The 92,019-nt window shown below is 73.8% G+C and carries 79 protein-coding genes and 3 riboswitches; of the genes, 52 read left to right on the top strand and 27 right to left on the bottom strand.

Going from position 1 to position 92,019, the window contains the following annotated elements; translation table 11 throughout:
- The 7 genes from AB0G59_RS24500 to AB0G59_RS24470 form a co-directional block, all read left to right on the top strand.
- On the top strand, window positions 1-280 hold a 280-nt coding region (locus AB0G59_RS24500; protein WP_360915372.1), incomplete at its 5' end, for a hypothetical protein.
- Between the two features lie 25 nt (window positions 281-305).
- Window positions 306-1,547 (top strand): MFS transporter, encoded by a 1,242-nt coding sequence (locus tag AB0G59_RS24495; RefSeq protein WP_360915369.1) that lies wholly within the window; start codon window positions 306-308, stop codon window positions 1,545-1,547.
- Window positions 1,548-1,607: 60 nt separating this feature from the next.
- Window positions 1,608-2,039 carry a hypothetical protein gene (locus AB0G59_RS24490; RefSeq protein ID WP_360915366.1) on the top strand — a complete coding sequence of 144 codons (432 nt, stop codon included), beginning with the start codon at window positions 1,608-1,610 and terminating at the stop codon, window positions 2,037-2,039.
- Between the two features lie 124 nt (window positions 2,040-2,163).
- Window positions 2,164-3,333: a PLP-dependent cysteine synthase family protein gene (locus AB0G59_RS24485; protein WP_360915363.1), complete on the top strand. Its 1,170-nt coding sequence runs from the start codon at window positions 2,164-2,166 to the stop codon at window positions 3,331-3,333.
- A gap of 92 nt (window positions 3,334-3,425) precedes the next feature.
- Window positions 3,426-4,664, top strand: coding sequence for an MFS transporter (locus AB0G59_RS24480; RefSeq protein ID WP_360915385.1), 1,239 nt, complete (start codon window positions 3,426-3,428; stop codon window positions 4,662-4,664).
- Window positions 4,665-4,883 (top strand): DUF5302 domain-containing protein, encoded by a 219-nt coding sequence (locus tag AB0G59_RS24475; protein WP_360915360.1) that lies wholly within the window; start codon window positions 4,665-4,667, stop codon window positions 4,881-4,883.
- Between the two features lie 165 nt (window positions 4,884-5,048).
- Window positions 5,049-5,507 carry a hypothetical protein gene (locus tag AB0G59_RS24470; RefSeq protein ID WP_360915357.1) on the top strand — a complete coding sequence of 153 codons (459 nt, stop codon included), beginning with the start codon at window positions 5,049-5,051 and terminating at the stop codon, window positions 5,505-5,507.
- A 66-nt stretch (window positions 5,508-5,573) separates the two neighbouring features.
- Here the strand turns inward: AB0G59_RS24470 and AB0G59_RS24465 are convergent, their stop codons facing one another.
- The 5 genes from AB0G59_RS24465 to AB0G59_RS24445 all read right to left on the bottom strand — a co-directional run bounded on the left by AB0G59_RS24465 (window position 5,574) and on the right by AB0G59_RS24445 (window position 7,926).
- The gene (locus tag AB0G59_RS24465; RefSeq protein WP_360915354.1) at window positions 5,574-6,479 is read right to left on the bottom strand and encodes a hypothetical protein; all 906 of its coding nucleotides are present in this window, start codon (window positions 6,477-6,479) and stop codon (window positions 5,574-5,576) included.
- Between the two features lie 130 nt (window positions 6,480-6,609).
- Entirely contained in the window at window positions 6,610-6,990 is a 381-nt protein-coding gene (locus AB0G59_RS24460) for a DUF6233 domain-containing protein (protein ID WP_360915351.1), read from the bottom strand.
- Window positions 6,991-7,241: 251 nt separating this feature from the next.
- On the bottom strand, window positions 7,242-7,370 hold the full coding sequence (locus AB0G59_RS24455; protein WP_360915348.1) for a DUF6126 family protein: 129 nt from the start codon (window positions 7,368-7,370) through the stop codon (window positions 7,242-7,244).
- Window positions 7,367-7,717, bottom strand: coding sequence for a metalloregulator ArsR/SmtB family transcription factor (locus AB0G59_RS24450; RefSeq protein ID WP_071966988.1), 351 nt, complete (start codon window positions 7,715-7,717; stop codon window positions 7,367-7,369). Before AB0G59_RS24450 ends, AB0G59_RS24455 begins: the two co-directional genes overlap by 4 nt.
- A 5-nt stretch (window positions 7,718-7,722) precedes the next feature.
- Window positions 7,723-7,926 (bottom strand): hypothetical protein, encoded by a 204-nt coding sequence (locus AB0G59_RS24445; RefSeq protein WP_360915345.1) that lies wholly within the window; start codon window positions 7,924-7,926, stop codon window positions 7,723-7,725.
- A gap of 416 nt (window positions 7,927-8,342) precedes the next feature.
- Here AB0G59_RS24445 and AB0G59_RS24440 point away from each other — a divergent pair, with 416 nt between their 5' ends.
- Both AB0G59_RS24440 and AB0G59_RS24435 read left to right on the top strand, forming a co-directional pair.
- The gene (locus AB0G59_RS24440) at window positions 8,343-10,139 is read left to right on the top strand and encodes a glycosyltransferase family 2 protein (protein ID WP_360915381.1); all 1,797 of its coding nucleotides are present in this window, start codon (window positions 8,343-8,345) and stop codon (window positions 10,137-10,139) included.
- An 85-nt stretch (window positions 10,140-10,224) separates the two neighbouring features.
- Window positions 10,225-12,183, top strand: a complete 1,959-nt coding sequence (locus AB0G59_RS24435) for a kelch motif-containing protein (protein ID WP_360915341.1) — start codon at window positions 10,225-10,227, stop codon at window positions 12,181-12,183.
- Window positions 12,184-12,230: 47 nt separating this feature from the next.
- Here AB0G59_RS24435 and AB0G59_RS24430 read toward each other — a convergent pair whose 3' ends face one another.
- Entirely contained in the window at window positions 12,231-13,322 is a 1,092-nt protein-coding gene (locus AB0G59_RS24430; protein ID WP_360915338.1) for a glycoside hydrolase family 6 protein, read from the bottom strand.
- Between the two features lie 130 nt (window positions 13,323-13,452).
- Complete coding sequence (locus AB0G59_RS24425; protein ID WP_360915335.1) at window positions 13,453-14,517, bottom strand: ATP-dependent DNA ligase; 1,065 nt, start codon at window positions 14,515-14,517, stop codon at window positions 13,453-13,455.
- 80 nt (window positions 14,518-14,597) lie between these two features.
- Between AB0G59_RS24425 and ligD the strand changes: the two genes are divergently transcribed.
- The 3 genes from ligD (at window position 14,598) to AB0G59_RS24410 (ending at window position 17,543) form a co-directional block, all read left to right on the top strand.
- A complete protein-coding gene (gene ligD, locus AB0G59_RS24420; protein WP_360915332.1) occupies window positions 14,598-15,611 on the top strand; it encodes a non-homologous end-joining DNA ligase in 1,014 nt (337 codons plus the stop codon).
- A 110-nt stretch (window positions 15,612-15,721) separates the two neighbouring features.
- The gene (locus AB0G59_RS24415; protein ID WP_360915329.1) at window positions 15,722-16,117 is read left to right on the top strand and encodes an SH3 domain-containing protein; all 396 of its coding nucleotides are present in this window, start codon (window positions 15,722-15,724) and stop codon (window positions 16,115-16,117) included.
- Window positions 16,118-16,340: 223 nt separating this feature from the next.
- Window positions 16,341-17,543 carry a hypothetical protein gene (locus AB0G59_RS24410; protein ID WP_360915326.1) on the top strand — a complete coding sequence of 401 codons (1,203 nt, stop codon included), beginning with the start codon at window positions 16,341-16,343 and terminating at the stop codon, window positions 17,541-17,543.
- Window positions 17,544-17,549: 6 nt separating this feature from the next.
- Here AB0G59_RS24410 and AB0G59_RS24405 read toward each other — a convergent pair whose 3' ends face one another.
- Window positions 17,550-18,581 carry a DUF6528 family protein gene (locus AB0G59_RS24405; protein WP_360915324.1) on the bottom strand — a complete coding sequence of 344 codons (1,032 nt, stop codon included), beginning with the start codon at window positions 18,579-18,581 and terminating at the stop codon, window positions 17,550-17,552.
- Between the two features lie 192 nt (window positions 18,582-18,773).
- On the opposite strand from AB0G59_RS24405, the gene AB0G59_RS24400 reads away from it, so the two are divergent.
- Both AB0G59_RS24400 and AB0G59_RS24395 read left to right on the top strand, forming a co-directional pair.
- Window positions 18,774-19,991, top strand: coding sequence for a cytochrome P450 (locus AB0G59_RS24400; RefSeq protein WP_360915321.1), 1,218 nt, complete (start codon window positions 18,774-18,776; stop codon window positions 19,989-19,991).
- Window positions 19,992-20,025: 34 nt separating this feature from the next.
- On the top strand, window positions 20,026-20,589 hold the full coding sequence (locus AB0G59_RS24395; RefSeq protein ID WP_360915318.1) for a cupin domain-containing protein: 564 nt from the start codon (window positions 20,026-20,028) through the stop codon (window positions 20,587-20,589).
- Here the strand turns inward: AB0G59_RS24395 and AB0G59_RS24390 are convergent.
- Window positions 20,534-20,977, bottom strand: coding sequence for a nuclear transport factor 2 family protein (locus AB0G59_RS24390; protein ID WP_360915315.1), 444 nt, complete (start codon window positions 20,975-20,977; stop codon window positions 20,534-20,536). The two genes, AB0G59_RS24395 and AB0G59_RS24390, sit on opposite strands and share 56 nt — an antisense overlap.
- Window positions 20,978-21,082: 105 nt before the next feature.
- Here AB0G59_RS24390 and AB0G59_RS24385 point away from each other — a divergent pair, with 105 nt between their 5' ends.
- The 5 genes from AB0G59_RS24385 (at window position 21,083) to AB0G59_RS24365 (ending at window position 26,431) form a co-directional block, all read left to right on the top strand.
- Window positions 21,083-21,646 (top strand): TetR/AcrR family transcriptional regulator, encoded by a 564-nt coding sequence (locus AB0G59_RS24385; RefSeq protein ID WP_360915312.1) that lies wholly within the window; start codon window positions 21,083-21,085, stop codon window positions 21,644-21,646.
- A gap of 214 nt (window positions 21,647-21,860) precedes the next feature.
- Window positions 21,861-22,802: a serine/threonine dehydratase gene (locus AB0G59_RS24380; RefSeq protein WP_360915309.1), complete on the top strand. Its 942-nt coding sequence runs from the start codon at window positions 21,861-21,863 to the stop codon at window positions 22,800-22,802.
- A 115-nt stretch (window positions 22,803-22,917) separates the two neighbouring features.
- A complete protein-coding gene (locus AB0G59_RS24375; RefSeq protein WP_360915306.1) occupies window positions 22,918-23,412 on the top strand; it encodes a hypothetical protein in 495 nt (164 codons plus the stop codon).
- Window positions 23,409-25,322 carry a GMC family oxidoreductase gene (locus tag AB0G59_RS24370; RefSeq protein ID WP_360915303.1) on the top strand — a complete coding sequence of 638 codons (1,914 nt, stop codon included), beginning with the start codon at window positions 23,409-23,411 and terminating at the stop codon, window positions 25,320-25,322. Before AB0G59_RS24375 ends, AB0G59_RS24370 begins: the two co-directional genes overlap by 4 nt.
- Window positions 25,319-26,431, top strand: a complete 1,113-nt coding sequence (locus tag AB0G59_RS24365) for a ferritin-like protein (protein ID WP_360915300.1) — start codon at window positions 25,319-25,321, stop codon at window positions 26,429-26,431. Before AB0G59_RS24370 ends, AB0G59_RS24365 begins: the two co-directional genes overlap by 4 nt.
- Here AB0G59_RS24365 and AB0G59_RS24360 read toward each other — a convergent pair.
- The 3 genes from AB0G59_RS24360 to AB0G59_RS24350 all read right to left on the bottom strand — a co-directional run bounded on the left by AB0G59_RS24360 (window position 26,385) and on the right by AB0G59_RS24350 (window position 30,530).
- Window positions 26,385-27,749 (bottom strand): DUF6777 domain-containing protein, encoded by a 1,365-nt coding sequence (locus AB0G59_RS24360; RefSeq protein WP_360915297.1) that lies wholly within the window; start codon window positions 27,747-27,749, stop codon window positions 26,385-26,387. The genes AB0G59_RS24365 and AB0G59_RS24360 overlap by 47 nt on opposite strands.
- Window positions 27,750-27,820: 71 nt before the next feature.
- The gene (locus tag AB0G59_RS24355) at window positions 27,821-29,296 is read right to left on the bottom strand and encodes a serine/threonine-protein kinase (protein WP_360915294.1); all 1,476 of its coding nucleotides are present in this window, start codon (window positions 29,294-29,296) and stop codon (window positions 27,821-27,823) included.
- 118 nt (window positions 29,297-29,414) lie between these two features.
- Window positions 29,415-30,530, bottom strand: coding sequence for an alpha/beta hydrolase-fold protein (locus AB0G59_RS24350; protein WP_360915292.1), 1,116 nt, complete (start codon window positions 30,528-30,530; stop codon window positions 29,415-29,417).
- A gap of 265 nt (window positions 30,531-30,795) precedes the next feature.
- A riboswitch (cobalamin riboswitch) is annotated at window positions 30,796-30,950 on the top strand.
- A gap of 160 nt (window positions 30,951-31,110) precedes the next feature.
- Between AB0G59_RS24350 and metE the strand changes: the two genes are divergently transcribed.
- Entirely contained in the window at window positions 31,111-33,441 is a 2,331-nt protein-coding gene (gene metE, locus AB0G59_RS24345; RefSeq protein WP_360915289.1) for a 5-methyltetrahydropteroyltriglutamate--homocysteine S-methyltransferase, read from the top strand.
- 235 nt (window positions 33,442-33,676) lie between these two features.
- Here the strand turns inward: metE and AB0G59_RS24340 are convergent, their stop codons facing one another.
- Complete coding sequence (locus AB0G59_RS24340) at window positions 33,677-34,255, bottom strand: histidine phosphatase family protein (protein WP_360915286.1); 579 nt, start codon at window positions 34,253-34,255, stop codon at window positions 33,677-33,679.
- A gap of 161 nt (window positions 34,256-34,416) precedes the next feature.
- A riboswitch (cobalamin riboswitch) is annotated at window positions 34,417-34,505 on the top strand.
- 57 nt (window positions 34,506-34,562) lie between these two features.
- Between AB0G59_RS24340 and AB0G59_RS24335 the strand changes: the two genes are divergently transcribed.
- Both AB0G59_RS24335 and AB0G59_RS24330 read left to right on the top strand, forming a co-directional pair.
- On the top strand, window positions 34,563-34,787 hold the full coding sequence (locus AB0G59_RS24335) for a CbtB domain-containing protein (protein ID WP_071966828.1): 225 nt from the start codon (window positions 34,563-34,565) through the stop codon (window positions 34,785-34,787).
- A 19-nt stretch (window positions 34,788-34,806) separates the two neighbouring features.
- Complete coding sequence (locus tag AB0G59_RS24330; RefSeq protein ID WP_360915282.1) at window positions 34,807-35,571, top strand: CbtA family protein; 765 nt, start codon at window positions 34,807-34,809, stop codon at window positions 35,569-35,571.
- A 114-nt stretch (window positions 35,572-35,685) separates the two neighbouring features.
- On the opposite strand, the gene AB0G59_RS24325 is transcribed toward AB0G59_RS24330, so the two are convergent.
- Window positions 35,686-36,795 (bottom strand): glycosyltransferase, encoded by a 1,110-nt coding sequence (locus tag AB0G59_RS24325; protein ID WP_360915278.1) that lies wholly within the window; start codon window positions 36,793-36,795, stop codon window positions 35,686-35,688.
- The gene (locus AB0G59_RS24320; protein WP_360915275.1) at window positions 36,792-37,538 is read right to left on the bottom strand and encodes a polysaccharide deacetylase family protein; all 747 of its coding nucleotides are present in this window, start codon (window positions 37,536-37,538) and stop codon (window positions 36,792-36,794) included. The genes AB0G59_RS24325 and AB0G59_RS24320 overlap by 4 nt, the downstream gene beginning before the upstream one ends.
- 310 nt (window positions 37,539-37,848) lie before the next feature.
- Here AB0G59_RS24320 and AB0G59_RS24315 point away from each other — a divergent pair, with 310 nt between their 5' ends.
- The 3 genes from AB0G59_RS24315 to AB0G59_RS24305 all read left to right on the top strand — a co-directional run bounded on the left by AB0G59_RS24315 (window position 37,849) and on the right by AB0G59_RS24305 (window position 40,213).
- Window positions 37,849-38,598 carry a 2OG-Fe dioxygenase family protein gene (locus AB0G59_RS24315; RefSeq protein ID WP_360915272.1) on the top strand — a complete coding sequence of 250 codons (750 nt, stop codon included), beginning with the start codon at window positions 37,849-37,851 and terminating at the stop codon, window positions 38,596-38,598.
- Window positions 38,599-38,692: 94 nt separating this feature from the next.
- A complete protein-coding gene (locus AB0G59_RS24310; RefSeq protein ID WP_360915269.1) occupies window positions 38,693-39,223 on the top strand; it encodes an SRPBCC family protein in 531 nt (176 codons plus the stop codon).
- A 66-nt stretch (window positions 39,224-39,289) separates the two neighbouring features.
- Window positions 39,290-40,213 (top strand): NADP-dependent oxidoreductase, encoded by a 924-nt coding sequence (locus AB0G59_RS24305; RefSeq protein ID WP_360915378.1) that lies wholly within the window; start codon window positions 39,290-39,292, stop codon window positions 40,211-40,213.
- 37 nt (window positions 40,214-40,250) lie between these two features.
- Here AB0G59_RS24305 and AB0G59_RS24300 read toward each other — a convergent pair whose 3' ends face one another.
- On the bottom strand, window positions 40,251-41,411 hold the full coding sequence (locus AB0G59_RS24300; protein WP_360915266.1) for an ABC transporter substrate-binding protein: 1,161 nt from the start codon (window positions 41,409-41,411) through the stop codon (window positions 40,251-40,253).
- Window positions 41,412-42,217: 806 nt separating this feature from the next.
- Here AB0G59_RS24300 and AB0G59_RS24295 point away from each other — a divergent pair.
- The 10 genes from AB0G59_RS24295 (at window position 42,218) to AB0G59_RS24250 (ending at window position 54,191) form a co-directional block, all read left to right on the top strand.
- Window positions 42,218-44,377: a hypothetical protein gene (locus AB0G59_RS24295; RefSeq protein ID WP_360915263.1), complete on the top strand. Its 2,160-nt coding sequence runs from the start codon at window positions 42,218-42,220 to the stop codon at window positions 44,375-44,377.
- 67 nt (window positions 44,378-44,444) lie between these two features.
- Window positions 44,445-45,962 (top strand): GT4 family glycosyltransferase PelF, encoded by a 1,518-nt coding sequence (gene pelF, locus AB0G59_RS24290; RefSeq protein ID WP_360915260.1) that lies wholly within the window; start codon window positions 44,445-44,447, stop codon window positions 45,960-45,962.
- Entirely contained in the window at window positions 45,959-47,410 is a 1,452-nt protein-coding gene (locus tag AB0G59_RS24285; RefSeq protein ID WP_360915257.1) for a hypothetical protein, read from the top strand. The genes pelF and AB0G59_RS24285 overlap by 4 nt, the downstream gene beginning before the upstream one ends.
- A gap of 83 nt (window positions 47,411-47,493) precedes the next feature.
- Complete coding sequence (locus tag AB0G59_RS24280; RefSeq protein WP_360915254.1) at window positions 47,494-48,495, top strand: SDR family NAD(P)-dependent oxidoreductase; 1,002 nt, start codon at window positions 47,494-47,496, stop codon at window positions 48,493-48,495.
- Window positions 48,496-48,554: 59 nt separating this feature from the next.
- Window positions 48,555-49,268 (top strand): sugar phosphate nucleotidyltransferase, encoded by a 714-nt coding sequence (locus tag AB0G59_RS24275; protein WP_071966818.1) that lies wholly within the window; start codon window positions 48,555-48,557, stop codon window positions 49,266-49,268.
- A gap of 9 nt (window positions 49,269-49,277) precedes the next feature.
- Window positions 49,278-50,195, top strand: a complete 918-nt coding sequence (locus tag AB0G59_RS24270) for an NAD-dependent epimerase/dehydratase family protein (RefSeq protein WP_360915251.1) — start codon at window positions 49,278-49,280, stop codon at window positions 50,193-50,195.
- Window positions 50,192-50,872, top strand: coding sequence for a spherulation-specific family 4 protein (locus AB0G59_RS24265; RefSeq protein ID WP_071966978.1), 681 nt, complete (start codon window positions 50,192-50,194; stop codon window positions 50,870-50,872). The genes AB0G59_RS24270 and AB0G59_RS24265 overlap by 4 nt, the downstream gene beginning before the upstream one ends.
- Window positions 50,839-51,726 carry an endo alpha-1,4 polygalactosaminidase gene (locus AB0G59_RS24260; RefSeq protein WP_360915247.1) on the top strand — a complete coding sequence of 296 codons (888 nt, stop codon included), beginning with the start codon at window positions 50,839-50,841 and terminating at the stop codon, window positions 51,724-51,726. Before AB0G59_RS24265 ends, AB0G59_RS24260 begins: the two co-directional genes overlap by 34 nt.
- 245 nt (window positions 51,727-51,971) lie before the next feature.
- Window positions 51,972-52,125: riboswitch (cyclic di-AMP (ydaO/yuaA leader) on the top strand.
- 3 nt (window positions 52,126-52,128) lie between these two features.
- Window positions 52,129-52,602, top strand: coding sequence for a C40 family peptidase (locus AB0G59_RS24255; protein ID WP_071966816.1), 474 nt, complete (start codon window positions 52,129-52,131; stop codon window positions 52,600-52,602).
- Window positions 52,603-52,685: 83 nt separating this feature from the next.
- Window positions 52,686-54,191 (top strand): carboxylesterase family protein, encoded by a 1,506-nt coding sequence (locus AB0G59_RS24250; RefSeq protein WP_360915244.1) that lies wholly within the window; start codon window positions 52,686-52,688, stop codon window positions 54,189-54,191.
- An 18-nt stretch (window positions 54,192-54,209) separates the two neighbouring features.
- Here the strand turns inward: AB0G59_RS24250 and AB0G59_RS24245 are convergent, their stop codons facing one another.
- Complete coding sequence (locus tag AB0G59_RS24245) at window positions 54,210-54,629, bottom strand: YchJ family protein (RefSeq protein ID WP_360915241.1); 420 nt, start codon at window positions 54,627-54,629, stop codon at window positions 54,210-54,212.
- A gap of 232 nt (window positions 54,630-54,861) precedes the next feature.
- On the opposite strand from AB0G59_RS24245, the gene AB0G59_RS24240 reads away from it, so the two are divergent.
- From AB0G59_RS24240 to AB0G59_RS24205, 8 genes are all read left to right on the top strand, one after another.
- The gene (locus AB0G59_RS24240) at window positions 54,862-55,395 is read left to right on the top strand and encodes a hypothetical protein (RefSeq protein ID WP_360915238.1); all 534 of its coding nucleotides are present in this window, start codon (window positions 54,862-54,864) and stop codon (window positions 55,393-55,395) included.
- A gap of 15 nt (window positions 55,396-55,410) precedes the next feature.
- Window positions 55,411-56,784, top strand: coding sequence for an alpha/beta hydrolase-fold protein (locus AB0G59_RS24235; RefSeq protein ID WP_360915235.1), 1,374 nt, complete (start codon window positions 55,411-55,413; stop codon window positions 56,782-56,784).
- Window positions 56,781-59,318, top strand: a complete 2,538-nt coding sequence (locus AB0G59_RS24230; protein ID WP_360915232.1) for a DUF2156 domain-containing protein — start codon at window positions 56,781-56,783, stop codon at window positions 59,316-59,318. Before AB0G59_RS24235 ends, AB0G59_RS24230 begins: the two co-directional genes overlap by 4 nt.
- 371 nt (window positions 59,319-59,689) lie before the next feature.
- On the top strand, window positions 59,690-61,159 hold the full coding sequence (locus tag AB0G59_RS24225) for a UDP-N-acetylmuramoyl-L-alanyl-D-glutamate--2,6-diaminopimelate ligase (protein WP_360915229.1): 1,470 nt from the start codon (window positions 59,690-59,692) through the stop codon (window positions 61,157-61,159).
- 93 nt (window positions 61,160-61,252) lie between these two features.
- Window positions 61,253-62,146 carry an alpha/beta hydrolase gene (locus AB0G59_RS24220; protein WP_360915226.1) on the top strand — a complete coding sequence of 298 codons (894 nt, stop codon included), beginning with the start codon at window positions 61,253-61,255 and terminating at the stop codon, window positions 62,144-62,146.
- Window positions 62,147-62,278: 132 nt separating this feature from the next.
- A complete protein-coding gene (locus AB0G59_RS24215) occupies window positions 62,279-63,118 on the top strand; it encodes a hypothetical protein (protein ID WP_360915223.1) in 840 nt (279 codons plus the stop codon).
- A gap of 61 nt (window positions 63,119-63,179) precedes the next feature.
- Window positions 63,180-63,695, top strand: a complete 516-nt coding sequence (locus AB0G59_RS24210) for an Appr-1-p processing protein (RefSeq protein WP_360915375.1) — start codon at window positions 63,180-63,182, stop codon at window positions 63,693-63,695.
- Window positions 63,696-63,924: 229 nt separating this feature from the next.
- A complete protein-coding gene (locus tag AB0G59_RS24205) occupies window positions 63,925-65,385 on the top strand; it encodes an MFS transporter (protein ID WP_360915220.1) in 1,461 nt (486 codons plus the stop codon).
- On the opposite strand, the gene AB0G59_RS24200 is transcribed toward AB0G59_RS24205, so the two are convergent.
- Complete coding sequence (locus tag AB0G59_RS24200; protein ID WP_360915217.1) at window positions 65,372-65,731, bottom strand: zinc ribbon domain-containing protein YjdM; 360 nt, start codon at window positions 65,729-65,731, stop codon at window positions 65,372-65,374. The two genes, AB0G59_RS24205 and AB0G59_RS24200, sit on opposite strands and share 14 nt — an antisense overlap.
- Before the next feature lie 121 nt (window positions 65,732-65,852).
- Between AB0G59_RS24200 and AB0G59_RS24195 the strand changes: the two genes are divergently transcribed.
- The 4 genes from AB0G59_RS24195 to AB0G59_RS24180 all read left to right on the top strand — a co-directional run bounded on the left by AB0G59_RS24195 (window position 65,853) and on the right by AB0G59_RS24180 (window position 71,120).
- Window positions 65,853-66,347, top strand: coding sequence for a MarR family transcriptional regulator (locus AB0G59_RS24195; protein ID WP_360915214.1), 495 nt, complete (start codon window positions 65,853-65,855; stop codon window positions 66,345-66,347).
- 141 nt (window positions 66,348-66,488) lie between these two features.
- The gene (locus AB0G59_RS24190; protein ID WP_360915211.1) at window positions 66,489-67,109 is read left to right on the top strand and encodes a DsbA family protein; all 621 of its coding nucleotides are present in this window, start codon (window positions 66,489-66,491) and stop codon (window positions 67,107-67,109) included.
- 176 nt (window positions 67,110-67,285) lie between these two features.
- A complete protein-coding gene (locus AB0G59_RS24185) occupies window positions 67,286-69,460 on the top strand; it encodes an FUSC family protein (RefSeq protein ID WP_360915208.1) in 2,175 nt (724 codons plus the stop codon).
- A gap of 118 nt (window positions 69,461-69,578) precedes the next feature.
- Window positions 69,579-71,120 carry an MFS transporter gene (locus tag AB0G59_RS24180; RefSeq protein ID WP_360915205.1) on the top strand — a complete coding sequence of 514 codons (1,542 nt, stop codon included), beginning with the start codon at window positions 69,579-69,581 and terminating at the stop codon, window positions 71,118-71,120.
- A 27-nt stretch (window positions 71,121-71,147) separates the two neighbouring features.
- On the opposite strand, the gene AB0G59_RS24175 is transcribed toward AB0G59_RS24180, so the two are convergent.
- The 4 genes from AB0G59_RS24175 to AB0G59_RS24160 all read right to left on the bottom strand — a co-directional run bounded on the left by AB0G59_RS24175 (window position 71,148) and on the right by AB0G59_RS24160 (window position 78,266).
- Window positions 71,148-71,675 carry a hypothetical protein gene (locus AB0G59_RS24175; protein ID WP_360915202.1) on the bottom strand — a complete coding sequence of 176 codons (528 nt, stop codon included), beginning with the start codon at window positions 71,673-71,675 and terminating at the stop codon, window positions 71,148-71,150.
- 160 nt (window positions 71,676-71,835) lie between these two features.
- Window positions 71,836-74,394, bottom strand: a complete 2,559-nt coding sequence (lanKC, locus tag AB0G59_RS24170; RefSeq protein WP_360915199.1) for a class III lanthionine synthetase LanKC — start codon at window positions 74,392-74,394, stop codon at window positions 71,836-71,838.
- Window positions 74,395-74,598: 204 nt separating this feature from the next.
- Complete coding sequence (lanKC, locus tag AB0G59_RS24165; protein WP_360915196.1) at window positions 74,599-77,133, bottom strand: class III lanthionine synthetase LanKC; 2,535 nt, start codon at window positions 77,131-77,133, stop codon at window positions 74,599-74,601.
- Window positions 77,134-77,174: 41 nt separating this feature from the next.
- Entirely contained in the window at window positions 77,175-78,266 is a 1,092-nt protein-coding gene (locus AB0G59_RS24160) for a radical SAM protein (protein ID WP_360915193.1), read from the bottom strand.
- A 213-nt stretch (window positions 78,267-78,479) separates the two neighbouring features.
- Here AB0G59_RS24160 and AB0G59_RS24155 point away from each other — a divergent pair, with 213 nt between their 5' ends.
- Window positions 78,480-80,549, top strand: a complete 2,070-nt coding sequence (locus AB0G59_RS24155) for a GAF domain-containing sensor histidine kinase (protein WP_360915190.1) — start codon at window positions 78,480-78,482, stop codon at window positions 80,547-80,549.
- On the top strand, window positions 80,542-81,228 hold the full coding sequence (locus AB0G59_RS24150) for a response regulator transcription factor (RefSeq protein ID WP_360915187.1): 687 nt from the start codon (window positions 80,542-80,544) through the stop codon (window positions 81,226-81,228). The genes AB0G59_RS24155 and AB0G59_RS24150 overlap by 8 nt, the downstream gene beginning before the upstream one ends.
- A gap of 29 nt (window positions 81,229-81,257) precedes the next feature.
- On the opposite strand, the gene AB0G59_RS24145 is transcribed toward AB0G59_RS24150, so the two are convergent.
- Window positions 81,258-82,166, bottom strand: coding sequence for a hypothetical protein (locus tag AB0G59_RS24145; protein ID WP_360915184.1), 909 nt, complete (start codon window positions 82,164-82,166; stop codon window positions 81,258-81,260).
- A gap of 238 nt (window positions 82,167-82,404) precedes the next feature.
- Here AB0G59_RS24145 and AB0G59_RS24140 point away from each other — a divergent pair, with 238 nt between their 5' ends.
- Genes AB0G59_RS24140 through AB0G59_RS24130 form a run of 3 tightly spaced genes read left to right on the top strand, consistent with a single transcriptional unit; the run spans window position 82,405 to window position 84,959 of the window.
- On the top strand, window positions 82,405-83,283 hold the full coding sequence (locus tag AB0G59_RS24140) for a MetQ/NlpA family ABC transporter substrate-binding protein (protein ID WP_360915181.1): 879 nt from the start codon (window positions 82,405-82,407) through the stop codon (window positions 83,281-83,283).
- Between the two features lie 3 nt (window positions 83,284-83,286).
- Window positions 83,287-84,300, top strand: coding sequence for an ATP-binding cassette domain-containing protein (locus tag AB0G59_RS24135; RefSeq protein WP_360915178.1), 1,014 nt, complete (start codon window positions 83,287-83,289; stop codon window positions 84,298-84,300).
- Window positions 84,297-84,959, top strand: a complete 663-nt coding sequence (locus AB0G59_RS24130) for a methionine ABC transporter permease (protein ID WP_360915175.1) — start codon at window positions 84,297-84,299, stop codon at window positions 84,957-84,959. Before AB0G59_RS24135 ends, AB0G59_RS24130 begins: the two co-directional genes overlap by 4 nt.
- 19 nt (window positions 84,960-84,978) lie before the next feature.
- Here the strand turns inward: AB0G59_RS24130 and AB0G59_RS24125 are convergent, their stop codons facing one another.
- From AB0G59_RS24125 to AB0G59_RS24110, 4 genes are all read right to left on the bottom strand, one after another.
- Window positions 84,979-85,914, bottom strand: coding sequence for an oxidoreductase (locus AB0G59_RS24125; RefSeq protein ID WP_360915172.1), 936 nt, complete (start codon window positions 85,912-85,914; stop codon window positions 84,979-84,981).
- 115 nt (window positions 85,915-86,029) lie between these two features.
- On the bottom strand, window positions 86,030-87,613 hold the full coding sequence (locus AB0G59_RS24120) for an FAD/NAD(P)-binding protein (RefSeq protein ID WP_360915169.1): 1,584 nt from the start codon (window positions 87,611-87,613) through the stop codon (window positions 86,030-86,032).
- A 116-nt stretch (window positions 87,614-87,729) separates the two neighbouring features.
- Window positions 87,730-91,269 carry a hypothetical protein gene (locus tag AB0G59_RS24115; protein ID WP_360915166.1) on the bottom strand — a complete coding sequence of 1,180 codons (3,540 nt, stop codon included), beginning with the start codon at window positions 91,267-91,269 and terminating at the stop codon, window positions 87,730-87,732.
- Between the two features lie 221 nt (window positions 91,270-91,490).
- Window positions 91,491-91,997 (bottom strand): GNAT family N-acetyltransferase, encoded by a 507-nt coding sequence (locus AB0G59_RS24110; RefSeq protein ID WP_360915163.1) that lies wholly within the window; start codon window positions 91,995-91,997, stop codon window positions 91,491-91,493.
- Between the last annotated feature and the right edge of the window lie 22 nt (window positions 91,998-92,019).

The following is a 92,019-nucleotide window of genomic DNA, read 5'->3' as shown; positions in this document are numbered from 1 at the left end:
CACCCATGGTGAAGTCGAGCTCATTCACCCGATGTTCCAGGAATGGCTCCCGGCCCACCTGGAATTCCCCGCAGGCGAGGCCCGAAAGGTCCTGGCATGGATCACCGTGCACACCGGAGGCACCGAGACCAATCACTTCCGGCACGCCACGGACGCCGTGGAGCGGTACTGCGCGGTATCGGGGACGGCGCCGGACGCGGAGGCCGCGACGGAATTGTTCCGGGCCTATCTGCGCGCCAAGGCGGCCGTGATGGAGGACCTCGTACCGGTGCTGCGGTGAGGCGGCCGGAGCGCGAACGGCGGCCATGAGAAGGAGAGCTGCGGCAGCCGGGCCGGCGAGGGCGGCGGCGCGCGGGCAGGCGCCCCGGCCGACCGGCCCGGCGCACGGCTACCGCTGGGCGGTGCTGGCGGCGGCCACCCTCGCCCAGGCCACGTCCTCGTTCGCCATGCAGGGCCTCGGCGCCCTCGCCGGCTTCCTCCAGGAGGCGTTCGGCCTGACGGGCACGGCGGTCGGCCTGCTGGTCACGGTCGCCGGAGCGGCGCCCGTCGTCGCCCTGCTGATAGTCGGTCACCTGCTGGACCGCCACGACGAACGGGCCATCGTGGGGACGGGAGCCGTCGTGGTCGCCTGCGGGCTGGCCCTGGCCGCGCTCGCCGACTGCTACGCCCTCGTCCTCGCCGGCCTGTTCGTCCTCGGTATCGGCTACAGCACCGCACAGCCCGGCGGCAGCAAGTCCGTGGCCCTGTGGTTCCCCGGCGGCAACCGGGGGCTGGCCATGGGCATCCGCCAGGCCGGCCTGCCGCTGGGCGGCGCGGCCGCCGCCCTCGCGATGCCCGCCGTGGCCTACGCCCACAGCTGGCACGCGGCGTTCGCCCTCGCCGCCGCCGTGTCCCTGGCCGGGGGAGCGGTCTTCGTCACGGTCCACCGCCGGGCCCCGGGCCGGGGCGGCCCGGCACCGGCCCGGCCGCTGTGGCCCCGCCTCGTCGAGCAGCTGCGCCGCCCCGCCATGCCGGGCATCGTCGTCAGCGGCACCGTGCTGGTCACCGCGCAGTACGGCATCACCACCTACCTCATGCTCTACCTCCGTGACCACCACGGAATCCCGCTCACACGCGGCGCGTTCGTGCTCTTCGGCGTCCAGGGCATCGGCGCGGCGGGCCGCATCGCCCTGGCCGCCGCCAGCGACAGGACCGGCAGGGGAAGGCTGCCGTGGATCCGCGCGAGCATGCTGGCCACGGCGGCCGCCCTGCTGGCCCTGCCCCTGCTGCCCGCCGGGCCCGGCCCCGTCATCGCCCTCACCGCCTGCCTCGGCTTCTTCGGCTTCGGCTGGTACGGGCCCTGGGTGGCGCACGTGAGCGAGTCCTGCCCGCCGGACCGGGTCGGTCTCGCGCTGGGCACCGCCATGGCGGCCAACCAGCTCGCGATCGTCGCCACCCCGCCCCTGCTCGGCCTCGTGCACGACCTGCTGGGCTACCCCGCCATGTGGTGGACCCTCGCGGCGGTCGTCGCCGCCTCAACCCCGTTGGTGCGCACGGGCGTCCGGTAAGAGGACGTGGTAACTCCCTTTACCCGGGCCTTATCCGGCGCCGTGCTTACTGTAACCACTGTGACGGCATGGGTGACGGCTCGGACGCTCCCCCGGGGACCACGCTCCAGGTCCCGGGTCGCTTCGGCGTTCCTCGTCGTCCTCGTCGCCCTGGCGCACGTGATGGGCTGTGCGCACGGCCAGCCGCCACCGAACCAGGAACGCTCCTACTCCCTGCCGCTGGCCGCACCGGCGCCCCCCGACCGGGGGCCGGGGCCGGTCGCCCTGCGGGGCTCCGGCGAGGACGTGCCGAGGGAGTGCGCGGAGGCCAACGAAGCCGGGGTCGCCGCCCCGCGCCAGGACCTTCCCACCGCGACCGGAGCCGACCTCCTCCCGCAGACCGAGGCGGACGGCTGCCGCCCGGCCCTGCCCGCCGATACGCACGGGTCGGCGCCCGCCCCCGCGGGCGACCCCGGACGGCTGAGGGCGGCCCTGGGCGTCTGGCGGACGTAGGACGGGCCGCGCCGCGCCGGCGAAGCCGCGCGTGCGCCCGATTCGGATCCCCCGCCCGTTCCCCGTCAACGCGGCCCGTACCGCTCCTCCTCCATCGGTGTACCGGCCGCGGGAGAGCCATGCCATGACCTCTGTCTGCCCCACCCCCTCGACGACGACCGCGCCGGCCGCCCCCACCTCCCCGGCCAGTCTCACGGCGGCCGCCGCCCTGCCCGCCCGCACCCCGGCCGGCCTCGTGGGGGACACCCCCCTGCTGTGGGTCGGCGAGCCGTTCGCGGCACCCGGCCGCGGCTTCTGGGCCAAGCTCGAAGGCCGCAACCCCGGCGGCATCAAGGACCGCACCGCCCTGCACATGGTGGCCCGCGCCCGCGAACGCGGGGACCTGCTGCCGGGCGCGCCCATCGTGGAGTCCACCTCCGGCACCCTCGGCCTCGGCCTCGCCCTGGCCGGCGTCACCCACGGCCACCCCGTCACCGTCGTCACCGACCCCGGCATGGAACCGATGATGATCGGCCTGCTGCGGGCCTACGGCGCCGAAGTCCACCTCGTGGCCACCCCCCACCCCGTAGGAGGCTGGCAGCAGGCCCGCCGCGAGCGCGTGGAGGAACTCCTCGCCGCCCGCCCCGGAGCCTGGTGCCCCGACCAGTACCACAACCCCGACAACGTGACGGCCTACCGCACCCTCGCCCACGAACTGATCGCCCAGCTCGGTCGGATCGACGCCCTCGTCGTCAGCGTGGGCACCGGCGGCCACTCCGCCGGCATCGCCTCCGTGCTGCGCGGCTACTTCCCCGCCCTGCGCGTGGTGGGCGTGGACACCACCGGCTCCACGATCTTCGGGCAGCCCGCCGCACCCCGGCTGATGCGCGGACTGGGCAGCAGCATCTACCCCCGCAACGTCGCCTACGGCCTCTTCGACGAGGTGCACTGGGTCGCCGCGCCCGAAGCGGTCTGGGCGGCCCGCTCCCTGGCCCGCTCCCGGTACGCCACCGGCGGCTGGAGCGTGGGGGCCGTCGCCCTGGCCGCCCGGCACCTGGCCGCCACCCTGCCCCCGGAGACCAGGATCGCCGCGGTCTTCCCCGACGGACCGCAGCGCTACGCCGGCACGGTCTTCGACGACGACTACTGCCGCCGCCACCACCTCCTGGACGGCGCCCCCGCGCCCGTACCCGACCGCATCGCCCACCCCGCCGAACGGGTCGTCACCCGCTGGACGGTGTGCGACACCGTCGTCGACCCGCTCACGCAGACCCCGGCCGGCGCCGGGGACGCCCCGGCGGGAGCGGCCCGGTGACGGCGGCACCGGCCGCGCGGGAGCGGTCGGCCGTCGGGCTCACCTCGCTCTGGCGGCAGACGTGCACCTTCCCGCCCGCCGCCCGCCTGCTGATGGTCAATCAGTTCGCCATCAACCTCGCCTTCTACATGCTCATGCCCTACCTCGCCGCCCACCTCAGCGGCGACCTCGCCCTCGCCGCCTGGGCGGTCGGCCTGGTGCTGGGCGTACGCAACCTCTCCCAGCAGGGGATGTTCCTCATCGGCGGCACCCTCGCCGACCGCTACGGCTACAAGGCCCCGATCCTGGCCGGGTGCGTGCTGCGCACGGCCGGGTTCGCCCTGCTGGGCTGGGTGGACGCCCTGCCCGCCCTGATCGTCGCCTCGGCGGCCACCGGCTTCGCCGGGGCGCTGTTCAACCCAGCCGTCCGCGCCTGTATCGCCACGGCCTCCGGCGACCGGCGCGTGGCCGCCTTCGCGACGTTCAACGTCTACTACCAGGCGGGGATGCTGCTGGGCCCGCTGGCCGGACTGGCCCTGCTGGCGGCCGACTTCCGGCTGGTCTGCACGGTCGCCGCCGCGATCTTCGCCGGCCTGACCGTGCTGCAGTGGCGGGCCCTGCCCGCCGCGACGGGCCGCGGCGGCGGGGACGGCCGGCAGCGGGAGGGGGTGCTGACGCAGTGGCGCACGGTCGTCGCCAACCGGCCGTTCCTGCTGTTCTCCGTCGCCATGATCGGCTCGTACGTGCTGACCTTCCAGGTCTACCTGGCCCTCCCGCTCGCCGCCGGCGCCGCCCTCGGGGACGCGGGCACGGAGGCAACCAGTGCGCTCTTCGTCGTCTCGGCGGCGGTGGCCGTCCTGGGCCAGCTGCGGCTGACGGGCTGGGCCAGAAGCCGCTGGACCGCCTCCCAGGCGCTGGTGCGCGGGCTGGCCGCCATGGGCCTGGGCTTCCTGCCGCTGGCCGCCGTCCCCATGGGCGGCGGCACCGTCACGACGGTCGGCGGGCTCGCCGCGCTGGCCGTGGCGGTGGTGCTGCTGGCCGCCGGCGGCGCGGTGGTCTATCCGTTCGAGATGGACACGGTGGTCTCCCTGTCCGGCGAGCGCCTGGTCGCCACCCACTACGGGCTCTACAACACCGTCTCCGGGCTGGGCATCACCCTCGGCAATCTCGGCGTCGGGGCGTTGTGGGACTTCGCACTGCGGCAGGACGCGCTCTGGCTGGTGTGGCTCGCGCTCACCGCCACCGGGGCGGCCTGCGCGGGGGCGGTCCTGGCGCTGTCCCGTTCCGGACGACTGACCGCGCCGGATCTGTGCGAAGCTGTGGCGAACACCGCGATGACCAGGAGGTTTTAAATGACGGAGGACACAGCGGCACAGGGTGCGGGCCAGGCCGCGGAGGGCGCCGACGTCCCCGAGGACGAGGTGAAGCGCAAGTTCCGTGAGGCGCTGGCCCGTAAGCAGGGCAAGGCGGCCGACGGCGCGGCGAGCGGGGCGAACCGCGACGGATCCAAGATCCACGGCACCCACGGCAAGGCCGGCGGGCAGCGCTCGTTCCGTCGCAAGAGCGGCTGAGCACCGGGACCGGGCGTACGGAACCGGACATCGTGCCCGGTTGTGCCCGGTCTCGCGTACCGCGGGTATGCGCCCTGCTGGGCGCGGTGCGCGTGTGCGGATAATGGGTGCGCCCCGCGACCTGCGGAGCATCGAACCGTCAGAGCACCGACACAGGGGGCGCGGATGAACAACGAGCAGAAGCACGACCGACAGCGGTACCGAGGACGCCTGGCCCGCCGGGTGTCCGCCGTCATCGCGCTGGCTCTGGGCGCCGCCCTGCTGGCCACGCCGGCCTCGGCCGCGAGCGCGTACCCGGTGGCCGGCACCGCACAGCACGCCACCGTCGCCGTCGCGGAAGCGGCCGGCACGGGCGCGGCGGCCACCGGCGGCGCCGACGGCTTGGCGTCGGTCGCGGCGGCGTCGCACCACCGGGACACCGCCGGGCACCGGACGCTCGCCAAGGGCAAGGACGGGCACCGGACGCTGGCCAAGGACAAGAAGAAGAAAAAGAAGAAGGGTTTCTTCAAGAGGCTCGGCAAGGCCCTGCTCATCGTCATGATCCTCGGCACCCTGTTCGTGGTGGCGCTGATCGTGCTGGCGATCTTCCTGATCCGCCGGGCCTTCAAGCGCCGTCGCGCCTGACGCCCGCCCACGGCGTGCGACACCCCGCCCGGTCCCCTCGGGGCCGGGCGGTCGTGTGCCCGGGCGTCAGCTCGCCTTCGCCACCCAGGCCAGGGCGAGCCACGGCGTGGCGGCGGCCCCGGCCGCCAGGCACCAGCCCGTGCCCGTGGCGGGGAAGCCGACGAGCAGTGGTGTGACCAGCCCGGCCCCGCACGCGAGGAGCGCCGCGGCGGGCAGATGCACCCACGGATCGAATCGACGCGCGTAGCGCACGCTCGCCTCACGGCGGTACAGGGCCACGCCCGTCACCACCCCGGCCGCCAGGCCCAGGATCCAGATGGTCGGCAGGGCGATGATGCGGCCGGCGAACGAGCCGATGTCGTTGTCCGGGGCCTGACGCGCTCCCAGGTCGGGGCGGTCCGGTGCGTACAGCAGCTCGACCGTGCGGCCCGCTTCCGGCTTTCCGCTGGTGTGCACCGCGTCCACGGTGACCTGCCGAGGGCCGGAGAGGAAGGGGACGGTGACGACGATCGTGGAGGCGTATTCGTCGGCGCCGTTGATCTCCGCGTCCGTGGGGCGCGGTTCGCCGAGGATCTTGCCGATCCGCAGCTCGTACCTGCCGGCGCCGGCCCGGTGGGCCTTGGCGAGCCATTCGCCCTCGGCGCCGTCGGGGCCCACGCCCTGGCACAGCGCGGCCATGCTCGTCAGGGCGGTGCCGAAGCCCAGCACCCAGCACAGCAGGCGCGACGACCGCGGCTCGGGCCACGGTTCGTACCGCCTGCGCCACGCCTTGCGGCGCAACGCGGCGCGCCGGCTGACCCGTGCCACCGAAGAGGCGAGCAGCCAGCACAGGCCGCAGGCGGCGGTCGCGGCCAGCAGCTGCAGTTCGTACCGCTTGGGCGGCAGTTCCCGGAAGGGGACCACGCCGAGCAGTACGGTCGCGTAGCCCACGAGCAGGGTCGCCCATCCCGTGAGTCGCGTCGCTGTCCTCATTGCCGTACTTCCCCCACCCACCTAAACGATCTTGCGGTGGACAGCGTAGTGGGGGGTGCGGCCGGGGCCCGCCCTGGGCCCGTGTGCCGGGCTCCGAGGGGGTCCCGTCGACCGCCCGGCACGGCGGCCGTCAGTCGAAGGGGACCAGGAACCTCTCGGGTTCGCAGGCGTCACAGAACCGGACGTCGTATTCGGCCGCCTTGCGCCGGGCCTCGGCGGTGCTCACCGTGTCCTCCCCGCCGCGCGGCACCCAGCAGCCCGCGTGGTGCAGCTCCTGGAGGGTGCCGCCGGGGCGGCGGTGCACCGTGATCGGCCAGACGGCGTCCTCGAGATCGTGCCGCCACTCGCCGTTGAGGCGCTGGAGCACGATTTCCCGTACCCAGTCGCGTGAGGAAATGCCGTTCTCCTGCGCGGTGGCTTCAATGCGCGCGAGTTCATCAGGGGTGAAGAGCTCCTCCATGCCGCCGGACAGTAGCAGCGCGGTGCGGCCCGCGACCCCGGTTCCGGGCAATGGCCCACGGTGCTGACCTGCGGGTTGACCGGAGCGGAAGGAGTGCCTCCGAGTGCGGTGGGGGTGGGCCGGTCATACGATGCGCAGCTCCGGCGCCCTGTGCCCCGACTGGCATAGGCCGTGGGCCTATACCGGGTGGGCGTCCCCTCATACATTGCTTACGCCACTCTTGGCCATTCCGTTATCACCTGTCCTCGTGAATACCGCTTCACGGGTTGCGGCGGCGGGTCACGGTCCGGGCGTCGGCGGTGCTACTTGGCGTGGGCGCCGAGGTAGAAGAGCAGCCAGATGAAGCCGGCCAGGACGTGGCCGAAGACGATGTAGATCAGCACACGCCAGCCGACCGCCTTCTCGGCGTACTTCTCGGAGTCCTGGGTCATGGTCGTTCGGCTCCTGTCGGCGTGGCCCCGCGGAGCTCGGTGAGCAGCTCCTCCTGGCCGGTGAGCAGCTGGGTCAGGATGCGCCGGGCGGCCCCGAGCAGCTCCGCCACGTCCCCGCCGGCCAGGGCGTAGACGACGGTGGAGCCCTCGCGGGTGGAGGTCACGATGCCGGAGCGGCGCAACACCGCGAGCTGCTGGGAGAGGTTGGAGGGCTCGACGCCGATTTCGGTGAGGAGGTCGCGCACCGGCATCGGCCCGTCCTGGAGCAGCTCCAGGACCCGGATGCGCACGGGGTGCCCGAGCATCCGGAAGAACTCCGCCTTCGCCTGGTACAGCGGCACCCGCACGCCGATCAACTCCCGTCCTGCCCGTCTGCCGTGTTCGTGGCGTCCCCGGTGTCCGTCGTGACGCCGTGCGCGAGGGCCAGCCGGAGGGCGTCGTCCAGCTCGTCCTCGGCGATGGCCGCCCCGTAGGCGTCCTCGGCCGCACGGGCCGCGGCCAGGGCCGCGCGCGCCGCGCGCACCCGCTCCCGCATCGCTTCGGCGAACGCACTCACGGCGGGCCCCCTACGTGGATCGTGGATCGACCGACTGCCTGCGTATCTGGTGAATTGAAGAATTCTGCAATTCTAAGGCACCTTTCGCCCGTCGCCGCCCCATGGACCGTGTGAGTGATGTGGTGTCGCCTTCGGTGCGGTTGTCACATGATCGTAGGTCCGTTTTGTTACGTTTTCCCCGCTGTGAACGGTCCTCATGTGGCTGGGGGTGTTGGGTGGCGATTTCGGCGAGTGACGCCCGGCCGGCGGCGGCCCGCGAATGCCCCGACGGCCCCGGCCCGGGCGACGGACCAAGCCCTGGCGACGGCCCCGGCCCGGGCGACGGCCACGGCGGCGACGGCCCCGGGGGCCCCGAAGCGGCGGAGCCGACCGATGCGAGCGGCCCGGGGGGCTATGACTACGCCGGGTTCAGCCGGCTGGCGGGAGAGCTGACCGAGCCACCGGACGGCGTCTACCGGGTCCGCTACCGGCGGCTGCTCAGCCGCGGCCCCGGCGGTGGGGTGGGGGTCATGCTGCTGGTGGCCGCCGCGCCCCTGGTCTCCGTGGCCCTCCTGCTCTGGCTGATCTCGCCCGACCACTGGCTGTACCGGCCCTACGTCAGCGACTGGGAACGGTTCGCCGACACCGTCATGCTCGTCTCGATCGGCCTGATCGAACTGTTCCGCGTGGTCAACGTCGCCTCCAACGCCCACGCGACCTGGGTGGCCCGCGACCCCGTGCCCGTCCGCGCCCAGCCGGGCACCCGCGTGGCGTTCCTGACCAGCTTCGTGCCGGGCAAGGAGCCGCTGTCCATGGTGCGGGCCACGCTCGAGGGCGCCGTACGGATCCAGCACGACGGGCCCATGGACGTATGGCTGCTGGACGAGGGGGACGACCCCGACGTCAAGGGGCTGTGCGCACAGCTGGGCGTACGGCACTTCTCCCGCAAGGGAATCGCACGCTGGAACCAGCCCTCCGGCTGCTTCCGCGCCCGCACCAAGCACGGCAACTACAACGCCTGGCTGGACGCCCACGGCGATGCCTACGACTTCATGGCCTGCGTGGACACCGACCACGTGCCGCTGCCCAACTTCCTCGAACGCATGCTGGGCTACTTCCGCGACGCCGACGTGGCCTTCGTCGTCGGCCCCCAGGTCTACGGCAACTACACCACGGCCGTCACCAAGGCCGCCGAGAGCCAGCAGTTCCTCTTCCACGCCCTGATCCAGCGGGCCGGCAACGCCTACGGCTCACCCATGTTCGTGGGGACGAGCAACTGCGTCCGCATCAGCGTCCTGCGCCAGATCGGCGGCCTCTTCGACTCGATCACCGAGGACATGGCCACGGGTCTGGAGATCCACCGCCGCCGCAACCCCGCCACCGGGCGGCGCTGGAAGTCCGTCTACACCCCCGACGTCCTCGCCGTCGGCGAGGGCCCCTCGTCCTGGACGGACTTCTTCTCCCAGCAGCTGCGCTGGTCGCGCGGGACGTACGAGACGCTGCTGCGCCAGTTCTGGCGGGCGGTGTGGACCCTGCCGCCCGGACGGCTGATGAACTACCTGTTCATGGTCGCCTACTACCCGATGGCCGCCCTCAACTGGGCCCTGGGCGCCCTGACCTGCGCGCTGTTCCTCGGGCTCGGGGCCTCGGGGATCACCGTGGAGTCCTCGCTGTGGCTGATGCTCTACTGCGACGCGGCCGCCCTGCAGGTCGGGCTGTACGTGTGGAACCGGCGCCACAACGTCAGCCCGCACGAGCCGGCCGGCTCCTCCGGGGCGGCCGGCATGGTGATGTCGGCCCTCTCGGCGCCGCTGTACGCCCGGTCCCTGGGCGAGGCGCTGCTGCGCCGGCGCTCGCGGTTCGTGGTGACGCCCAAGGGCGACTCCGCCAGCCCCGACTGCATGGCGACCTTCCGCACCCACCTGATGTGGGCGGGGGTGTTCGCGCTGTCGCTGACCGCCTCCTGGACGCTCGGCCACGCCCACACCGCGATGCGGACCTGGGCGTTCCTGGCCCTGCTGACCGCGCTCGGCCCGCTCGGCGTCTGGCAGGGCGGCCTGTGGCGGGAGCGGTGGCTGACGCGCCGCGGGCTCGTCCCGGTCGCCGTGACGGCCGGTGACGCGGGGGCCTGTGGGTCCGGTGGGTCCAGTGGGTCCGGTGGGTCTGGTGGGTCCAGTGGGGATGCCGAGACGGGTGCCTCGCGGCCGGTGGGGCAGCGCCGACGGGGGTTGTGACGTAAATCCGGGACAGGGGACCGGGCGGGCCGATCGATGGGATGTGGGTGCGGTGAGGTTGCTGCCGAACGCGAAGGAACGCAGGATGGCGCTGGGCGTCGGCGCCGTACTGGCCCTGGTCGCCGCCAACGGCCCGGCCGCCACCGGGTTCGCGGAACGGGCCTGGCACGCCTACACCATCAACCAGCAGGCCTACAAGGCCCGGTACGGGCACTGGGACGTGGTGGACGTGCCCGAGAGGTTCCGCGTCAACGCCATCCACGCCGCGCTGCTGCGCACCGGAAAGGTGCTGCTGATCGCCGGGTCGGGCAACGACGAGAAGAACTTCCGGGCCGGTACGTTCCAGAGCGTCCTGTGGGACCCGGTGCGCAACACCTTCAAGCAGGTCCCCACGCCCAAGGACATGTTCTGCGCCGGCCACGCCCAGCTGCCCGACGGCAGGCTCCTGGTGGCCGGCGGCACCGCGCGCTACGAGAAGCTCACCGGCGACGTGCGGCGCGCCGGCGGCGCGATGCTGGTGAAGAACGAGAACCCCGACGCCCCCCGGACCTTCCCCGCCGGCACCGTCTTCGTGGGCTCCTCCGGCAAGCGCTACCGCTCCCAGCTGGCCGTTCTCGTGCCGCGCGCGACGAAGACCATCACCGAGCAGAACAAGGACGAGGGGAAGAAGCACAAGGGCAAGGGGAAGCACAAGGGGAAGCACAAGGCCGTCAAGAAGAAGGTCACGGTCACCGCCGCCCAGGCCCGGGTGTACGTGGAGGCGCTCACCGAGGGGGAGGACGGCATCACCCACACCGCCGACCAGTACCGCATCCAGGGCCTGACGGGCCAGGACGCCCACGACCTCTACGGGCTCGCCGCCAAGCTGGGCCTGGACAAGAAGGACTTCCAAGGGCTCAAGGACGCCTACGAGTTCGACCCCATCGCCGAGCGCTACGTACCGGTCGACCCGATGTCGGAGGCCCGCTGGTACCCCACCCTGGTGACCCTGAAGGACGGTCGGGTGCTGACCGTCTCCGGCCTGGACGACATGGGCGAGATCATTCCCGGCAAGAACGAGATCTACGACCCCGGGACCCACAGCTGGTCCGCCGGCCCCGACCGGTACTTCCCCACCTATCCCGCCCTCTTCCTCACCGGCGGCGGCCGGCTGTTCTACTCCGGCTCCAACGCCGGCTACGGCCCCGCCGACCGGGGCCGTACACCGGGCCTGTGGGACGTGGGCACCAACGCCTTCGAGCCCGTACCCGGGCTGGAGGAGCGGGACTTGACGGAGACCTCGGCCTCCGTGCTGCTGCCCCCCGCCCAGGACCGGAAGGTGATGATCCTCGGCGGTGGCGGGGTGGGGGAGTCCCACCGCTCCAGCAAGCGCACCGCGATCGCCGACCTGAGCGCCCCGGCCCCCCGCTACACCCGCGGCCCCGACCTGCCCCGGCCCACCCGCTACCTCAACGCCGTACTGACCCCCGACGACCGGGTCTTCACCACCGGCGGGTCCGGCGACTACCGCGGCAAGCGCGGCTCCGACATCCTGCACGCCCAGTTCTACGACCCCCGCAAGCGCGCCTTCCGCAACGCCGCCGATCCCACCGTGGGCCGCGACTACCACTCCGAGGCGCTGCTGCTGCCCGACGGGCGGATCGCGGTCTTCGGCTCCAACCCCCTCTTCGCGGACAAGGCGGGCACCCGCATGGGCGCCTTCGAGAAGCGCATCGAGGTCTACACCCCGCCCTACCTCTACCGCCACCACCGTCCCGCCCTGCGCACGGGGCCGCTCGTGGCCGCGCGGGGCGGGACGCTCACCCTGCCGGGCACGGACCGGCGGGGGGTGGCCGCGGTGCGGCTGATGCGGCCCAGTGCGGTGACGCACGCGACGGACGTGGAGCAGCGGTCGGTCGCGCTGACGCTGCGGGCTTCGGCGGGCGGGGCGGTGGCCGTGGAGATTCCCGAGGACCCCTCGTTGGTGCCGGCGGGGTGGTACATGGTCTTCCTCGTCGACCGGGCGGGGACGCCCTCGCGGGCGGCGTGGGTGCACATCCGCTGACGGCGGGGGAAATGGCCCCTGCCCCGCCCTTTCACCGTTTCTTGTCCTCAATCGCCGGACGGGCTCGATTCTGCACCGCGGGACGGGCTCGATTCTGCATCGCGGGACGGGCTCGATTCTGCGGGTCTCGTCGTCGCCAGACCCAGCGCGTACTCCGACCACCAGCGGCCGGCCTGCGGTGCGCCCCGGCAGGTGCCGTCCGATTCGCCGGGGCGCTTGATCCAGACGAAGGCGTCGACGCGCGGGTCGCCCGTCGCCGTCGTGGGGGGCGTACCCAGCGCCCGGCCCGGCGGGTTGCACCACGACTCGTCCCCCGGGCCGGGCGGCGCGGGCGGCAGCGGGCCGTTGCCGTTGCGGCTGGTGTCGATGATGAAGTGGGCGCCGTTCAGCCGGTCCGAGAGCCGGCCGCCGTAGTCGCGGGTGACGGGCGTGGTGTGGAAGTTGGAGACGTTGAGCGCGAAGCCGTCCGCCTCGCCGATCCCCGCCTTGCGCAACGCGTCGGCCAGCAGCTGCTGGTCGGAGATCCAGCCCGGGTTGCCGGCGTCGATGTACACCGAGGTGCCCCGCCGCTCCTTGAACGCCCGTACCGCGTCGGCCAGTAGCCCGAGCCGCTCCTCCTTGGCCTCCGCCGGCAGACAGCCCGCGGCCCACTGCGCCACCGCGTCGGGCTCCAGGACCACCCAGGCCCGGTGCTCGCCGATGCCGGCCGCGGCGCGGGCCACCCACGCCCGGTAGGCGGCGGCGTCGCGCGCGCCGCCCGAGGAGTACTGGCCGCAGTCGCGGTGCGGGACGTTGTACGCCACCAGGACGGGGATGCGGCCGGCGCGTTCGGCTTCCTCGACGACCGCGGAGACCTGCCGCACCGGGTCCTCGCTCGTCATCCAGACGGCAGTGGGCTGTTCCGCGATGCGCCGCACGGCCTGCGCGTCCTCGTCGCGCCCCCGCTCCTGCCAGATCCTCGCCTGCTTGGCGGGCCGGTTGGCCGGCTCGGCCCAGAAGGGGGACACCGGACCGTCGGTGACATTGGAGGCCGTCGCGGCCCCCGCGCCGAGCGGCAGCCACACGGCGCACGCGCCTGCCAGCAGGGCGGCACCGCGCCGCGCGCCGCCCGCGAACCGGGTCGTACGAGACCTTGCCATGAGCACCACCTCTCCCACCGGGTGTCGGAATGTCTCCCCACACCGGGATGTGGCGTCCCGTCAGTTCCTGATTCGCTGCCCCGTACGGGGGGCGGGGTTGCTCCGAGGGGAGGGCTGTGCTGACGCAGCGTCAGGCAGTGCCGAGGACCTGCGCCAGGTCGTAGCCGACCGGCTCCTCCAGCTGCGCGTACGTGCACTGCCGCGGCTCCCGGTCGGGGCGCCAGCGGCGGAACTGGGCCGTGTGCCGGAAGCGGTCGCCCTGCATGTGGTCGTAGGCGACCTCCACCACGCGCTCGGGGCGGAGCGCGATCCAGGACAGGTCCTTCTTGCCGGTCCAGCGGCTGGGGCCGCCCGGCAGCCGGCCGGCGGCCTGCGCCTCGGCGCTGGCCCACTGCTCCCAGGGGTGCCCGGCCACGGACGGCATCCGCAGCGGCTCCAGCTCCTCCATCAGCTCCCGGCGCCGGCGCATCGGGAACGAGGCGCAGACTCCCACGTGCTGCAGGTGCCCGGCGTCGTCGTACAGGCCCAGCAGCAGCGAGCCGACGACCGGGCCGCTCTTGTGCGGCCGCAGCCCCGCGACGACGCAGTCGGCGGTCCGCTCGTGCTTGACCTTGACCATGGCGCGCTCGCCCGGCAGGTACGGCAGGTCCGGCGGCTTGGCGATCACCCCGTCCAGGCCCGCCCCCTCGAACTGCTCGAACCAGCCCCGGGCCACCTCCAGGTCGTAGGTGACGGGGGCGGTGAAGAGCGGGTCGTGGGCGCCGCCGAGGGCGTCCGTCAGGGCCTCCCGGCGCTCGCGCTGCGGCGTCGCCAGCAAGGACTCGTCGCCCAGCGCCAGCAGGTCGAAGGCGATCAGGCTCGCCGGGGTCGTCTCCGCCAGATGGCGGACCCGGGAGTCGGCGGGGTGGATGCGCTCCAGCAGGGCGTCGAAGTCCAGCCGGCCGCCGCGGGCGATGACGATCTCCCCGTCCAGGACGCAGCGCGGCGGCAGCTGGCGCAGCAGGGTCTCCACCAGCTCGGGGAAATAGCGGGTGAGCGGCTTTCCGGTGCGGCTGCCGATCTCGATCTCGTCGCCGTCGCGGAAGACGATCGCCCGGAAGCCGTCCCACTTGGCCTCGTACTGCATGCCGGGCGGGATCGCCGCCGCCGGCTTGGCCAGCATCGGCTGCACGGGAGGCATCACCGGAAGGTCCATGACCCTTCGATTGTGCGGGCGGCGACCGGGCGCCGCCCGCCGACGGGCGGCGCCCTCCCGTTCGGCCTAACGTGACACGCATGGCAGACACCCTGGAGCTCACCGTCGGCGAGCGGACGGTACGGCTGTCCCACCCGGACAAGGTCTACTTCCCCGAGCGCGGGTTCACCAAGTACGACGTCGCCCGGTACTACCTCGGCGTCGGCGACGGCATCCTGCGCGCCCTCAAGGACCGCCCCACCACCCTGGAGCGCTACCCCGACGGCGTGGAGGGGGAGTCCTTCTTCCAGAAACGGGCGCCCAAGAACCTCCCCGAGTGGATCCCCACCGGCCGCATCGCCTTCCCCAGCGGCCGCTACGCCGACGAGATCTGCCCCACCGAGACCGCGGCCGTCCTGTGGGCGGCCAACCTGGGCTGCCTCACCTTCCACCCCTGGCCGGTGCGGCGCGCCGACACCGACCACCCCGACGAGCTGCGCATCGACCTCGACCCGCAGCCCGGCACCGGCTACGCCGACGCGGTCCGCGCCGCGCTCGAACTGCGGGACGTGCTGTCCGGACTCGGCCTGACCGGCTGGCCCAAGACCTCCGGCGGCCGCGGCCTGCACGTCTTCGTGCCCATCACCGCGGACTGGACGTTCGTACAGGTGCGCCGGGCGGCCATCGCCGTCGCCCGCGAACTGGAGCGGCGGGCGCCGGAGCGGATCACCACCGCGTGGTGGAAGGAGGAACGCGGAACAAAGATCTTTGTCGACTACAACCAGACCGCCCGCGACCGCACCATCGCCAGCGCCTACTCCGTGCGCCCGCGCCCGCACGCCCCCGTCTCCGCGCCGCTGCGCTGGGACGAGGTCCCCAGCGCCGTTCCCGAGGACTTCGACCTGGTCACGATGGCGGCCCGGTTCGCCGAAGTCGGCGATGTGCACGCCGACATGGACGCCCGCCCCTGCGGGCTGGAGGCGGCGCTCGAGCTGGCCGCGCGCGACGAGCGCGAGCACGGCCTGGGGGACCTGCCCTACCCGCCCGAGCACCCCAAGATGAAGGGCGAGCCCAAGCGCGTACAGCCCAGCAGGGCCCGTAAGACGGACGGCTGACGGCGGCCGAATGGTCGGCCATCCGGGCCGTCATCTTGATTTGTGTTTAGGTCGACATTTCATGTGGAACTTGGGCAATGCGTGATCCACTTCGCATCGAGGGAGTTCCCATGTTCCGTACATTCGCGATCCGCAGCAGGAAGGTCTCGGCCGGTGTGATCGCGGCCGCCGCCCTCGGCGGCTCCCTGCTCGCCGTCCCCGCCCAGGCCGCCCCGCCGACCCGGCCCTACGGCACGGTCGTCGCCGGCTCGGGGATCGTCGAACGCGCCTTCCCGAGCACCGACTCCTCGGTGAGAGGCATCCTCAAGTTCCACGGCCAGGCCGCGCTGCGCTGCAAGGTCCGCGCGCAGGACGTGGGCGGCAACCCGGTCTGGTACCTGCTGCGGGACCGTGCCACCTGGGTGGCGGCGAAGTACATCGAGAACACCGGGGAAGTGCCGGTCTGCAAGGCCGTCAACCACAAGGCCCTCGACGACGCCCCGGAGACCCGCGCGGCCGTGGGGTGACGGGCCGCCACGGGACCGTGGCACCGGGGGGTCCGGACGGGGCCGGACCCCCCGGTGCCACAGGAACGCCGTCCGCGCATCCACCGCCAGTACGGCTATGTGGGCCGATGCCGGATTTAACGGGGTCGGGAGGCGAAAGTGGTGGGGAAAGGCGGCCGCACCGCCCGGACCGGCGCCTAGAGTTGCGTCACGGGCTCTCGTTTCGGCCGGAAGGAAGAACGCGTTGGACCACGCGACCCATGGTTGTGTCCTGCTGCTCGACGGCACCCCCGACGGGCGGCGGGGCGCCCTGCCGAACCCCACCGCGCACGCCATCGCGGGCGCGGGACCGCGCCAGTTCCTCGCCGCCGCCTCCGCCGACGTGGTGCAGCTCCCCGCGATGGCCGGACCCCAGAGCGTCCTCGCCTACCTCCAGGACGCGGCCCGGGTACCCGGGCCGCTGCTGGTGTGGGTCACCGGCCACCTGATGGTCCCGGCCCGGCGGAGCACGGAACTGCACCTGGCGCTGCGCGAGAGCACCGCCGCCACCGTCCGCTACACCGGCCTGCCCTGGGAGTGGCTGACCCGGGCGCTGCGCGAGCACGCGGGCCCGACCCTGCTCCTCGTCGACGCCGAGGCCGACGCCCACACCTGGCCGCACGTGGCGGCCGCCGCCCACGACGGGCGCCTGGCCGGGGGCCTGCCGGTCTGCGGAGTGCTCACCCCCACTCCCGGCAAGCCCTCGCAGGAGGCCGGGCCCTACACCCGCTCCTTCCTCACCGCCCTGTCCGTCGGCCACCCCGCGGCCGGGCCCACGCTCGACCCCGCCGTGATCCACCACCTGGCGCTCACTCAGGCCTCGCTCCCCGAGGGCTTCCTGGCCCTCCAGTCCGGCACCGGCGGACCCGTCCTCGCCAACCGGGCGGCACCGGCGCCCGCCGCCGCACCCGTCGCCCCCGCGGCCCCCGCGCCGCCGGTGGCGGCCGGCCCGCCCCCGGCGGCCGCGGTACCCCCGCCGCCCCGCGAGGAGGAGGACCCGCTGCCGCGCATCCTCGCCGCCGCCCAGGCCGGCCGGCACAACGAGGCGGGGGCCATGGCCGCCGCCTGGGAGCAGCAGGCGCTGCGCCGCCACGGCCCGCACAGCCCCGAGGCCGGGCTGTGGATCGAGGTGCGCGCCGACCTCGCCCGCCTCGCCGGCGACCACCCGCGCGCCGCCGAGCTGTGGATGTCGGCCGCCTCCACCCGGCTGGCCCGGGGCGGCCCCGCCGACGCCGAGGCGCTCGCGGCGCTCAAGCGGGCCCACTACTGCTGGCAGCACAGCGGCGAGCGGGCGCCCCGGCTGGCGCCAGCCCTGCTCGCCCTGTGGGAGCAGGTGCCCGACAGCGTCGGGGCCGCCGCCGACGTCCGCGCGCGCCTGCAGGAGGCACCGCCCACGGTCTCCCGCTGAGCGCTCTCACCGCCCGCGGTCGGCCGTCCACCAGCGGGCCTTGTACATCCCGCCGCGCAGGAGCGTGCGCGTGCCGTCCGGGCGGTACAGGAACAGCCGGTCGGTGCACCAGGTGCAGGGGTTGCCCGGATCGGGCCGGGCGACCAGCACCTGCCCACTGGCCGGGTCGTCGCCGACGCTCTTGACGCCCGGGCCGCTGATCCGGGACTGGAGCGGGTACGACACGAACTCCTGGTCGGACGTCGCGTACTGGTACACCGCCGAGGCGGTGGTCACCCACAGCCGCCCCCGGCTCCCCAGCACGGGGGCCAGGTCGTGCCCGCCCCGGCTGGGCAGCGTCACCCGCCGCACCACGCTCAGCTCCGGCTCCTCGGGCGTACCGCCGACCTGCAGGGCGACCAGCTCCCGGCTGCCCAGGGCCCACAGCAGCCGGGTCCGCGGATCCCAGTGCACCCCGTGGGCCCCGGCCAGCGACACCTGCGCGTGCTCCGTGGCCCGCGGGCCGGTGGAGGCGGCGTACAGCCGCACGTACCCGCCCGTGCTGACCGCCACGGCGACGTTCCCGTCGGGCAACAGGTCGATGCTGTGCGTGTTGCCCGTGCCGGTGTCGGCCGCCCAGTACACGGCGCGGCCGGGATAGCCCACCACGGCGGCCAGCCCCCCGGAGGCCGTCACCAGCAGATACCGCCGGCCGTCCAGGTCCCGGACCTTCGCCTCGCTCGGGTTGGTCCACGTCACGTCCGGGCGCAGGTCCTCCAGGCCCGACCGGCCGTCGGCGCTGAAGGACCACAGCACCCCGGGGTCGTCGCTCCCGGCGTCCCAGCTCGCCTGCCGCGCGTCGAGCACGTACACGGCCCGCGTCGCCTGGTCGGCCGCCACGATCGGCGAGGCCGGCGCCGCACCCGCCCACGTCGTCCCGCTCCGCTCCCCGGCGGTCGCCACACCGCTCGTCGCGGTCATCAGCACCGCGAGGACGGCGGCCAGCGACCGCCCCACCACCGAGCCCACGCGGGCTCTGCCACCCCTAGGTCCACGCACGCCGCACAGCGTCGGCCGCGCACCGCGCCGGGCCGCGACGCCACGCCCGCGTGTCAGGCGAACGGGTGGCGCCCCGGCCCGGACGCTGGGCCGGACGGGTGAATTCGGCGGCGTGGCGCGCTGCTCACGCGCGTTTGGGGGGAGTTTGAGTTCGGGACAAAAGCGCTCAAAGGCAGGGTGGGTGTGCAGCCGATGACGACGACGGAATCCGTATCAGAGCAGTTCCCCGTGCGTTTCTGGGACGTGCCGGACCTACGGGGCCTGGACTTCGACCCCTTCATGGCCGAACGGCTGCACGAGGAGCCGATCTCCCGGATCAAGCTGCCCAACGGCGAGGGTCACGCCTGGTTCGTGACCCGGTACGAGGACGTCAAGTTCGTCACGTCCGACCCCCGCTTCAGCCGGCAGGCGGTGCTCGGCCGCCCGATCACCCGGCTCGCCCCGCACTTCATCCCGCTCGACGAGGCGGTGGGCTTCGCCGACCCGCCCGAGCACACCCGTCTGCGCAAGGCCGTCGCACGGGCCTTCACCGCGCGCAGCCTGGAGCGGCTGCGCCCCGCGGCCCAGCGGGCCGCCGACGAACTCCTGGACGAGATGGAGCAGGAGGGGCCGCCCGCGGACCTGATGGAGCATCTGCACGGCCCCCTGCCCCTGGCCGTGATCAGCGACGTGATGGGCGTCCCCGCGCACGACCGGCCACAGATGGCGGAGTGGACGAACATCCTGCTGTCGGCCGGCTACGGCCGGGAGGAGAGCGAGCGCGCCAAGACGGGGATGGCGGCCTACTTCACCGAGCTGCTGGAGCGCCGCCGCGCCGAGGTCAGCGACGACCTGATCGGCTATCTCGCCGAGGCCACGCTGGAGGGCGAGCTCAGCATCGAGGAGGCCGTGGCCATCGCGCTGCTCATCCAGGCCAGCGCCGCCCACGCCGTGCGCAACAACAGCGGCAACATGGTCTACGCCCTGCTCACCCACCCCCGGGAGCTGGCCCGGCTGCGCGCGGAGCCCGAGCTGCTGCCGCAGGCAATCGAGGAGCTGCTGCGCTACATTCCGCACCGCAGCGCCGTGGGGCTCGCGCGCGTCGCCACCGAGGACGTCGAGGTCGGCGGCGTGCTGATCCGGGCCGGTGAGGTCGTGCACTCCTCCTACCTCACGGCCAACCGCGACCCCGAGGTCTTCGAGCGCCCGGACGAGCTCGACTTCGACCGCAAGCACAATCCGCACCTGTCCTTCGGGCACGGGCCGCACTTCTGCCTGGGGTCGATGCTGGCCCGGCTGGAGTCCGAGGTCATCCTCTCCAACCTCCTCGACCGCTTCCCCGACCTGCGCCTGGCGGAGCCCCTGGACAAGATCCGGTGGCAGCGCAGCGCGCTCATCCGGGGACCGGAGACCCTGCCCGTCACCTGGTGAACGCCGCCTCGGCCGTCCCGAAAGGCCCCGCACCATGACGCTTCCGAGCGCCCCCGACGGCCTGGTCGTACCCCCCGGCGGGGGCCGGATCCTCCACACGCCCGCCCAGCACGTGACCTTCAAGGTGACCGGCGAGCACTCCCAAGCCGCCTCCAGCTTCGAAGTGGTCGTACCGCCCGGCTTCGACGTGGGCGCCCATCTGCACACCCGCAGCGAGGAGCTGTTCTACGTCCTCGAGGGCGAGCTCGACGTCCTGGCCTTCGAACCGCGCATCCGCACCCGTCAGAACTGGCGCGAGTGGGAGTCCCCGTCGGGCAAGCGGTGCGTGCGGGCCACCGCCGGCACCGTGATCGTCGTGCCGCCCGGCTGTCCGCACGCCTTCGCCAACCCCACCGGGGAACCCGCCCGGATGTTCTTCCAGGCGTCGCCGCCGCCCGACCACGAGCGCTACTTCGAGGAGCTCTTCGACATCCTCAACTCCGGTCCGCACGTGGACGAGGAGGCCGTGGCCAAGCTGCGCGAGCGCTACGACATCGAGCAGCTCACACCGCTGCGGATGACCCCTCCGGCAGGTGGAGGCGCCGCTCCCCGGGCGTGATGCGCAGGTCGTTGATGCTGGCGTAGCGGCGGCGCATCAGGCCGCGGGCGTCGAACTCCCAGTTCTCGTTGCCGTGGCTGCGGTACCACTGGCCGTCGGCGTCGTGCCATTCGTAGGCGAAGCGCACGGCGATGCGGTCCCCGGAGAAGGCCCACAGCTCCTTGCGCAGCCGGTAGTCGAGCTCGCGCTCCCACTTGTCGCGCAGGAACCGGACGATCTCGGCGCGGCCGGTCAGGAAGACGTCGCGGTTGCGCCACTGGGAGTCCTCGGTGTAGCCGAGGGCCACGCGCTCGGGGTCGCGGCTGTTCCAGGCGTCCTCGGCCGCCCGGACCTTCGCCAGGGCGGTGTCGGCGGTGAACGGCGGGAACGGCGGCTTGCTCTCGGACATGACTCTCCCCTGGTCCGTGCGGAGCGGAGAACGATCGTTCTCCGGCGATGTGCTGTAGCGTAGGAGAACGATCGTTCTCGCGCAAGGAGCAAGGGAGAAGGTGCGATGGATACAGTCGTGCGGGCGGAAGCCGGGGCCCGGGTGCTCGACGCGGCCGAGGAGCTCTTCTACGCCCGGGGCCTGCAGGCCGTGGGCATGGACGCCGTCCGCGGCGCCTCCGGGGTCTCCCTCAAGCGCCTCTACCAGCTCTATCCGTCCAAGGACGCGCTCGTGGAGGCGTACCTGCGCCGCCGTGACGAGCGCTGGCGCGCGGCCCTGGCCCACCACGCCGGCGCCCGGCCGGCCGGCCGCGAGCGTCTCCTGGCGGTCTACGACTGGCTCGGACTGTGGTTCGCCGAACCCGGCTTCCGCGGCTGCGCGTTCGTCAACTCCTTCGGAGAACTGGGCGCCACGGTGCCGGCCGTGGCCGAGGCGGCGCGGGCGCACAAGGAGGCGTTCCGCGCGTACGTGGGCGAACTCGTCGCGGAAGCGGGGGTGCCGCCGCGGTTGACGGCTCCTCTCGTGCTGCTCGCCGAGGGGGCGATCACGACGGCGGCCGTCACGGGGGCCGCTGGCGCGGCCGTCGAGGCACGGGAGGCGGCCCGGACCTTGCTGGATGCCGCTGCCTAGGCTCATGCCGGGGGCTCCGCCCCCGGACCCCCGGTCCTCAATCGCCGGACGGGCTGATTTTGTTGCCCGGAACCGGGTCGTATGCGCGCCTCGGCCGGCGCCGAAATCCAGCCCGTCCGGCGATTGAGGACAAGAAACGGTGAAAGGGCGGGGCCGGGGCAAGATCAACACCGGAAACCCAGTCGTGTCATCCGACCGCCCCAAGGAGCAGCCCGTGTACCGCCTCACCTACGACGACGTCCGGCGCGCCGCCACCCGCCTGGACGGCCACACCCGCCCCGTCGTCGTCACCCCCGCCGGCCCTGGCCGCTGGCTCGCCCTGGAGCAGATGCAGCACACCGGTTCGTTCAAGGCCCGCGGCGCCCACAACTTCCTGGCCGCGCACCGCGAGGCGGGCACCCTGCCGCCGGCCGGCGTGACCATCGCCTCGGGCGGCAACGCCGGGCTGGCCTGCGCGTGGGCCGCCCGGCTCCAGGGCGTGCGGGCGACGGTGTTCCTCCCCGAGAACGCCCCGCACGTCAAGGTCGCCAAGCTCCGCGGCTACGGCGCCGACGTGCGCCTGGTCGGCACCGAGTACGCCCAGGCCCTGGCCGCCTGCGAGGAGTTCGCCGCGAAGACCGGCGCCCTGGCCAGCCACGCCTACGACCACCCGCTGATCGCGGCCGGCGCGGGCACCCTGCTCGACGAGATCCGGGAGCGGATCCCCGGCCTGGACACCGTCGTCGTCGCCGTCGGCGGGGGCGGGCTGTTCGCGGGCGTGGCCACCGCCGCCCGCCACCACGGCGTACGGACCGTCGCCGTCGAGCCCGAGAACTGCCGCGCCCTGAACGCCGCGCTGCGCGCCGGGAAGGTCGTGGACGTGGCCGTCGACTCCGTCGCCGCCGACGCGCTCGGGGCCCGGCGGGTGTCCGCGGCCGCGCTGGCCGCCGCGCAGGACGACAGCGTGACGTCCGCGCTCGTACCCGACAGCGAGATCGTCCGCGCCCGCCAGACGCTGTGGGACGACCGCCGGCTCGCCGTCGAACACGCGGGCGCCACCGCCCTCGCGGCCGTCGGGGCGGGGGAGCGCAGCGCCTATGTCCCCGCCGGGGACGAGACCGTGGCCGTGGTCGTCTGCGGCGCCAACACCGACCCCAGCGACCTCGTGCAGCGCTAGCGGACCACCCGTCCGGCCCCGGCAACACCCCCGGAGGTGAAGGGCGTTCAAGGCCCTTCACTCATTGCGGACTCTCCGGTAGAAATGCGGCAGTCACGCAGATGGGGGAGACAGGATGGATACCGAGCACACGGCGTCGCCGCCCGAGCCCGTCGAAGATCCCGGGGAGTGCGCGGGGTTCGTCGCCATCTCCGTACGGCTGACCGGGTTCGAGGAGTACGACCTGCGGGCCACCGGCCTGGTCCGGCTCTACCACGACACCACCCTCGCCCAGGTGGGGCGGGCGGCCGTGGGCCGCTTCATCGACGATCTGGCCGCCGCCGGGGGAGACCCCGACGGCCTCGCCGACGCGACCTCGCGCGACATCGCCCGGGCCGTCACGCACCTGTGGTACCTGGGCGTCTGGCCGCAGCTCTCCCGGCCCGTGCACGCCGCGCTCGGCCGGGAGCACGCCAACACCGCGTTCGTGGTCTCTCCCGAGGCGTACACCGAGGGCCTGGTCTGGCGGACCTTCCACGGCCACCCCCCGGGCGCGAAGGCGCCCGGTCACGGCACCTGGGCCGCCCCGCCGCCCGGTGCCCCGGCCCGGCCCGCGCAGGGCGCCGCGTGAGCGCCGCACCGCGACCCGGCGCGGACCGCTACGACGTGATCGTCGCCGGCGCCGGCCTCGCCGGCTCCCTCGTGGCCAAACAGCTGGGCGACCAGGGCTGGCGCGTCCTGGTCCTGGAGGCCGGCACCCGCACCCTGGACACCTGGCCGGGCCACCTCGACGCGATGAACACCTACTACGGGGCGCTCGCCAAGGTCCCCAACGCGCCCTACCGGCCCAACGCCGCCGCCCCCTCCCCGGACGTCCTCGACCTGGTCGGCCTGCCGGCCGGCGGCTACCGGGCGAACGGCTACTTCGTCCAGAACGGCGCCCTGCCCTACGCCAGCGACTACCTGCGCGCCACCGGCGGCACCGCCCTGCACTGGATGGGCCTGGTGCCGCGCATGCTCCCCGACGACTTCGCCACCCGGAGCCGTTACGGCTACGGCCGGGACTGGCCGCTCGGCTACGACGACCTGGAGAGCCACTACCGTGCCGCCGAGCGCCTCCTGGGCGCGGCCGGCGACGCCGCAGAGCAACGCGACGCCCTCGGGCTGCCCTTCCCGCCCGGCTACGTCTACCCGATGCACGAGATCCCCCGCACCTACCTCGACCGGGTGCTCGCCGCCCGGCTCGACGGCGCCACCGTCCACGAGAGCCCGGACGCGCCCGCCACCACCCTGCGCGTGGTCACCACCCCGCACGCCCGCAACAGCACCCCCGACCCGCGCTACGACGGCGGCGCCGGCCACCGCCCCGCGGGCGCGGCAGGCCTGCCCAACTACGGCGAACGCTGCGTCGGCAACGCCTCCTGCGTCCCCATCTGTCCCGTCCAGGCCAAGTACAACCCCCTCAAGACCCAGGCCACCTGGAGCCACCGGGTCACGCTCGTCCCCCACGCCGTCGTCAGCCGGGTCCTCGCCACCGGCGGCGGCCGTGTCTTCGGTGTCGAGTACCAGCGCTACGACGACCCGGCCGCCCCCGTGCACACCACCCGCACCGCCGAGGCGGACATCGTCGTCCTCGCCGCCCACTCCATCGAGAACGCCAAGCTGCTCCTCGTCTCCAAGCTCGCCAACAGCAGCGACCAGGTGGGACGCAACCTCATGGACCACCCCACCCTGCTCACCTGGGGGCTGCTCGACCATCCGGTGGGCCCCTTCCGCGGCCCCGGCTCCACCTCCGGCCTGGAGAACTTCCGCGCCGGGCCCGCCCGCAGGACCCGCGCCCCCTTCCGCATCGAGATCGCCAACTGGGGCTGGAGCTGGCCGGCCGGCTCACCGGGCAGCGACGTCGCCCGGCTGCTGGGCATGGGCGCCGACTCCGACCAGCCGCGCGGCAAGGGCCTCTTCGGGCGCCGGCTGCGCGAGGCGCTGGGCCACGACGTCGGCCGCCAGTTCTGCCTGCAGTTCGCCATGGAACAGGACGCCGAGAGCCGCAACCGCGTCACCGTCGACCCGGGCGTGCGCGACCGGCTCGGCAACCCCCGGCCTGTCATCACCTACGACCTCTCCGACCGCGTCAAGCGCGGCATGGCCGCCGCGAAGGCCGTGTCCGACCAGATCTTCCGGCTGCTCGGTGCCGAGGACCACACCGCCTACGCCCCCGGCCCCCTCGCCCCCGGCTGGTTCCGCCACGACGACCGCGACTTCGTCTACCAGGGCGCGGGCCACGGCGCCGGCACGCACATCATGGGCGGGGACCCCGCCACCTCCGTGGTCGACCACTGGCAGCGCTGCTGGGACCATCCCAACCTGTACGCCGTCGGCTGCGGCAGCATGCCCTCGATGGGCACCTCCAACCCCTCGCTCACCATGGCCGCCCTCGCGCTGCGCAGCTGCGAACAGATCCACCGCGACCTCAGGGAGCTGCACCGCCCCAGGGCCGTCCGCCCCGTCGCGGCCGCCCGGCAGCGGGAGGGACGGCCATGACCGCGCCCTCCGTGCTCCGGGAGCCACCGTTCCGGGTGCCGCGCGACCGTGCGGACCTGCAGCTGTTCCTGCAGGCCGCGCTGACGCTGGAACACCTGACCATCCCGCCCTATCTGACGGCCATGTACACGCTGCGGGCCGGCACCAACCGGCCCGCCTTCTACGCGATCCGGGCCGTCGTGCTCGAAGAGATGCTGCACATGACGCTCGTCGCCAACCTCCTCAACGCGGTCGACGGCACACCGCTGGTGGCGAACTCGCAGTTCGTCACCGGCTACCCCGCCCAGCTGCCCTACAGCAGGGACCGCATCACCGTCGCCCTGCGCCACTTCGGGACCAAGGCCCTGGAGACCTTCCTGCGCATCGAGCAGCCCGAGTACCTGACCGGGCCGCCGGGTCACCCCTCGGCGGCCGGGGACGAGGGCTGGACCTCCATCGGGCAGTTCTACGACACCATCCGCGAGGGGGTGCTGCGGCTGACGGCGGAGCTGGGGGAGCGGCGGCTCTTCAGCGGCGACCGCGCCCGGCAGGTGGGCCCCGAGCACTTCTACAACTCCGGCGGCGAGGTCTTCGCGGTCACCGGCCTGGCCTCCGCGCTCAAGGCGCTGAAGGTCATCACCGAACAGGGCGAGGGCGTGAGCATGACCGTCTTCGACTCCGACGACCAGATCTTCGGCGAAGCCAGGGAGCCCGCGCACTACTTCCGGTTCAACGAGCTCCTCCAACAGCGCGCCTACGGGCCGCACGACACCCCCGCCACGGGACCGACCGGCCCCGTCGTGGAGGTCGCCTGGCGCGACGTCCACCCCATCGACCCCGAGGCCAAGGTGGCCCACTACCCACGCGGCAGCGCCGTGCGGCGGGCCGCCGAGGAGTTCAACGAGGTGTACGCACAGCTGCTGTGCGTCCTCGAGGACGCCTTCACCGGCGACCCGGCCGCGGTCGGGGCCGCGGCGCCGGTGATGCTGCGGCTGCGGGACCTCGCCGAGCGGCTGTACCGCAATCCGCACCCGGACCCCGCGAAGAGCGCGCGGGGCCTGTACGCGAGCCCGACCTACGAGGTCACTGACCGGCACTTCGAGCGGGCGCGGGCAGCCCTGGCGCGGTAGCGGCCGGCGGAGCCGCGGTCCTGGGCGGCGGGGCGACGGTGCGTTCGACCGGCGGTGCCGCAGTCTTCGGCGGCGGCGCGAGGGTGCGTTCGACCGGGGGCGCCGCCGTCCTCGGGGGCGGTGCGGCCGTACGTTCGACGGGCGGAGCCGCGGTCCTCGGGGGTGGGGCGACGGTGTGTTCGACCGGCGGCGCGGCCGTCTTCGGCGGCGGGGCGACGGTGTGTTCGACCGGGGGAGGCGCCGTCTTCGGGGGCCGGGGTGCCGACGTCGTGTGGACGGGCGGGGCCGCGGAGGCCGTGCGCGGGGGCGGCTGGGAGACCGGCGGGGCCGATCGGGTGGGCGGCTTGCTCGTGACGGACGGCGGCACCATGGGCGAGCCCGTCCTCGGCGGCGCCGTGCGCGAGGGGCTGGGCGGTGCGGTGGTGGGCGGCCTGGACGTGGCGGTTCCGCCGCTGGACGGAGGACGGGAACCGGAGGATGAGCCTCCGGTCGGGGTGCCGGACGGAGTGTCGGACGGAGTCCCGGAGGGGCTCCCCGAACCGCTCCCGGAGCCCGACCGGGACGGCGTGGGGGCGGACGGCGGGGGCACCGGGAAGGTCTTGGAGTCGTCCGCGCCGTCGCTGCCCACCGGGCGGTCGAAGCCCTTGTCGGGCTGGTAGGCGTCGACGAGCGGGAGGGTCTTCATGGGCCCCTCGTCCAGGGGCCTCGCGGCGATGACGGTGACCTGCGAGTTCTGGAAGCTCTCCCAGTGCTGCCCGGTGTACGTGGACGCCATGCGGTCGATGTTGTTCTCGGGCTGCAGCAGCGGATTGCCGCAGTTGCACTTGACCGCGGGGTTCCGGTACTCGTCGAAGAGCAGCGCGGTACCGACCTGGACGACGGACAGATACGAGACCGTCTTGCCGTCCCCCTGGTAATTGTGGTTCCTGACCAGGGTGTCCACGAGCACATGGCCCTCGCTCAGGCCCTTGACGTGCTCCTCGATCTTGTCGACGGGGATCTTCCGGATCTTGGCCCAGGCCGCCGCCTTGGCGGGGTCGCGCAGGAGCTCGGTGACCAGCTTGCTCTTGTCGCAGCGGGTCTTGCCCGGGGTCCCGCCGATGACCCCCCGGGCCTCGGCCGCCTTCTCACCGCTGCGGGGCAGCGCCTTGACCCCCTGCAGATCGGTGCCCGGCGCCGGTATGAACGCACCCGGCGCGATCACCCCCGCGGCTTCCAGGGCTATCTCGGCGACCATCTTCTTCGAAGCCTTCGAACAGCCCGCCGCCCCCGCGCCGCCCAGCAGCGCGCAGACGGCCAGCAGGGAGACGATCCTCATCCGTTCGCGCCTCACAGCGCACACCCCCCGATAGCTGATCCACGAATTCCGACGGTTTTAGTCCGTACGTGCTAGCACGAGGTCACCCAGCCGCTGCCGCAACTGGCGTACCCCGTCGGGTCGGTGCTCGGACCCGCGGTGGGCTCGGTGGTGGGGTCCGTGGTGGGTTCGGAGGTCGCCGGCTCGGAGGTGTCCTCCGTCGGCCCGGGCGTGGCCACCCCCGTGGGGCCGCCGCCCGGGTTGTCGCCCGTTTGCGAGCCGCTGTTGTCGCGCAGGGCGAACAGGGCCGCGGCCCCACCGGCGAGCAGGACCAGCGCGACGACGGCCGCCACGATCCACACCGCCGTCCGCGGCCGTGGCTCCGGGCCGTGCTCCGGCCCCGTCCCGGGGTGCGGCAGCGGACGCACGGGATACCCGACGGAGGCGGCGGACCCTCCCGAGCCCGGAGCGAGAAGGGGAGTCGCCAGGCCGCCCTGCTGCAGCCCGACCGGCACGTTGACGGACGGCGTCCCCGCGGAGTGCCCCACGACGGGCCCGGGTTCCGGCGGGCCGGTCACCGGCGTCGGCGTGGGCCTCGGCGCAGGTGAGGGCGTCGGGGTCGGTACGGGCGTGGGTGTCGGCGTGTCGGGTACCGTCAGCGGCCGTCCGGGGCCCGGGTGGCGCACCCGCTCGTCGAGGGCGGTGCGGACGTACCCGGGCGGTTCCTCCGTGAGCAGGCCGGCGGCGACCCGGTCGAGGAGCTGCTCGGCCTCCGCCGAGCCCATGCGGGCCTCCGGGTCCTTGCGCAGCAGCCCCTCCAGCACCGGCGTCAGCGGCCCGGCCCGCCGGGGCGCCGCGGGCTCGTCGTCGACCACGGCCCGCAGCGTGCTGAGCGCGTCGCCCCGGCGGAACGGGGAGACCCCCTCCACCGCCACGTACAGCAGGGTGCCCAGCGACCACAGGTCGGAGGGGATGCCCGGGCGGCGGCCCGTGGCCCGCTCCGGGGCGAGGTACTCGGCGGAGCCGACCAGGTCGCCGGTGCGCGTCAGGGTGCCCGCGCCCTCGATGACGGCGATGCCGAAGTCGGTGAGCACCACCCGGCCCCCGGCCTCCAGCAGGACGTTCGCCGGCTTGACGTCGCGGTGCAGCACCCCCACGGCGTGGGCGGCGCGCAGCGCCTGCAGCACCTGCGCGCCGATCCTGGCGGCCTCCTTGGGCTGGAGCACGCCCTCCTGCCGGAGCACCTTGTCCAGCGACTGGCCGCGCACCAGCTCCATGACGATCCAGGGGCGGCCCTCCTGCTCGACCACGTCGTGCACGGTGATCACATGGGGGTGGGCGACCCGCGCGGCGGCCCGGGCCTCCTGCTTCAGGCGCGCGTACAGCACCCGGACGTCCTCGTCGTTCATGTGCTCGGGCGCCCGGACCTCCTTGGCCGCGACCTCCCGGTCGAGTACCTCGTCCATGGCGAGCCAGACGACGCCCATGCCGCCGTGCCCCAGCTGTTCCATGAGCCGGTACCGCCCGGCCAGCAGCGGTTTGCGCCGCGTGGTGTCCATCCCGTCCATGCCGTACGCCCCCTCCCCCTGCGTACGGCGTACCGAGCCGTGCGCATTCGGGCCACACTGGCTGGGACGTGGCCGTGGCCGAAACCGTTCCCGGCCGGACGGGAATCCCCGCGCGGCCTCAGCGGCGGGCGGTCAGCTCCTTGTCGAGCCAGCGCAGGACCTCGGGGTATTCCTCGCGCCAGGTCTGGAAGTTGTGGCCGCCCTCCTCACGGACCAGCTTGTCGACCTTGGTCGGCGCCTTGGCCTTCCCCGCGAACCTCAGCATGGGACCGTAGTACTTCTCCTCGCCCTTCGAGCTGGCGGCCAGGAGCAGGGACACCGGCGGCGCAGCCATGTGCTCCAGGCGCCAGGTCAGGTCGGACTCGTTCCTGATCTGCTTGTTGCCCGCGTAGAGGTCACCGGTGTCGCGGTCCTGGCGCGCGAAGAGGTCGGCGGACAGCCCGGCCGCGGCGCCGTAGCGGGCCGGGTTGGTCATGGCCGCCTTCAGCGCGCAGTACCCGCCGGTGGAGTTGCCCACCGCGCCCCAGCCGCCCCGCGAATTGTCCGCGCGGTAGACGTCGTTGACGGCGATGGGCAGGTCCTGGTTGAAGAACGTCATGGCCTGCGGGCCGCCCGGCACGTCCGTGCAGTTGGTGTCGCGGTCCGCCACGACCGACGGCCGGACCATCAGCACGATCGTCGGTCTGATCTGCTTGGCCACGATGGCGCGGGAAGCCGCCTGCGGGACCTTGATCTGGGTGATGAGGTTCTTGGAGACGCCGGGCTGCCCGGTGATCGCCACGATCACGGGGAACCGGTCGTTCTCGTGCTCCTTCTGGAAGTACTGCGGCGGCAGATAGGCGAAGCCGTCCATGCCCAGCCCGCTGACGGGACCGCGTATCTCGATCCGGTCGACCTGGCCGGCCTTCTCCTTCGGGCCCAGGCCGACGGACTCCTGCCCCTTGACGACGAGCGCGGGCGGCCGCTTGCCGTCCTTGCCGCCCTTGAGCTCCTGCTTGCTGGAGTTGCGGCCGAGGAGCTCGTTCCACGTGGAGTAGAAGCCGAACTCGTTGTTCGCCGCGACGAGCAGCACCGACAGGATGCCCACCTGCGCCACGGCGAGCAGGCCGAGCCGGGAGAGGAGCGCCGGGATCCCCTTCTTCGCGGCCCGTGGCCACAGCCACAGCACGAGGGCGGCCAGCGCGACGGCGATGACCACCAGGAACAGCAGGAAATTCTGGGACGTAAGGCCCACGGTTGTCGCTCCTCTTCGGAGTGGGTTCTCCGGGAGGGAAGAGGGGGTACGGCCCGGTGAGGTTTCCTGTTTTGGCCGCAATTTTCGCCTTATGGCGCTGCCGGGGGTCCTGACGGCCCGCAGGGGCGGCCACGGCCTACGACCCTACCCCGCGCGTCCGCACGCAAGATCGAAACTGTCCGGGCAACCCCTGTCGGCGGACGGGCCCCTGCGTCTAGGGTGAAGGCGCAGCCGGTTCGCCCCGCCCTCCAGGCGGGCGCGTCGCAAGAGGGAACCCGGTGGGAATCCGGGACTGCCCCGCAGCGGTGAGCGGGAACGACCGCCGTCATACGCACTGGACCGCCCCGGCGGTCCGGGAAGCGACGGCCACTAGGTGCCGTGTCCTCCACCGACACGGCGTGCCCGCGAGTCCGAATACCTGCCGCTGCCCGCGTGCGACCGCACGCGGCGATCTCGGTGGCCTCGAGGGCGGGCCGGCGGTACGGACGGCGCATGCCTGGGCGTGCTCCGCCGGCATCTGCCGATCCTTCGTACGCTCGGGTCCCGCCGGGATCCCCCGCGACTCGCGAAGGAGAGTTCCGTGGCAACACACCCCACCGCTTTCACCGCCGTCCGCGCCCGGGCCACCGTCCACGGCTACCCCCGGCAGGGGCCCGGCCGTGAACTGAAGAAGGCCGTCGAGGGCTACTGGGCCGGCCGCGTCGACGCCGCCGCCCTGCACGACACCGCGGCCGCCCTGCGCCGCGACGCCTGGCGGCGCCTGGCCGACGCCGGCGTCCACGAGGTCCCCACCGGGGACTTCTCCCTCTACGACCACGTCCTGGACACCACCGTCATGGTCGGCGCCGTCCCCGAGCGGCACCGCGCCGCCGTCGAAGCCGACGCCCTGGACGGCTACTTCGCCATGGCCCGCGGCACCCAGCAGCTCCCGCCGCTGGAGATGACGAAGTGGTTCGACACCAACTACCACTACCTCGTGCCCGAACTGGGCCCGGACACCGCCTTCACCGCCGACTCCACCAAGCAGACGGGCGAGTTGGGGGAAGCCCTCGCCCAGGGCCACGCGGCCCGGCCCGTGCTCGTCGGCCCCGTCACCTATCTGCTGCTGGCCAAACCCGCGCCCGGCGCCCCGCCCGGCTTCCAGCCCCTCACCCTCCTGGACCGGCTGCTGCCCGTGTACGCCGAGGTCCTCTCCGACCTGCGGGCGGCCGGCGCCGAGTGGGTCCAGCTCGACGAGCCCGCCCTGGTGCAGGACCAGCCCCCGGCCGTACTGAACGCCGCCGCCCGCGCCTACCGGGAGCTGGGCGGCCTCGCCGACCGGCCCAAGCTGCTGGCGGCCACCTACTTCGACCGCGTGGGCGACGCCCTGCCCGTCCTCGCCAAGTCCCCCGTCGAGGGCCTGGCCCTGGACTTCACCGGACCCGCCGCCGCCAACCTCGACGCCCTCGCCGCCGCCGGCGGCCTGCCCGGCAAGCGTCTGATCGCGGGCGTGATCGACGGGCGCAACGTGTGGATCAACGACCTCGAACGGTCCCTGTCCACCCTCGCCACCCTCCTCGGCCTCGCCGACCGGGTGGACGTCGCCCCCTCCTGCTCCCTGCTGCACGTCCCCCTCGACGCCACCGCCGAGCGCGACGTCGACCCGCAGGTCGCCCGCTGGCTGGCCTTCGCCCGGCAGAAGGCCGAGGAGAGCGTCACCCTCGCCCGCGGCCTCAACGAGGGCAGCGACACCATCGCCCCGCAGCTCGCCGCCAACCGCTCCGCCCGGGCCTCCCGCGCCGCCTCCGCCCTCACCCGCGACCCGGCCGTACGCGCCCGCGCGGCGGCTGTCACCGCCGCGGACGCCCGCCGCCCCCAGCCGTACGCCGAGCGCGCCGCCGCCCAGCGGGCCCGGCTCGGCCTGCCGCTGCTGCCCACCACCACCATCGGCTCGTTCCCCCAGACCCGCGAACTGCGCACCGCCCGCGCCGACCTGCGCGCCGGGCGCATCGACGCCACCGCCTACGACGAGCGCATCGCGACCGAGATCCGCGAGGTCCTGGCCTTCCAGGACAAGGCCGGCCTGGACGTCCTCGTGCACGGCGAGCCCGAACGCAACGACATGGTCCAGTACTTCGCCGAGCAGCTGACCGGCTACCTGGCCACCCAGCACGGCTGGGTGCAGTCCTACGGCACCCGCTACGTCCGCCCGCCGATCCTCGCCGGCGACATCTCCCGCCCCGAGCCGATGACCGTGGCCTGGACCGCCTACGCCCAGTCCCACACCGAGCGCCCCGTCAAGGGCATGCTCACCGGCCCCGTCACCATGCTCGCCTGGTCCTTCGTCCGCGACGACCAGCCGCTGGCCGACACCGCCCGCCAGGTCGCCCTGGCGCTGCGGGACGAGGTCGGCGACCTGGAGGCCGCCGGCACGGCCGTCATCCAGGTCGACGAGCCCGCGCTGCGCGAGACGCTGCCGCTGCGGACCGCCGACCGGGCGGAGTACCTGGCCTGGGCCACCGAGGCGTTCCGGCTCACCACGGCCGGGGTGCGGGCGGACACCCAGATCCATACCCACATGTGCTACGCGGAGTTCGGCGACATCATGGCCGCCATCGAGCAGCTGGACGCCGACGTCATCAGCCTGGAGGCCGCCCGCTCCCGCATGCAGGTCGCCGACGAACTGGCCGCGGCCGGCTACGCGCACGCCGTCGGCCCGGGCGTCTACGACATCCACTCGCCGCGCGTACCGGACGTCGAGGAGATCGCCGCCCTGCTGCGCAAGGGCCTGGCGGCCATCCCGGCGGAACGCCTGTGGGTCAACCCGGACTGCGGACTGAAGACCCGCGGCTGGGCGGAGGTACGGACCTCGCTCGAGCACCTGGTCGAGGCCGCCCAGCGGGTACGCGCGGAGCGCGCCGGCGGGCAGTAGCCCGGCGGGGCAGCGGCCGGGTGACGGCCCTGGCCCCGTCCCGGAGCCGCGCGACCCCGAGGCCGGCCCCTGACGGCGGGGCCGGTCGGGCCGTCGTCGCGGTGAGCCGGCCGGTGACGGTAATCGTCCGTACACAGCTGACGGTTACGGTCACCGGCCCCCGAACGGCCGCCGCGCCGGACCGCATCGCCGCTGAGGGGCGGCGGGGCGGGCACGGCGCGGCGGCTCCCGCGGATCAGCCGGCCGTGAGCGGGCGGCCGCAGCGCAGGTTCCACCGACCCGCGCGGCCGGTCAGTTCGGTCAGCGTCAGCGGGGCAACGTCCAGGCGCCAGAACACCGCCGGCGGCAGCGCGAGCGCGTGGACCGCCGCCGCGCGGACCACCGAGGGGTCCGCCACGGCCAGGACCCGGCCGCCGCCCCCGCCGTCGGCCAGGCCGTCCAGCCAGCCGCCCACCCGGGCGATCAGGGCGAGCACGCTCTCGCCGCCGTGCGGCGCGGCCCCGGGGTCCGCCAGCCAGGCCCCCACCGCCTCCGGTTCGCCGGCCGCCAGTTCCTCCAGCGACCGGCCCCGCCACCGGCCGACCTCGAGATCCCGCAAGCCCGGTGCGGGGTCCGCGTCCAGGCCCAGCGCGGAGGCCGTTTGACGGCAGCGTTCCGACGGCGCCGTGAAGGCGCGCGCTCCGCCCGGCAGCGACCCGGCGGCCGCCCGGGCCAGGCGCGTCCCCGCCTCGTCCAGCGGCGTGTCGTCGTCGAAGCGCGCGGCCCGCAGTGCGGGCCCGGGCGCTGGTGAGATCAGCATCACACGAACAGTCACGGTCCTTGTCCCCTCCCCGGCTGCGGACGGGCGCTCGCGCCCAAGGGCTCAGCAGACCACGGGCGTCGGGCACGGCGTGCGCGGGGGGTGCGCATCCGTACGCCCGTAGCGCGGTGATCCGCCAGGCGGTACGGTCGCGTGTACATGACGACGGTGCGCTCGGAAGCCGGTGCGAATCCGGCACGGTCGCGCCACTGTGTACCTGACGTGCACCTCCGCTGATCCGCGGGGCGACGGCAGGAAGTCAGACCCGGCACCGTCGTCCGCACCAACGATCGGGACGCGTTGTTCCCCAGGAGGTTCCGCCATGGCCCAGTCCGCTGTCCCCGCATCGAGCAGCCCCGTCATACCGGAGGTCGCCCCCATCGAGCTGAAGGCCATCGCCCCGTGGGTGGTCTTCGTGGGGCTCCTCATGCTGAGCCTGCTCTACTTCGTCGGAGCGGAGCAGGGTGCCACCGCGCTCATCTCCGGCGAAGGCGTGCACGAGTGGGTGCACGACGGCCGTCATCTGCTCGGCTTCCCCTGCCACTGAGACCCGGGGAAACGAGCTCGTGATGTCCGTATCCGTAAGAGCCCTGCTGGTGCGGGGCATGCTCGCCGGCCTCGCCGCCGGCGTACTGGCCCTGATCACCGCCTATCTCCTCGGCGAGCCCCATGTGGACTCCGCCATCGCCTTCGAGGAGGCCCACAGCCACGACCACGGCGGCGGCGGTGAGGAGCTGGTCAGCCGAACGATGCAGGCCACCGGCGGCCTCGCCACCGGCATCCTGGTCTACGGCGTCGCGCTGGGCGGCATCGCCGCGCTGGCGTTCTGCGTGGCCCTGGGCCGCGTCGGCCGGTTCGGCCCGCGGGCCACGGCGGCCCTGCTCGCGCTCGGCGCGTTCACGGCCGTCTTCCTGGTGCCGTTCGTGAAGTACCCGGCCAACCCGCCCGCGGTGGGCGACCCGGACACCCTCGACCAGCGCACCGCGCTGTTCTTCCTGATGATCGCGCTCAGCGTCCTGCTCGTGATCGGCGCGGTCATCCTGGGCAAGCGGCTGGCTCCCCGGCTCGGCAACTGGAACGCCACGGTGGCGGCCGGAGCCGCGCTGGCCGTGGCGATCGGGCTCGCGTACGCGTTCCTGCCGGCCGGTGACAATGTGCCGGAGGGCTTCCCGGCGACGCTGCTGTGGGAGTTCCGTCTGTCGGCTCTCGCCGTTCAGCTGGTGCTGTGGACCGGGTTCGGCCTGGTCTTCGGTGAGCTGGCGGAGCGGCTCGTCGTGCCGAAGGCTGCCCGTGAGCGGCAGCCGGACGCGGCGGTCACGCCGGCAGCCTGACCGCGCCTTTGGCTCAGCGCCTCTTGCCGGCCCGGCGGTCCCCGCACAGGGGGCTGCCGGGCCGGCTTTCTGGGGCTCCGCCCCAGACCCCGGACCGCGCTGCGCGCGGTGTCCTCAATCGCCGGACGGGCTGGAAATCCCGCCATGCACCGCCAGCATCCGTTCCACCGTCCCCGACCACGGGAACTCCTCCGCCCGCGCGCGGGCCGCGGCCCGCTGTAGTTCACGCGACCCGGCCACCAGGCGGGCCACCCCGTCCGCCATCGCCGGCGCGGTCGCCGGCACCGCCAGGCCCGCCCCCGGAGCCAGTAGTTCCGGTGCCGCGCCACGGTCCGCCGTGACCACCGGTGTGCCGCAGGCCAGGGCCTCCAGGGCCGACAGGCCGAACGCCTCCACCGGGCAGGGGGCCAGGGCCACGTCGGCCCGGGCCGTCAGTGCGGCCACCGCGTGACGGTCGGCGACGTGCCCGTAGAAGCGCACCGGCAGACCGGCCGCCCGGCGCTCCAGGCGCCCGCGTTCGGGGCCGTCGCCCAGGACGTCCAGGCGGGCGGCGATGCCGTGCCGCCGCAGCAGGCGCAGGGCCTCCACGGGCAGGTGGGGCGACTTCTCCCGCGAGAGCCGTCCCGCGTACACCAGCGCGATGCCCGGCTCGGGCAGCGTCGTTGCGGCCGCCGCGGGCGAGAAGACGTCCAGGTCGACGCCCAGCGGCACCCGGTACAGCGCCGGGGCCGCCACGCGGCTGAACTCCGCGCAGGAGAAGGCCGACGCCGCGACCACGGCGTCGAACGCACCGGCCAGCCGGCGGTTCCAGGCGTCGGCCGGCCGGCCCAGCGGCAGCCACGCGGGCAGGCGGGGCGCCAGGATCGCGTCGAGACGCTCGTGGGAGAGCAGCACGGCGCGCACGCCGTGCCCCCGGGCCCAGCCTGCCGCGTGGACCAGCGTCAGCTTGTCCGACACCTCGACGGAGTCCGGCGCCAGCCGCCGCAGCAGCCCGCGCAGCGTCCTCGGCGAGAGCAACAGCCGGTAACCACCGCCCACCGGGACGCCGGGCAGGGTCAGCCGCAGCCCGTCGCGGGCGTCGCACACCCGCGCGTACCGGCGGCCCGGCACGATCAGCACCCGCTCGTGGCCCGCGGCGACGTAGCCCCGGCCCAGGGCGTCCAGCGTGGTGCGCAGCCCGCCGGAGGCCGCGCCGTAGAAGTTGGCCAGCTGCACGATCCTCATGGCGCGGACCGTCGGGCGTCGCGCACCAGCTCGGCGTACGTGCACGGGCGCGCCCCCGCCGCCAGGGCGGCGTCCACGGCCCGCAGGGCGCGCTCCCGCAGCCGCGGCCGGTCCAGGTCGGCGGGGTGCAGCGCGATGCGGAAGGGCCGGCCGCGGGCCGACCACCGGCGGGCGGCGGCCGGCATCAGAGCCGCGCCCGCCCGTTCGCCGAGGCCGCCGGGCCGGTGGGACAGGGCCGGCATGCGGTGCCGGCGGCCGGTGCGCAGGTCGTGCACGGCCAGATGGCTCGTCGTGTACTGCAGGCCCAGGCCGCGCAGCGCCGCCAGGCTTCCGGCGGAGGCGAGCCACCCCGGCGGGGTGAAGCCCACCGGGACGATGCCCACCGCGGCCAGAGCGGCCAGCCCGCTCTCCAGCCTGCCGCGCGCCGCCCGCTCGTCCAGCGCGCAGAACTCCGCACAGCCGCGGGCCGCCACGGCGTTCAGCCACCGGCGCGCCAAAGGACCGCCGGGTACGCCCTGGTGGGCGTAGCCGTGCAGCGCGAGCTCATGGCCCCGCCCGTGCGCGTCGTGCAGCCACCGCACCAGGGCCGCATCGTCCGGCAGCGGCGCACCGCGCCAGGCGCCCGGCACCAGCAGCAGCGTGGCGGGCACGCCGCGGTCGTCCAGGTCGGCCAGCCAGCGGCGGCTGCGCGCGAAGCTCCAGGGGGCGACGTCGTGCACCGAGACCACGAAGACCGCTCTCACACCCCCAGAATCCCCCAGCCGCCGCGATCGCGCCTGTGGGGCCGGGCGATCGCCGCGGGCACAAGTGGTGTACGCCCGGTGAACTCCGGCCACGACCGGGCGCCTTGCGCGGCGGGTGGACGAACGGGGGCCGCCAGGTACCGTGGTGCGACGACGCACGCTTGATACGGGGGGACGTGTCATGCCGGAGCGGCTCGTCGTGCTCGCCGGCGGCGGGGCCGAAGGCGGTGGCCGGGGAACTCCGCGCCGCCGGCCGGACCTTCACGAGGATCGTCCTTCCCGCCAGGCCCGGCACGAAAGCAAGGACGACATGACCACGACGCCCCTGAGCGCCCCCGGAACGTCCGCCCCCGCCCCTTCCCTCCCGTCCCCCTTCACCCACCACCCTCCCGGCCTGCTCACGGCGGCGCTCGGGCGGATACCCCGCGAGTCGGTCGCGGAGTTCACCGAGTCCTGGAACGACCTCCCCGCCGACGTCCACCTGGGGGCGGCCACCCCCTACCGCTTCCGCCGCTACGGCAGGTTCCGCATCGTCGGCGACCGCCTGGAACCGCTGCCGCACGTCGCCTTCTTCCAGGACCGTGCCGTGAACAAGGTGAGCGGCGGAGTGGACCGCATGTTCGCCCCGCTGCACGAGGCTGTGGCGGCCGGGGCCGCCCTGCACACGGTCGTACGGACCCTCTGGGACCGCCTCCCCGGCCCCCGCGCCGGCATCGACACGTGCGGCGTCCACCAGATCCGCGTCACCGCCACCGGCGACACCGAGGGGCACCCCACGCCCGAGGGCATCCACCGGGACGGACACAGCTACGTCGCCCAGGTGCTGATCCGGCGCGAGAACGTGCGGGGCGCCGAGTCCTGCCTGTACGACCTGCGGGAGCGGCCCCTGCACCGGGCGTCGCTGACCGAGCCGCTGGAGACGATCGTCCTCGACGACCGCCGTGTGCTCCACGGCGTCTCGCCGCTCCTGCCCGCGCCCGGTGCGAGCCGGGGCGTGCGCGACATGCTGCTCGTCGACTTCTTCCCCGGTGGTGCGGGCGGCGCGGCCGGGGGCCGCTGAGAGGAGCACCACACCGGGACGCCCGACGGAATGTTCGCGTCCGTGTGCACACTTGACTCCGACGGTTTGTCATGTTCAGTAACCAGGAGGCTTCATGCGTTACGCGGACGGTTTGAGCGTCGACGACGAGGTGCACATCGCCGCCGCACCCGGCGAGGTCTGGAAGCTGGTGACCGACATCGGTCTGCCGGCCCGGCTCAGCCCCGAACTCCAGCGCACCGAGTGGCTGGAGGGCGCCACCGGCCCGGAGCTCGGCGCGAGCTTCGCCGGCTACAACCGCCACCCGGCGGCCGGCGAGTGGCGGACCGTCTCCCACGTGGTCGGCCTGGACCCCGAGCGGCGCTTCGCCTGGGCGGTCACCGACCCGGAGAACCGGTACGGCGGCGGCCCCGCCGACCCCGCCCACCCGCTCGCCACGTGGGCGTTCGAGCTCCGGCCCGAGGAGGGCGGCACCGTGCTGCGCCACTCGGCGCGCCTGGGCCCGGCCCCCTCCGGGCTCAGCGCGGTGATCGACCGGATGCCGGAGCGGGAGGAGGAGCTGCTCACCATGCGCCTGGGCGAGCTGCGCACCGGCATCCGGGCCACGCTCGAGGGCGTCAAGCGCCTCGCGGAGGAGCAGGCGTAATTCCGGAGGACAGCGGCCAGCCTGGTACGGAAAATCCTGATTTTCGATGATGGTGATTCCATGACCATGATCAAGGCCATCACCTTCGGCACCTACGGCCCCGCCGAGGTGCTCCAGCTCGTCGACGCCGACCTGCCCTCGCCGGGGCCCGGGCAGGTCAGGCTCGCCGTCCGCTGCGCCGGCGTCAATCCGCTCGACCACAAGCTGCGCAGCGGCGCCCTGTCCGAGGTGTTCCCCGTCGAGCTGCCGCACATCCCGGGCGTGGAGGCCTCCGGCATCGTGGAGGCGGTCGGCGAGGGGGTCACCGAGGTGCGGGCGGGGGACGCGGTCCTGGGCCGCACGGCCACCGGCGCCTACGCCGAACAGGCCCTGGCACCGGCTGCGGACCTGGTGGTCAAGCCGCTCTCGCTGTCCTGGGAGGAGGCGGCGGCCCTGCCCGTGGCGGCCGAGACCGCCTGGCGGGCCCTGGACGCGCTGCGGCTGAGCGAGGAGGAGACCCTGTTGATCCACGGCGCCGCGGGGGGAGTGGGCACCCTGGCGGTGCAGTTCGCCCGCTCCCGCGGCATCCGGGTGGTCGGCACGGCGAGCGAGTCCAACCACGAGTACCTGCGCAGCCTCGGCGCGATCCCGGTCGCCTACGGGGAGGGCGTCGCCGACCGGGTGCGCGAGGCCGTGCCGGAAGGGGTGGACGCGGCCCTGGACGCCGTCGGCAAGGGCGACGCGGTCGGGGTGTCCGTCGAGCTGACCGGCGGGCCCGACCGGGTGGTGACCATCGCCGACGGCGAGGGCGCCCAGCGGCACAACGTGCGCTTCAGCTCCGGCCCCAGCGCCCAGACCGTGACCGCGCTGAACGCCGCCATCGCCCTTCATGAGGCCGGGCTCCTCCAGCTGCCCATCCACCGGGAGTACCCGCTCAGCCAGGCCGCCGAGGCCCATCGCGCCAGCGAGCACGGCCACCTCACCGGGAAGATCGTCCTGGCGGTCGTATGAGACCGCCCCGCCCAAAGGAGAAGCTGCCGCCTCGCTGTTACGGGCCGGGGAGGCCGACCGTGAGCTCCGCGTCCGGGCTCAGCCGCGGCAGCCGGGAGGTGGTGACGAGCGCGAGCTCCTGCCGCCGGCCCCGGCCCGGCCGCCACTGGCCGCCGGCCAGCGGCAGCAGCGCGACGTTGGGCGTGGGCCCGCACGTGAAGTCGACCAGGCCCGCGATCGTGGGCAGCCGGGTCCGGCCGAGGGCCGCCGCGATCGCCGGGCGGTCGGTGGGGTCCGCGGCGGTGGCCAGGGCGTGGGCGGCGATCTCCACCAGCGCGTGGGCCGGGCCCAGCGGCTGCGGCCACGGCCTGCCCGTGGTGCGCTGGTAGTCGCCCGCCAGCGCGGACGCGGTGGTGCCGTCCAGGGAGCAGTGGAAGGGGTGGCGCGGGGTCCAGTAGACGAGGGTGGCGACGCGGGTGTTCGACAGCCCGTCCGTGGCCGCGTTCTCGCGCGGGAAGGTCAGCCAGCGCGAACAGGTGATCAGCCGCGGCCGCAGCCCCGCCTCCCGGGCCTGCCGCTGGAACAGCGCCAGGTCCTCGACGGTGGCCGCACTCGTGACGACCTCGGCCCCGGCCTCCTTGAACCGGCGGACGTGCCGCTCGAAGCAGGCCGCCGGCTCCCGGTAGCCGCCGGGATCGACCAGGGTGTGGCCGCGCGCGGCCGCCACGGGGGCGAAGCCGTGCCGGGGGTGGCGCAACGACTGCCCCTGCGGGCCGTCGTTCCACAGGCAGCCGACCGTACGGCCCGGCCCGACGCGCTCCCACATCTCCGCGAACACCGCCGCCATGTCGTCCAGTCCCCACGCGAAGTGGTACGTCCAGCGGAAGGGGCGTGCCGGCTCGGTGCCCCTGCCGGAGACGTAGGCCTGCCAGGGGAAGACCGTCGACAGGCAGGGGATGCTCAGCACCTCGCAGGCGTCGGCCACCGCGGGCAGCGTCCGGGTGCCGTCCATGGTGACCACCATGCGCACGTCCTCGTCGCGCACGAGCTCGGCGACGGCCCGGCGGGCGCCGTCGGGTTCGGACCGGCTGTCGCGCCAGGCCAGCCGGACGCGGTGGCGCCGGGTGCCCTGGGTGATGTGCGTCAGCCGGGTCGCCAGCCGCTCCAGCGCGAAGGTCAGCGGCTGCCCCAGCCGGGCCAGCCGCCCGGTCCGCGGCACGACAGCCCCGATGCACAATCCGTCCGTCCGGTGCACAGCCACCCGACTCCCTCCCCTTGCCGCCCGGGTCATGGCCTGACGGAGTCAAACTCCCCTCGCGGCACCCTGGTTGACTCGCGACACCCCGTACCCGGAAGGGTGATTCCGCATCCGGCGGCTCCCGTGTGCCGGGGGCCGGTGCCGCGCCGCCCGTCCCGGGGGCGGGCGGCAGATGACAGCCGCATCCGCCGAATGCCTAGCGCATCCGGCATATTGGACAGCCGTCATCCGGCCGATCTGTTGACGATCTGGAACGGCGGACCCTCATGTGCCGTCCGCCCCCCGGCGCACGCCCCGTGACGTCGTATACAGAAGTTGACACAGGTCACATCGGAGATGGCTGAGCCTCTGGGTGGATCGTCCATGTGCCGTTGCTGGTGGGGGAGATGACGACTTTCGGCCAACGATCACCCCGGCCCCGGCGGCTACTGCCCAGTGCGCCGCGCGTGGGGTTCGGGCATGGCGCACTATATGGCTGAGCGGTCGGGAGGCAGTGGTGTCTTCCGAGGCCGAGGCACTTTCGTGCCCGGAGAGCCGCGTCGTCGTCGTGCGGTCCCGGCTCCGGCCGCACGGCTCGGAACCCGGACGTCTGCGTCCGGTCCGTGGCAGGGGAGGGGTTGCGGCCGGGGTGGGGAGTCCGGCCGTGCGGGGAGCCGAACTGGGGATCAATCGATGTGCGGGGGCGCCCGGACCGGCGCCGTACGCACACGTCGAGTACGGACGCCACGTGCCCCACGCGCGGTTCCGTCCTTGGGGGGAGAAGCACAATGGGGCGTACAACACGTCTGGTCGCGGCCTGGGCCGCGACCGCCCTGCTGGCGGTGGGGCTGCCCACCGCCGGCGCGAGCGCGGCGGAGGCCCCGCCGCGCGTCGACCTGCGCGTCCTCGTCGTGGACGACGGCGGGCCCGCCGTCGAGGCGATACGCACCGAACTGGAGACCGCCGGCACGCCGTACACCGAGGTCGACCTGAAGGACCCGGGGCGCCCGCGGATCGACGAGGCGTTCCTGAGCGACACCGTGGACGGCAGACCCCGGGCCAAGTACCAGGGCGTGGTGCTGCCCAACGACAATCCCTTCGGGGACGGCTCGGCGGAGATGGCGGCCGTCGCCGGTTACGAGAAACGTTTCGGCATCCGCCAGGTCGACGCCTACACCTATGCCCGCCCGGCCGTCGGCCTGAACGCCGTCTACTCCGGCACGCTGGACGGACAGACCGCGCAGGTCACCGCCGAGGGCGCCGCGGGACCGTTCGGCTACCTCAGGAAAAACGTTCCGTTCGAGAACAACGACAGCGCCGTGGGCGAGAGTTACGGCTACCTCGCCGTGCCGCTCGACCGGCAGGCGGACGGCGCGACCTACACCAGCTACCTCGACGCGCCCGTGCCCGGGCAGTCCCGGCGCGGCTCCCTGGCCGGCCAGTACACCCACGACGGGCGCAGCGAACTGGTCGTCACCTTCGTCTACAACCACTACCAGAGCCAGTTCAAGCTCCTCTCGCGCGGCATCGTGGAGTGGCTGACCCAGGGGATCCACCTGGGCGCCGCCCGCAACTACTTCGCGATCCACGTCGACGACGTCTTCGGCTCCGACGACCGGTGGGACTCCCGGCTCAACTGCACCCCCGGCGACGTCGACTGCCCGCCGGGCACCCCCACCGACAACGACCCGATCCGGATGACCGCCGCCGACGCCCAGCGCGCCGCGCAGTGGTCGCGCGAGCACGGCCTCACCCTGGACCTGGCCTTCAACGGCGGCGGCAGCGAGGGCTACAAGGAGGCGCACGCCGGCTCCGACCCCCTCGCCCAGCAGCTGGTCTCCGACCAGGGCGCGTTCCGCTGGATCGACCACACCTACAACCACCCCTTCATCGGCTGCGTCCAGGACACCTCCGTGGTGCCGTGGAAGTGCGCCACCGACCCGCTCGGCAGGATCCGCTGGACCTCGCGGGCCACCATCACGGCACAGATCGCCGACAACCGCGGCTGGGCGGCCCGGCAGGGCCTGGCCGTCGACAAGGACGAGCTGGTCACCGGCGAGCACTCCGGACTGAAGACCCTGCCGCAGCAGCGGGACGACAACCCCGAGCTGGCGCCCGCGCTCGCCCAGGCCGGCGTCTCCTGGCTCGCCAGCGACAGCTCCCGCGAGCGCGGACAGCGCCCGGTCGGGCCGTCCCTGACCGTGCCCCGCTACCCGATGAACGTCTTCTACAACGCCGGCAAGGCCACCGAGCAGGTCGACGAGTACAACTGGCTCTACACCCGCAAGTCCGACGGCGGCAGTGGCCTGTGCGAGGGCTCGGCCACCACCACCTGCCTCAGGGAACCGCTGCCCTCCTCGACCGGCTACGCCGACTACATCGTGCCGCTCGAGAGCCGGATCGCCATGGGCCACGTGCTCGCCAACGACCCGCGCCCGCACTTCATCCACCAGTCCAACCTCGCCGAGGAGCGCATCGGCTACCAGGCGCTGGAGAAGATCCTCGCCGACTACCGCGCCCTCTTCGCCGACAACGCCCCGCTGGTCAACCTCCGGATGCGGGACATCGGCACGGAGCTGCGCAAGCGCGCCACCTGGGCGGCGGCCGTGAAGGCCGGCACCGTCAGCGCCCACCGCACCGGCTCCGACATCACCGTCAGCGCCCCCGCCGGCGTCGACGTCACCGCGACCCTGCCCACCGGCACCGTCCAGGTCCAGGGCAGCGGCCGCATCCCCTTCGGCACCGCCTACGCCGGGCTGCACTCCGGCTGGGCCACCCCCGCCGCCGGCCAGGGCACCCTCGTCCTCGCCCTGCCCGCCGGCACCGGGACACCGCGCACCCTCTCCGGCAAGGCCACCCGGGTCCAGGCACCCGCGACCGCGCTCCCCGTACCGCGGGGCGTCAGCACCCGGGTGCCCTACGGCCCCGGCGACAAGGACCGGCGCTGATGCCGGCCCGCACCTTCGCGCCGCACCGTCCTGTCGCCGCACCGCCTTCTGGAGAGAACCGACTTCCATGCACGGACCGTCAGCCGAAACGGCGTCCGCCGCTCCCTCGGTGACCCTGCTCACCGAGGGGACCTATCCGCACAGCCACGGCGGGGTCAGCGTCTGGTGCGACCAGCTCGTCCAGGGCATGCCGGACGTCGACTTCCGCGTCATCGCCGTCACCGGCACCGGCCGCGAACCGCTCGCCTGGCAGCCGCCCGGCCACGTCCGGGCCGTCGCCACCCTTCCGCTGTGGGGGCCGCCCCCGCCCGGCCGCGCACCCCGCGGCCGCGCGCTGAAACGCTTCCTCACCTGCTACGAACAGTTCCTGCTGGCCCTCCTGGACCCCGCGCAGGAACAGCACTTCGCCCGCAGCCTGTACCGGCTGGCCGACCACGCGAGTGACGGCACCCTCTTCGCGGCCCTGCGCGGTGAGCAGGCGGCCCGCCTGCTCACCCGCGTCTGGAACCGCCCCCACCTCGCCACCGCCGCCGCCCGCCCCACGCTCCACGACGCGCTGGCCGCCACCGACCTGCTGGAGCACGCCCTGCGCCCGCTCGCCGCCCGGCCCCCCGACCGGGGGATCACCCACGCGGTGAGCGGGGGCCTGGCCACCCTGCCCGGACTGGTCGCCCACCACCGCCACGGCACCCCGTTCCTGCTCACTGAGCACGGCGTCTACCTGCGCGAGCGCTACCTGGGATTCCGCACCGAGCCCTACCGCTGGCCGGTCAAGGCCCTGATGCTGGGCCTGTTCCGGATGCTCGCCCGGGAGAGCTACCGGTGCGCCGCCCTCGTCACCCCCGGCAACCGCTACAACCGGCGCTGGGAAGAGCACGGCGGCACCCCGCCCGAGCGCATCCGCACCGTCTACAACGGCGTCGACCCGGCCGCGTTCCCGCCCGCCGGACCGGAACCGCACACCCCCACCCTGAGCTGGGCCGGGCGGGTCGACCCCATCAAGGGCCTGGAGACCCTCATCCGCGCCTTCGCGCTCGTACGGGCCGAGCTGCCCGACGCGCGGCTGCGCCTGTTCGGCGGCACCCCGCGCGGCGGCGAGGGCTACCGCACCGCCTGCGAAGCGCTGGCCGCCGAGCTCGGCGCGGCCGACGCCGTCACCTTCGAAGGACGCGTCGAGGACATTCGCGACGCCTACGCCGCCGGCAACGTGGTGATGCTCTCCAGCATCAGCGAAGGCTTCCCCTTCACCCTCATCGAAGCCATGTCGTGCGGCCGGGCCACCGTCTCCACGGATGTGGGCGGCGTCCGCGAGGCGGTGGGCGACAGCGGACTGGTCGTACCGCCGCGCGACCCGAAGAGTATGGCCAGCGCGGCACTGCGGCTGCTGCGCGATGCGGCACTGCGCGCCCGCATGGGCGAGGCCGCCCGGCTGCGCGTCATCGAACAGTTCACGCTCCGGCAGACCATCAACGCCTTCCGCGACATCTACCACGACCTCTCCGGCCTGCGGCAGAACCTTCCGGAGACCCTTCACATCCCCGAGACCGTGCCCGTCATGGCCCTGGCCGCCGGCGGTGCCCGATGAGCGGACTGCTGCGGCTCGTGCCCGAGGAGCCCGAACCCGCCCACGACCTCGCGGTCGCCGCACCGCGCACCCGCTCCCGCCCCCGGTGGGCCGCGGACCCGGTCGACGAACTCGCCGAGGAACTGGGCGGGGTGTGCGCCGCGGCCGTCCACCCGGACGAGATAGCCGCCGTCCTGGAGGCCGACGGGCTGACGGGCGAGCAGATCGCCGAGCGTTACGGGCGCCACGACGCCTTCGAGCTGGCGGCCGAGCTCTACGCCCGGGTGCCCCGCAGCCACCCCGAGCCGGAACCCCGGCCCGACCCCTGGCGCGTCGCACCCGGCCCGTTCCTCCTGCGCTCCCTGGTGTTCACCCTGCCCGGCTTCGGCTACGCCCTCGGCTCGCCCCTGACGGGCGGGACACGGGAGAGCCTCGGGCTGCCCGCCGGCACCGGGGCGCTGGTGGCCTCCGCGCTCGTGGCCTGGGCCTTCAACCAGGCCCTCGCCCACCGCGCGTACACCCGGCTCGCGGCCGGCGGGCGCGCGGCGGCGGGCCGCTGCCTGGCGACGGGCGCCCCGCTCGGCGCCCTGCTCGCCACCGGCGCCGCACTGGCCCTGCCCGCACCCGCGGGGGCGCTCGCCTTCGCGGCCGGCCAGGCCCTCTATCTGGCGGCGGCCACCGTCCTGCTGGTCCTCGGCCGGGAACGGCTCCTGCTGCTCGCCCTGCTCCCCACCGCCACCGGGGGAGCGGTCGTCCTGTTCACCCAGCCGCCGCCCGTGGTGGGCGTCGCCCTGCTGCTCGCCTCGGTCGGGGGCGCCCTGTTCGCGGCCGGACATGAGATCACCCGCACCCGGCGCGAGGAGGACGCGCCGGCCGGGCCGCCGGCACCCTCCCCGCTCGCCTCGGTCCCCTTCGGACTGTTCGGCCTCGGCTGCGGAGCGCTGACCGCCCTCGCCACCCTCGGCGACACGGTCCTCCACCACGAGAGCGGCGCGAGCGGCCCCGCCGTCCTCGCCCTCACCCTCAGCATGGGCGCCGCCGAATGGCTGCTCTACCGCTGCCGGGGCCTGGCCCTCGCGGCGCTGACCGCCGCCACGACCACCACCGGACTGCTGCTCGGAGCCGTCCGGGTCCTCACCCTCTGCGCCGGCGGCTACCTCGCCGCCCTGACCGCCCTCACCCTCGCCGTCGGCGCCCTGTGGCCCGGCGCCGCCCCGCCCGACGCCGTGCACCTGGCCGCGCTGCTCGCGCTCGGAGCGGTGCTCTGGTCCGGGCTGCTGCTCCAGGCCTACGGCACCGCCTGGATCCCCGCCCTGCTCTGCCTGGGCGCCGCCGGAACCGAGACCGCCGCCCTCGCGCTGCGGATCTGGGCCCCGGCAACCGGTCAGCTCGTGATCTGTTCCGGTGCGGCGGCCGCCCTGCTGGCCGTCGCCACCGCCCTGCTCGGGCGGATCACCACGCACCGCTGACCGGCGCCGGCCGGGTTCCGGCCGGCACCACGTTCCGCCGCACCACGTCCCCGGCACCACCGTCCCTCATGGAGGAGACCCGCATGTCCGCACCGGCAACCGTCGCCGTCACCGGCGCCGAAGGCTTCATCGGCTCGCACCTCGTCCAGGCGCTCGTCGCCGACGGCCACCGCGTCCGCGCGATGGTGCAGTACAACTCCTTCTCGTCCTTCGGCTGGCTCGAGGACCTGCCCGCCGACGTGCTGGACCACGTCGAGGTGGTCCTCGGCGACGTCCGCGACCCCGGCTCCGTCACGGGCCTGGTCAAGGGCGCCGAGACCGTCTACCACCTGGCCGCGCTCATCGCCATCCCGTACTCCTACCGGGCCCCGCACAGCTACGTCGAGACCAACGTCACCGGCACCCTCAACGTCCTCGAGGCCGTACGCCACCTCGACGTCCCGCGCCTGGTCCACACCTCCACCAGCGAGACCTACGGCACCGCGCAGACCGTGCCCATCACCGAGGACCACCCCATCAACACCCAGTCCCCGTACGCCGCGTCCAAGGCGGGCGGCGACCGGCTCGCCGACAGCTACCACGCCAGCTTCGGCCTTCCCGTGGTCACCCTGCGCCCCTTCAACACCTTCGGCCCGCGCCAGTCCATGCGGGCCGTCATCCCCACCGTCATCGGCCAGGTCGCCGCCGGGGAACGCACCATCACCCTCGGCGACCTGCGCCCCACCCGTGACTTCAGCTATGTGGCGGACACCGTCGCCGCCTTCCGCGCCGTCGCCGCCGCGCCCGCCGCCGCCGTCCTCGGCCGCACCTTCAACTCCGGCACCGGCGAGGAGATATCCATCGGCGACCTGGTGACCCTCATCGGCAAGCTCATGGACACCGACCTCGACGTCCGCGAGGACCCGGCCCGCGTGCGGCCCGCCGCCTCCGAAGTGATGCGGCTGGTCTGCGACTCCTCCCGGCTGCGGGCCGCCACCGGCTGGAGCCCCGCCCACACCCTCGAAGAAGGCCTGCGCGAAGCCATCGCCTTCTTCCGCGACCCGGTCAACCTCGGCCGGTACAAGACCGGCCTCTACAACGTCTGACGCCCGCCCCGCGCACGGCCCGACGAGAGACCACCCATCGCGAGAGAGGAACGGCACCCATGCACGTAGTGATCCTGGCCGGAGGCAAGGGCGTCCGGCTGCGCCCGTACACCACCGCACTGCCCAAGCCCCTGGTGCCCATCGGCGACCAGCACGCCATCCTCGAGATCGTCATGCGCCAGCTGGCCGGCGCCGGATTCACCAGCTGCACCCTGGCCATCGGCCACCTCGGCCACATCATCCGGGCCTATGTGGGCGACGGCTCCCAGTGGGGCATCCACGTCGACTACACCTCCGAGGAGAGCCCGCTGGGCACCATGGGACCGCTGCTCACCATGACCGACCGGCTGCCCGAGCACTTCCTGGTCATGAACGGCGACATCCTCACCGACCTCGACTTCGGCGACGTCCTGCGCGACCACGTCGCCTCCCGGGCGCCGCTGACCATCGCCACCTACGCCCGCAAGGTCAACATCGACTTCGGCGTCCTGACCACCGACTCCGGCCGCGTCGTCGGCTTCGCCGAGAAGCCCAGCATGGACTACCGCGTCTCCATGGGCGTCTACGGAGTCTCCCGCTCCGCCCTCGCCCGCTACACCCCCGGCCTGCCGCTGGGCTTCGACGAACTGGTCCTGGACCTGCTCGGCGACGGCACCCCGCCCAACGCCTACGCCTTCGACGGCTACTGGCTCGACATCGGCCGCCCCGACGACTACGACCGGGCCAACGCCGAGTTCTCCGTCCACCGAGACCTGCTGATGAAGGGAGCGTGACGGCGCGTCATGCGCATTCTCGTCCTGGGCGCCACCGGCTTCCTGGGCCGGCACGCCGCCGAACGCCTGCGCGCCCTCCCGGGCGCGCGGGTGCTCGACGGCGGCCGGGCCCCCGGCTCCGCCCTGCCCGTCGACCTGGCCGGGGCGGACCCCGGCCACCTCGCGGCCGTGCTGCGCGAGGCCGCCCCCGACGCCGTCGTCAACTGCGCCGGCGCGGTCGGCGGCAGCGCGCTCGCGCTGACCGCCGTCAACGCCCGTGGCCCCGCCGCCCTGTGCGAAGCCCTGCACGCGGCCGCCCCCGACGCACGCCTGGTCCACCTGGGCTCGGCCGCGGAGTACGGCCCGTCCGACGGCCACCGGCCCGTCGCCGAGGCCGACCCGGCCCGCCCGCTCGGCCTCTACGGCGCGAGCAAGCTCGCCGGCACCCTCGCCGTCACCGGCTCCGGCCTCGACGCCGTCGTCCTGCGGGTGTTCAACCCCGTCGGCCCCGGCGCCCCCGCCGCCTCCCTGCCCGGCCGGCTCGCCCAGGAGCTGCACCGGGCCGGGCCCGACGACCGGGTACGCACCGGAGACCTCTCCGCCTACCGCGACTTCGTCGACGCGCGGGACGTGGCCGACGCCGTCGTACGCGCCGTGACGGCCCCCCGGCCGCTGCCCGGCGTCCTGAACGTCGCCGGCGGCACCGCCCGGCCCGTGCGGGACGTCGCCGAGGGGCTGCTGCGGGCCGCCGGCTTCGCCGGGGCGGCGGCGGACCGGATCGACGAGGGCGGCGACGGCTCGCCGCGCTCGGCCGCCGTGCCCTGGCAGCAGGCGGACATCACGGCCGCCGCCCGCGCCCTGGAGTGGGTGCCGCGCCACCGGCTGGAGGACTCCCTGGCCGACCTGTGGGCCGAGACCCGCGGCCGGCCCGCGGAGCCGGTGCGATGACACGCCCCGCACCGCCGGACGACGGACAGCGCCTGCTCGTACCGCTGTACGCGCACCCGGCCGCGCACCCACGGGAATGGGCCGCGCTGACGGCGGCCGCCCCCGGCCTGCACGCGGTCGTGCTCAACGTCGCCGACGGCCCCGGCAGCCGCCCCGACCCGCACTTCAGGGCCGCCGCCGGGCGGCTGCGCGGCGCGGGCGTGCGGCTGCTGGGCTACGTCGACACCGCCTACGGCCGGCGCCCGCCCCGCGCGGTGGTCGCCGACGTCCGCCGGCACCGCAGGTGGTACGACGTGGACGGGGTCTTCTTCGACCAGGCGGCCGAGGGCGCCGCACTGCTGCCGCGCTACCGGTGGCTGGTCATGACCGCCCGGGTGCTGGGCGCGCGCACCGCCGTCCTGAACCCGGGCACCCACCCCGACCCCGGCTACGCCTCCTTCGCCGACGTCCTCGTCACCTTCGAAGGCGCCTGGGAGGACTACCGGCGTGCCGGGGTGCCCGACTGGACGGCCGACCATCCGCCCGGGCGCTTCTGCCACCTCGTCTACGGCGTGCCCGAGGGAGCGCAGGCGCAGGTGGCCCGCACCGCGGGGGCGCGGGGCGCCGGCGTGCACTGCGCGGTGCCGGGGACCGGGGCCAACCCGTGGTGCAGCGCGCCGCTGCCGGTGGCCCGGTGACCGGCCGGCGCGCCCGCGCGGGCCTCTTCGGTGTCCTCCTGCTCGTCCTCGCGGCCTGTTCGAGCCCGTCGGAGGAGGGGGCGGAGCCGGGCGGGGAGAGCCCGGTGGACCGGATGACGGCGGCGCCGGACGGCAGCCCGCCGCCGGCCTCCCGGCGCTGGCAGCCGCGGCCGGGCACCCGCTGGCAGTGGCAGCTCGGCGGACAGGTCGACACCTCCGTGGACGTCCCCGTCTACGACATCGACGGTTTCGAGAACTCCGCCGAAACGGTGGCGCGATTGCACGCCCGGGGCCGCAAAGTGATCTGTTACATCAACGCCGGGGCCTGGGAGGACTTCCGGCCGGATCACGCGCGTTTTCCCAAAGCCCTGCTCGGCAGGAACAACAAGGGCTGGGACGGTGAGAAATGGCTGGACATCCGCCGTCTCGACGACTTGCGGCCCCTCATGGCCGCCCGCATCGACATGTGCCGGCAAAAGGGTTTCGACGCGGTGGAACCCGATCTGACCGAGGGGTTTCGCAATCGCACCGGATTCCCGCTCTCGGCCGCGGATCAGCTGGCGTTCAACCGGATGCTGGTGAAGCTGGCTCATGAGCGCGGGCTGGCCATCGGTTTGAAGAACGATCTCGAGCAGATCCCCGAGCTGGTACGGGACTTCGATTTCGCGGTCAACGAACAGTGCGCGCAGTACGGGGAGTGCGAGAAGCTCACGCCGTTCGTGAAGCAGAACAAAGCGGTCTTCCATGTCGAATACGACCTGTCGACGGGGGAGTTCTGCGGCACCGCGAAGCGGCTGGGGCTGAGCTCGATGAAGAAGAAGCTCGAGCTGGACGCCTGGCGGCAGCCGTGCTGACCGAGCAGTGCGGAGCCTGGGCTTCCGTGCTTCAAGTGCCCCTCGGGACACGGGTTTAGGCGCAGACGGCGGGTGGTGGAGGGGGCGCGGTTCCGCGTGTGACCCCGAAGTGAAGAAGTTCACAGATGACCGTTTCGGCGCCGAATTTGAGCGATTGATGGTGCAGGATCTTTCACCGAACACAAGATCCCGTCACCGAGGCGGGCGACCCGGGCGGACGCCGAGTCCTGCCGCCGCACCGGGTGCGGAATCGAATGATGAATCGGCAGGAGCGGGAGACCCAAGCGGTAACGGACCATGAAAGCGGTGGTCCTTGGGGTGAAGCCACATGCGTGGCCGGGCAACTTCGCAGCCCGAACCCGACAGGTCATCTTTCGTAGGCGGATGCCGAAGGGCTTTGGCATGTCTGCGTTTCCTCGCATACCTGCACTCGCTTCCCGGGCCGGCACCGCGTCGGCCCTCACCGCCGCCACGCTCGCGGCATCGGTGCTCATCCCCGGCCTCGCCACCGGCGCCCAGGCGGCGACCCCGGGCGAGCAGGCACTGAAGGTCGCGGCCTCCAAGAAGGGCTCGCCCTACCAGTACGGCGCCACGGGACCGAACCGGTTCGACTGCTCGGGCCTGACGCTCTACTCGTTCAAGAAGGTCGGCAAGAACCTCCCGCGCACCGCCCAGAGCCAGTACAACTCCACCCGGCACCTGTCCAGCGGCTCGCGTCAGGTCGGTGACCTCGTCTTCTTCCACTCCGGCAGCAACGTCTACCACGTGGGGATCTACGCGGGTAGCAACAAGATCTGGCACTCTCCCAAGCCCGGCGGCTCCGTCCGGCTGGAGAAGATCTGGACCAACAGCGTCTGGTACGGCCGCGTGAAGTAGCCGCTCAGCGTCGGCCCCCTTGTCCCGGGACGCCGGACGGGCCCAGAATCCAGCCCGTCCGGCGGTTTCGGGAAGGGGCGCGGATGGCCAGCGGCAGCGGCGTGGAGACGCACACGGTCCAGGGCGCGGTCCGGGGACGGACCGAGGAGCAACTCGCGGTCTTCCGCGGCATCCCCTACGCCCGGCCACCGGTGGGCGAGCTGCGCTTCGCCGCACCCCAGCCGCCCCCGGCCTGGGACGGGGTCAGGGAGGCCGTGGAGTTCGGGCCGCCGCCCCCGCAGTCCGGGCCCTTCCGTGCCCCCGGAGACATACCGGGCACCGACTGGCTCACCCTGAACGTCTGGACCCCGGACCCCGGCGGATCCGGGCTGCCGGTCCTGGTGTGGATCCCGGGCGGCGGCTACGTCTCCGGCGCCACGAACGACCCCCTGTACGACGCCGCGCACATAGCCCGGCACGGCCTGGTCGTGGTCACCGTCAACTACCGGGTGGGCGCCGAGGGCCTCGCCCAGCTCGCCGGCGCCCCCGCCAACCGCGCCCTGCTCGACCAGATCGCGGCCCTGGAATGGGTGCGGCAGAACATCGCCCGCTTCGGCGGCAACCCGGACCGGGTCACCCTCTGCGGACAGTCCGCCGGAGCGGGCTCCATCGCCACCCTGCTGGCGGCACCCCTGACCGCCGGCCTCTTCCGACGGGCCATCACCCAGTCCGTACCGGGCCTCTACGTCACCCCCGCCCTCGCGAAGGACGTCGCACAGACCTTCGCCGCCCGGCTCGGCGCCGCCCCCACCGCCGCCTCCCTCGCGGCGATCGCGCCGCAGCGCCTGGCCGAGGAGGTGGACGTACTGATGGCGGGCCTGCCCGCCCACGTGGACCGCTGGGGCCGGCTGGCCCGCTCGGGCGTCCCCTTCTGCCCCGTCGTGGACGGCGACCTGGTGCCGGACGTGCCCTGGCGGAGCCTGCGCGACGGCCGCGCGAGCGAGGTCGGCCTGCTGACCGGTCACACCCGCGACGAGTTCCGGCCGTTCCTGGTGCTGTCCGGCGGCCTGGAGAAGATCACCGAGGAGGACGCCACGACGGCGCTGCGGACCTTCGCCCCCGCACCCGACGGCGAGCGCGCCTACCGCGCCGCCCACCCGGGCGCCTCCGCTGCCGCTCTCTTCGACCTCGTCCACGCCGACGCGCTCTTCCGCGTCCCCTCCCTGCACCTGGCGGACGCCCACTCCGCCGGCGGCGGCACGGCCCACCTCTACGAACTGTGCTGGCCCGCGCCCGCGCTGGGCGGCGCGCTGGGCGCGGCCCACGGTCTCGACGCCCAGCTGCTCTTCGGCAACTACTCCGCCCCCGCCGCCCGGCTGCTGTTCGGCGAGGACCCGCCGCCCGCGGAGGCCCTCGCGCTCGCCGAGGACATCCGCCGCTCGTGGGCGTCGTTCGCCGCCCACGGCGACCCCGGCTGGCCGGCCTACCGGGTCACCGACGGGCGGCTCACCCGGCTCCTGGACGCCGAGGTGAGCACGGCCCCCTATCCCCATGACGCGTCCCGGCGGATCTGGGAAGGACACGGCGTCGAACCCTTCGACCTCCCCTGACCCGGAACGCGGACGCGGTCAGCCGACCGCGTCCAGATAGACCCACTCCCCGTCCTCGCGCACGAAGCGGCTCAGCTCGTGCTGGTCGTCCGCCTGCCCCCGCACCTCGTAGTGGGCGCGGAACTCCACCGTGCCCTCGCTGTGGAAGGCGCTGCCGCCCGTGGCGCCCAGGATCTCCAGCCCCGTCCACGTGATGGAGCGGTCGAAGTCCAGGCCGGGCGGCCGCGTCGAGGAGTGCCACGTCCGCAGCAGATAGGCGGCGTCGCCGACCACGAAGGCGCTGTAGCGCGAGCGCATCAGGCGCTCCGCCGTCGGCGCCGCGCCGCGGCCCTGGTGGAAGGGGCCGCAGCAGTCCCCGTACGGTGCGCCGAGCCCGCAGGGGCACGGTGAGGTGGCAGTGATCGCCGGCGCGCGGCGTGCGCTTGTTCTTCTGGACACCCCCCGATTCTCCCCGCTGCGCGGCCCGGCCCCGCACCCGGTGTGACGAACCCTTTCGGCTGCACGGCCGCCGGACGGCCGCCCTCCCTGTTCTTTCGGGTGAATTCCCAGGTCATCGCGGTTGCCTCACCGCCTGGCGACGGCCGGGAACGGTGCCGGGAGCGGTTGCGCGGCCCCTGGCGCCAGCGGACGGTGGTCGCGTCCGACAGGTGTTGTGAAGGGAGTTTCTCGCATGGGCAACAACCGGCTCCATTCCGCTGCCGTCGCCGTCGTGTGCGGCTCGCTCGCCCTGGGCGTCTGCGGCCCCGCTCTGGCCTCCGGCCGGGCGACGGACTCCATAGCCGTGGCGGAACCCGCGCCGGCCCCGGCCTCCGGCCGCTCCGATTCCATCGGCAGCCTGGGCGAGACCCTCTCCCTCGGATCGAGGTTCCTCAGGGAGGCCCGCTCCCGCACCCCGGACGTCGACTACCTCCGCGACCTGCGCCAGCGCCTGCAGGAATCGGCCGACCGCCTGCTCGTGGACGTCAGGGCCCGGGCGCACCGGCACGACGACGGAGCGTCCAACGACCCCGTCGCGGACGTCAAGGCGCAGCTGGACAAGCTCGTCAAGGACGTCACCGACCTGCTGGCCGCGGTCCTGGCCAAGGACGTCGCCAAGGTCACGGCCCTCCTCGCCCAGGTCCTCGCCGACCTGCAGGCCCTCCTGACGTCGGTGCCCAAGCTCGTGGGCGGCGCGGCCCCGCTGCCCGTACCCCTGCCGGTCTAGGCGGCCCCGGACACCGTGACGCCCGCCCGCCTCCCGCGGCCCGGCCCGCTCGCCCCGGCGGCATCCGCCCCGGACGAGCGGGCCGCGGGAGCGCTGGACTGGTCCCTGGTGCGCGGCTGGATCCCGCTCGTCCTGCTGGTCCTCGGCTGCTGCGCCCTGGCCGTGCTGCTCTTCTCCCGGCAACGCCGGTGGTGGACCCGCTGGGCGCCACTCGCCGTGCTCCTCGCCGCGCTGATCACCTGGCTGCTGCAGGTCGCCGTCGACGACTGGCTCGAACTCTTCCCCGACCCGCTGCCGACCGGCGTCGTCGTCTGGGCGGGCGTCGCCGTCCTCGGCCTGTGCCTGGCGGCGTTCCGGATACCGCTGCTGCGCCCGCGCCACTGGGCCGGTGCGGTCCTCGCCGCGCTGTGCGCCGTGCTGCTGGGCGCCTCGCAGATCAACCGCCACTTCGACCAGTACCCGACGGCCCGTACGGCCCTCAATGCCTGGCTGCAGAAGACCACCAGCCTCGGCGACGCCACCGGCCGCACCGAACCGGTCCTGCACGTGCCGCAGGGCAAGGCCGTCTCCGAGGTGTGGCGGCCACCGGCCGGCCTGCCGGCGCACGGCACGCTCTCCCGCTCCGACATCCCCGGCACCGCCTCGGGCTTCAAGGCCCGCTCCGCGTACGTCTATCTGCCGCCCGCCTACCGGGCGAGCCCCCGCCCCCCGCTGCCCGTGATCGTGCTCATGGCGGGCCAGCCGGGGTCGCCCGACGACTGGATCAACTCCGGGCGCCTGGTGGAGATGATGAACGCCTTCGCCGCGGACCACCAAGGGCTCGCCCCCGTGGTGGTCGTGGCCGACCCCCTCGGCTCGCAGTTCGCCAACACCCTCTGCCTGGACTCCCGGCTCGGCCAGGTCCAGACCTACCTGGCCGTCGACGTGCCCGGCTGGATCCGCTCCCACCTCCAGGTCGCCACCGCCCGCACCTCCTGGATCGTCTCCGGGATCTCCTTCGGCGGCACCTGCTCCCTCCAGCTCGGCGTCAACGCCCCGCAGGTCTACGGCGTCGTCAACGACATCTCCGGCCAGGAGGCGCCCACCCTCGGCAGCCGGCAGAAGACCATCGACAAGGCCTTCGGGGGCGACGCGGCCGCCTACGAGAAGGTCAACCCGCTGGACGTGATGGCCCGGCAGCGCTTCCCCGACACCAAGGCGGCGTTCGTCGCCGGCACCGACGACGCCACCTACCGGCCGCAGCAGCGGAAGGTCTACGACGCCGCCGTCAGGGCCGGGATGCGCGCCGAGTGGGTGCTGCTGCCCGGCGGCCACAGCTGGCAGGTCTGGCGACCCGGCCTGGAGCGGCAACTGCCCTGGCTCGCCCGGGAGACGGGACTGATCCGATGACCGAAACCGGCGGCCCGCCGCCCCCGCCACCGCCCGCGCCCGTCGTCGGCGACAGCACGCACCCCTGGCGCGCCACGCTCGACCGCCTCCTGGCGCCCGTGCGCCACGCCCCGTTCACGCTGGCCTTCCTCGCCGTGCTGTGGATCGTGGGGGCGCTGACCGGCGCGCTGGGCTCCGGCCCGGGCCGGCACCTGCTGGAGCACGTCGGGGTCGGCGTCACCGCCCTGGCCGAGGGCCGCTGGTGGACCCCGGCCAGCTCGCTGCTGTGGTGCCCCGGGCTCGGCGGCTACATCGGCTCGACGCTCCTGGTGCTGCTGCTCGTCACCCCCTGCGAGCGCCGCCTGGGCGTCGCGCGCACCGCCGCACTGCTGCTCGGCGGCCAGATCGCGGGCACCCTCCTGGGCGTCGGCCTGGTCGCGGCCGGATCCGCCGCGGGGGAGCAGTGGCTGGACAGCCTCACCGAGGACCTGGCCGTCACCCCCACCGTCGGCGTGCTCGCCGTCGGCGGGGTGCTCAGCTACCGCCTCACCGCGCTCTGGCGTCGCCGCACCATGCTCGGCATCGTGGCGTTCGCCCTGGTCATGGCCCTGTACGTGGGCCACTTGCAGGGCGTGCTGCGGCTGGGCGGCGCGGCGGCCGGCCTCGCCCTGGGCGCCCTGCTCCACCGCCCGCGCGGCCCCCTGCGGCTGCGGCACTCCTCCCACACCGAGGCCCGGGTGCTGGTCGCGCTCGTCGTGGCCGCCTCCGCGATCGGCCCGATGGTGGCCATCCTCTACGAGGAGGCGTACGGCCCCTTCAGCTCCTTCAACTTCCTCTACGTCTCCACCCGGCCCACGCCCGAGGAGATCAAGGACGCCTGCGGCATGTCCGCCCAGGACTGCCACTACATCCACGCGGTCCGCGACTTCTACGACTCCCCGGCCATCGCCATGGCCGTCCTCGTCCCCGTGGTGATGCTCGTCCTCGCCGAAGGGCTGCGCCGGGGGCTGCGGCTCGCCTGGGCCCTGGCGGTCCTCTCGCACCTGGCCTGGATCGCCCTGTTCGCCTATTGGCTCAAGGACTTCCTCGACAACCCCTCCGCCTACGCCGAGCCCCAGGACCACGCCGGCTACGTCCAGCTCTTCGCGGAACAGATGCTGCTGCCCGTCCTGGTCCTGGCGCTGCTCCTGGTCACCCGCGCCCGCTTCGACCTGCGCCTGCCGCGCTCGGCGATGGCGGGGCTCGCGGCCGTGGTCGGCGGCACGCTGCTGCTGACCTGCGCCGCGTACGTGGGCGTCGGCCACGCGGTACGGGACCAGTACGACCCGCAGGCCGGGTTCGGGATCCTGCTGTCCGGGCTGCTGTCGGAGTTCGTACCGCCGGCCTTCCTGGGCTACTTCACCGACTGGCCGGTTCCCGTGGGCGGTACGGCCGGGGCGCTCTTCCGCTACTGCGGGCTGCTCTTCTGGCTGGTCACGCTGATCGCCCTGCTGGTGACGTTCCGGCGGCCCCGGCTGCACACGGACGCGGACGCGGCCGTACGCGCCCGGGAGCTCCTGACCGCGCACGGCGGCTCGAACCTGTCCTACCTGACGACCTGGGACGGCAACTACTACTGGTTCTCCGCGGACGGCCGGGCCGCCGTCGCCTACCGGGTGATCTCCACGGTGGCGCTGACCACCGGCGACCCGTTCGGGGCGCCGGACGCCCGGGCGGACGCCGTCGCCGGCTTCTCCCGCTTCTGCGACGAACGCGGCTGGACCCCCTGCTTCTACACCGTGGACGCGCCGGCCCGCGAGGCCGCCGAGGCGCTGGGCTGGCGGTCGGTGCAGGTCGCCGAGGACACCGTGGTGCCGCTGCCGGACCTGGCCTTCACGGGAAAGAAGTGGCAGGACGTGCGCACGGCCCTGAACAAGGCGAAGAAGGAGGGCATCACCGCCGAGTGGTGGTCCTACCCCGACGCCCCCGTCGCGATCACCGACCAGGTGCGGTCGATCTCCGAGGAGTGGGTCGCCGACAAGGGCCTCCCGGAGATGGGCTTCACCCTGGGCGGCCTCGAGGAGCTCGACGATCCGGCGGTGCGCTGCCTGATCGCGGTGGACGCCGACCGCACGGTGCACGGGATCACCAGCTGGATGCCGGTGTACGCGGAGGGCCGGCCGGTCGGCTGGACGCTGGACTTCATGCGGCGCCGGGCGAGCGGCTTCCGGGGCTCGATGGAATTCCTGATCGCCTCTGCGGCACTGGGCTTCAAGGAGGAGGGCGCCCGCTTCCTGAGCCTGTCGGGCGCCCCCCTGGCCCGCAAGGCCACGGAAGAGCCGCCGGTGGCGCTGCAACGCGTCCTCGACTACGGCGGCAAGGTCCTCGAACCGGTCTACGGCTTCCGCTCCCTGCTCAACTTCAAGGCGAAGTTCCAGCCCCAGTACCGCCCCATGTTCATGGCCTACCCGGACCCGGCCGCCCTGCCACTGATCACCCGTGCGGTCACCAAGGCGTACCTGCCCCACATGACGGCGGCACAAGGGGTGCGGCTGGTGCGGCAGTTCTCCTCGTGAGGGACGGGCGGGCGCCGAGCGGTGGCGTCGGCGGCGCCCGGCCGGACGTACACTCGGCTCCATGGGGCGCACACGTGCCGTGAGGGAGAGCCTGCCGCAGGCCACCTGTGCGCCGTCCCCAGTCGCTGCGGGTCCGGTGGTCGCCGGCCCCGCGACCGCAGCCGAGGCCGAGGCGAGCGGGACCGGCCGCCTCGCGTTGCACGGCCACGGCTAGCGCTTCACCACGACACCCTGCCTCCGTCCCGCCGCTCGTCCACGGCGCCGCAGGGTCTTTCCTGCTCCACGCAGCACCGCAGTCCCGGATCCGCCGTCGGCGCTTCCGTCCGGCGACGCCGCACGAACGGGCCGAGCCACCCCTCGAAGGGATCATTGTGAAGCTGAGCGAGCTGTTGGCCGGGCACGAGCACGACGTCGTCCGGGGCGACCCGGAGAAGACGCGGATCACCGCCGGAACGACCTTCGACGTCGACCGGGTGACGCCGGGGTCGCTGTTCATCGCCGTCCCCGGCCACCGTGCGGGCGGCCCCGGCGCCGTGGCGCCGGCCCTCGCGCGCGGCGCGGCCGCCGTGCTCGTGGGCGGCGGCGCGCTGGTGCCCGCGGCGTCGGACGGCTGCGTGGTGCGGGTGCCCGACGTCCGTACGGCGGCCGCGGTCGTCGCCTCCCGCTACTTCGGCGAGCCGGGACGGGACATGGACGTGGTGGCGGTCACCGGCACCAACGGGAAGACCTCGGTGTCGTACATGGTCGAGTCGGTGCTGCGGATCTCCGCGGGCGCGAAGGTGGGCGTCATCGGGACGGCCGGCAGCCGGATCGGCGACGAACCGATTCCGATGCCGAGGTCGGTGCTGACCACCCCGGAGTCCCCGGATCTGCAGTACCTGCTGGGGTGCATGCGCGACGCGGGGGCCGGCAGCGTGGTGCTGGAGGCCACGTCCATGGGCCTGCTGAATCACCGGGTGGACCGTACGTTCGCCGACGTCGGGGTCTTCACCAACCTCACGCAGGACCACCTGGACGATCACGGCACGATGGCGCACTACCGCGACGCCAAGATGCGCCTGTTCCAGGGCCTGTGCCGGCGTGCCGTGGTCAACGCCGACGACGCCGTCAGCGACCGGATCCGGGCGCTGATGCCCGGCGCGGTGGCGACGTACGCCCTGGACGCCGAGGCGGACTACCGGGCCACCGACGTCACGGTGGACGCCTGCGGCACGCGGTTCACCCTGCACCACGACGGCGGCAAGTACCCGGCGGCGATTCCCGTTCCGGGGCGGTTCTCGGTGGCCAACGCGCTGGCCACCGTGGCGGCCTGCCATGCCCTGGGGCACGACCTGGCCGGGCTGGTCGCCGCGCTCGAACGGATGCCTCCGGTCCCGGGCCGGTTCGAACGCTTCCGGACCCCGCGCGGCACGTCCGTGATCGTGGACTACGCCCACTCGCCGGACTCCCTGCACAAGGTCCTGACCACCATCCGCGGCTTCGCCCGGGGCCGGACGATCACCGTCTTCGGCTGCGGCGGGGACCGGGACACCACCAAGCGCGCCGAGATGGGAAGGATCGCCGGAACCCTCTCCGACCTGTGTGTCCTCACCTCGGACAACCCCCGCACCGAAGACCCCGGGGCCATCCTCGACCAGATCGCCCCGGGCCTCGCCGCGACCGGCACGCCCTTCGAACGGTTCGCCGACCGTCGTGAGGCGCTCGCGTTCGCCCTGTCCGCCGCGGGCCCGGACGACGTCGTCCTGGTCGCCGGAAAGGGCAGCGAGCCGCACCAGATCGTCGGCGAACAGCTGCTGCCCTTCAGCGACATGGCGACCGTGCGTGAACTCGCCGGGGCGTGACGGCCTGGCGAGCAGCCCGAAGGTAGCTTAGGCTAACCTAAGTAAATCTTCGGTCGGGCGACTGACCGGATCCGCCGGTGGGGACGGATAGTGATGCAGCGACAGCACAGCCAGGGCACACCCGGCACCGTACGGACCCGTGACGGCCGCGAGCTGTTCTATATGGAGCTCGTGGGGCCTGCCGGAGGCGGGCCGGCGACCGTGGTGTTCGAAGGGGGCCTGGCGTCGACCCGGTCGTACTGGGCACTGGTCCAGCAGGCCGTGGCGCGCTCGGCGCGGGCGGTGGTCTACGACCGCAGCGGCCTCGGCCGCAGCGCCCCCGATCCGTCGGGGCGGCGCGATCTTCCCCGGCTCGCAGCCGACTTGGGCGACCTGCTGGACCACCTCGGGCCGGGGCCGTACATCCTGGTCGGCCACAGCTGGGGCGGCCCGGTCGTCCGCCTCGCCGCGGCGGCCCGGCCCGGGCGGATCGCGGGGCTCGTGCTCGTCGACCCCACGGACGAGGACTGCGACCTGCTCTTCGAACGCTCCGTCCGCAGACAGGAGAAGATCCGCCACCGGCTCGCCCTGCTGCTGGCCCGCCTGGGATTGTTCGGCCTCCTCTTCCGCAAGGTGACCGCCGCCCTGCCGCCCGACGCCGCCGCCGACATGCGCGCGGAGGCCTTCACCGTCGCCGTGATGCGCACCATGGGCGCCGAACAGACCGCCATCGAGCCCGACTTGCGCGCCCTGCGCGACCACCCACCCGCCCTCGGCGACATCCCGGTCACCGTCATCTCCGCCACCCTGCCCACCCCGGGCATGAGCCCCCGGGCCCGCGAGTCCGTGAACGCCGCCCACGCGTACCGGGCCCGACAGTCCCCGAGGGGACGGCACGTCCACGCACGACAGGCGGACCACATGGTCCCGACGACCGAACCCCGGATCATCGTCACCGAGACGGAGCGACTGCTCGGCGCCATCGCGGAGCGCACGGTGGAAGGCTGAGGCGGGCGGGCGTGGCCCGTGCGTTCCGCCATCGGAGGCCATTGGCCGGTCCGAGGCGTGGCGTGAGGGGTGTTCGGCGGGGCGGGATCCCAGAATTTCCGGTGTTCGTTGCTCGGACTCCGGGAGCTCACGATGGTCCTGAAGGTGCTCGCTCGGTCGTTGGCCCTGTCCGCGTTGTTCGTCGTGCCGACGGGGGTGTACGCGGCGCCCTCGACGCCCGCCGCGCCGGTGCCGGGCGCCGCTTCGACGCAGCGCTGCTTTCCGGGCGTCCTGGTCAAGGGCAAGGACGGGCAGTCGGCGAAGGTCGGCACGTGTGTGGCGCTGGACCACGCGTTCATGACCGTGACCGCGCCCGCGGAGTGCCGGCGGATCGCCTGTGACACCTCCGGGTCGTGGCGGATGACGCGTGGTGGCCGGGAGGTCGCCTCCGGGGAGCTCACGCGGCGGACGGGGTATCCGGGGCCGGGGACGTACGTGCTCACCACCACGCTCCGCGTGCGGTCCGTACCGGCGGGCGTCGACTTCCCCGTGCGGCGGACGTCCACGATCACCCTGAGCTGGCCGGCGCCCAAGGCGACGCACCGGATCGACGTCACGCCGGGGACCGTGCGGGCCGGCCGCACCACTGTCGTGACGTACACCATCCGCCGTCTGGGGCTCGACGGCGACAGCAACACGCGCCTGGGCCTGATCGGCGCCTCGGACAGCGGGCTCAAGCTGACCTCCCCCGACACCCAGTGCAGCAACCCGCTGTCGGGTGCCTACCCGTCCAAGGCCCGCCACCCGCACATCCTCAACTGCGACGTGATCAACCTCCAGCCGGGACGGCCCTACGTGGTCAAGGTGCACGTCCACATGGGCAAGCGCTGCTCGGCCGTCGTCTCCAAAATGGGCTACTGGCTGCCCAAGGGGCAGGACATGTACACGGGCAACATGCTCGTGGGTCCGACGCTCAAGTGCGTGGGCGGCTGAGGCCGGGCTTCCCCGCCGGCCACCGCCGATTGTCAGTGGCAGCTCCTACGGTGGGGCTGTGATCAACATGGTGCAATACGCGGTGGGCGATGCCACCGCGGTGTCCGGCAGCGATGGCCCGAAGGTCATCGCGCACGTCTGCAACGACATCGGCGGCTGGGGCCGCGGCTTCGTCGCCGCCGTCTCGCAGCGCTGGAAGGCCCCCGAGGCCGCCTACCGGACCTGGTACCGCGAACGCGGCCGCCCGGGCAACGACTTCGCCCTGGGCGCGGTCCAGCTGGTGCCCGTCGAGGACGGCATATGGGTGGCGAACATGATCGGACAGCGCGGTATCGCCCGCCGGGGACGAACCGACGCCCCGATCCGCTACGAGGCGCTCGCCACCGCGTTGACGGCACTCGCCACGCACTGCACCCGCCTGGGAGCATCCGCCCACCTGCCCCGGATCGGGTGCGGCCTGGCCGGCGGCACATGGGACCGCATCGAACCGCTCCTCACCACTCACCTTGCCGCCCGCGGGATCACCACCACCGTCTACGACGTTCCGGTACTCAGGCCTGCGCTCCCGGCGATCTGAGTACGGAGACGGATACGGGGCGGCAGGCCCGGATTCGCCCGGGTGGGCGGCATCGGGCTGGGGGCGCTGACGAGTCACCGTCTCCGCCTGGGGACGCCGCCCCCTCGCAGACGCCGAAGGCGTCCCGGCGGGCTGACAGCGCGTGCTCTGATGGGCCGTCCGGGCGATGACGAACCCGTGCCGCGTGCCGCCGCAGAGTGGGGCGGGAGCGGTGTGCACGGTGGTCGGTATGAACGGTCAGGGCGGTCGGCTGGCGGAGCGGTTGTTGCGGGAGCGCGACAGGCCGCGCTGGGTGTGTGAGTCGGCGTACTCGTGGCAGCTGGTGGTGCTGACCGTGTGCGTCGGCGCCTTCATGGGGCAGCTGGACTCGAGCATCGTCACGATCACCTACCCCGGCCTTGAGCAGGAGTTCGACGCTCCGCTCGCCACCGTGCAGTGGGTCTCGCTGGCCTATCTGCTGGTGACGACGGCCTTGATGGTCACCGTCGGCCACACGTCCGATCTGCTCGGCCGCAAGCTGGTCTACCTCCACGGGTTCGCTCTCTTCACCCTCGCGTCCGCGGCCTGCTCCCTCGCGCCGAGCCTGGCCGCGCTGGTGTGCTTCCGCGTCGTCCAGGCCCTGGGCGCGGCGATGATCTCCGCCAACAGCGTCGCCCTGGTCACCGTCGCCGCCCCGCGCGAGAAGCTGCGCAGCGCGCTCGGCTTCCAGGCGGCCGGCCAGGCGCTCGGTCTGGCCGTCGGTCCGACGCTGGGCGGCGTCCTGGTGGCCACGGTCGGCTGGCGCTGGGTGTTCTGGATCAACGTGCCGGTCGGGGTCGTGGCCATGGTCATGGGCCGGTATCTGCTGCCGCCCACGGGTGAGCGGCCCACCGAGGTCCGTTTCGATCTGCCCGGCACCCTCTGGCTGGCGTCGGCGGTGGCCGCGCTGCTGGGCGGGGTGTCGGCCCTGTCCGGGCTGCCGGTGCCGGGCTGGGTGGGCGCCGCACTGATCGTGGGCTCCGCCGCACTGTGGTGGGGGTTCGTACGGCATGAGGGGCGCGCCCCCGCGCCGCTGGTGCCCATGCGGCTGATGCGCGACCGGCGGATCGCGTGGGGCCTGCTCGGGGCGCTCGCCGGGTATCTGGTGCTGTTCGGGCCGCTGGTGCTGGTTCCGCTGGCGCTGGTCCGGCACACCGGGGCGGACGAGATGGGGGTGGGGTTGCTGCTCAGCCCCCTGGCGGCCGGGTTCGCGCTCGCGGCCAACGCGCAGGAAGCGGTGCTGCCGACGTCGTGGCCGAGCCGCCGGCGGTGCCTGGCGGGTGCCCTGCTGGCCCTTGCCGCCCTGGCCGGGCTGGCCTTCGCCGCCCCCGGGAAGCCGTGGCTCGTCGTCTGGCTCGGCCTCCTCGGCCTCGGGCTGGGCCTCTACACCCCGGCCAACAACGAGATGGTCATGGCCTCCGTGCCCAAGGAACACTCCGGTGCCGGCGGAGGGCTGATCAACATGACGAGATCGCTGGGCACCGCGCTGGGCGTCGCCCTGGTCACCCTGGCCTACCACCTCGGCGGCGGCCACACCTGGGACTCGGTGCTGCCGCCGCTGCCGGTGCTCGTGCTGGCCGTCGGCACGGTGCTGATGGCGCTGAGCGCAGCCGCGGGCGGGCGGCCCGACGCGCACGTCGCGGGCCGCCGACGTCGGATCAGGCCTTCCTGACCACGCTGGACTTGAGCTGCATGGCACCGAAGCCGTCGATCTTGCAGTCGATGTCGTGGCCGGCCACGCCCTCCACGAGGCGGATGTTGCGCACCTTGGTGCCCGCCTTGATGCCCGTCGGGTGGCCCTTGACCTTCAGGGACTTGACCACCGTGACCGTGTCGCCGTCGGCGAGGACATTGCCGACGGAGTCCCTGATCACACCGTCCTCGGCGTCGCCCGCAGCGTCCGGGGCGGCCGCCGGGAGCGACCACTCGTGCCCGCACTCCGGGCAGACCAGGAGCGCGCCCATTTCATAGGTGTAGGCGCTGGAGCACTCGGGGCACGGCGGCAGGTTCTCGTTCACTTGACCAGTGTAAGAGTCCGCAGAACATCATCAGTGCGGCCGGTGCGGGGTTCTCCTCGTAGGGTCGAGGGGGCCGGCGCACCGGTGCCGGACGTGTGGTGGAAGGGGTCAGGTGGCACAGGTGGCAGGGGAAGCGGAGATCGCCACGGCGGAGCAGGCGGCGAACGACGGGCGCGTCCTGGCGTTCGGGCGGCTGCAGGGGGCCGCCAACCGGCTCGAGTACATCCTGGGCCGGGCCATCGAGGAGGAGTGCGGGATCAGTCACCTGATGTTCGAAGTGCTGCTGATCCTGGGGCGCGCCGGGCAGGCGGGGCTGCCGATGCGGGCGATCGCCCAGGAGCGGGTGCTCAGCACCGGTGGGGTGACACGGCTGGTGGACCGGATGGAGGCGGCCGGCCTGGTGGTCCGGGACGCCGACCCCGACGACCGGCGGGGGCGGCTGGTGCGGCTGACGCCCCAGGGCGAGGAGACGGTGGTCCGCGCGGCCCGCATCCATGTGGAGAACATCCGGCGCTTCTTCCTCGAGCCGCTGCCCGAGGCCCACCGGGAGCGGTTCGCGGAGGACCTGAGGACCCTCAGCCACGCGGCGCGCGACGCCCTGCCGCGCCTGAAGTAAAAATCTCCAAGTAAAAGATCTCCAAGTAAAAAATTTTCGCCTCCATCGCCGTCGGCGGGAATGCCTGACACAGCAGATACTGTTCTCTCAGGTGAACGGCTCGCGCCCCCGCGGGCCCCCACCCCCGGGAGACACCTCCTCATGAAGCTCGTCTACGTCTTCGACGCCTACTGCGGCTGGTCCTACGGCTTCTCGCCCACCCTGGCCGAGGTCGCCCGCCGCCGGCCCGGGCTGAGCGTGGAGGTCGTCTCCGGCGGCCTGTTCACCGGCGCCCGCCGGGTCCCGATCCGGGAGTTCGGCTACGTCCAGGGCGCCAACGCCAAGATCAGCCGGCTCACCGGCGTCGCGTTCGGCGCCGCCTACGACCGGCTGATCGCGGACGGCTCCTTCGTCATGGACTCCGAGGCCGCCGCCCGCGGCACGGCCGCCCTGCGCCAGGCCGCCCCCGAGCGGGCCGCCGAGCTCACGGCGGCCCTGCAGGAGGCGTTCTACGCCGAGGGCCTGAGCCTGTCCGAGGCCGCCACCTACCGCACGATCGCCGAGCGGGCGGGCCTGGACGCGGACGCCGTGGCCGCCGCCTTCGCCTCGCCCGCCGCCGCGGCCGCCGCCCGCGCCGACTTCCGCCGCTCGGCGGAGTACGGCGTCGAGGGCTTCCCCACCCTGCTCGCCGTCGACGGCGAGCGCGCGGCGGTCATCGCCGTCGGCCACGCCACCGCCGACCAGGTCGAGCAGCGCCTGGCCGCGTTCTCCGCCGCCGCCTGACCCCCACCACCCGCTCTTCCCCCCCACGCAAGGACTCCCCGTCATGAGCACCGCCGCCCACCAGGCCACCGGCAAGCGCCCCGACGTGCGCGAGGCGATGACCGGCTGAGGCGGCCGCGCCGGCCGGGCCGCCCCGGTTGCGGCCGGGCGCGGGCCGCCTAGCCTGGGGAGACACGATGATCCGTGCCCGTACCCCGGCCGCCCGGCCCGCACGCCCGCAGGGAACCCACGCGGTCCGCCGGCTGCTGCGGCAGCCGCGCGCGCCGTGGGTCGCCCGGCGCGCGGTGTGCGCCACGATCGCCGGCTGCACCGGCTTCTACACCTGCACCTACGGGTTCGGCGACTCCCTCATGGGGCTGTACGCCCTCTTCGGCTCGCTGCCGCTGGTGATGTTCTCCCACGTCCCCGGCCCCGCCCGGCAGCGCACCCGCACGCTCCTCGCGGTCCTGCCGGTCGCCTGCCTGCTGGTCACGGCCGGCACCCTGCTCGCGGTGCGGGACTGGGCCGCGGCCTGCGGCATGTTCGTCGTGGGCTTCGCGGTGTCCTTCGCCGGGGTGGGCGGGCCGCGGCTGGCCGGGATCGGCGTCGCCTGCCAGCTCTACTACGTCCTGCCCTGCTTCCCGCCCTACGCACCGGACACCCTGGGCTCCCGGCTGGCCGGCCTGAGCGCCGGCATCCTGCTCACCGCCGCCGTGGACCGCCTCCTGCCCGCCGAGCCCCCGCCCGTCCCCTACCGCCTGCGCCTCGCCGACGCGACCGCCGCCGTGGCCCGCGGCTGCGCCACGGCCGCCGAAGGCGCCGAGGACACCCGGGCGGCGGCCGACCGGGCCCTGGAGGCGGCCCGGCCCTCCCGGCTGCCGCCCACCGAACGCCCCATCTCGCCCTCGGCACGCGACCGGGCCCTCAACCACACGCGCGCGGCGGTCCGCCACGTACGCGACCAGCTCGACCGGCTCTACGGCGCGCCCGGCGGGCCGCCCGCGGCCGGACCGGAGGCCATGGCCCTGCTGCGGCGCACCGCCGACACCCTGCGGCCCGTCGCGGCGGGGCTGCGCCGCGGCGCGCCTTCGGACGAGGCCGCCGGCCTGGCCGCGGCCGTCGCCGACTTCGACGCCGCCCGGGTGCGCGGACTGCCCGGCGCCTCGCCCCTGCGGCTGCGGCAGGACGCCGTCGCCAAGTCCGCCGCCGCAGGGGCGCTGCTGGCGGCGCGGGCCTCCCGCATCGCCCTCGGCGCCCGCCCCGCCCACGAGGCACCGGCGGGGGAGTGGCCGTTCCTGTACGCCGCCGTGCCCGCCCCCGAACTGTGGTGGCGACGGCTGCGCCTGCACCTGACGCCCCGCTCGGTCTACCTGCAGAACGCCCTGCGGGTCGCCGTGGCACTCGCCGCCGCCCGCCTCCTGGCCGGCGCCCTCGGCCTCTCGCACGGCTTCTGGGTGCTGCTGGCGACGCTCAGCCTGATGCGCACCTCCGCCGCCGACACCCGCACCGCCCTGCGCCCCGCCTTCCTCGGCACGGCCGCCGGAGCCGCCGTCGCCGCCGCCATGCTCGCCGCCGTCGGGAACGTGCCCGTCTTCTACGCCGCCGCGCTGCCCGTCGTCCTCCTCGTCGGCTTCACGGTGGCGCCCCTGCTCGGCCCGGCCTACGAACAGGCGGTGTTCACCCTCGTCCTCGTCCTGCTCTTCACCCAGCTCTCCACCGCCGACTGGCAACTGCCGGCGGTACGGATCCTCGACGTGCTGGTCGGCGGCACCCTCGGCGCGGCGGCCAGCCTGCTCGCCTGGCCGCACGGCGGCCACGGCGAACTGCGGGGCGCGCTCGCCGGATTCCTCACCGAGGCCGCCGCCGGCTGCCGGGCGGTGACCGACCGGCTGTGCGGGCGGCCCGGGCCGGCGGACCCGCTGCGGTCCGCCCGCCGTGCGATGCTGCTGGCCGAGGCCACGTACTGCCAGTACCAGACGGAGCGCATGCCCCGCCGCACGGCGGAGCCGCACTGGGACCTCGTCCTGGCCGCCGGGTACCACCTGCTGCGCGGCGGAGAGCTGATGCTGATGAGGCGCCCGGACGGCGCCGGCCCCGCCCCGCTGCCGCCCGAGGCGGCCGCCGAACTGACCGCCCTGGCCGTGCGGGTTGCGGATGACTGCGGGCGCTGCGCCCACGCCCTGCGCTCGGGTACGGCGCCGTCCGCGCCCGCCCGGGACCCCGGCCCCGCGCCCCTGCCCGCCGACACCTCCGGGCCGCTGTGCCGCGCCGCGCTCCGGGCGGCGGACTCCGACCCCGCACCGGTGCTGCTGGCCGTCGACGCGGAGGCCTGGCTCACCGGCGTGGCACAGGACCTGGCCCGCATCCGGTGACCGCGCGGTGTCCGCTTTCCCTGCCGCGCGCTGCCCGGAAATCCATTTCATACTGAACCAATCGGTCATGTCGCTCGGTTCCGGCAGTCCCAGGCCCGTGAAGGGTGAGGTGTCGTCCATGACGCGAGCTCCCGAAGAGCCCGGGGCCGGGGACCGCGCGGCCCCCACGGCCGGCCGCTGGGCCATGCTCGCCGTGCTCTGCGCCAGCCTGCTGCTGGTCGCCATGGACGCGACCATCCTCAACGTCGCACTGCCCTCCCTCATGAACGACCTGCGGCCCAGCGCCATCGAACAGCTATGGATCATCGACATCTACGGTCTCGTCCTGGGCGGCCTCCTCGTCACCACCGGCGCCGTCGGCGACCGGTGGGGCCGCAAGCTGCTCTTCCTCACCGGCTTCGTGCTGTTCGGGCTGGCCTCCGTCATCGCCGCCACCTCCCACAGCTCCTGGCAGCTCATCGGCGGCCGCGTCCTGCTGGGGCTCGGCGGCGCGATGGTGATGCCCTCGACGCTCTCGCTGATCCGCAACATCTTCACCGACGACCGCGAACGGGCCCTGGCCATCGGCATCTGGGCCGCCGTGGCCGGCGCGGGCGCCTGCGTGGGTCCGCTCATCGGAGGATTCCTCGTCGAGCACTTCGAGTGGCAGGCGGCCTTCTGGGTGAACGTGCCGGTCGTCGTCGTGACGGTCGTGGCCGGCATCCGCCTGCTGCCGGAGTACCGGGCGCCGCAGCACGGGCGGCTCGACTGGGTGGGCGCGCTGCTGTCGATCGCCGGCATCGTGGCGCTCGCCTGGGGCATCAAACACGTCGCCAAGGGCAGCCTGCGGGCCGAGGACGTGGGCACGCTCCTCCTCGGCGTGGCCCTGCTGGCCGTGTTCGCCCGGCGCCAGCTCAGGCTCGAGGACCCGCTGCTGGACGTCCGGCTCTTCGGCCACGGCCCGTTCCTCGCCGCGGCGCTGGCCACGCTCCTGGCCATGCTGGCCATCGGCGCCGCCCTCTTCCTCATCTCCCTGTGGCTGCAGTACGTGCACGGCTACTCGCCGTCGGAGGCCGGGCTGCGCACCCTGCCCTCGGCCCTCGCCATGCTGGCCGGCTCGCTGTGCTCGCCCCATCTGATGCACCACATGGGGGTGCGCGCCGTCCTGGCCATCGGCCTGGGCACCCTGGCGGCCGGGTTCCTGCTGCTCGCCGTGGCCCCCGAACCCACCACCTACCCCGTCGTGGCCCTCGTGCTGGCCGCGCTGGGCCTCGGCGACGGGCTGGCGATCACCGCCTCGGCCTCGGTCCTGGTCTCCTCCGTGCCCGTGGAGCGGGCCGGGCAGGCGGGCGCGGTGTCCGAGACCGCCTACGAACTGGGCGTCGGCCTCGGCGTGGCCCTCCTCGGCAGCATCCACGGCGCCGCCTACGCCGCGCGGATGACGGACCTTCCGCTGAGCGGGGGCGAGCGGGACCTCGCCCGCGAGTCGGTGGGCGGCGCCGCCGAGGTCGCCGGGGAGGTCGGCGGGGAGACCGGCAGACAGGTGCTGGCGGCCGCGCGCGCGGCCTTCGACGAAGCACTCACGACGACCGCCTACGTCTCGGCGGGCATCGTCGTCACGGTGACCCTGCTCGCGGTGCTGATGGTGCCCCGGGGCTTCAAGGTGACGGGCGGTCACTGACGCGGCGGCCGCCCGTCGCCGGCGGCCTCAGGGCAGGATGCGCAGCTGCGTGAAGGCGGTAACGCGTTCGAGGCCGCTCTGTGTGAGGCAGGTGGTGGGAAGTCCCCCGGGTGTGGTCTGGACGACCCGCTCCGCCCGGGCCCCCTTGCCGAGCCCGTCGACGACCACGCCGTCGAGCCGGATGGTCTGGATGCCCAGGGCCCGGGCGGACTGCCCGGTGCCGTACGAGATCACCGACGTCCGGCCGTCCCGGAAGCGTACGGTCTCCCGGGCCCGCAGCGTCCCGACGGTCAGACAGCCGGCCCGCGGGGCGTCCGCCGTGATGCGCGTGGTCGCCGCGACCGTGTGCCCCGGGGCGTCGGAGCAGGTGAAGACGCCCTCCGCCGCGATGCGCGTGGGGCGGGGCGTGAGGCGCAGTCCGGGGGCGTAGCCGGTACTCTCCTGCCCCGTGCAGGCGATGGGTGTATGGGCCTGAGCGGCCGGGGCCCCGGTCAGGGACGCGCCCATCAGCGTGAGCGAGCACAGGGCGATTCCGATACCGCGCTTACCGAACATGCACGACCCCTTTGAAGCCTTGACGCCTTCGCGCGCCGGGACCGGCGCGCACCGGCCCCTGGCTACCCCTGGAGATCGCACGGCCCACCCCGTCACCCACGACTCCCGCAGCCCGTCCGTACCGCCCGCGCCGCAGCGCGCACCCCCCGGCGCGTGGGCCTCACCCCGGGCGCAGGAACGGCAGCGACGCCACCGCGCCGGGCCGCGTCGCGGCGTGCACGGCGAGCAGCACCCCCGCCGTCCCCGTCGCCAGGTCCATCGACAGCCGCAGCAGCCCGTCCATCGGGAACGCCAACCGCCCCTCGTAGCGCACCGCGTGCAGCCCCAGCCCCCGCAGCTGGACCCGGCGCGCGGCGGCCGGGCCGCCCAGGTGCGCCAGGGCGTACAGCAGCCCGGCGTGGCCCTCGAGCAGACCGGACGACAGGAGCAGTTCGGTGCCCAAGCCGTCGCGGATACGGTCCCGCAGCCGGGAGAAGTGGGCGTCCTCGCGCCGGCGGACGTAGGCGTCGAGGGCGATGCCGACGCCCGCGCTGCCCCGGCCGAGCGTGGTGAGCCGGCGCCGGCCGTCCCGCACGTGCACGTACCGGCCGCCGGACACCCCGCAGCAGGCGATGTCCCGCGCCAATGCCGCCTCCGCCAGGCGCAGGTGGCGGTCGTCTCCCGTGACGTCGAAGAGCCGGGTGAACAGCAGCGCCGGCCCGGACCAGCCGCGCATCAGCCCCACCGCGGCGGGGTCCGCCGGTCCGTCGCCCTCCAGGGTGCGCGCCAGCCGGTCGCCGAGGCGCAGCGCCGCATCCACGTCGCCGAAGTGCAGCCGGGTCAGGGCGATGCCGGCGATGCCGCCGAACAGGCCCACCCCGCAGCCGGTGAGGTCGAAGCCGGTCAGCCGGCCGACCGTCTCGCGGGCCTGCTGCGGCCGGCCCAGCGCGTCGAGCACGTACGCCACCCCGGCGAGCCCGTCGTACAGTCCGGGCCGCGGCCAGCGGGTGCGTTCGACCGCCCGGGCCAGCCAGTCGACGTGGCTCTCGAAGCGCGGGCAGCCGCCGCCTCCCGTGGCGTGCAGCGCGTACAGCACCCCCGCCGCGCCGAAGGCCAGGCCCGTGCCCTGGCCGTCGAACTGCTTGACGTCGCCGGGGAAGAGGCGGTCCTCGCGCTCCGGTGTGGCGCTGCAGACGATGGCGTCGCGCAACGACGCGAGGACCGCCTCCCACCGCTCGCCGTGCTCCGCGTCGTCGCCGTCGTCGCCGCCGTCGCCGTGGCCGTCGGGCCCGGCCGGGCCGACGGGCCAGGCCACGGACGGCGCGGGGGAGGCGGCAGGCGGCGGGGCGAGCCCCGCGCGCAGCCGGTCGCCGAAGCCGGCCGGCACCGGGAAGCGCTCCTCCACCAGGTGGATCAGCTGCTCGTGCTTGCCCGCGTCGAAGCGCAGCAGCTCCGTCAGCGGGCAGAAGAGCGCCAGCGCGAGGCAGTCGAGGGCGTAGGCGTCGATCGCGAACCCCGAACGGGCCCAGGGGGCTATGAAGCCGGCGGTCCCCATGACGGGGGTGAAGCCCTCCGCGATGTCGAAGGACGTCTCGAAGTCGACCAGGCACACGCTGCCGTCCGGCCGCACCAGCACATTGCCGGGCTGCAGGTCGCCGAAGACGATGCCCCGCGCGTGCAGCGCGGCCGTCGCGGCCCCGATGCCGTCGAGGACCCCGCACGCCCACCGGGTGTAGGCGGCCGTGGCCTCCTCGTCCGCGCCGGGGTGGAAGAGCGGATGGCGGCGCGCGATCGCCTCGTGCAGCCGCTCGCCCTCGACGAACTCCTGCACCAGGAAGTGGTGTTCCCAGTGGCGGGTGCGGGCGATGACCTCCGGCACGCAGCCCAGGCCGGCCAGCCGGCGCAGCACGGTGTGCTCGCGCGCCAGCCGGGCCACCGCGTCCATGCCGTTGTCGTCGACGCCGGCGTACGGGCGGGCCTCGCGCAGGACGACCCGTCGCCCGGTGGCCGGGTCCACGGCGCGGTAGACCCCTCCGCTGTTGGAGAAGTGCAACGCCTTCTCGACGCGGTAGGGCAGGCCGTCGCCGGTCCTCGCCCGGGCGGCGCGGATGCGGGAGTCGATGAATGGCGGCACCCCCGCCCACGGCGGCACCTTGAAGACCGCCCCGCGCACGTCGGGCACAGGCCGGCCGTCCGGGCGCACGACGGCCGGTACGTACTCGCCGTCGCGGGCGAAGCAGTACCGGGGGGAGAATCCGCCGTAGCGCAGGTACAACGGCCCCTCGTCCCACCGCAGATCGCTGAGGATGTACGGTCCCTTCACCCCTCTCAGCAGCGACGACAGCTCCCGCAGCGTCCGCTCCAGCAGTTCCTCGCAGCGCGGGTAGATGGTGATGAGCTTGCCGCCGGCCGACCGGGGTGCCCGCTTGCTGTTGACGAGGGCCAGCAGGGTGCGGCTGCGCAGGAACTTGAAGCTGATGCCGCGCTCGACGCAGTACTCCCACACCGCGTCGACTACCCGGGGCGCCTCCTCGGGCGTCGCCGAGGCGTGGATCTTCCAGCCCTGTTCCGGCAGCCGCGCGCCGGTGTGCCGCAGGGAGACCCAGCCGCCGCGTTCCGCGCGCCGCCAGCCCGCGGGCGCCGGCTGCTGGGTCCGCGCGAAGCGGCTCGCGGTGTCCTCGACGCGGTCGGGCGTGTCCACGAAGAGGGGGTCCGCGACGAGGTGGCCTTGGGCGAGCATGCGGGTGATCTCCGATCTCCTCCGGTGCCTCCCGGGGGCTCGGCGGGGCGGCCGGCCGCCGCCGTGCGGGGCGACGGCCGGCCGCGGCCGGCAGGGGGCGGATTCAGACCTGTCCGAGGGTGCTGTGGTAGCTGTTGCTGCACGGCCACTGAGCGGGCGTCTCCTCCTCCAGCTCCTGCAGCTCCAGGATCTCCGACACGTCGTTCACCTCCCTTCCGGGGCGGACGGGACGGCGGGGGGCCGCGGGTCGAGGAAGGGAAGGACGGGACCGCTCCCCTCGAACGCGGAACTCAGGGCGAGCAGGACGCCCGCGGCACCGGTGGCCAGGTCCGAGGAGAGCCGCAGCATCCGGAAGCCGGGGAACGCGAGGTGGCCCCGGTGCGAGCGGGCGTGCCAGGCCAGCCGCCGGACCTGGCGGAGCACGGCCGGCCGGTCCACCGGTTCGCCCAGCGCCGCGAGCGTGGCGATCGCACCGGCCCGCCCCCGCAGCAGACCGGCGTTGTGCACGTACACCGCGTCGCAGGTGCGCCGGATCCCGGCCAGCAGCCCGGCCCCGCCCGCCTCGGGCCGGTGCCGCAGCAGCTCCCGCAGGACGAGGGCGACCCCGGCACTGCCGCCGTGCAGATAGGGCAGGCCGGCGGTGCCGTCGAAGAGCGTGACCGCGCCGTCCTCCAGGGTCCGCAGCCGGTCCAGATCGTGCCGCAGCGCCCGGTCGGCGAGGTCGAGCCACGACACCCGGCCGGTCTCCTCGTGCACCCGCAGGAACAGCAGGGCGACTCCGGTCGCCCCGTGCAGCAGGCCGTACGGCGGGGGTCTGCCCGGCAGGGCGGGCAACGGGCCGTCGACGGCGCGGCCCAGCTCCGCGGCCAGGCGCAGGGCCCTGCCGCGCAGGGCGGCCCGCCCGGTCGCCGCCGCGAAGTGCAGCAGGGTCAGGGCGATTCCGGCGCGGCCGCCGGCCAGGTCGGCGGGCGCCGTCCGGTCCCACGACGCGGGGCAGGAGTCGAGGACCTCCAGGGCCCGGGCGCGGTGCCCGAGGACGTCGAGGGTGAACGCGACGCCGTGCAGACCGTCGTAGAGACCGGGCCGGCGGTTGCCGTCCTGCCGGGCCGCCCCGGTCAGCCAGGCGGTGTACGCCTCGGGGACGGGCGCCCCGGCCCGGTGCAGGGCGTACAGGACGCCGGCGGCGCCGTAGCCGAACGCGGCCCCGCCGATGTCGGCCGGCCCGCTGGGAGTGCCGGGGAAGAGCCGGTCGCGGCGGCCGGGGGTGGCGCTGTCGTGGATGCCGCGCACCAGGGAATCCCGGATCGCGGGCCAGTCGGGCGTGCGGGCCGCCAGCAGTGCGCCCGCGAGGTCCTGCCGCGGGGGACCGGCCGGGGACAGCCCCGTCAGGAGGCGGTCCGCGAAGCCCGCCGGGACCGGGTAGTGCGCTTCGACGGCGGCCGCGAGCGTGCGCGGCTTGCCCGGTCCGACGCAGGGCAGGGGCAGGAACAGCCACAGCCGCAGGCGTTCGAGCAGATACCGGGCCGCGTCCCGGGCCGTGAGGCCGGCGGGCACCGCGAAGTCGCCGTCGCCGACGGGCGGTGGACGGTCGTCGGCCAGGTGCGTCGCCGACGCCAGTCCGACGAGCACCGCCCGGCCGTCGGGGCGTACGAGGACGTCCTGCGGGCGCAGTTCGCCCAGGCGCAGCGCCCTGTCGTGCAGGGCGTCCAGCGCCTCCCCGACGCTCTCCACGACGCCCAGGGCCCATGCGGTGTACGGGCCGGCCTCCCGTACGGCGCGCTCGTGGGACGTCAGCGGGAAGGCGGCCGAGGCGGCCCGCAGCAGACAGGTGCCCTCGACGTACTCCTCGGCGAGGAAGTGGTGTTCGCCGCGCGTGCGGTGGTCGGCCAGGCGCGGCACGCACGCCAGGCCGGCCAGCCGCTCCAGGGCGGCCCGCCGTCCGCCGAGGCGGGCGACGGCGTCCTTACCCCGCCGGTCGAGGCCCGCGTGGGGCCGGGCCTCGCGCAGCACCACCCGCTCGCCGGTGCGGGTGTCGGTCGCGAGGTACGTCCCGCCGCCGTGGCCCAGGCCCAGCGCGCGCTCGGCCCGGTAGGGGAAGGCGTCGGCGGGCGGGGCGTGCAGCGCCTGAAGGTCGGGGCGCAGCACCTCGGGCAGCCGCACCCAGTCGGGCAGGGTGAACACCGCCCGGCGCGGCTGGGGTTCGGGCGTGCCGTCCGGCCGGGTCAGCGGCCCGCCGTCGGGGGCGGCGTAGCGGACGTGGAGCGGGCCGGGGCCGTGCCGCAGGGAGCCCAGGAGGTACGGGCCCGCCAGCCCGTCGAGCAGCACGGCGAGCTCGGCCAGGGCCTGGGTCAGGGCGGCCTCGTCGCCCGCGTGGACGGTGACGGGGTGGCGGCCGGGCAGCCGCTGCGCGTGGCGGCCGGCCGACTCGCGTGCCGTGGCCGCACTGCGCAGGAAGTCGAAGGCGAGCCCCGCCCGGACGCAGTGGCCCCAGACGATGTCCACCGCCCGCGCCAGCCGGTCCGGCGTCACCGAGACATGGATCCGCCAGCCCTGCGCGGGCGGCCCGGACCCCGGCGGGCGCAGGGTGATCCACCAGTCGCTCTCGCCGCGCTCCCAGCCCTGCGGGGGCGGCCGGCGGGCCGCGGCGAGCCGTTCGTGCCCGTCGGGGTAGCGCCCGGGCGTGTCGTAGAAGACGGGGTCGGCGAGGGCGAAGCGGTCGTAGTCCTTGAGCGTCAGCACGGCGCGTGCCTTTCGGGCGAGGACTCCGGTCGGTCACCGGGTCACAGGGCGAGGGCGCTGAACTCCGGCGGATTCGTCCGCACCGAGCGGCGGTCGATCCGGGACCGTACCTCCTGCGAACCGAAGTGATAATCCATCCGCCGGACCGCCTCCGCCCAGTCCTGCATGGTCCGCACGGCGGAAAGGGTCTCCACGACGAACGGGTCGCGCAGCCGTGACACCCCGCGATACCAGAGGTCCAGCGGGGATTCGTCGAGGATATTTCCCACGGTCCCTTCGTAGACCGGCAACGCCCGTACGGCACCGTCCGGTTCGATCTGCATCACCAGACTGTCGACGCCACTTGCGAAACGGTCCGGGCGCATGACGAGATTCTGATTGTCGGTGGCGAAGATCTTCACTCCCTCCGGTGCCAGACCCTGGAGCCGGGCGTGCTGCCGCTCGCTCGTCAACTGCCTTACCTGCTCGTCGTCGAGAAGCTCGAAGTGGCCGAATTCCGGTCGGCTGGCGAGCCCTTCGGGAACGGCCGCATTGAAGGTCAGGCTCCGCAATTCGCCGAAGCGCGGGGCGATGGCCGTGCAGAATTCCTCCAGTTGCGGGAAATTGCTCCGCACGACGACGCAGTCGATGCCGAACCACAGCGGCGACTGTCTCAGCCGCCTGCGCTCCCGGGCCACGCCGTCGAGCAGCGTCAGCGCGCTCAGCGCCCGGTCGAAGGAGCCGCGCCGGCCCCTGATCCGGTCGTGCACCTGCGCCGTCGCGCCGTCCAGGCTCACGATGACCTCGTCGAAGACCTTCGCGAGTTCGGTCGCCATCCAGGGCTCCATGATCCAGCCGCTGGTGTAGACGGCGGTCTTGATGCCGGCCCGGGACAGCCGCCCGGCGACCTCGAAGATCCCCTTGACCAGGAGCGGCTCCCCTCCGGAGAGCGCGACCACGCGCGGATTCAGCGAGATCAGGGCGTCGGTCACCCGCAGCATGTCCTCGTGGCTCAATTGCCGCGGTGCCCGCCTGCCCGACTCCGAATAGCAGTGCGAGCAGCGCAGGGGACAGGCATAGGTGGTGTCCCAGACGACCACCTCGGGACCGGAAGACACGCTCATGGTTCCCTTTCGGCTTTCCTTGAATCGCACAATCGATCGTCAGTCCGGGCCGTCGTGCGGGGAGTCCGGGCAAATGGCAGACAATCCGAGCCTGCCGCACCCGGCCCGCCGCGCACATCCCGGAATCCTCCGATCTCCATAGAGGTTTTCCGCTATACGCCCCGTGGCAGATACGACCCGCGGCGACATCATCTGGACCGCCGCGACGACAGCCGTCGATAATGTCGTTCGTGAGGGGCAGGCGTGAGGGGTAGCGAACGGGCGATACGGATCGCCGCGTTCTTCGGCGGGCTCTGCCTGTTGTGGGCCGTGACAACCGGAGCGTTTCTGCTGCGGAACAACACCGTCACCCTGCCGTGGATCCTGGGCGCCGTACTGCCCTGTTACTGCGCGGGTCTGTTCGCGTGGTGGCACGCCCCCGCCAGCCCCGTCGCCCGCCGGCTGCTGCTGATCGGCGCCGCGCTCTCGGTGAGCATCGGCATCCGCTACACCTCGGCCCTGCTGACCACCTGGTTCGGCTGGGACCTCAGCGCCCCGGAGAACGGCCTGCCCTCGCTCGAGGCCTGCCTGGTGGTCCTGCCGACGGAGTGGGACAACCTCGCGGTCTCCCTGCTCGTCGCCCACCTCCTGGCCCTGCTGCCCGACGGCCGCTTCCGGTTCCGCTACGAGCGCCCCGTGCTGCGCTCGCTGTGGGTCCTGCTGGTCCTGCCGGTCGTCCTGCCGCTGGCGGGCGTGCCCACCCGGGTCGTCGAGTACGCGGTGTTCTACTACCCCGAGGCCTGGCTGCCCGGGGTGGGCGGCGCGCTGCTGGTCGTACGCTGCCTGCGCGCCCGTGCGGCCGGGGAACGCGACATCGCCGCGCTGCTGCCCATCGGCGCGACGGCCGCCGTCCTCTTCCTGGGCCGGGCCGCCTCCCGGCTGTTCCGCCCCTGGCACGGCGAGTCCGGGGTCCTCTACTTCATCGGCTCCGCCCTCGGGGCCCTGCCGTACGTGCTGATCTCGCTGTCCGTCGTCTACGCCGCGCTGCGCTACCGCCTCCTGGGCGTCGACATCGTCATCCGCCGCTCGGTCGTCTACGGCACCCTGTGGCTGATCATCAGCGGCTGGTACCTGGGCATGGCGATGACGCTCGGGCTGACCGCGGGCCAGTACTTCCCCATCGGCCTGTCCGTGCTGGTCGCGGTCACCGCGACCGCCCTGTTCCAGCCCGTACGGGCCCGGCTGAACCAGCTCGCCGAGCGCCGGGTGTTCGGCGACCGGCTCAGCAGCTTCGAACTCCTCGTCCAGTTCGGCAGCGCCCTCGAACACGCCTATGACCTCAGGCGGCTGGCGCCCCAGCTGGCCGCCGGCCTGCAGGAGGGCCTGGGCCTGCGCTGGGCCCGGGTCCGGCTCGGGGGCGGCGGCGACCTGCCCGTCCACGTCGGAACGGCCGGCGAGGAGATCCCCGCCGACCCCCGGAACAGATCCGGCAGCGGCTTCCCCGTCTGCTACGGCAACGACATCCTCGGCCTCATCGAGTACGGGCCCAAGACCGAGGGCCGCTTCACCCCCGAGGACCACGACGTGGTGGAGACCCTCGCCCGCCAGGCCGCCCTCGCCGTCCACAACGTGCGTCTCGCCGCCGAACTGTCCACCCGCGTCGACGAGGTGCAGCGCCAGGCCGGTCAGCTCGACGCCTCCCGCGCCCGCATCGTGCACGCCCAGGACAGCGAGCGGCGGCGCATCGAACGCCGGCTGCACGACGGCATCCAGCAGGACCTCGTCGCCCTGGTCGCCAAGCTGCGCCTGGCCCGCAACCGGCTCGGCCGCGGCGGCGACATCCACACCGTGCTGACCGAGGTCCAGGACGACGCCTACCGCGTCATCGACGAACTGCGCGAGGTCGCCCACGGCATCCACCCGCCGGTCCTCACCGACCAGGGCCTGGTGGCCGCCGTCACCTCCCGGGCCCGGCGGATGCCGATCCCCGTCACCGTGCACACCGAGGAGTCCCTGGACCGGGTGCGCTTCGCCCTCGACATCGAGGAGTCCGCGTTCTACCTCGTCTCGGAAGCCCTCACCAACGTCCTCAAGCACGCCGACGCCACCCATGTGACGATCCGCATAGCGCGCCGCGAGGGCTGGCTCGTGGTGGAGGTCGCCGACGACGGCGTGGGCTTCCCCACCGCCACCACCCGGGGCTCGGGGCTGACCGGGATGCGCGACAGGATCGAGGCGGTCGGCGGCGACCTGAGGATCACCAGCCGCTCCGGCGGCGGCACCACGATCCGTTCCAGGCTGGCCGAGCGGGTGCGGGAGGAGATCTGTGACTGAGGAACCGATGCGCGTGGTCATCGCCGAGGACCACTACCTGGTGCGCGAGGGCACGCGCCGGCTGCTGGAGGACACCGGCGACGTCCACGTCGTCTCGGCCGTCGGCGACGCCGCGGAACTCCTCGACGCCGTCGAGGAACTGCGCCCCGAGGCCGTCATCGCCGACATCCGCATGCCGCCCAGCCACCACACCGAGGGCATCGCCGCCGCCCACGCCATCCGCGCCCGCCACCCGGGCATCGGCGTCGTCATGCTCTCCCAGCACGCCGACGAGAACTACGCCTTCGACCTCTTCCAGCGCGGCACCGACGGCCTGGCCTATCTGCTCAAGGAACGCATCGGCGAACTCGACGAGCTGCTGCGCGCCCTGCGCGAGGTCGCCGCGGGGCGCTCCGTCGTCGACCCCCGCATCGTCGAGGTGCTCATGGGCAGCCACACCCGCGCGGCGGACGCGCCCCTGGCCGCCCTGACGCGGCGGGAGCTGGACGTGCTGCGGCACATGGCCGAGGGCAAGACGAACCGGGCGATCGCCGGGGCGCTCGTGCTGTCCGAGTCGACCATCGAGAAGCACGTCAACTCCACCTTCGCCAAGCTGGGCCTGGCGGAAGAACCACAGCTGCACCGGCGGGTGAGCGCGGTCCTGGCGTACCTGCGGCACGCGCCGCGGGGCGGCGGCTGATCCGCGAAGGCCCCGGGGAGGGGGAGGACCTACTCGCGCAGGTCCTCCCATGTGATGACCGGACTCCCCGCCCGCAGGCTGAAGTCCATCGCCGGGTCCCGCACGGGCCACTTCAGCCGCAGCCAGTTCGGCACCGTGGCCGGAATGCCGTCGTCTGCGGCCAGGTGCCAGAACGTGTTGGAGTCCTGCCCGGCGAAGTACGGGCAGAAGAAGGAGACCACCACCGTCACCCGCCGCCCCCTGGTCACGGGGGAGACGGCATGGAAGATCCGGCTCCCGTGCAGGAACAGCGCCGCCCCGCGCTCCCCGCACGGCGCCTCCTTGATCCGCGGATCGCCCTCCCGGGCGCCCGTGAACTGATCCGCACGGCCCTGGAAGTAGCTGAAGCGCCCGCCGTCGTAGTCCTCGTAGCCGTTGAGCTGGATGGTCAGGACGTAGTCCATGCCATCGTGGTGCCACTTCACGATGTCCGAACGGCCGTCGGCCTCGAAGTAATTGATCTGGACTGTGGGGATCCGCAGCGGATGCGGGATGAGAGGCACCCCCGCCAGCCGCGAGCAGGCCAGGAGGAAGCCGCGGTCGCGGATCATGTTGTTGATGAACGCCGACATCTGATCGGCGCTGCGCACCCGGCGCGTGGTGATGAACCGGGCGGTACCGGCGGAGCTCTCCAGCCGGTCGCACACCTCGGTCAGACACTCCAGGCCCTCCGGCGTCAGGATCCGCACGGGTCCCACGAGAGCGGTGTCGTCCACCGTGCCGAAGCCGTGGTTCAGCTCGTGGGCCGCGTAGCCGAAGTCCTGCAGCCGTAGCCGCGGCCCCCGCGGGCCGGGCGCCACGAAGTCCCCGCGCCAGCGGGGTTCGCCCGGCAGCTCCGCCCGGAGGCGCGGCCTCCTGCCCCTCAGGGCGTGGACGACCTGGTCGAATCCGGTGGCCATGCGCGGATGGTTGAGGACGCTGCTTCTGCCGCTTCTCTCCCGTGCCATCGTCATGAGCCGATTGCAACGCCCGGACCCCGGCCCCACAAGGCCCGGTTCCCGCCACGCCGGGCGCCCCGCCTGCGGTCTATTGCAAGATCATGAACCGTTCCTTTCATTCCCAGGTGAATCGGCATTTCGACCCTACGATCCCCGGAACGCATTCGTCTTTCTCTGCACTTCCTGGAATGAGCCGGTCATGAAACTCTCCCTGTCCCGCCGTCGCTTCGCGGCCGTGTCCGCGGTCGCCGCCCTCGCGCTGTCGCTGTCGGCCTGCGGGGCGTCCGACGCGGCCGACGGCCACCGGGTACGCATCGGCGTCAACGGCGCCGACCCGGAGTGGGACGTACTCGCCAAGGAGGCGAAGAAGGCGGGCATCGACGTCAAGATCGTCAACTTCGACGACTACCAGCTGCCCAACAGGGCCCTGGCGGATGGCGACATCGAACTCAACGCCTTCCAGCACCTGGCCTTCCTGAGCCAGTTCAACGCCCGCAACCACACCGACATCGTGCCGGTCGCCTCCACCTCCGTGGCGCCCATGGGCCTGTACTCGCTCAAGCACAAGAAGGTGGCGGACCTCCGCGACGGGGCCCGGATCGCCATCCCCAACGACCCCTCCAACCAGGGCCGCGCCCTGCTCGTCCTGCAGCAGGCCAAGCTGATCGAGCTCAAGGCGAAGGCCGGCATCCACGGCACGCCCGAGGACATCACCGCCAACCCCCGGCACCTGAAGATCACCCCCGTCGACGCCCAGCAGACCCCGCGCGCCCTGAAGGACACCGCCGCCTCCGTCATCAACGCCGGAGTCGCCGAACAGGCCGGCTACAGCACCTCTCAGGCGGTCTTCCACGACGACCCCGAGAGCGCCGCCGCCCGCCCGTACGTCAACGTCATCGCCGCCCGGGCGAAGGACAAGGACACCGAGAACGTCCGGAAGATCGTCGAGATCTACCGTTCCGCCACGGTGCAGGCGGCCGTAAGGAAGTCGGCGCACGGCGCCCGGTACGTTCTGGACGTACCCCAGGCCGAGCTGGCCGGGGAACTCGACCGCCTCACGCGGCAGGACCGGGGCTGAAACATGATCGAACTCCGTGACGTCACCAAGACCTTCCCCCGCGCCCAGGGAGAGGACTTCCGCGCGGTGGACGGCGTCAGCCTGACCGTGGAACGCGGCAGCGTCTTCGGCATCGTCGGCCACAGCGGCGCGGGCAAGAGCACCCTGCTACGGCTGATCAACTACCTGGAGACCCCCACCTCCGGCAGCGTCCTGGTGGACGGCCGCGACCTCGGCACCCTCGGCGAGCGACAGCGGCGCGCGGTGCGCAGGTCGATCGGCATGGTCTTCCAGCAGTTCAACCTCTTCCGCTCGCGCACCGTCCTCGGCAACGTCCGCTATCCGCTCGGACAGTCCGGGCTCTCCCGCGCCGAGGCCCGCGAACGCGCCGAGGAGGCCCTGCGCTTCGTCGGCCTGGAACAGCAGGCCCGCCGCTACCCCGAACAGCTCTCCGGCGGCCAGCGCCAACGCGTCGGCATCGCCCGCGCCCTGGCCACCTCACCCGGCGTCCTGCTGTGCGACGAGGCGACCTCCGCCCTGGACCCGCAGACCACCCAGGAGGTGCTGGCCCTGCTGCGCCGGGTCAACAGCGAGCTGGGCGTGACGATCGTCCTGATCACCCACGAGATGGACGTCGTCCGCTCCCTGTGCGATTCGGTGGCCGTGATGGCCGACGGCAAGGTCGTGGAGAGCGGCGGTGTCTACGACGTCTTCTCCCGGCCCCGGCACCCCACCACCGAGTCCTTCGTCCGCTCCGCCCTCCACGACCGGCCCGACGGCCCGGCCCTGGACCGGCTGCGGGCCCGGCACGACGGCCGGCTGGTGACCGTGCCCGTCAGCGGGGACGCGGCCGGCGGCCACGAGCTGTCACGGCTGCTGCGCGAGCACGCGGTCGACTTCACGATCGCCCACGCGGGCGTCGCGGAGGTCCAGGACCGGCCCCTCGGCAGCGTCACCCTCGAACTGCGCGGCACGGACGCGGACGTCGACGCCGTCCTCGACCGCCTGTCCGGCCTGGAGAAAGCGGGAACCCGGTGAAGGTCGACTGGAACGAATTCTGGGTCAAGGTCGTCGACGCCACCGGCGAGACGGTCTACATGGTGCTGGTCACCCTGGCCCTCTCGGCGGTCCTCGGCATGGCCCTCGGCCTCGCGCTCTACGCCACCCGCAAGGGCGGCATCCTGCCCAACCGGGCGCTGTTCGCCGTGCTGAACACCCTCATCAACATCGTCCGGCCGGTCCCGTTCATCATCGCCATCGTCGCGCTGTCCCCGGTGACCCGGAGCGTGGTCGGCACGATGATCGGCACCGAGGCGGCCATCTTCCCGATGGTGGTCGTCGCCACCTTCGGCGTCGCCCGGATCGTCGAGAGCAACCTGCTCTCCGTCGAGCCCGGGGTGATCGAGGCCGCGCGGTCGATGGGCACCGGACCGGTCCGCATCATCGTCACCGTGCTGGTCCCGGAGGCCCTCGGTCCGCTGATCCTGGGCTTCACCTTCCTGCTCGTCGCGCTCATCGACTTCTCGGCCGTCGCCGGGACCGTGGGCGGCGGCGGAGTGGGCAACCTCGCGATGACGTACGGCTATCTGCGCTTCGACACCTCCGTGATGGTGGTGACGGTCGCGGTGCTCGTCGTCCTCGTCCAGGCCGCCCAGCTGCTGGGCAACGTCCTCGCACGCAAGGTGCTGCGCAGGTGAGACCGCCGCCGCGCGGGCGTCACGGCGGCGGGGCGGGCCAGCGGTAGCGCACCCGGGTGAGGGTCTCGGAGATGTCCCAGAGGCTGTGGGCCAGCGTGGCGTCCCCGGCCGGTGCGGGCAGCTCCACCGGGCCGGGGGCGCCGCGCGCCTCGAAGCGGCCGGTGGGCCCGTAGAAGCCGCCGGGGACGACGTCGCCGGCCGTGGCCGCGTACAGCGACGGCAGCGCCGCCTGCTCGACGCCCTGGCCGACGACCCTGTCCAGCGTCAGCCGGCCCAGCGCCCGCACCGGCCGCGCGAGGTGTCGCTGCAGTCCTGTCCTGCTGACGCCCGGATGCACGACCACACTGGTCAGACGTGCTCCGGCCGCGTCGGCGCGGCGCTGCAGCTCCAGGGCGAACAGCACGACGGCGAGCTTGGACTTGGCGTAGGCGGCCATGGGCCGGTACCTGCGGGTGCTCTGCAGGTCGCTGAGGTCGGCCGACGGGCGGCGGGCCATGGCCGAGCCGACGGTCACCACCCGGGGCGCGGGGGCCCGCAGGAGCAGGGGGAGCAGCCTGCCGGTGAGGGCGAAGTGGCCCAGGTGATTGATGCCGACGGTGAGTTCGAGGCCGTCCCGGGTGGTGCGCCGCCGCGGGACGGCCATCACGCCGGCGTTGTTGACGAGCAGGTCGACCGGCCGCCCGCCGTGCTCCATGCGGTGGGCGAAGCCGGTGACGGACGCCAGGTCGGCCAGGTCGAGCAGGTCGGGCCGGACCCGGGCGCCGGTCACCTCCCCGGCCAGCCGCTCGGCGGCGTCGCGGGCCCTGGCCGCGTCCCTGCCGGTGACGACGACCTCGGCGCCGGCCCGCGCCAGTTCACGGGCGGTGACGTACCCGATGCCGCTGTTCGCTCCGGTGACGACGGCCAGCCGGCCCTCCTGGCCCGGCATGTCGTCGGTGGTCCAGCTGTCGTGCATGCGACTCCTCGGCGGCCGGTCGCGTACGGACGAGCGTATTGTCCGCCGACCGGACGACCACCCGGCGGAAGGCGCGCCCGGCGGGAAGGGTGGGACGGGCAGGGGAGCCGGCGGCTCACCCGCCGGCCGTCCCTCCCGGGCGCCGCCCGGCGATCTCCTCCGCGACCTGGCGGGCCTGCCGGGCCACGTTGCGCAGGTGGTTGGAGAAGGGGATCCGTACGTGCGTGCCCACGCCGGCCACCCAGACGTGTTCCGGCGGCGCTCCGGGCCGGCGACGCACCCGCAGGTCGGCCTCCAGACGGTCCACGGCCCGGGCGCCGTCCACGGCCCGCGTCAGCTGCAGCGTTTGGCCGTCGGGGGACCAGTGGAGCGCCGGCTGGTGGAAGCCGGTGCCGTTGACCACGTGGTCGAAGCGGTCCGCTGCGCCGGCCGGCCCGGGCCACTCCACCCGCCAGGCGTCGCCGTCGAAGGCGACGACCCGGGGGTAGGGGTGGGCCAGCCGCAGCGCACCGGTGGCGAAGTGGGCGAGGAGCCGCCGGGCGTTGACGACCGTCATGGCCGTGGCGTAGTAGCTCGTGAACCAGGCGAAGCGCTCCATCAGGGCGTGGCGGCGCGCCGTCGGCAGGGTGGGGCCGAGCGCGATGGCCGCTTCGAGCAGGGGCACGACGACGCCGGGCCAGTGGCAGACGCCCGCGTCGACCAGGGCCGTCTCCTCCCGCAGGCGCTGGACGGGGTCGGGGGCCGTGGACGTCTGCCGGCGCAGCGGGCGCCGGCTCAGCAGCCGGACCGCCTCCACCGCGGCACGCAGCACCTTCTCCTCCAGGCAGGGGTCCGCCGGGTCGAGGCGGGCGATGCGCTCCACCGGCGGGAGGTCGCGCGGGGGCGCGCCCAGCGACAGCCGTACGGAGGGCAGCCGGCCCGAGGGAGAGGTCATGACGGCCCGGTGGCCGTCGCGGCACAGCAGCAGGGCCGCGTCGATGGCCGACTGGCGGGTGCCGAGGACCAGCACCCGGCTGTGCGGGCGCAGTTCCCCGCGGAGGCGGTCGGAGGGGTAGGGGCTGTCGAGGTAGCGCGGGTGGGCGGTGAGGCCGGTGAAGCCCTCGGGGACGCGGGGCCGGCGGACGCCCGTGCAGATGACGACCGCGTCGGCCGTCAGTTCCTGCCGCGTGCCGAGCCGCACCCGGTGGCGTCCGCCCGTCCGTGCGCCGACCGACTCGGCGTCCGCCCGCACCTCGCGCACCTCGATGCCGAGCGCCTTCGCGGCCGCCCGTGCCTCGGCGTGGCGGTCCCGGCAGTAGGCGGCCATCCGGGCCCGGGGGACGCAGTCCTGCGCGGTCCCGCTCCAGCCGTGTTCGCGCAGATAGCCGACGAAGTCGGCGTGGTCGTCGGCGAGGAGGGAGTTGACCTCGGCCGCGCTGTTGCACAGCAGCAGGGGGTCGTCGTCCCCGAAGGCCAGCCCCCAGCCGACCGGGCGCGGGTCCACGACGAGGATCGAGCGGACCGTACGGGCCGCATCCGCGGCCCTGCGGGAGAGCGCGCGGACCAGGTGGACGAAGACGCTGGTCCCGGCGACACCGGCGCCCACGATCACCACGTCCTGCCCGTGATGCCGCAAGGGCGGGGCCGCGTGTGAGGGAGCGTCGGCAGGCAGGGCGGGCCGGAGGGGTTCGCCGGGATTCCTGGGGGCCGTGGGGACCATGGGCAGCACCTTCCTTCCGTAGCTCACCCTGCCCATGCGCGCGTGCCGGGAAGCCCCGACGGCGCCCGGCCCGGCGGGGGCGGAGCATGGCCCCGCCCCCGCCGGGCCGTCGTCTCCTACGCCGGTGCCGCCAGCGGCTTCGACTTCAGCGCCAGGTCGATCTGCAGGCCGCCTCCCGCGCCGTTGCCGAGCAGGTCGACCACGGACTTGAAGGGGCGGGCGTACGGGCCGGCCGGTCCGTCGAGAACGGGCTTGAGCATGACGAGCCCGCAGACCCCCGGGACGCCGAACAGCAGTCCCTGGGCGAAGGTCTCCTGGTCGATCTGCTGGTTGACCAGCTGGATGATGGCCATGGTGATCCCCGCGACGCCGAGGGCCGTCTCGGCGAGGGGTGCCACGAGCTCCAGGAAGTCGAGGATGTCGCCCGTGCTGAAGCAGGAGATCAGCAGCGAGTACACGAAGGCGACGGACGGGCCGGCGATGATGCCCTCCAGCGGGGTCAGCTGGAACGCGCATGCCGTCAGATAGGTGACGGCGGTGAGCCCGAGGGTCACGATGCCGAGCCACTTGGGGGTCTTCTCGTGGCCGAGGTCGTTGATCGAGCTGAGGACGCCGTTGACGATCTGCAGGATGCCGGTGGCCAGCTGATAGCCCCAGGACACGCCGCCCGCCGTGTCGTCGGCCTCCTGGTGGCCGGCCGCGCAGGGTTCGCTGTCCGCGCCGTTGATCAGCTTGTAGACGAGGGTGACGGGGAACGCGCCGATGAGTGCGGCCAGGGAGCCGAGGGTGAGCTTGTCGTCGTCGCCGTATCCGGCGAGCTTCGCCGCCCACGCCCAGAGGGTGTTGATCGGGCCCAGCTCCAGCTCCTTGTCGAGCATCGAGCCGACCGCGTCGAGGGCCGCGTCCACGACGTCGAGGAGGGCGAGGACGACCGCGTCGCCCAGGTCGAGTGCTCCGTCGACGAGTTTCTCGACGCCGTCGAGGAGTTCGACCGCCGCGTAGGTCTTCAGCGACCCCGGATCCTTGATCAGATCGGCGCTGGCGTCGGCGAAGGCCTGGAGCCCCTTGCCGAAGTCCTGGCCCGACCTCTTCACGGCCTCGGCCAGTGCCTTCCAGGGGGCGGGGTCGACGGCCCCGCTCAGGTCGAACGCCGATTCCGGGAAGAAGACGGAGTTCGCGCCCATGTGGTTCTGCAGCCAGTTGTGCTGGGCGTTGTGGGACACGCCGGACGTGCTCACCTTGCCGTCTGCCGAGCCCTGCGATCCCTTCTGCCAGTGGGGCAGCTCGGCGATCTTCTTTCCCGCCCCGTTCCGCCTCAGCTGTGCGAAGGCCGTGTGCGCGTCCTTCTTGAAGCGCCCGAACACGGCGTCGCCCTGGCCGCGCAGGGTGGTGACGACCTTTCTGGCCTCGGGGACCGCGTCGTGCATCGACTTCTGGAAGGCCATCTTCGTGCGCCAGATCGCCGGGAAGTCGAAGAAGGCCTTCAGCCAGGCGATGACCTCTTCGACGAAGGCCTCGATCTTGTGGAAGACGTTCACGACGAACTGCGCGGCCTGCTCCAGGCCGTGGAGCACGATCTTGAGTCCGCCGATGATCGAGTTGCCGACGCGGATCGCCAGGGTGGAGAGCTCGTGGACGCCGGTCATGACCGCGTGGTCGATCTCGATCAGGCCGTTCTTCGCCGCGCGCAACAGGTCTCCGCCGAGCTGATGGAGCTTCTGGCGGGCCTCTTCCGCCAGGTTCTCGGCTCCGGCCACGGCCTCGTTGTAGACGTGCTTGATCCCGTTCCAGGCGTCGCCCAGCCAGCCGTACGCGGTCGCCTCGCCCTTGCGGCTGACCTCCTCGACGTGCCGGGCGACCTCTTCCTCGGTCCGCAGCAGCACGAACTGGTGGGGTACGGCCGCCGTCTGCGCGCCCTTGGGCGCGGCCGGCTCCAGGCTGAAGCGGACGGCCCGGGCGCCGTCGGGCAGCGGCTGTCCCATGCCGATGAGCGCGGTGTGCTGGATCGCCTGGGCGGCCACCGAGGCCAGGAAGGATTCGTTCGCGGCGCGCGGCGCCAGGGCGCCGCCCTTGCGGGCCGTGGCCGTGCCCAGGGTCTTGCCGTGCTTGTCGAACGGCTTGAGGGCGCCGCCCGGGTCGGTCTCGCGCAGCGTGCCCGTCCCGGACAGGTAGGTGTGGACGGCCCGGCCCGGCTGGACGGGCACCGGGGCCGGCAGGTCCGCGGCGGTCAGCTCCAGCGAGGAGGCGCCCAGGCCGTTGGGCGGCACGCCGATGGCGATCCTGCCGAAGCCGTCGGTGCGCAGGGCCACGCCTTCACGGGAGACCGTCAGCATGCGGCCCTGGTGCGACACCGGGCAGGCGGAGGCGTTCTTGGCCACCCTCAGCGTCATCGGGTAGTCCTGTACGGGCAGGCCCTTGGCGTCGGTGACGACGGCCTCGACGCGGTACTGCGTGATCTCGTACGCCTGCAGCCGCGGTGCGCGGACGTCGTGCTCGTGCCACATGCCGGTGCGGGCGTCCTGGGTCTCCCTGCGCAGGCCGCGCTTGCCCTTGACGTAGGAGAAGAGCGTCGGGGTGTAGACCGGTTCGACGGAGGCGGCGACCCCGGCGATGTTCCGGTCGAGGGGAGTCGGCGGCAGCCAGCGCGGCAGCCCGTCGTCGCCGAGCGGGCGCACCGGGTCCTGACGCAGGGACCACAGGGTGCGGTCGTCGTCGATGCCGTAGACGTCCCAGCGGACGGGACCGGGCCGGTCGGGGTGGTTGCGGCACAGGTGCGCGACCGCGGTACGGAACGACATCTCCCCGACGGGGCCGCTCCCGGCCGGCCTGCCTTGGTGGTCGCAGCGCCACAGGTGCAGCGTCCCGTCCTGGTGGAGGATCAGGAAGGCCGCCCGCTCGGGGTCTCCGTAGGCGGCCACCACGCGGCGTACCGCCGGATGCCCGGGCACCTCTTTGCCGAACTCCTCGCGGAAGGTGCCGATGTCGCCGAAGTTGACGACGAGCTTTCCGCCGACGGCGGCCGCCGAGACCCAGTGCTTGAAGCCCACCCTGATGATCTGCGCGTTCTCGTCCAGGCACGTCCACACGGAGTGCGGCGCCGGGGAGAGGATCCAGCCCGACCCCGTCTCCGTCCCCGAGGCCACGAGGGAGTGCAGGGGAGAGGAGTCGCCGTGCCGCTTCCCCGTGGAGTGCGAGAGCTTCAGCCCGCGCAGCCGCGCGCCGGGGGTGGGGATCGGATACACCTCGCCCCACGTCCTGCCGTCGCTGTTCAGCACGGAGAGGAACGCCCGGGCGTCGCTGATGAAATAGCAATGGACGTACGGCTTGCCCTCGTCGTTGGTTCCGGCGGTGGCGACGACCTCGGTGGGCGTGTACGAGGCGAAGACCTCGGTCGCCTGCCAGCCCGTCGCCGTACCGGGGTCGGGGTGGACGTGCAGCAGGGCCGTGGCGGTCGAGGCCCGGCTCACCACCAGCGTCTCGTCCGCCCGCGTGAAGGGGTTGTGGAACACGGCGAGGGGCGCGGGGCTCAGCTCGTCGACCTGGATGCCGGCCGCCATGACGACGTCCTGGCCCAGCACCTCGCTGACCCCGACCTTGAGCGGAAGCGCGGGCGGACGGGCGGTGGACGGCGGGGCAGGCGGGGTGGCGGTCTCCATGGGGTTCTCCCGGGGGGATTTGCGGCGGATGTCCTTCCCAGGCTTCCCCTCCGCCGGGCCCCGGCCGCCGCCGCCGGGAACGGATCATCCCTGCGTGCGACGCAGACGGCGCGCCCGCGGGAGCGCCTCCCGCCGCCCCCACCGGCGCGGTGCCGCCCGCCCCCGCGCCCGGCACGCCGCTCACCCCGGTCGCCGGGCGCGACGGCGTACGGCCGGCGGTGTCACAGGTCCCGGCGCATGCACACCCGGGGCCACCGGTCCAGGCCGTGCGCGGCTTCCTGCCGTCGGACCTCCCGAAGGCCCGGGCCGAGTGCGCTGTCGTCGAGCGGGCGGAAGCCGCAGCGCGCGTAGTACGGCGCGTTCCAGGGGACGGCGGTGAACGTGGTGAGGGTCAGGGCGGGGACTCCGGTGGCGCGTGCGTGCTGTGCCAGGTGGTCCAGCAGGGAACGGCCGATGCCGTGGCGGGCACGGTCCGGGTGGACCGACACCTGCTCGATGTGGAGGTTGCCGTCGACGTGGTCCGCGATGAGGTAGGCCACCGGGGCGTCGGCTTCGTCGACCGCGACCCAGGCCAGGCCGGTCCGCTGGTAGCGGGCGAGTTCGTCGGCCGGGAGCGGCTCGTCCTCGGCGATCTCCGGCATGCCGATGTCGTGGAAGCACCTCCCGGCGGCCCTTTCGATGTCCTGAAGGAGGGTCAACTCGTCGGTGCGGACTGCTCGGATGCGCATGGGCCCATTGTCCTCGGCGGGC

The organism is Streptomyces sp. NPDC021096, from assembly GCF_040641275.1.
Classification (GTDB): domain Bacteria; phylum Actinomycetota; class Actinomycetes; order Streptomycetales; family Streptomycetaceae; genus Streptomyces.
The sequence above is the reverse complement of the archived record's forward strand: the minus strand, read 5'-3'. Positions and strand labels throughout refer to the sequence as shown.

Coding starts and splice junctions, on each gene's coding strand:
- AB0G59_RS24495 (WP_360915369.1), top strand. CDS start 306: ATGAGAAGGAGAGCTGCGGCAGCCGGGCCGGCGAGGGCGGCGGCGCGC.
- AB0G59_RS24485 (WP_360915363.1), top strand. CDS start 2,164: ATGACCTCTGTCTGCCCCACCCCCTCGACGACGACCGCGCCGGCCGCC.
- AB0G59_RS24480 (WP_360915385.1), top strand. CDS start 3,426: ATGGTCAATCAGTTCGCCATCAACCTCGCCTTCTACATGCTCATGCCC.
- AB0G59_RS24475 (WP_360915360.1), top strand. CDS start 4,665: ATGACGGAGGACACAGCGGCACAGGGTGCGGGCCAGGCCGCGGAGGGC.
- AB0G59_RS24470 (WP_360915357.1), top strand. CDS start 5,049: ATGAACAACGAGCAGAAGCACGACCGACAGCGGTACCGAGGACGCCTG.
- AB0G59_RS24465 (WP_360915354.1), bottom strand. CDS start 6,479: ATGAGGACAGCGACGCGACTCACGGGATGGGCGACCCTGCTCGTGGGC.
- AB0G59_RS24455 (WP_360915348.1), bottom strand. CDS start 7,370: ATGACCCAGGACTCCGAGAAGTACGCCGAGAAGGCGGTCGGCTGGCGT.
- AB0G59_RS24435 (WP_360915341.1), top strand. CDS start 10,225: ATGGCGCTGGGCGTCGGCGCCGTACTGGCCCTGGTCGCCGCCAACGGC.
- AB0G59_RS24430 (WP_360915338.1), bottom strand. CDS start 13,322: ATGGCAAGGTCTCGTACGACCCGGTTCGCGGGCGGCGCGCGGCGCGGT.
- AB0G59_RS24425 (WP_360915335.1), bottom strand. CDS start 14,517: ATGGACCTTCCGGTGATGCCTCCCGTGCAGCCGATGCTGGCCAAGCCG.
- ligD (WP_360915332.1), top strand. CDS start 14,598: ATGGCAGACACCCTGGAGCTCACCGTCGGCGAGCGGACGGTACGGCTG.
- AB0G59_RS24415 (WP_360915329.1), top strand. CDS start 15,722: ATGTTCCGTACATTCGCGATCCGCAGCAGGAAGGTCTCGGCCGGTGTG.
- AB0G59_RS24400 (WP_360915321.1), top strand. CDS start 18,774: ATGACGACGACGGAATCCGTATCAGAGCAGTTCCCCGTGCGTTTCTGG.
- AB0G59_RS24395 (WP_360915318.1), top strand. CDS start 20,026: ATGACGCTTCCGAGCGCCCCCGACGGCCTGGTCGTACCCCCCGGCGGG.
- AB0G59_RS24390 (WP_360915315.1), bottom strand. CDS start 20,977: ATGTCCGAGAGCAAGCCGCCGTTCCCGCCGTTCACCGCCGACACCGCC.
- AB0G59_RS24385 (WP_360915312.1), top strand. CDS start 21,083: ATGGATACAGTCGTGCGGGCGGAAGCCGGGGCCCGGGTGCTCGACGCG.
- AB0G59_RS24375 (WP_360915306.1), top strand. CDS start 22,918: ATGGATACCGAGCACACGGCGTCGCCGCCCGAGCCCGTCGAAGATCCC.
- AB0G59_RS24365 (WP_360915300.1), top strand. CDS start 25,319: ATGACCGCGCCCTCCGTGCTCCGGGAGCCACCGTTCCGGGTGCCGCGC.
- AB0G59_RS24360 (WP_360915297.1), bottom strand. CDS start 27,749: ATGAGGATCGTCTCCCTGCTGGCCGTCTGCGCGCTGCTGGGCGGCGCG.
- AB0G59_RS24355 (WP_360915294.1), bottom strand. CDS start 29,296: ATGGACGGGATGGACACCACGCGGCGCAAACCGCTGCTGGCCGGGCGG.
- AB0G59_RS24335 (WP_071966828.1), top strand. CDS start 34,563: ATGGCCCAGTCCGCTGTCCCCGCATCGAGCAGCCCCGTCATACCGGAG.
- AB0G59_RS24325 (WP_360915278.1), bottom strand. CDS start 36,795: ATGAGGATCGTGCAGCTGGCCAACTTCTACGGCGCGGCCTCCGGCGGG.
- AB0G59_RS24315 (WP_360915272.1), top strand. CDS start 37,849: ATGACCACGACGCCCCTGAGCGCCCCCGGAACGTCCGCCCCCGCCCCT.
- AB0G59_RS24310 (WP_360915269.1), top strand. CDS start 38,693: ATGCGTTACGCGGACGGTTTGAGCGTCGACGACGAGGTGCACATCGCC.
- AB0G59_RS24305 (WP_360915378.1), top strand. CDS start 39,290: ATGATCAAGGCCATCACCTTCGGCACCTACGGCCCCGCCGAGGTGCTC.
- AB0G59_RS24295 (WP_360915263.1), top strand. CDS start 42,218: ATGGGGCGTACAACACGTCTGGTCGCGGCCTGGGCCGCGACCGCCCTG.
- pelF (WP_360915260.1), top strand. CDS start 44,445: ATGCACGGACCGTCAGCCGAAACGGCGTCCGCCGCTCCCTCGGTGACC.
- AB0G59_RS24285 (WP_360915257.1), top strand. CDS start 45,959: ATGAGCGGACTGCTGCGGCTCGTGCCCGAGGAGCCCGAACCCGCCCAC.
- AB0G59_RS24280 (WP_360915254.1), top strand. CDS start 47,494: ATGTCCGCACCGGCAACCGTCGCCGTCACCGGCGCCGAAGGCTTCATC.
- AB0G59_RS24275 (WP_071966818.1), top strand. CDS start 48,555: ATGCACGTAGTGATCCTGGCCGGAGGCAAGGGCGTCCGGCTGCGCCCG.
- AB0G59_RS24270 (WP_360915251.1), top strand. CDS start 49,278: ATGCGCATTCTCGTCCTGGGCGCCACCGGCTTCCTGGGCCGGCACGCC.
- AB0G59_RS24265 (WP_071966978.1), top strand. CDS start 50,192: ATGACACGCCCCGCACCGCCGGACGACGGACAGCGCCTGCTCGTACCG.
- AB0G59_RS24255 (WP_071966816.1), top strand. CDS start 52,129: ATGTCTGCGTTTCCTCGCATACCTGCACTCGCTTCCCGGGCCGGCACC.
- AB0G59_RS24250 (WP_360915244.1), top strand. CDS start 52,686: ATGGCCAGCGGCAGCGGCGTGGAGACGCACACGGTCCAGGGCGCGGTC.
- AB0G59_RS24240 (WP_360915238.1), top strand. CDS start 54,862: ATGGGCAACAACCGGCTCCATTCCGCTGCCGTCGCCGTCGTGTGCGGC.
- AB0G59_RS24230 (WP_360915232.1), top strand. CDS start 56,781: ATGACCGAAACCGGCGGCCCGCCGCCCCCGCCACCGCCCGCGCCCGTC.
- AB0G59_RS24220 (WP_360915226.1), top strand. CDS start 61,253: ATGCAGCGACAGCACAGCCAGGGCACACCCGGCACCGTACGGACCCGT.
- AB0G59_RS24215 (WP_360915223.1), top strand. CDS start 62,279: ATGGTCCTGAAGGTGCTCGCTCGGTCGTTGGCCCTGTCCGCGTTGTTC.
- AB0G59_RS24205 (WP_360915220.1), top strand. CDS start 63,925: ATGAACGGTCAGGGCGGTCGGCTGGCGGAGCGGTTGTTGCGGGAGCGC.
- AB0G59_RS24190 (WP_360915211.1), top strand. CDS start 66,489: ATGAAGCTCGTCTACGTCTTCGACGCCTACTGCGGCTGGTCCTACGGC.
- AB0G59_RS24185 (WP_360915208.1), top strand. CDS start 67,286: ATGATCCGTGCCCGTACCCCGGCCGCCCGGCCCGCACGCCCGCAGGGA.
- AB0G59_RS24180 (WP_360915205.1), top strand. CDS start 69,579: ATGACGCGAGCTCCCGAAGAGCCCGGGGCCGGGGACCGCGCGGCCCCC.
- AB0G59_RS24175 (WP_360915202.1), bottom strand. CDS start 71,675: ATGTTCGGTAAGCGCGGTATCGGAATCGCCCTGTGCTCGCTCACGCTG.
- lanKC (WP_360915199.1), bottom strand. CDS start 74,394: ATGCTCGCCCAAGGCCACCTCGTCGCGGACCCCCTCTTCGTGGACACG.
- AB0G59_RS24145 (WP_360915184.1), bottom strand. CDS start 82,166: ATGGCCACCGGATTCGACCAGGTCGTCCACGCCCTGAGGGGCAGGAGG.
- AB0G59_RS24140 (WP_360915181.1), top strand. CDS start 82,405: ATGAAACTCTCCCTGTCCCGCCGTCGCTTCGCGGCCGTGTCCGCGGTC.
- AB0G59_RS24135 (WP_360915178.1), top strand. CDS start 83,287: ATGATCGAACTCCGTGACGTCACCAAGACCTTCCCCCGCGCCCAGGGA.
- AB0G59_RS24125 (WP_360915172.1), bottom strand. CDS start 85,914: ATGCACGACAGCTGGACCACCGACGACATGCCGGGCCAGGAGGGCCGG.
- AB0G59_RS24120 (WP_360915169.1), bottom strand. CDS start 87,613: ATGGTCCCCACGGCCCCCAGGAATCCCGGCGAACCCCTCCGGCCCGCC.
- AB0G59_RS24115 (WP_360915166.1), bottom strand. CDS start 91,269: ATGGAGACCGCCACCCCGCCTGCCCCGCCGTCCACCGCCCGTCCGCCC.
- AB0G59_RS24110 (WP_360915163.1), bottom strand. CDS start 91,997: ATGCGCATCCGAGCAGTCCGCACCGACGAGTTGACCCTCCTTCAGGAC.